Genomic DNA, 108,580 nt, shown 5'->3' on the forward strand with positions numbered 1-108,580 from the left:
GCTGCGCGCAATTCTGAGAGCCCGTGGCCTTCCCGAGAAGAGGTCACGAGGATCTCCGGATGGGCGGCCGGGTGCTTGGCGAGCTCGGCCGAGACCTTCTCGAGCACCTTTTCGAGCTCTTCCGATTTCGGCTTGTCCGCCTTGGTCAGTACCACCTGATAGGAGACCGCCGCCTCATCCATCAGCGCCATGGTGGCCCGGTCCGTCTCCTTCAGCCCGTGGCGGCTGTCGACCAGCAGGAAGAGGCGCCGGAGTTCCTGGCGGCCCTTCAGATAGTCTTCGATTAGCCGGTTCCAGCCCTTCACCTGGCCCTTGGGCGCCTTGGCGTAGCCGTAGCCCGGCATGTCGACGAGATAGAGCGCGCCGTCCTTGCCGAGGGTGAAGAAGTTGAGCTCCCGGGTGCGGCCGGGGGTGATGGAGACCCGGGCCAGCGATTTTCGCCCGGTGAGCGCGTTGATCAGGCTGGATTTGCCAACATTGGAGCGCCCGGCGAAGGCAACCTCGTTCCGCCCGTCCGCGGGCAGCCCGTCCATCTTCACCACGCCTTTGACGAACTCGCACCCTTGCGCGAAGAGCTTGTCGCCCGCAGCTGTGTCGGCTTCGTTTGTGGTCTCAATGCTCATGGCCGCGATCCTAGAGGTCCCGTCATACCGGCGAAAGCCGGTATCCAGCCATGCGCCCCGATTTGGAGTTGAATTCCGGCTTGCGCCGGAATGACCGAGGGGAGGTGGCGCCGGCCTGCACCCTTCGAGACGCGAGCTGCGCTCGCCCTCAGGGTGAGGAGCGAGCTCCCAGGCTCACCGCAGCCTTTCTCCTCATGGTGAGGGCATTTGCGAAGCAAATGCGTCTCGAACCATGAGGCCGAAACGGCCAGCTACCCCTTGCTCTTGCTCTCGGCGCCGTCCTCGTCGTCCTTATCGGAAGCCTTCTTGAGCCCGAGATTTTCCAGCAGCGGAATATCCACGCCCTGGCGGTGCATGATGAACGATTGCTGGACCACGGAGAGGAAGTTGTTCCACGCCCAGTAGATCACCAGACCGGCCGGGAAGCTGGCCAGCAGGTAGGTGAAGAACACGGGCATCCAGGTGAACACCTTCTGCTGCACCGGGTCGGGCGGCGCGGGGTTCAGCTTCATCTGGACGAACATCGTTACGCCCATGATCAGCGGCCAGATGCCGATCATCAGGAAGGCCGGCGGATCCCAAGGGATCAGACCGAACAGGTTGAACACCGTCGTCGGGTCGGGCGCGGAAAGGTCCTGGATCCAGCCGAAGAACGGCGCGTGGCGCATTTCGATGGTGACGAACAGCACCTTGTAGAGCGCGAAGAAGATCGGGATCTGAACCAGGATCGGCAGACAGCCCGCGGCCGGGTTCACCTTCTGCTTCTTGTACAGCTCCATCATCTCTTGCTGCTGCTTCATGCGGTCGTCCGCATAGCGCTCTTTGATCTTCGCCATCTCCGGCTGCAGCTTCTTCATCTTGCTCATGGCCACGTAGGATTTGTTGGCGAGCGGGAAGAGCACGAGCTTGATGCAGAGCGTCACGATCAGGATGGCGACGCCGAAATTGCCGACCAGCTTGTAGAAGAAGTCCAGGGCGAAAAACATCGGCTTGGTCAGGAAGTAGAACCAGCCCCAGTCGATGAGCAGGTCGAACTTCTCAATGCCGAATTCCTCGGAATAAGCGTCGACCACGCCGACTTCCTTGGCGCCGGCGAACACCTCGCCCTGCACCGTCTTCTCCTCGCCCGGGCCGATGGTCAGGCCGGACTGCAGATAGTCCGTCTGGAAGCGGGCGCGGCCGCGATCTTGCGTGCCGGAGAAGCGGGCGGTGAATTCCTTGCCCTGCTCGGGGATGACCGTCGTCGCCCAGTATTTGTCGGTGATGCCGAGCCAGCCGGTCTTCGTCTTGTAGACGACGGGCTTCTCTTCCAGGGCGTCGTCGTAGTCGATTTCCTCCAGCCCCTCGTCGCCCGTGACGCCGATCAGGCCTTCGTGGAGGACATAGTAGCCTTCCGTCTTCGGCATCTCGTGGCGGGAAACGAGGCCGTAGCGGAACAGCGTGACCGGCTCTTCGCCGGAGTTCGCCACCGTCTCCTCGATGGTGAACATGTAATTGTCGTCCACCGAGATGGTGCGGGTGAATTTCAGCCCCTGGCCGTTGTCGTAGGAGAGCACGGCCGGGCTGTCCTGGGTCAGCGGCCCATCGCTCTCTTTCGTCCAGACAGTCTCGGCATCGGGAAGCTTGAGATCCTTGGCGTCCGAACCGCCCACCCAGCCGGATTCGGCGTAATAGGCGTGCGGTGTGCCGGCCGGCGAAAGCAGGATGACGTTCGGGCTGTCGTCCTGAACCGTGACCCGGTAATTCTTCAGGGTCAGATCGTCGAGGCGGGCGCCCTTCAGGGCGATGGAGCCGGAAAGCCGCGGGCTGTCGATCTTGAGCCGCGGGCTGGCAGCAAGCGCGTCCTCGCGGCTGCGCTGGGATTCCGTATTACCCGGGCCGGGAGAGACTTGGCCTTCGATCTCGCCCTCTACGAGGGGAGACTCGCCGGGCTTCTGCGGCCCCGACTGAGCGTCCTGCTGGACCTGTTCCTGCTCGGCCCTCTGCTGCTCCTGCTCCGGCAGGGCAAAGAAGAACTGCCAGGCAAAGAGAACGCCGATCGAGAGAATGATGGCGAGGATGAAATTGCGATTATTCTCGTCCATATCGCCCTTCGCTCTGTCCCTTCCGCGAGTTTGGCGCGCGTCCCGGCAAAAACCGTTCAACCGCCCTCCCACCGGCCGGAAGGGATGGTGGGGGCCTCAAGTGATGCCGTGACCCGTGATTTTGAGCGTTCAGCGCTTCGTATGGCGTGGCCTGTGGACCCTGGCGAGTGCTCGCTCAAGATCGCTGATGAGCTCAGGAAAGGGCCGTTGTAGCGTTCCCTGCCTCGCAATCAAGACATAATCAAAGCCATTTGCCGCATGCTGCGGGCCGTATAGCCGCACCAGCTCTTTCAGCCGGCGGCGCGCCCGATTGCGGTCCACCGCCTTGCCGACCCGCTTGCTGGCCGTGAAGCCGAAACGGGAAGGGGCGGTCGTGTCCGGTTTGGCGCCCTCTATCTCGGCACGCTCTTGAGCCCGCGCCTGCAGCACCAGTCCAGGCGTGACAAAACGAGCGCCGCCCTTGACCCTGAGGTATTGGGGGCGCTTCGTCAGTCGTCCGATCGGTGTCACGTGCGTGGTTCGCCTCGGCGGCTACCGGCTAGGCAGAAAGGCGCTTGCGGCCTTTGGCTCTGCGGCGCGCCAAGATCAGGCGTCCAGCCTTGGTCGCCATGCGCGCGCGAAAGCCGTGGCGCCGCTTACGGACGATCTTGCTTGGCTGAAAAGTGCGCTTCACTTGAGCGGTCTCCAATGAATTCGAGTTTGGCCGCGCTTATAGGAGGGCGCTGCGTCCAAGTCAATCAACCTCATAGAAGTCAACGCAAGTCAGCGGAGCGCTTTCATCCTGCAGGGCCGCTAGGTGTCGGACTGCACCTCAACCATCAGGGCCTTAAGCTGGTCGGTGAGCGACTTGCCCACGAAATCCGCTTCCGAATAGCCTTCGGCTTTCAAAATTTTGCGGATTTCGGCGACCGTTCTGCAATGGCCTGATCTAGCGAGCTCAAAGGCCCGCTCTAGTGATGTGGTGTGCTGGTCCATAAAGCTTTGCATATCACGGTATGGCGGCGCTGCACGGCAAAATTTCAAACTGAGACATTCCCGGCGAAAACCGGCCGGTCCCGTCTAGTCCGCCAAAAAAGCAAGGCCCTCTCCACCGGAAAGGCGAGAGGGCCTGCTTGAAGCTTTGTCGGCTTCAGATCGCTAAAGGGAGAGGCCTACTCGGGCTCTTCCTCTTGCTCGATCATGTCGCCTTGCTCGCCGGTGTTGACGTCGTTCATGGCGGGGTCGCCTTCGCCCTCGCCTTCCATCATCGTGCCGTCGGAATCTTCGGATTCCATCACGGCGTCTTCGTCACCGGCGGTGGAATCGCTCATGGCGCCATCGGCATCTTCCATCATCTCGCCATCGGAATCTTCCGCTTCGCCGACTGTCTCGGCTTCGGCGACAACGATCTTGGCAGCGCTTGCTTCCTTACCGGCCGATGTTCCCATCGGGCAGGCGCTGGCGGGCGCAGCAAAAGCGGTCGCAGCGAAAAGCGCGGCGACGGCGGTGGTAATCAGTCGTCCATCCATTGGAATTCCTCCCTATCTCTGGCCTTCATGTCCCTCGGCGCAGGGCCAACAAGGGAATCTTGCCTGACCCTGGCAACTTTAGGAAGGAGAATATGATCACAATTCAGGGAGAAACCATCGCGGGAAAGCAAATCTTGGTTGTGCAGACGTAAAGCAGCCGCAAACCGCGAAATGCCTTCCCGGGACGGATTCTTCTAGTCCTCCGAAGAGGTTGGCCCTCGAGGCTACATAGCCTCGTCTTCGGACTCCATGGCCTCGTCGCCCATCATGTCATCGCCGGGCTCGTCGTCCATCATTTCGTCTTCCATCATCTCGTCGTTGCCGACGGTGCCGTCATCGCCTTCCATCATCATCTCCTCGTCGTCCATGACGAGAATGATTCGGGCGTTATCGGACTGCTTGAGATGGGTGCCCAGCGGGGCGGCGGAGACGGTGACCGGCGCGGCGAAAGCAACGGCGAAAGCGGCGGCAAGGGTAAAAGCAAAAGTGCGGGAAAGCATAGGAGGATCCTCCCTGATCTAAGTTGAGGTCTTACGGCATCGGCCAATTCCGACGACGGATCGGAATGCTGCCGCAACCACCGTCCCATAGAAAGGGTTTCGCAATCACTTCTGGTGACGCCTCATCACGACCTCGCGATATTCCGTTTCGGTAACCCAAACGGCGCGCCTAACTAGGGTTATGCCCTTGATCTCAGAGCCCACAGACAAGCCGAAAGCCGTGCGCGGCGTTGCCGACCGTAGCCTGGCCGCCCTGCGCCGGTTTTGGCCGCTTGCGGCGCTCGTTGTGGCAGGCGTCGTCGTCTATCTCATGGGCTGGCACCGCTATCTCTCCTTCCGCGAGCTCGCCGAAAGCCGCGACGCGCTCCACGAGATGCTCTCCAGCCACATGGTGCTGACGCTGGCGCTCTATATCGTCATCTATGCCGCCAGCGTGGCGCTGTCCGTCCCTGGCGGCGCGATCCTCACTTTGGCGGGCGGGTTTCTCTTCGGCTGGCTCTGGGGCGGGCTTGCCGCTGTGGTCGCCGCGACCCTCGGCGCCGTGATCGTCTACCTCGCCACCCGTAGCGCCTTCCGCAATTTGCTCCTCGACAAGCTGGAGGACACGCCGCTCGACCGCTTCCGCAAAGGGTTCAGCGAAGACGCCTTCAACTATCTGCTCTTCCTGCGGGTCGTGCCGGTCTTCCCCTTCTGGCTGGTCAATCTCGTACCCGGTCCCTTGGGCGTTTCGTTCCGCACCTACACTCTTGCCACCTTCATCGGCATCATTCCCGGCACCTTCGCTTTCTCCATTGCCGGTGCGGGCCTCGACAGCGTCATCGCCGCCCAGAGCGCCCGCTGCGCGGCGGAAGGGTCCCCGAAAGGCGAGTGCCTGCATTTCGATGCCTCCGCCATCTTCACGCCCGAGCTGATCGCCGGCTTCATCGCGCTTGGCGTCCTGGCCCTGGTGCCCATCGTCGTGAAGCGGTATCGCAAGAAGCCGTATTGAGACGCCTCGTTGAGAGACGGGAGGGAATGCGCGCCGCTATTGATCCGCGGCACGCCTTCGGGCACCACCCAAGACGAGAGCAAAAGTGCGCGGCACGGTCCGCCGGACCACGAGCCTGAGGGATAGAGATCTATGAGCGAGCTGAAATGAGCGAGCTGTTGCGTCCCGATCTTTGCATTATCGGGGGAGGCTCAGCCGGGCTCACCGTGGCCGCCGCGGCCGCTCAGTTCGGTGTGCCGGTGGTGCTGATCGAGCGCGGCCCCATGGGGGGCGACTGCCTCAACTCGGGCTGTGTTCCCTCCAAGTCGCTGCTCGCCGCGGGCAAGCGCGCCCAGGCGATGCGCGATGCGGGCCTCTTCGGCATCGAGCCGGTCGAGCCCAAGATTGACTACGCCGCCCTCCATGACCGCATCCACGGGGTCATCACCGCCATCGCCCCCAACGATTCCGTGGAGCGCTTCACGGCGCTCGGCGTCCGCGTCATCCAGGACGAAGCCCGCTTCATCGACAAGCGCACGGTGCAGGCTGGCGACATCAAGATCAAGGCGCGCCGCTTCATCATCGCCACAGGCTCGTCACCGGCGGTGCCCGATATTCCCGGCCTCTCCACCACGCCCTATCTCACCAATGAGAGCATCTTCGAGCTTACCGAGAAGGTGTCCCATCTGATCGTGCTGGGCGCCGGCCCCGTCGGGCTGGAGCTGGCCCAGGCCTATCGCCGCCTCGGCGCCCACGTCACCGTGCTCGACCGCGCCCGTCCCCTGTCACAGATGGACGAGGAAGCCGCCCGGGTGGTCCAGCGCAGCCTTGAGGACGAGCGCATCGTGATTCATTCAGAAGCCAGCGTGGCAAAGGTGGAGAGCGCCGGAAGCGGCGTTAAGGTCCATTTCGAGAAGGGCGGGGAGGCGATGGACATTGAAGGCAGCCACCTTCTCGTCGCCACCGGCCGCAAGCCCAATATCGAGAGCCTCGACCTGAAGAAGGCGAAGATCCGCACCACCGACCAAGGCATCAAGGTCAACAAGCGCCTGAAGACCCGGAACGGCCGGGTCTACGCCATCGGCGACGTGACCGGCCCGCCCCAGTTCACCCACATGGCGTCCCACCACGCCGAGCTCGTGCTGCGCAATGCGGTGTTCCGGCTGCGGCCCTCTCTCGACCTGACCAAGGTGCCGCGCACCCTCTACACGGACCCGGAAGTGGCCGAGATCGGCCTCACCGAGGAGCAAGCGCGCAAGCATTCCGGCATGCGCATCCTGCGCTGGCCCTATGCCGACAACGACCGGGCGCAAGCCGAAGGCGAGACCGAAGGCTTCATCAAAGTCTTCACCGACCGCAACGGCTACATACTGGGCTGCGTGATCGCCGGCGCCGAGGCGGGCGAGCTGATCGCCTTCTGGGCGCTCGCAATCGCCAGGAACTCCAAAGTCGGCGATGTTGCTGGCCTGATCTTTCCGTACCCGACGCTCTCAGAACTCGCGAAGCGCGCCGCCATCACCTATTATCGGCCCCTGTTGAGAAAACCCTATCTTCAGCGCATCGCAGCCTGGCTCCGCAAGCTGGGCTAGGGCGCCTGAAGGGGCGAGCAACAGCGGGTACGAGAAATTGGACGACAGAACGCCGGCGACGGAGTTGGAACGGGCCAATCTCACCTTTCGAGGGCCTGGCCTGTCCGCCAAGCTCCTTTTCCTCACCATCATCTTCGTTATGCTGGCCGAAGTGCTCGTCTTCGTGCCGTCGGTGTCGAATTTCCGGCTTCAATGGCTGCAGGACCGGCTGACCGCGGCCCAGATCGCAGCGCTTTCCGCGGAGGCCGCGCCCAACGGCAATCTGCCCATGGCCCTGCGCGACGAGCTGCTCATGAAGGCGCGGGTGCTCTCCATCTTCATGCGGCGGACCAACAGCCGGAAGATCATCCTCAACATGGACAAGCCGACGGAGATCGACGCCTTCTTCGATCTCCGCGATCCAAGCTGGCCGGAGCTGATCCGCGACGCCATGCTGGTCTATTTCGCCCCAGACGACCGCGTCATCCGGGTGATCGGCGAGCCGGGGATGGGCGGCGGCGAGATCATGATCGTGGTCATGGAGGAGGGGCCGTTGAAGGCCGCCATGGTCGAATACGGCCTCCACATCCTCGGCCTTTCAATCCTCATCTCCATCTTCACCGGCGCGCTGGTCTATCTGGCCCTCATCGCGCTTCTGGTCCGGCCCATGATGCGACTCACCGGCAATATCGTGCGCTTTCGCGATCAGCCGGAGGATCCGACCCGCATCATCGAGCCCTCCGGCCGCCACGACGAGATCGGTCAAGCCGAGCACGCGCTCTCGGCCATGGAGAATCAGCTCGCCAGCACCCTGAGCCAGAAGCGGCGCCTGGCGGCCTTGGGGCTGGCGGTCAGCAAGGTGAGCCACGATTTGCGCAACATGCTGGGAAGCGTGCAGCTCCTGTCCGACCGCCTCGGCGCGGTGAAGGACCCGACCGTGCAGCGGGTGGTGCCCAAGGTTCTGGCCTCCACCGAGCGCGCCATCCGGCTTTGCGAGAACACCCTCGATTACGGCCATGTGCAGGAAGCCCCGCCCGTGCGGAGCAAATTCCCGCTCGCCCCGCTCGCAGACGAGATCGCCGAGAGCTTGAGCCTGCCGCGGGACGGCATCGACTGGCAGGTCGAGATCGAGAAGGGGCTGAAGGTCGATGCCGATTACGACCAGCTCTTCCGGGTTCTGAACAATCTGGTCAGCAACGCCGTCCAGGCCCTGGAGAATGCCGATCAGGAGACGCGGGAAGTCATCCTGCGGGCCCGGCGGGAGAATGGCGGCACGGTGATCGAGGTCGCCGATAACGGACCCGGCGTGCCGGAGAAGGCCAAGGATCACCTCTTCGAGGCCTTCCAGACCGTCGCCCGCAAGGGCGGCACGGGGCTTGGGCTGGCCATCGCCGCCGAACTGGTCCAGGCCCATGGCGGCGAGCTCGTTCTGGTGGAGACGGAGAAGGGCGCCACCTTCCGGCTCACCATTCCCGATGTGCCAGCCAAACGCGGAACGGCCAAGGGCAACGCTTAAGACTATGCTGGGATCGCTTAGGTTCGGCTGGTCTTCAATGACCTTCATGTTGTTGGGAGCAGTTGCCGTGGCCATGCTCCTTTGGGCTGCCCTCGGCCGTCCGCTTCTGGACCAGGCGCTGTTGGAGCCCTTCGAGGAAAAGGCACTCGAGCGCCTGCAGGGGCCGGGCAGGGCTGCACGTGGTGCTGACGTGGCCGATATCATGTCACGCCAATTGGCAGGACTTGGAGACGAGGAAGTCTACGGATTTCTCGTCTCTCATGGGTATTCGAACGCCGACCGTTGGCCCTCGCTTCCTGTCGGCCAGACCATGCGAACTACGTCCGTGGTCCACGGCTCGATCGTGGGCGACAAGAAGATTCAGATGACCCTTCGCAAGGAAGCCGACGGAGCCTCGGTGGTATCTGCGCGCGTATTCATCATCATGCTTTGAGCGGCGAGCGCCTGAGCGATTTGCCGGCCCCAGACGCAAAAAAGGCGCCCGCCGGTCCGGCAGGGCGCCTTTTTTAAGAGCAGCGCACCCCGCCCCGCCCGAATTACGCCGGGCAAGGCGAGGCACCGCATAAGACCGAACGGATCGTTTACTCGATCTTCTCGACGTCGTCGGTCTTCATCTTGTCCTTGGGCTTTTCTCCCTTCCAGGCGGACTTCACGAACTTCTCGCCCTTCATTTTGATCTTGGTGGTCCAGCCGTCGGCCCAATCGATAACGGCGGCGGACTTCTTCTCTTTCCACTTGCCTGACAGGGCCTCGTCGCCGTGCTCACCCTTGGCGGTGCCGTCTTCCATCAAGGTGATCGTCATCGGCGAGCCGTCATTGCCGACAGTCTTGTACTTGCCGACGAAGTGATGCTCGGCCAGGGCGGCGCCCGTGGTCAGCACAAAAGCAAGCGCGATCGCGCCGAGCGCGGCGGTCGCCTGCTGCACAATTCCGAAATTCCGCATTTGGGGGCTTCTCCCTATCGTCGTTGGTTGCAATATGGGGAAAACAGTCATGTCGGTGGTGAAGTTCCGACGAGTTCCCACGTTTCGCGCGATCCGTGCGGCGGCGCTTGCCATGAGCGATCTTAGGTATTAGGTAGGCGGATCGAAGCGCCCCCGGATGCGTGGCGCTTGCGGTCTTCGCGATTCTGAAGCCAATCGAACGGAATCGCGCTCTCAGCGCCGGTAGCTCAGCTGGATAGAGCACCAGACTACGAATCTGGGGGTCGGGAGTTCGAATCTTCCCCGGCGCGCCAATACTTTCGGCACGGCAGGTTTTATGAACCTGGCCGGAGCCGCAGTAAATTCCCTTTAAAAGCAACAGGATATGCATCGCATGCGGTTCCTTTGCGGCTTTCTCGCCCTTCTCCTGGTCTCCACCGCCGTGCCGTTGAGCGCCGGCCCGGCTTCCGCCCAGTCTCTATTTCCGCCCACGTCGAGCTCGCAGTCGGACAAGGCATCGGAGGAGTCGAAAGACTCTTCAGAGCCCGCGAAGCAGGACGAGGCGGCCAAAGAGGAGACCCAGGACGAGGCTTCCGCGAAGAAGGCCGCCGAGGATGGCCCGGACATCCCGAAGGCGTTGCTGAACCCCTATATCTCGAGCGCCGAGCTCAAGATGCGGCTCACCCCGCTCACCAAGGACGACCTCGCCGCGGTCGCTTCGAAATGGCTCGACCTGGTGAAGGAGCGGACCACCATGGTGATGGATGAGCAGGTGGCGCTGCTCAAGGCCAAGGGCCCGCTGGAAGATGCCAGCCGCAAGGATCTCGTCCGGCTGGTGAAGGAGCGGAACGAGCTGCTCAACAAGCTCAGCCTCATCGTCGACGCCTGGGAGGCGAAGGGCGGCGACGAGGCCAAGATCAAGACATTCCGCAGCTACCGCACGGCCATTCTGTCAGAGGAGGCCCGGTCGAAGGATTTCGAAACCTTCATGGTCCAGCTCGAATCCTGGCTGTACTCGCCCGACGGAGGCATCGAGGCCGGCATCAATATCGGCATCGTCCTCATTGCCATCGTCGTGCTGCTGATCATCGCAGGCGTGCTCCGCGGGCTGACCCGCCGCTGGATCGGCCACGTCAAGCACATGTCGAAGCTGCTCCAGGCCTTCATCGTCACCTTCGTCTACTGGATGATCCTGGCGATTGGTCTGCTCATCGTGATCTCGGCCATCGGCATCGACGTCACGCCGGTCTTCGCCCTGATCGGCGGCGCCTCCTTCATCCTGGCCTTCGCCTTCCAGGATACCTTGGGCAACCTCGCCTCCGGCTTGATGATCATGGTCAACCGGCCCTTCGATGAAGGGGACTATGTCGATGTGGCAGGCGTCGCGGGCACCGTGAAGTCGGTCAGCATCGTCGCCACCAAGGTGCTCACGCCGGACAATCAGATCATCGTCATCCCCAACAAGCAGGTCTGGGGCCAGGTCATTACCAACGTGACGGGCTCCAAGACCCGCCGCGTCGATCTGGTCTTCGGCATCGGCTACGACGACAGCATCGAGACCGCCCAGAAGGTGTTGGAGGAGACGGTTGCCGCGCACCCGATGGTGCTCAAGGATCCGGAGCCGAATATCAGGGTCTCCGAGCTCGCCGACAGCTCCGTCAACTTCATCGTCCGGCCCTGGTCGAAGAGCGAAGACTATTGGACGGTCTATTGGGATCTGACCCGGCAGGTGAAGGAAGCCTTCGACCGCGCGGGCATCTCCATTCCCTTCCCTCAGCGGGATATGCACGTGTACCAGGCCGGATCGGCCGAGGCGGCGACGCCGAAATCGAGCCGCCGCTCGAAGGTCTCCAAACCCACGGAGACCGACAAGCCCGCACGGCAGACCCGCTCCACCCGCGCCAAGGCCCAGGCCGCAGGCGAGGAAGGCTACGAGTCCGACGACACACGGTAGGGGGAGGGACGCGAGGCTTATTGCTCCATGACGCAAGTCACGAAGGTTCCGATGTCCGCCTCCGCCCATCGAGGGCAGTCATCCTAGGAACAACTTTTCAGGGTCGTCAGTAGCAGGATCTGATGAGCACCGCTCGAGACATCTTATAAGACACAGGCGTGAGAGTTGTTCAGCGCGGGCGCGCCAGTCACTCCAGTCACGGGCAATTTCCCGGTTGTTACCGTGAAGAGTTTGGCTGCGTGCTGCAGCGAAAATCTTGCTAATGGCCTCGCTGGCCTTGATTTCATTGCCAAATAGAATCTCGTCGCTTTTTACTCCGAGGCGGGCTCTGACAAGCTCGACTATCCCATTCTCGTTCCTGCCGAGCCCTAAGGCGTCTAGAGATGCCGCGAATTTTGCCGTTGCCAATAACGGGAGTTGTTCTCGGCAGGCCTCGTGGAAAATGAGCAAGGCGTGGAAGAGTCTTCGCATCACCTGCGGTCGGGAGGATGAAGACGGATCGAGATACCAATCCAGGACCGTGCCGATGACTAGCCATTTGTCGTGCCAAGTGCTCGCCATCTCGGCCCATTGGCCAGCGCGAAGCATTGGTCCATAGGGAAGCTCAGACCACGCGCTACCGCTTCCTAGCATCGGTCCAAACTGAACTAGGTAGCGCCTGAGAAAAGGTGTTGAATCGTAGGTAAGGTTCAATCCGCGGAGAACGGTTGCAGGAGTATCCCAGGCGAGAGCCAACGCAACGAGTGCGATCCTCGATGAAATAACTGCGCGGTCGCGGCCCATCCCCGGGGTTAGCCCCTGCACCACCACGCTGCATGCATAGGGAGCCCCGCTGATAGCGTTTATGACACTAGTTTCGGAGCTGCTGTCCTGGCTCGGCTTCCGCTTCTTTAGGCGTTGGCCGCTCCAAGAGCGTTGGATGCGACGTCCAGAGATTGAACTGATGGCCGATTCAGAAATTTTTCTGGTGAGCCATTCAGTCCTCTGCTCGAAAACCACGGGGCCAACAGAAATCTTTGGTAGGTCTACGTTTTCAAAGAGTTTGCAGCCAAACGAATAGTCCTGACCGTGGCGGGCTGGATTCGCAGCTTCTTTGAGTGTCTCGCGTATGTGCTGGCGAATTTCCTCGGGCGACAGAGCTTTTGTCAGCGGACGCCCAAGAGCAGTCCGGATCAGCGTATTAGATTCCTCTATTGTTGCATTATATTTTAGGAGAGAGCAGTTCTCTCGAAGGACGTGGGAAAGATTTTCTATAACGTGAAGGATTTCCTTATTTATAAATATTACGCCCCCGTCTCCAGTTGACAGTATGGGCGGAAAAAGAACTCCGTCCTCTTGTTGCGGTATGCTCCCTTGGCCCGGCAACTGAGAGATTTTGATTGTGATCTCTTCAATTAGAGAAATGATTGTTGCCATTGCTATTTCGCAGTAGAGGCAGATGCAATCTGCTCAGCAATCTAGCATCCGTCACAAGGTTTGCACCTGATCATTCCCCTCAGACCCCGCCTATGCTGAAATCCTTCGCGTAAGCCGAAGGGAGGCCAGCCATGCCGTACTGTCCGAGTTGCCGGGCCTATGTGTCGAGCCGCGACCGGTTCTGCGCGTCCTGCGGCGCGGCCCTGACGGAAGAGGCTGCAGACGAGCAGCCCAGAGGCACCGAAGCCGCCGTGCCGCCCGCAGGCAGCTCCGTTCCGCCGGCCGGTGCGTCCGCTCCTGACGCAAGACCTGCGCAAAGCGATTCCCTGCGCGCCGACATTCCTCAGGTCAGCGCCCCCGGCGGCATGACCTATGCCGGGCTGCTCTCCCGCGGCTTCGCCCAGGTGATCGACATGGTCATCGTGTTCACCCTTTACTGGTTCCTCGGCATCGAGATCGCCGCGCGGGTAGGCGGCCGCACGCCGGGCGGCTTCGAGCTGGAGGGCGGACCGGCGCTCCTGCTCTTCGGTCTATGGATCTTCGGCGCGCTGCTCTACTACGCGATCCTCGAAAGTTCCTGGAAGGGCCAGACCATCGGTAAGATGGTCGCTCGCATCAAGGTTACGAGCGAGACCGGGGCCAGGTGCAGCTTCTACCAGGCGGTGGTCCGCAACCTCGTCCGGCCCATCGACTTCATCTTCTTCTACGGGCTTGGCGTCTTCTTCATCCTGACATCGCCAAGGCAGCAGCGCCTGGGCGACCGGGCCGCGAAGACCATTGTGGTCCACGCCTAGAGCGACGTGGCGATGAACGCGAAGAGGGGGCGAGTACTCCGAAAAGCAAAACGCCGGGCGGTCGGACCGCCCGGCGTCATTTGCGCCTCAACCGTTCTTCCCTCGCGCGCGATCTAGTGCACGTCCTCGTGCTCTAGATCCTCAAATTTATACCGAAACTCCTGCATCCAGATACCGTCTTCTTTCACCGGCACCTTGTGCAGCTTCACGTCGGTGACCTTCAGCTTGCCGCTCGACTCGTCCAGCCAGAAATCCACGTCGTAATAGGCGTCCCGCGAGCCCATCTTGCGAAAGTCGGTGCAGACGAAGAACTCGCCGTCGCCTTTCAGGCGCCGAACCGGCTGATGGATCTCGATGAATTCCAGCGAGATGGACTGGCCAGTTTTCTCGTCCTCGATCACCAGCGCGCCGTCCTTGTCCTTGTTGTCGGCGATGTAGTTGTGGATCGCGCTCATCACGTGCCAGCCGCGGGTCACCTCCGTCTCGCCGGGATGCTCGGAGACCGGCAGCCACCACCAGGCGACCGGCAGCCGGGTCACCATGATCCAGCCGTCGCCTTCCTTCTTCGGCCCCTTCTGAACGCGGATATCCTTGAGGTCGAGCTTGTCGCCATCCTCCCGGTACCAGAAGTCCAGCGCGTACTGCTTCTTCTCGTTCTCCTTGTCATGGAAGATCAGATTGGCGAACCAGCCATAGCCTTCCATGCCGCGCACGATCCGGGTCTTCTCATAGACGAGTTCGAGTTCCTGGTTGGTGCGGGAGTCGTGATACTGGAACGCGCCATCCTTGCTGCGCGCCTCAAGTGTCTTCTCCACCGCCTTGTTCACGTCCTCTTCCGTGAACTCTTTTGCGGTCACCATGGCGGTCTGATGCAGGTTCTGATTCTTCGCCGCCTGCTTCGTCTCGAAATAGGCTGCCGCCTTCGAGATGTTGCCATCCGGGTTCTTCAGGAAGGCCTCTTTGGAATTATTCGTCGAGAAGCAGTAGAGCTTGTTGTCCGGCCCGATCCAGTTGATCGAGCAATCGGTCTTCACCTGCTGCTTCGAGGCAAGGCCCATGGCGCAGTAATCGTCGAACGCGCCGCCCGCGGCCGAAACCGGCGAGCCTGTAGCAAGGCCGAGCGCCAGGGCTGCAGCCGCGACGATAGCCGGGCTGCACACCCGGCCGCTTCTGTAAAATGACATTTGCTTCGCTCCTCCCAGCTCATCTCCGGGTGCCGCGAGCGTTTTCCGCTGCGGCGCCCACCGTTTGTGTCGCCCTTGCAGGCGATCGTACTCTGTCCGCTGACATAAGCAGGCGCCTGACAGAATGTCGCGTCAAGGTTGCGAGCGGCTGAGTAACGCGAAGGTGAAGAAGTTTTACGCAAGCCCTACGAAAATCCCCACGGCGACAGCGCCCGCAGCCATCAGCGCGACGATGATCCAGGGCGGCGCCTTCCAGACCGTGAGCAGCACAAACGCAACCAGAGCAAGCGCGAAGTCGTATGGGCTGAGCACGGCGCTGGTCCATACCGGGCTGTAGAGCGCCGCAGCCAGGATGCCGACCACGGCGGCGTTGGTGCCGGCCATGGCGGCCTGCATCTTCGGCCGGGTCCGAAGCGCATCCCAGAACGGGAGCGTACCCAGCAGCAGCAACATGCCGGGCAGGAAGATCGCGATCAGGCAGAGCGCGGCGCCAGCCACGCCGTTGGGCTCAGGGCTCGCGGCAGCCCCGAGATAAGCTCCGAAGGTGAAGAGCGGGCCCGGAATGGCCTGGGCTGCGCCATAGCCCGCGAGGAAGGAATCTTCGCTGATCCATCCGGGCTGCACGACCGCTTCCTGCAGCAGCGGCAGAACCACATGGCCGCCGCCGAACACCAGCGCCCCGGAGCGATAGAACGCGTCGAAATAGGCGAGGGCTTGATTGTCGACTGCCGCGTTAAGAAGCGGTAGCCCGATCAGCAGCGCAAAGAAAGAGATGAGGCAGACCACGCCGAAGCGCCGCCCGATGGGGAACTGGGTATGCAGCGAGTCCGGCGTGGCGAGATCGCGGCAGAGCCAGAGCCCGATAAGCGCGCCCAGCACGATGGCTGCGATCTGTCCCATGGAGCCGGCGAGGAAAATCGCGATCAGCGCACCCGCCACGGCAATGCCGGCCCGCTGCTTATCGGGGCAGAGCTTCTGGCCCATGCCCCAGACGGCCTGGGCGACGACCGCCACGGCCACGAGCTTCAGACCGTGGATCACGCTCTGGCCGATCGGTCCTTCGAAGAGCGAGGCGCCATAGGCGAACAGCACCAGGAGAATGGCGGAGGGAAGGGTGAAGGCAGTCCAGGCGGCCAGCGCGCCCGGCAGGCCTGCCCGTTTCAGCCCCAGCGCAAAGCCGACCTCGCTACTGGCCGGGCCGGGCAGGAACTGGCACAGCGCCACGAGATCCGCATAGGCCTGATCGTCCAGCCAGCGCCGCCGCGTTACCAGCTCGTCGCGGAAATAGCCGAGATGGGCGATAGGGCCGCCGAAGGAGGTGAGGCCGAGCTTCAGGAACGCACCGAAGACTTCCGCCACGCTTCCTTGCGGTTGGGGAGGCGCAGTCGCGTCCATATCGCCGTCGACATCCGTTTCGCTCATGCCGCAACTATAGAGGCTGCGCGCTCAACCATAAGCGTCGAATAGCGAGCCTATATCGCGCTTCGATGACGGTTGAGGGATGACACGTGCCTATGACACGTCAGGCCGGCCGGGGAGGAGGCCTCAGGCCGCTTCGGCAGCAGCGTGCTCCGGGGAGGAAGACAGCGTGCGCAAATCTGCACGCAACGCATCGGCATCGCCCGGCAACCCCTCTTCGATCTCGCCATGCACCCGCAGCCAGATCGGCACGGCTTGCGCCAGCACGGCGCGGCCCGTCTCAGTCAGCACCAGCCGACGCGAGCGCTTGTCCTTTTCGTCGACCAGCGCCTCCACCCAGCCGCGGCGGGTCAGGGGCTTCAGGTTTGCGGTCAGCGTCGTCCGGTCCATGGCGAGCAGCTCGGCCACCGATCCGATGGTCGGCGGCTCCGGCCGGTTTAGGGACATCATCAGGGAAAACTGTCCGCTGGTGAGATCCAGCCCGCGCAGCTCGTCGTCGAAGATGCGGGCGATCCGCCGGGCCGCGCGCTGCAAATGCAGACAAAGACAGTGATCGCGGACATGCAGCGTTGTCTGAAACGGAATCTCGGTTGACATGCTCCATATTATGTTGATATCAACCTAAACGTCAAGCGGCGATCCTGCCGCCGGTGGAGGGTTCCGATGCAATACGTCGATGGTTTCGTTCTCGCGGTCCCGACCGCCAAGCTCGATGAGTATTTCGCCATGGCGGAGAAGGCCTCCGAGGTCTGGCTCGACCACGGTGCGCTCGAATACAAGGAGGCGGTTGGGGAGGACCTCGAGGTGAAGGGCGACATGCCATTCACGAGCTTCGCCACGATGGCGAATGCCACGCCGGATGAGACCGTCGTCTTCGCCTGGATCGTATACGAGTCCCGCGCCCATAGGGACGAGGTGAACGCCAAGGTGATGGCGGACGAACGCCTCAAGGAGATGTGCGAGTCGGGCGAGATGCCGCTCGACGTCGCGCGCATGGCCTATGGCGGGTTCGAGATAAAGGTCGCCGCTTAAGCGGCCGCCGGCTTGGAGTACGCCATGCACGTCACCCCCTATCTCTTCTTCGACGGCCGTTGCGAGGAGGCGCTTCGGTTCTACGAGGAAACCGTCGGCGCAAAAGTCGACGCTCTGATGCGCTTCAAGGATGCGCCGGACCAGAGCCAGGTCTCCCCGGAGAACAAGGAGAAGGTGATGCACTCCGCCTTCCATGTGGGTGAGACGGAGGTCTTCGCTTCCGACGGGTTCTGCACTGGCCAGAGCGAATTTCGGGGCTTCTCGCTCGCCCTCACCGCGAAAGACGACGAAGAGGCCGAGCGTCTCTTCGCAAATCTTCAGGAGGGCGGCGAGGTACGGGCGCCGATCGCGGAGACCTTCTTCGCCTCACGCTTCGGCATTGTCGCTGACAAGTTCGGCGTCGCCTGGATGGTGCTCACCGAAAGCTAGGCATTCAGATTGGAGGGACTCTCATGCCCGAAATCGCCACCCATAATGACTTCGTGATCTCCCGTGTCTTCGACGTTCCGCGGGATTTGCTTTGGACCTGCTTCACTGACCCGGAGCGCATGCGGCAGTGGTGGGGTCCGAAAGGCTTCAAGGTCCGCATCTCCGACATGGATCTCCGCGAGGGCGGCAGCTACCACTACTGTCTCGAGGCGCCGGATGGTGCGGCCATGTGGGGCCTGTTCCAGTTCCGCCAGATCGTGCCTGGCGAGCGCCTCGTCTTCGTCAGCTCCTTCTCTGATGCCGAGCGTCAGATCACCCGACACCCGCTGCAAGAGGTCTGGCCTCTTACGCTGCTCTCCACGTTCAGCTTTGCCGATGCGCCGGGCGGCAAGTCCGAGTTCACGGTCCGCTGGCGCCCCTGGGATGCGACCGAGGCGGAGCAGAGGGCCTTCAAAGAAAACCACGACAGCATGGTGCAGGGGTGGAGCGGAACGATGGATCAGCTCGCGGCCTATGTCGAAAACACCAGTGATGAGGTCTGATCGATGCAGCTCAAGCACCCCCTGACGCCCTGCCTGTGGTTCGATACCAAGGCCAAGGAGGCAGCGGAGTTCTACTGCTCCGTGTTTCCAAATTCGAAGATCACGCAAGTGACCCATTTCCCGGACGCCGGGCAGGAGATCCACGGTAAGCCCGCCGGCTCCGTTCTTACGGTCTCTTTCGAGCTCGATGGCCAGCACTTCATGACCCTGAACGGTGGCCCCAATTTCAGCTTCGATGAGGCGGTCTCTTTCATGGTCCTGTGCGAGACCCAAGCCGAGATCGATCACTACTGGGACGCGCTCCGCGCCGACGGCGGCGAGGAGGGCCCTTGCGGCTGGTTGAAGGATAAGTTCGGCCTCTCCTGGCAGATCGCTCCGGCCCAGTTCGGCGAAATGCTGAGTACAGAGCCCGGCGCCAGCGCCCGCGTGATGACTGCCATGATGAAGATGAGCAAGATCGACTTGCCCACCCTGCAGAACGCCTACCGGAACGCAGCTTGAAATGGTCTGCGCGAATTCCAAGAAGGGAAGGGGACTCCCATGTTCGTGAAAATTCTAATCGGTGCGCTGATCGTCCTGGCCGTGGGGATCACGGCGGTGCTCGCCTATGCCGCGACCAAACCCGACAGCTTCCGCTATGAGCGTTCGACCGTCATTGCCGCGGAGCCGGAAGCGATCTTCCCCTATCTCAACGACTTCAAGCTGGGGCAGAAATGGTCGCCCTTCGAGGATCTCGACCCGGACATGGAGCGCGACATCAGCGAGCAGACGTCCGGCGAGGGCGCGACATATGTCTGGAACGGCGACAGCAATGTCGGTGAGGGCAAGCTCGCCATCGTCGACTCCGTACCCAATGAGCGGGTGACGCTGGATCTCGACTTCGTCAGGCCCATGGCGGGCCACAGCACGGTGGACTACATCCTTCAGCCCGCCGACGGCGGCACGAAGATGACCTGGGCCATGTACGGACCGCAGCCCTATCTGGCCAAGCTCATGAGCGTCTTCATCGATTGCGAGAAGATGGTCACCGAGAACTTCGAGCAGGGCTTCGTCAATCTGAAGCGCGAAGTCGAAGACAAAGTCTAGTCGGCGCTGTCGGTCTGTGTGGCCTCCTTGCCCAGCGCCTTCCGGGCATCCCGTAGTGCCGTTTTGAGATCCTGCCTGTAGTGCACCGCTGGCGGCGCCAGCTCGTGGCTGTGCAGCAGCTTGCGGATCGGCGATGTCGCGCCGGCGATGAAGATCGGCGCCCCCCGCTGCAATCCCGATTTCAGAAACCCTGCGATGGTCGTGGCGGCCGTCGAATCGAGAAATGGCACGGCCGAGACGTCGATCACATAGGCTTTCGGCTGGGCCGCCACCCGGTCCAGCGCATTGGCTACGCTAGCCGCGGCTCCAAAGAAGAACGCACCGGATATACGGCACACGGCGATCTCCCGCCCGCCGGCTTCCGACGGGTCGTAAACCGTCCGCTCTTCGCCGGGCGCGCTGTCCGCCTGGTCCTCCTCCATCAGACCCGTGCCGGCCTCGACTTCGACCGATTGGGACATGCGGTGCAGGAAGAGCAGGGCGCTGATCGCGAAGCCGACCAGGATGCCCGTTGTAAGATCAACGAAGACCGTCAGCAGGAACGTGGCCAGCAGCACCACAGCATCACCGCGGCTAGCTCTCAGGAGGGTCGCGAAGGCGTGCCGCTCGGCCATGTTCCAGGCGACGGTCGCGAGCACGCCGGCAAGCGCGGCAAGGGGGATGTAGGCGGCGAGCGGCGCGGCCACCAGAAGGAACAGCAGCAGGAAAGCCGAATGCAGCATGCCGGCGATGGGGCCACGCGCGCCGGAGCGGATATTGGTCGCCGTCCGCGCGATGGTGCCGGTGACGCAGAACCCCCCGAAGATGGGCGCTGCGATATTGGCGATGCCTTGGGCCACCAGCTCGCAATTGGAGCGGTGCCGCCGTCCCGTCATGCTGTCGGCCACGACCGCCGAGAGCAGGCTCTCGATGGAGCCCAGCAACGCGAAGGATGCGGCCGCCGGGAGCACGGCGACGAATTTCACCCAGGTGATCTCGGGCAGGGAGGGGCTCGGCAGCGTCGAGGGGATGCCGCCGAACCGCGTGCCGATCGTCTCCACCGGCAGGCCGAGCGCCCAGGCGACAATCGACGCCAGCACCACGGCCATCAGCATGGAGGGCCAGCGCGGCAAGGCGCGTCGCATGACGACGATCACGACGATGCTGCCGAAACCCAGCGCCACCGCGGCAGGCGCGATGCTGGGCAGCGCTTCTGCGAGGGCGACGATTTTCGGCAGGAGCGGGGAGGGCTCCCCGCCGGGCAGGCTCAGGCCCAAGAGATCCTTCACCTGGCTTGCGAAGATGATTAGGGCGATGGCCGCCGTGAAGCCGACCGTCACCGGATAGGGGATGAACTTGATGAAGGTGCCGAGCCGGAAGAGTCCGGCGAACAGCAGAAAGACGCCGGAGATCATGGTCGCCAGCAGCAGCCCTTCGACGCCATGGGTCGCGACGGTGGTCGCCACCACGACGATGAAGGCGCCGGCGGGCCCGCCGATCTGAAACCGGCTGCCGCCGAGCGCCGAGACAAGAAAGCCACCGATGATCGCCGTGTAGAGCCCCCGGTCCGGCGTCACGCCCGATGCGATCGCAATGGCCATGGAAAGGGGCAGCGCGACGATGGCGACCGTCAGCCCGGCCAGAGCGTCGGACCGCAGATCGGCGAGGCCGTAGCCTTCCTTCAGGACGGTTATCAGCTTGGGTGTGAAGAGCGCCGTGAAGCTCGGCCGCTCAGGCATTGCCCCCATAATTCGAAATGGCCTCCGTGGCCTTCGCTAGTCGTCGTTTCGCGACGCCGGGCTCGTCTTGAGACGCACGCCGCGGCCCCCGCCGCTGCTCACCGCATTCTCGGCGATCAGCTCGACACCGGCCCGGTCGAGCGCCTCGACCACCTTGGTCAGGCTGCCCACGACACCGCGCACGGTGCCGTCGCTCGCCTCCATCCGCTGGATGGTCGGCAAAGAGACACCCGCAAGGGCCGCGAGCTCCCGCTGATCCAGTCGGAGTAGGGCGCGGGCGGCACGCATCTGTGCGGCGGTGATCATGCGGGGATGATATCGAATGTCTCTGAGATCAGGAATGCGACATGATGAATGATGTTTTATGCATCAGCTCTTGCCGCTTGGCCGTCAGGCGAATGTGCAGCTGGCGGAGTTCAGATGAATTTGTCAAAATCCGCTCATGGGAGGACTGCGCCATCATAGCCACCGGCTGATCGTCCACGCGATGATCGTGACCCTGGTGTTCTACGCCGTGCTCGTGGCGTGGCAGGTGCCGGCCATGGCGCTGGCCCGGGCGCTCGCGCCTGAGCTGACCGCCCAGACCACGATCCTCTGCACCAGAAACGGCCCGCGCGTCGTCGCCCTCGATGCCGAGGGCAACCCGGTCGAGAATTCTCACATTCCCGATCACGCGAAGGCCTGCCCCATCTGTCAGGGCGTTGCCGGCGCGGTGACGCCCCTGGCGCCCCAGCCGCCCGAAATCGGCATTTCGGCCGTTTGGGCGTCTGTCGAATTTGCGCCCGAGCACGACCGGGGCGAGGGCCGCTCCGTCCTCATCCGGCGCGGCCACGACCCTCCGCTTTCTTCCTAGCCTCACGACAATTGACGGGCCGACCTCGCCTTCGCCGCATCCCGGCGCGGCGCCTGACGGCCTATCCGACACTGTCTGAATAGGATTGGAAGAATGCAGACGAACTATGCCTTGGCGCGCCCGCGCCAAACACTGCTTGCCGTTGCGGCCTTGCTCGCCGGCGCAAGCCTCACCTTCGATAGCGCAAAGGCCCATGACGATGGGCTTCCCGTGACCAGCGGCCTGAGCGTCAGCAGCGATGGGCTGAAACCGCTGCGGGCCGACGGCCATGCTCCTATCGGCGTCATGGGCGATCACATGCACAATGCCGGCGAGTGGATGCTCTCCTATCGCTTCATGAACATGAGCATGGACGGCAACCGCATCGGCGACGATGAGGTCACCCCTCAGGAGATCGCCACCACGGTGCCGAACCGCTTCTTCGGCGCGCCCATGCAACCGCCGACCTTGCGGGTCGTGCCGACCGAGATGGACATGGAAATGCACATGTTCGGCTTCATGTATGCGCCGTCGGACAACCTCACCCTCATGGCCATGGTCAACTATGCCGAGAAGGAGATGTCGAGCATCACCTTCGCCGGCCCCATGGGCACCACCGAGCTCGGCCGGTTCTCCACGCGGAGCGACGGCCTGGCCGACACCAAGCTGAGCGCCCTCTACCGGCTCTACGACGATGAGACCAACCACCTTCATCTCAACCTGGGGATCAGCCTCCCCACGGGCGATATCGACGAGACCGGCCGGGTGCTGACGCCCATGGGCATGCGTCCGGTCCTGCGGCTGCCCTACGCCATGCAGCTCGGCACCGGCACTTACGATCTCCTGCCAGGCCTGACCTATACGGGCCGTTCCGGGGACTTCACCTGGGGCGCCCAGTACCGCGCGGAGATCCGTCTGGAGGACGAGAACGACGAGGGCTACGCCTGGGGCGACCGGCACATGGTGACGGGCTGGGCCGCCTATGAATGGGCGCCCTGGATCAGCACGTCCTTCCGCGCCGAAGCGAGCACCCAAGACGCCATCGATGGCATCGACCCCAACATCATGGCCCCGGTCCAGACTGCCAACCCCGCCTTCTACGGCGGCCAGAAGGTCGACTTGTTCTTAGGGGTCAACACCATCGGCCAGTCCGGGATCTGGCGCGGTCAGCGTCTCGCCTTCGAGTTCGGCGTGCCCGTTTACCAGGATCTCAACGGTCCCCAGATGCAAGAGGACTATCAATTCACTGTCGGTTGGCAGAAGGCATTTTAGGAGAAGATATAATGCGTAGCATTCTGAAAGGCGCGCTGGTCGCGCTCACCCTCGTTGCCGCGTCTGCGGTGGCTCAGGCGCACGACCACAAGGCCGGCGAGATCAAGATCGTGCAGCCCTGGTCCCGTGCGACCCCCGGCGGCGCGGAGGTCGGTGCCGGCTATCTCACCATTGAGAACACCGGCAAGGAGGCCGACCGGCTGACCGGCGGTTCGACCCCCATCGCCGAGATGCTCGAGGTCCATTCCATGACCATGGAAGGCAACATGATGAAGATGCGGAAGCTCGACGGTCTGGATATCCCGGCCGGCGGCTCCGTCGCCCTGAAGCCCGGGGGCAACCACATCATGCTCATGGGGCTTAAGCAGCCCATCGAGGAGGGCAAGCCCTTCACCGCGACCCTGACCTTCGAGAAGGCAGGCGATGTCGAGGTGGAGTTTACGGTGGAGCCCATCGGCGCCAAGGCGCCCTCGTCCGGCCAGGACCATGGCGACCACGGCGAGATGCCCGACGGTCCCATGGAAGATATGGACCCTCACGCTCACCACTAGCTCCTTGCGGTCCTTCTCTTTCGCATCTGGAAGGGGAGGACCGCACGCTCTCGATGGCTTCCGTTATTCGCGATCCGGCGAGCCGAAGCTTTCCGTGTACGGAGTTTTTTTGTCAGGACCATCGTGAGGCCACGATCATTCTCCACGATGGGCTCAGTTGAACAATCGCCCTTCCAAGGAGCCGGACCGACCTAAACGATGCAGCACGCGACACCGTTGATCACGACCATCGCAATCGGGCTGACCCTCGCCCTGGCATTCGGCGTAGTCGCGCATCGCATCAAGCTTTCCCCGCTCGTCGGCTACCTTCTCGCCGGCATCATCATCGGTCCCTTCACCCCCGGTTACGTCGCCGATCAGGACCTCGCCGCTCAGCTTGCCGAGATCGGCGTGGTGCTGCTGATGTTCGGTGTCGGCCTGCACTTTTCGCTGCAGGACCTGCTCTCGGTCCGCAAGATCGCCATCCCCGGCGCCATCGTACAGATCCTCTGTGCCACGCTGCTCGGAATGGCGCTGGCCCATTGGCTCGGATGGTCCGCCGGAGCCGGTCTCGTCTTCGGCCTCGCCCTGTCCGTGGCGAGCACGGTGGTGCTTCTGCGGGCGATGCAGGAGCGCCACCTCATTGAGACAGAGCGCGGCCGGATCGCGGTGGGATGGCTGATCGTCGAGGACATCGCCATGGTCCTCGCTCTGGTTCTTCTTCCTGCCACGGCCGGATTGATGAACGGGTCGGGCTCCGATCCCTATTGGGGAATTCTGGCGGAGAATCTCCTCCTCGCCCTCGGCAAGATCGTCGCCTTCATCGTCACCATGCTCGTGGTGGGCCGGCGGGTCATCCCATGGATGCTCCACTACATGGCCCACACGGGCAGTCGCGAGCTGTTCAGACTCGCGGTTTTGGTCATCGCGCTCGGCACGGCCTTCGGTGCGGCGGAGCTGTTCGATGTCTCCCTAGCCCTGGGCGCCTTCTTCGCTGGCGTCATCCTGAGCGAGTCGACCCTGAGTCAGCATGCCGCGAAGGAAACGCTTCCCCTTCGCGACGCCTTCGCCGTGCTGTTCTTCGTCTCCGCGGGCATGCTGTTCGATCCGTCCATCGTGATGCGCGATCCGATCCCCATCCTCGGGACGCTGTTCATCATCCTGTTCGGCAAATCGATCGCGGCATTCCTCATCGTCCGCATCTTCGGCTACGGCAATGCCACCGCACTGACCGTTGCTGCCTCGCTTGCCCAGATCGGGGAGTTCTCCTTTATCCTGGCTGCGCTCGGCACGGACCTCGAGCTGCTTCCCGTTGAGGGTCGCGATCTCATCATCGCCGGCGCCATTCTTTCGATCCTCTTCAACCCGCTTCTCTTCGCAGTCGTCGACAGGATGCTCCGGTCGGATATTGAGCCGGAGGCGCCCGCCGAGCCGGCGGAAACACCGACCCGGCGCGCTCTGCCGCCCACCGACCTTGAGGATCACATCGTCCTGGTCGGCCACGGCGACTTCGGCCTCGTGCTCCGGAATCTGTTCAGGGAAGAGAACGTGCCGATCCTCGTCATCGACAGCGACGAAGATGCGATCGAGGCGCTGAGAGCTGAGGGGATCGAGGCGATTCCTGGAAACGCTGCCGATCCGGATCTCGTGGCTGCAGCCGGTCTTGAAAGGGCCCGCTGTCTCGTTGTTGCGATCCCGGATGGCTTCGAGGCGGGCCAGGTCGTGGAACAGGGTCGCGCCATGGACGCCGAGCTCCCCATCGTCGCGCGTGCCCGATCGGAAGAGGCTGCGGAGCATTTGGCCGCGCTCGGTGCCGACACGGTGGTGCTCGATCGGGACGAGGTTGCGAGCGCGATCGTCAGCCACGCCCTGAAAAAGACGCGTCCCGCCGCGCCCTCGGCAAAGACAACGAAATCATCTTATGCTTGAGTGGGGATGGAGGAGGAATGAGGGGCGCGGGCTAGCTTCGCGCTCGATGTGAAGCACGTTTGGGAGTTGCGCTTCCCAGCGCGGCCGGGACAGAGACACCTATATGCTCCATGCGACCCCGCTGATCTCCACGATCACCATCGGTCTATTCCTGGCCTTTGCCTTCGGCGTCGCCGCCCAACGGGTTCACCTCTCTCCGCTCATCGGCTATCTGCTCGCCGGCATCGTGATCGGCCCGTTCACCCCCGGCTTCGTCGGCGACCAGAACCTGGCGAGCCAGCTCGCCGAGGTCGGTGTCGTGCTGCTGATGTTCGGCGTGGGGCTCCACTTCTCTCTGGAAGATCTGCTCTCGGTGCGCGCCATCGCAATTCCCGGCGCTCTCGTCCAGATCCTGGTCTCCATACCCCTGGCCATGGCGCTCACCTGGTCCTTGGGGTGGGGCTGGGAAGCGGGCTTCATCTTCGGTCTCTGCCTGTCCGTCGCCTCCACCGTGGTCGTCCTGCGCATCCTGCAGGAGCGAAGGCTGCTCGATACGGAGCGCGGCCGGATCGCCGTTGGCTGGCTGATCGTCCAGGACATCACCATGGTCCTGGTGCTCGTCCTGCTGCCGCCGATCTCGGTCATGCTGAAGGGAAATGTCGAGTCCCTCGATCCCATGAAGATCGGGACCACGGTCGGTCTCACCCTGGCGAAGATAACCGCCTTCACCTTGCTGATGTTCATCGTCGGCAAGAAGGTCGTTCCGGCAACCCTCCACTATGTGGCCCATACGGGCAGCCGCGAGCTGTTCCGTCTCGCCGTCCTCGCCATTGCGCTGGGGGCCGCCTATATCGCCGCAGAGCTGTTCGGCGTCTCTCTCGCGCTGGGCGCCTTCTTCGCAGGCATGCTGCTTTCCGAGTCCCGGCTCAGCCAGCAGGCGGCGCAAGAATCCCTCCCACTGCGCGACGCCTTCGCCGTCCTGTTCTTCGTCTCCGTCGGCATGCTGTTCAATCCCGTGGTCGTGGCGGAGGAGCCCCTCGCCCTGCTCGCCACGGTGCTGATCATCGTCTTCGGCAAATCCATCGCCGCCTACTTCATCGTACGCGCCTTCGGGCATAAATCGGCGACCTCCCTGGTGGTGACCGCCTGCCTGGCGCAGATCGGCGAGTTCTCCTTCATCCTGGCGACCCTGGGCGTGCGCCTCGACATCCTGCCAACCGATGGCCGCGACCTCATCCTGGCGGGCTCCATCATCTCGATCATCCTGAATCCGCTTCTCTTCATGGCCATCGACGAATGGTATTTCCGCCACGAGCGGCCCAAGACCGAGCTTCCCGACGATCAGGAAGAGGAGGAAGTGCTGACCCGCGAGCCCATCGTCCCGACGGAGCTCGAGGGCCATGTGGCTCTGATCGGCCATGGCCGCGTCGGCGCCTTCATCACCAACGCTCTCCCTGGCGAGGGGCTGCCGGTCTACGTGATTGAGGACGACCCGGATGCGGTGGAGGCTTTGCGCGAGCAGGGCATCGAAGCGGTGCAGGGGAATGCCGCCGACCCGGAGGTGATTGCCGGCGCCAGCCTGGACAAGGCCTGCTGCCTGCTTGTGGCGATCCCCGATGCGTTCGAGGGCGGCCAGGTCGTGCAACAGGCGCGCGAGGCCAATCCGGATCTGCTGATCATCGCCCGCGCCCATTCAGAAGCCGAGATCGAGCATCTGATGTCTCATGGCGCCGACCAGGTGGTCATGGGCGAACACGAGATCGCCAAGGCCATGCTCGACCGGGTCACCCAGCTGCCGGGTGCGGGCAAACCGCCCCAAGATGGCGAGACTAGCCCCGAGGCACCGGAAGACGCTGCGGCCGTTCAGCCGAGCTGACATCGGCCAACCGGGAACGGATTGCCCGAGATCCGGGTTGATCGGTGGAGTTTGATTAAACCGCAACCGGATCGGCCGCCAAGGATCGATCCCAGGAATCGATCTAAGGGTCGTTCAATGGCAAGCGATACATTCACCGGCGACAGAGCCGCGACAAACGAGTTCCTGCGGGAGATGACCGCAGGCATGAGCCATCAGGAGCGTCTCGACCAGACCCGCTGGCTGGCGCATATGATGGATGACAAGTTCTCGATTCCGGGCACCAATTTCCGTTTCGGGTGGGACGCGATCATCGGCCTGTTTCCCGGCGTCGGCGATGCGGTGACGAGCGCGATCTCGCTTCTCATCGTGCATCACGCCTATCAGGCCGGTGCTGGACCTCTCACGCTTGCGCGCATGGTCGGCAATGTCGGTGTGGATCTGATCTTCGGCGCGGTGCCCTTGGTGGGCGATGTGTTCGACGCCGCCTGGAAGGGCAACCGCAAGAACATGCGGCTCCTGGAACGCCACCTCGCCAAGCAGGCCGAGAAGCAGCGGCGTTAAAGCGCTTCGCTAGATCGCGCCGGCAGCTTCCAGCTCGTCCGCTTCCTGATCGGAAAACACCCGCCCGCGGGTCAAAAATCGCAAGCCTTCGGGGGCTTCCAGCGAGAAGCCCGAACCGCGGCCCGGCACGACGTCGATGATCAGCTGGGTGTGCTTCCAGTAATTGAACTGATCGCGGTCGATGAAGACCTGCGAGCCGCCGATCTCACCCAGCAGCACATCGTTGCCGCCGGTTTTGAACTCGTCCTTCGGATAGCACATGGGCGCGGAGCCGTCGCAGCACCCGCCGGACTGATGAAACATCAGCGGGCCGTGCTTTTCCTTCAGGCTTTCGATCAGCTCGAGCGCCTTGTCTGTCGCGGTGACTCTGTCGACCATAAACACCTCCTGGGGCGTTGGCGTCATCCTGAGGTGCGCGGGGAAACCCCGCGCCTCGAAGGATGAACGCGGGAAGAAGGGTCCGCCGCCACCCTTCGAGGGCCGCTTAAGAGCGGCCGCCTCAGGGTGACGGCGGACGTTTTCTATCGCCTAGACCGACCGGCCTAGAAGAAGCCCATCGGCTTCGGGCTGTAGCTCATCAGGATATTCTTTGTCTGCTGATAGTGGTCGAGCATCATCTTGTGGTTCTCACGACCGATGCCCGACTTCTTGTAGCCGCCGAACGCCGCGTGCGCCGGATACAGGTGATAGCAGTTCGTCCACACCCGGCCGGCCTGGATGCCGCGGCCCATGCGATACGCCGTGTTGACGTCGCGCGTCCACACGCCGGCGCCGAGGCCGTACAGCGTGTCGTTGGCGATCTCCAGAGCCTCTTCCTCGTCCTCGAAGGTCGTGACCGAAAGGACGGGGCCGAAGATCTCTTCCTGGAAGAGGCGCATCTTGTTGTGGCCGGCAAACACGGTCGGCTTGACGTAGTAGCCTTCCGACAGCTCGCCATCGAGGCTGGCCCGCTCGCCGCCGGTCAGCAGCTCCGCACCTTCCTCCTTGCCGATGTCGATATAGGAGAGGATCTTCTCCAGCTGATCGTTGGAGGCCTGGGCGCCGATCATGGTCTTCGGATCGAGCGGATCGCCCTGGCGGATGCGCTCCACCCGCTTGATCGCATGCTCCATGAAGCGGTCGTAGATCGACTTCTGGACCAGCGCACGGCTGGGGCAGGTGCAAACCTCGCCCTGGTTCAGGGCGAACATGGCGAAGCCTTCCAGGGACTTCTGGAAGAAATCGTCGTCCTTGGCCATCACGTCTTCGAAGAAGATGTTCGGCGACTTGCCGCCCAGCTCCAGAGTGACGGGGATCAGGTTCTCCGTGGCGTACTGCATGATCAGGCGGCCGGTCGTCGTCTCGCCGGTGAAGGCCACCTTGGAGATGCGGCTGCTCTGGGCCAGCGGCTTGCCGGCCTCGACGCCGAAGCCGTTGATGATGTTCAGAACGCCGTCGGGAAGGATGTCACCCACGAGATCCATCAGAACCATGATGGACATCGGGGTCTGCTCGGCTGGCTTCAGCACGATGCAGTTGCCCGCGGCCAGCGCCGGAGCGATCTTCCACGCCGCCATCAGGATCGGGAAGTTCCACGGGATGATCTGACCGACCACGCCCAGGGGCTCGTGATAATGATAGGCCAGCGTGTTCTCGTCGATCTCGCTGATGGAGCCTTCCTGCGCCCGGATGCAGGCTGCGAAATAACGGAAGTGATCGATCGCCAGCGGAATGTCAGCCATCCGCGTCTCGCGGATCGGCTTGCCGTTATCGATGGTCTCGATCTGCGCCAGGATGTCGAGGTTCTCCTGCATCCTGTCGGCGACCTTGTTGAGGATCTCGGCGCGTTGGGCCGGAGCGGTCTTGCCCCAGGAATCCTTTGCCGCATGGGCCGCATCCAGGGCCGTCTCGACATCGGCGGCGGTGGAGCGGGCGATCTGACAGACCGGCTTGCCGGTCAGCGGGCTGATATTGTCGAAATACTGTCCGTCGGCGGGGGCGACCCATTTGCCGCCGATAAAGTTGTCGTAACGGGACCTTATGGCGACCCGCGAATTTAACGTCTCAATCACTTCGTGAAGCATTGGAATGTCCTCCCTTCCACGACCTGTTTTTGTTGCTGCGACTTTACACCCTTCAGCGCGTTTTTGGCACCAATTAGATAGCCAAAGATTAGATAGTCATGGGCTGCCGGAACCTCCAGTCCCTGAGACCGTTAGCCTCGGCGCAAATCGGATAGGAGGGACCAATGGCTGAACGAAACGGTGGCATCAACACGACCCTGGCATTTCTGCTGGGCGCGGCAGTCGTCGCGGTCGGCGTGATCGGCTATCTCTATTACGACCACACCCAGAAGGACGTCGTCGAAATCGACGTGCCGGGCTTCAAGGGCGAGATCGAGAAGGAGTAGTGGCGCATCCCCTACGGGATGAGCACCGCGGCACCTTCCAGCTTGCCCGCCCGCAAGCGCTCCAGGGCGACATTCGCATCCTTAAGCGGCATGGGCTCCAAGCTCGTCTTCACCGGAATGGTGGGGGCGAGCGCCAGGAACTCTTCGGCATCGGCGCGGGTGAGATTGGCTACGGATTTCACCACGCGCTCTTCCCATAAGAGATCGTAGGAGAAGGCCGGGATCTCGCTCATATGGATCCCGCCCGAGACCACCGTGCCGCCTTTGCGCACGGCTTTCAGCGCGGCCGGAATCAAGGCGCCGACGGGCGCGAAGATGAGCGCCGCATCGAGGAGCTCCGGCGGCATCTCGTCGGACCCGCCGGTCCACACGGCGCCGAGCCGCTTGGCAAAGTCTTGCGCGGCCGTATCGCCGGGCCTTGTCAGCGCATAGACCTCCGCGCCCTGACCGATGGCGACTTGGGCGATGATATGGGCCGCTGCCCCAAAACCGTAGATGCCCACCCGCTTCGGAAACGGACCCGCCAGCTTCAGGGTGCGATAGCCGATCAGCCCTGCGCAAAGCAGCGGCGCGGCCTCGGCATCCGAGTACGCGTCTGGCAGATGAAAGGAATATTCGTGATCGGCGACCGTGTATTCCGCATAGCCGCCATTGATGTCGTAGCCCGTGAAGCCCGGATGATCGCAGAGGTTCTCCCGTCCCATAAGGCAGTAGGGGCAGGTGCCATCCGTATGGCCGAGCCACGGCACGCCCACCCGATCGCCCTCCTTGAAGCCCGAGACGCCTTCGCCGATCCCCGCCACGTGGCCCACGATCTCATGGCCCAGCACGAGGGGTAGCTTCGGCTTGGTCAGCTCGCCGTCGATGATGTGGAGATCGGTACGGCACACGCCGCACGCGGCGACCTTGATGAGAAGTTGGCCCGATTTGGGCGACGGCATGGGCAGTTCTTCGAGCCGCAGAGGCTCGTGCGCCGCATGCATCACCATGGCCTTCATCGTATCTGCCATAGCTTATGCTGCCTCCAATGGCTGGCGGAGGCTAGGGGGATGAGACGAAAATCAGCGAGAGCATGATCCCGAAAAGTGGGAACCGGTTTTCGGAAAAGATCATGCTTCAAAGAGAAGCGCGGAAGAGCGATCCACACGGATCGCACCCGGCTTTAATGGCGGAAGAAGGTGAAGTTCGCCAGGGCCGGCTCCATGCGGCCGGGTTCGATGGCTTCTTCGTCCTCCGGCGGAAACGCTTCTGTATCCCGCATCCGGGCGGCTGCCGCCATCAGGCGCCGTTCGGAGACCGGCTCGGCGGCATGCCACAGCGCCGTGAAGCCGAGCTCCGCCAGACGCACCATATCGGGCGCATCGTCGGCGAACATCGAAAGGGAATTGCGCCGGCTAGGGTCGCGCCCCATGGCATCGCCCGACCAGCACTGGGAGGTGCCGAGAATAGCCTGCTCGTGAGCATCGAGGAGCCGGGGATTCTTTGTCCAGCGGATGGCGCCGCTCTTGGACGACCCGCCATAGATTTCGGTCATCAGGACCGCCAGCCGCTCAAGCTCGTCCCGGGGCTCCAGCTTGGCCAGGATGATCTTGGGCATCACACCCGCCTCGCGGATCTCGTCGGCCAGCGTCAGCAGAGCTTTGGCCGGGCCGGAGGCCGCGGAGCGGAGGATCAGCGTGAGGGACCGCTCTCTTGGATCGGTAGCATGTCGCGCCCGCTCCACGAACCGCTTCATCGCATCGATGTGACGGCTGTATTCATTGCGGGTATTCGGCGAAATATCTGAACCGGCCTTGGCGAGCATCTTCCCCCCTCGAAGAATCGTCGGATCTGCGCGAGGTGGCGGAGGCAGCGAGCCTTGGGCCACGCGTCGCGTGCAGGCTCATGATTAGCAGCCAGGGGTTAAAGAAGGTTTGACTCGGTTCCCGTTTCGAAACGAGTAACCACGCACCGCGAAAGCTTACGAGAAAACCTATGCGTCAGGCGGCCGTCGGCCATTGCCGTTCATGGGCCCGGGCAGGGCGCGGAGCGGGGGTTCGTCGTCGTCGTCCCGCTCCTCTTCCGTCTCCTCGGACGCTTCCCGATGGGCATCGTCGGCCGCCTCTTCCAGCCGCTGGGCGAGCGAGCGCCCGTTGCCTGACCGGACATTCTCGTTGGCGGGCGAGGGCGTTTCCGTCTCTTCCCCAGGCGCTTCCGCCTCCGCTTGTGCCGCGTCCTCCCGGCGGATGCCCGCCGTGCCGAGGATCGAATCCAGCACCATCTTTGACCATGCCCCGTCCCGGAACCGGTAGAGCCGGAAGGCCGGCGCCTCGGCGAACTTGCTGCCCTGCTGGCGGAGCTTCCGCCGGATGATCGCCGGCGGCGGCAGCATAGCCCGGTCGATGATGCCTTTGCCCTCAAGCCCCACGAAGAGATTGGTGAGATAGAGCGCTTCCATGCTCTGGGCGTTCAGAGGCACGGCAACGTAGTAATCGCCCATGAAGTCGAACACCGCGTGCTGGAAGACCTCGAACTCCCGGGCCAGCCCTTCACGGTGACTGTCGTGGAAGCGCGCCAGGATCTCGCCCACCGGCCCGTCCCGCGCATCGCGCACCGTGTGCAGCAGCTTCTGGAAGCGGTTGATCGGCCGGTTGATGGAGACCAGCAGCAGGCAGAAATCGACGAAGATGGCGACGAAGAGCGGGATGTAGTCCCGGCTGCCCAGCCCCGCCTGCTCGTTGGCCACAGCCGTCACCTCTTGCGGGTTCTCCGCCCGCTGGATCGCCTGGCGCTGCCGGTCGCGCAGCTCCTCAGGTGAGGGCGGCAGCTCGAAATGCAGCGCGCCGATCATCGTGGTGGTGAGCCGGCGGAACGCCTCGACGACCGCCTCGGAGCCTTCCACAGCGGCGATATCGGTCTTTTCGATCACAGGCAGGCTGTCGATGGCGCGCACCACGCCGTGCAGCGCCGACTGAAGTTGCGGATCGGGGCAGGCGAAGGTGCCGCCGCTTCCCGTATCGAAGGTCGTCTTGTCCGCCCGCTCCGCCAGCATGTCACGCTGCTGGGCGAGCTGCGGATCGGTCCGAAGCGCGTTGAAGCGGGTGATGGTGAGATCGAGCTTCCGGTTCAGCCCCCGCAGAAACTGGTTCCGCGTGCCGGTGTTCGGATCGAAGGTCGAAGGATCGCGGGAGAGCACCTTGGCGAGGTCCGCATTCAGGGCATCCAGATCCGTCTGGATCGAGCCGGAGCGCGACTTGATGAAGTCCGAGGTGAAGGCGAAGCGCTCGGCATCTGCATCGCGCAAGCGCCGCCGCGGCCCGTCGCCCGGCGGCGAGTTGGGGCAGGTGCCGCCTTCCTCGCGTTCGGTCACGGCCTTCTCCGCCGAGATCGTCGTCAGGGAATCGAGGGTCGCGCCGAGCTGGGCGATGCGCGTCTTGCCCTGCTCCAGGGCCTGTTGCACCTGGCCGATAGCCGCTTCCGCCGAGCGCGTCGCTTCGGCGCGGGCCTCCAGCACCTTCCAGAAGAAGCCAAACCCGAACCCGACCGAGATCAGGGTGAGGAAGATATAGCCGGCAATATAGAGAATGCGCAGCCACCAGGAGATGGGCGCGAATAAAGAGTCCAGGATGTACAGGACCATCAGCATCAGGGTCGCCACGGCGAAGCCAATGGCGATCTGCTGCATCACCGGAACCTCGCCCGTATTGGCGGTGATCAGCTCCAGCATGCCGGTATAGGTCGCGTACCAGGAGATCAGCGCCAGGAAGGCCACCAGCACGATCTTCTTGAAGCTCGGGAAGGTCCGCCTGAGCCGGTCGAAGCGATTATTGTGGGATTCGAGCCGGTCCAGCATGCGATCGAGGCGATCGGCAGCGGTGTCCGGCGGGTTTGGGGGCACAGCCATAGACGATCCGAAGTTCCCAACTTTTTGGCCGGATCATCGCCCCCCAGCGACCGGCCAACGGCTCTTTTTTAACGGATGCTGCAGCGCGAAACAAACCTTTAAACGGAGTGTTAACGTTGGCGGTTCGTGTGGGCTGTTCGCGTGCATGCCCCCACGGCGTGGAGGCGAGCGCTACTCCGCGCTGGTCACCTCATCCGGCTCCGGCACGGGCTGCTGCTCCAGATCCTCAAGCAGCACGCGCACGAGCGGTTCGGCGATCTGCCCGGAATAGAGATCCCGCGCCCAGGGCTGCGCCGGCGTGCCCGTGCCGACCACGACCACATAAGAGTAGGCCGCGCCGGTCTCGAACTGGATGCCGCCAGCGACCAAGAGATCCACCGTGTCGTCGGCATTGGGATCGGCGGCGCCCGTCCCCCGCGTGCCCGTCTTGGCGAAATGCAGGCTCACGCCGTCGCGGTTCGCCGCGCACCAGTCGGAGAGCCGCCGCATGGTGCCGTGGCGGTAGCAGACGGGCGCGGTCAGAAAGTCCCGGAGGCCTTCGCGGCCGTCTGCCTTCGCGATGTCATTGGGCACGACCGCGTTGCTCTTGGCCTGAGCCGCATCCTTGCCCACCAGATCGAGGCGGGCATTCAGGCTCGGCATGGCGAGAGGCTCGTCCCCGCGCCCCGTCAGGCTGGCGAGCACCACCCCCGCCATGCGGTGCACCGTGCGCGGGCTTGCCGCCACATGGCCCACGACGATGGACTTGGCGAGATTGGCTGCCGAGGTCACCGGCTCCGTCAGGGTGATGTCGAGGGTCTCCGTCAGCCAGCGCAGGTCGGAAAGCGGCACCTTGGCGGTGCGCCAGAGGAGCGGCGTGTTGAGGGAGCAGGCGAAGGAGACTTCCGCCGTCCGCAAGCGGCGCAAATTCCCCCGGCCGCAAGCCTCCAGCCCCGTCGCCGGCGAATCCGTATCGAGCCAGTTCGTCTCGCCCGTGTCCTCCCCCTGATTGGCGATGGCGATGCCTGCGAGCATCTTGCCCACCGAGGCGATGGCGCGCGCTTCCTTTTGCGCGTCGTAACGACCGGTCGCGCGATCCCGTGCCGAGGACGAGCCGAAATAGGCGGCGTTGAAGTTGGACTCGAAATAGCGGACCAGCCGCCCATCCGCGTCCGCCGCGGCGATGATGATGTCCGGATGGCGTTTCGCGGACTCCAGATCCAGGCTGTAGGCGTCGTTGATGCGCTCGGCGTAGCGCTGATCGAGCTTCGCCAGCACCTCCTTCTCCGCCTCCCGGAAGCGGAAATTCTCCGCCGCGTTCAGGGTCAGATGCACACCGCTCACATCGGCCCGCCAGTCGAAGCCGAACCGCTCCTTCATCTCCTCCCGCGCCCCATATTTCACCGACGGCAGCAGTACATTGCTGCGATAGACCGGGTTGGCGCCGGCCCGGGCCCGCGTATCCGGTGAAAGGCTCGCCAGGATCTCCTCGCTCCAGGGAAGGGGATGAGGATCGGGCGGCCGCTCGCTGAGCTGCGCCAGCTCGTCGAGCGTTTTTTTCCGCTCGGTAGGATTTTCGATCAGCGCGTTGGCGCAGATCTGCGCCCGGCCCTTGGTCAGGCTCTGCCAGTTGGCCAGCCGGATCCGCTCCAACGTTTCGGACCCGCCCAGCAGGATGATCGGCTTGTTCACCGCCGCCGCCAGCACATATTGCTCCGCCTTGGAAAGCTGTGAGGCCGGCTTGCCGAACACGATCAGGCTCGTCTGCTCCACCCCGTAAAGTGCCTGGCCGCCGGTCCGCTGGGCCAGCGGGAAGTGGTTTGCAGCCCAATGCTTCATGCGCGTCGTGTCGCCGGGCTCCACCAGCTGCCACTGGATCACCGGCGCCAGCCACCACTCCTTCAGCTTGCGGGAGATCTTCTCGCCGGCGCTCTCGTTCGGTGAAGGTGGCGTCTTGAAGAAGATGCGCGCGAGCTGCATGGCAAGGGTGGAACCGCCCACACCGAGGCTCACCCCGCCGGTCGAGACCGAGCGGCTGACCGTGGAGTAGGGGATCTTCAGCACGCCGTAGAGATCGATGCCGAACGGGTTGATCAGCCCACCGAGATGCCGGTCCTCGTGATAGGAGAGGCAGCTCCAATAGGCCTCCGGCACCTGGCCCACATGGAGCGATTTATGGTCCGGATAGGCGATGTAATCGGGCAGCGCGATCGTCCGCCCCGTGTAGTTGAAGTCTTCCTGGCTATCGAGGATCGGATCGAAGATGCCGACGAAGTTGTCGTCTCTGTCGTAGATTGCTGTCGCAAGAGAGCGCTCGTCGGCATAGGTGAGCACCTTCGCCATCCAGAGCTGGCCGGCAGCCCCGCGGAGTGGCGCGTAGATATAGGCTAGCGTGAGAGCGAAGAGCACGTAGAGCACGACCGGCCCCACGATGAGCCGCATGCGTCCGAGCTTTGGGTTGAAGGCGAGCGTCGTGAAGACGAAGCGCAGCACCTTCAGCGGGAAAGAGATCAGGAATTCGAAGCCGTGGAGAATCCAGCGGGCGAGCTGCAGCATGAGGCGTCCCTAGAGAATCTTCCGTCCCGTCACTCGCCCCCGACACCCCAAGCAGCCCGAGACTAGCCGAACGCTCATCCCCTGTCGCGCCCCGTCGTCAGCCTCGCTGAAGCAGCGCTTCCGCCGCTTCGCGCTGATCCGGGCGATTGATGTTGAAGAAGGGATCGACAAGCTCGCCGGCGATCTCCGCCGCCGGAAAGAAGCAGATCCCGGCCTCCTGGCGCCCCATCCAGTCATGCAGCTTCCGTCCGCCACGCTCCAGATAATCGGCGAGATCCTGCTCCAGCCCGACCGGCCAGAGCGCGAAGGTGGGATGGGTGTCGCTCTCCGAGGCTGCCATGGTCAGCGACAGGCCGCCGCTTTGGGTCATCAGCGACTCCACCAGATTTTCCGGAAAGAACGGCGTATCGACCGCCGCAGTCACAAGCAGGGGGATTTCCGGCGCGGTCTTGCGCAGCCAGATCATCCCGGCCAGCACGCCCGCAAGCGGCCCCGCATAGTTCGCAATGGGATCGGCGATCACCGGCAAGCCGGTCTCGGCGAACCCGGCCGGGTCGCTATTGGAATTGATCGCCAGCCGCGCCACCTGGGGGCCGAGACGCGCAACCGCGCGGTTGATCAACGGCGTGCCGTTCAGCGTGGCGAAGGCCTTGTCCTCCCCGAACCGGCTGGAGCGGCCCCCGGCGAGGAGCAATCCGGCAACGGGAAAACCTGAGCTCAAAATCGGTATCCTTCGGAAACGGTGCGGTTAGGCGCCCCGGCAGTGCGTAAGTGACGTGCCGGGTGACGTAGCGGCTTTGGCCCACTAGATATACGACCATGAGTGAAGCAGTGACCAAAGAACAAGTGCTTGAGGCGCTTAAGCGAGTCCCCGGACCCGACGGGAAGGGCGATATCGTCGAGCAGGGCCTCCTCTCCGAAATCGTGATCTCCGCAGGGAAGGTCTATTTTTCCATCTCGGTCGATCCCGCCCGCGCCAAGGCGCTGGAAGGCATGCGGGTCGATGCGGAGCACATCGTCAAATCCATGCCCGGCGTGGAGGGAGCAATCGTGACCCTCACCGCCGACCGCGAGCCCGGCAGCCCGCCGCCCCCTAGCCAATCCGGCAACGGGGCAGGCGGCAATGGAGCGGGATCCCAAAGCTCGCCCTTCGACCGCGGCGGTCCCGGCCAGCAGGCCCCGACAGGGCGTCCCGGCAAGGCGCAAGGCTTGGGCACGCCGGGTCAGCAGAACGCCCGGCCGAAAGGCGCCCCGGTCCCGGGTGTGGCCAACATCATCGCCGTCGCCTCGGGCAAGGGCGGTGTCGGCAAATCCACCACCGCCGTCAATCTGGCGCTCGGGCTGAAGGCGCTGGGCAAATCCGTCGGCATTCTCGATGCCGATATCTACGGCCCCTCCATGCCGCGCCTGCTCAATCTGAAGGGCAAGCCCCAGGAGCTCGCCGGCAACAAGCTTCAGCCCATGGAGGCGCTGGGCATGAAGGTCATGTCCATGGGCTTCCTGGTGGATGAGGAGACGCCGATGATCTGGCGCGGCCCCATGGTCATGTCCGCGCTGAGCCAGATGCTGAAGGACGTGGAGTGGGGCGAGCTCGACGTGCTCGTCGTCGACATGCCGCCGGGCACGGGCGATGCCCAGCTCACCATGGCCCAGCAGGTGCCGCTAGCCGGCGCCGTCATCGTCTCGACGCCTCAGGACCTGGCGCTCATCGACGCCCGCAAGGGGCTCAATATGTTCAGGAAGGTGGATGTGCCGGTGCTCGGCATCGTGGAGAACATGAGCACCTTCATCTGCCCCCATTGCGGCGGCCAGTCCGACATCTTCGGCCATGGCGGCGCCCGCCACGAGGCGGAGCGTCTCGGCGTGCCCTTCTTGGGCGAAGTGCCGCTGACAATGGAGGTCCGTGAGACCTCCGACAGCGGCCAGCCTGTCGTGGAGAGCGATCCCGAGTCCGCGCCGGCGAAAGCCTATATGGAGATTTCGCGCAAGGCTCTGGCCGAGCTGGAGCAAGCCAAGGGTGGCGGCCGTGCTGCGCCCAAGATCGTCATGGAGCAGTAGAGACCGCCCCGAAAGGTGTCATCCCGGCGAAAGCCGGGATCCAGCCGCCACGATCCGAGCAAGAAGCTGGATGCCGGTTTGAGCCGGCATGATGGCTACGGAGCGACGTTTCAGTCTCTCTTTATGGTGAGGGCGAAGCTGGCGTCTCGAACATGGGGCCCGGACAGCGTTCCAGGCATCGCAACCGCTTCGGAAAGGCCTGAAGCTAGGCCGCGCTAGGGCGTTTCGACAGAGTGCTGACCTTGGGCTTGGCGTGGCCGGCCTCCGATGCCGGGATCGGCTGGCTATAGAGGAAGCCCTGAACCTTCGGGCAGCCGAACTCTCGCAGCATCCGCGCCTGCTCCACCGTCTCCACCCCCTCCGCGGTGATGGTGATGTCGAGGGACTTGCCGAGCGCGATGATGGTCCGCACGATGGCCTTCACCGCCGGATCCTTGGTCATCATCTGGATGAAGTGGCGGTCGATCTTGATCTTCGAGAAGGGGAAGCGCGCCAGGTAGGACAGGCTCGAAAAGCCCGTCCCGAAATCGTCCATGGCAATGGCGACGCCGAGCTTCCGCAGGGTCTTCAGCTTCTGCAGAACCTCTTCCGTATCGTTGATCAGGAGGTTCTCGGTAATCTCCAGCTCAAGCCGCTCCGGCGGCAGGCCCGTCTCTTTCAGCACGTTCGAGACCATCTCCACGATGTCGCCATCCCGGAACTGGGCCGGCGATAGGTTCACCGCGACCGTAAGCGGATTCTCCCACTTCACAGCGTCTGAGCAGGCCCGGCGCAGCACCCATTCGCCGAGCGGAACGATCAGCCCGGTCTCCTCGGCGACCGAGATGAAGTGCGCCGGCGCGATCTTGCCGTGAACCGGGTGATGCCAGCGGATCAGCGCCTCGGTGCCGCACGCCTCTTCCGTCTCCAGCGAGAATTGCGGCTGATAAAGCAGGTCGAACTCGTCGCGCCCGATGGCGAGCCGCAGCTCGTGCTCCACCATGCGGCGGCGCTGCAGGGCTTTGTCCATGCTGCGCTCGAAGAAGCACATGCGCTGACCGCCATCATACTTGGCCCGGGTCAGGGCGATGGCAGCGTGTTTCAGGACGACATTGGCCGTCTCGCCGTCGCCTGGGGCAAGCGCGATGCCGACGCTCGTGGTGCAGACGATCTCCTTGTCGTCGACCACGAAAGGCTCGCGCATGGCTTCCACCAGGCGATTCATGAAGGCCATGACGTCGGCCAGGTTGGTGATCTCCACCAATGCGACGGCGAACTCGTCGCCGCCGAGCCGACCAAACAAATCCCCTTTGCGGATCGTGGTGCGAATGCGCGTGGCGATCTCCCGCAACACCACGTCGCCGCCCGAGTGATCGAGGGAGTCGTTGATTTCCTTGAACTTGTCGACATCGACGCACAGCACCGCGATATGGGTCCGGTTGCGGTGCATGTGGTTGAGCGCGTCGCTCAGAAGCTTGGTGAAGGCTGCCCGGTTGGGCAGGCCCGTGAGTGCGTCGTGATCCTGCAGGAAGCGGAGCTGCTCCTCAGCCTGGTGCTGCTCCTTGCTGCGGATCCAGGCAAAGGCGACCGGTGCTGCGATGCCTACCGCCAGCAGCAACATTGTCACCACCGCGATCAGGCCGAAATATTCGGCCAGCACCCGCGCCTGCTCGCTCTGATCCAGATAGACTGTGAGCTCGCCCTGAGGCGTGCCGCCCAGGGAGATGGGAATGGAAAGCGCTGCCAGATAGTCCGGTGCCCCTTCGCCCGTGCCCCGATAGAGCTGGACGGTGGAGTCTGCGGACTCCTTGCCGGACGTCTTCTCCGGACCGCTGGGCTCGACCTCCTGGTTCAGGTCCAGACCCGAATTGCCGCTGGTGAAGGCCAGCTTCCCGTTCCTGTCGTAGATTTCGTAGCGGAGGATGCGGTGGCCGTAGCCCATCTGCTCGAGCAGCTCGCCCATGCGTGGGGCCAGCGAGCGCTTCGCCAGGGAATCGAACAGATACCCCGGCTCTTCCTTGATCTGATTTGCAATGCGTTCCGCGGCAGCGTGCGCTTCGCGCTCCAACTGCATGTTGCTGACCCGCGCCGGTGCGAAAAACGCAATCGCGCAGATCAAGAGCGCCAGGAACGCAAACGCGAACCAGTGCCCGTTCTTATTCAGCTTTGCCATCGAAAGCATCGAAATTGGCCGCAATCCCATCCTAGCGATCCGGACGCTAGGACAAGCCGGTTAAGATCAGCGTAATGAGCGTACTTAACAAAACGGTGCTAAAGCGTGGCAACCGACTAACCTGAAAGGGTTTTTTGGAACCCCGAAGGGAAATCCTCAACCCCCGGTTGTCGACATGTATCTCGGAACCGAAGGCCTCTTGTCGCGGCCGATCACAAAGTCATGCCCCTTGGGCTTCCGGGTGATGGCTTCGTCGATCGCTGCGTTCAACCTCTCGTTGCCTTCCGACTCCCTCAAAGGCGCGCGAAGGTCCGCGGAGTCTTCCTGACCGAGGCACAGATACAGACGTCCCGTGCAGGTGATCCGGACGCGATTGCACGATTCGCAGAAATTATGCGTCATCGGCGTGATGAAGCCCAGCCGTCCGCCGGTCTCCGCAATCTCCACATAGCGGGACGGCCCGCCGGTGCGGTAGGGAATGTCGGTGAGGGTCCAGCGCTCTTCGAGGCGCTCACGCACCTTGGAGAGCGGCAGATACTGGTCCGTCCGGTCCCCTTCGATATCGCCCATGGGCATGGTCTCGATGAGCGTCAGGTCGTGGCCGCGCTCATGACACCACTGGATCAGCCGGTCGTACTCGTCCTCGTTGACGCCGGCGAGCGCCACCGCGTTGATCTTGATCTTGATTCCCGCAGCGCTTGCAGCCGCGATGCCTTCCATCACCTTGTCGAAGTCGCCCCAGCGGGTGATCGCCTTGAAGCGGTCTCGGTCCAACGTATCGAGAGAGACGTTGATCCGTTTGATCCCACAGGCGGCGAGATCGTCGGCGAAGCGGGCGAGCTGGCTGCCATTGGTGGTCATGGTCAGCTCTTCCAGCGCGCCGGTCCCAATATGCCGGGATAGGGAGCGCAGCAGCGAGATAATGTTCTTGCGCACCAGCGGCTCGCCGCCGGTCAGCCGCACCTTGCGCACGCCCTTATCGATGAACGCCGTGATGAGCCTGTCGATCTCCTCAAGGCTGAGCAGATCCTTGCGCGGCAGGAACGTCATGTTCTCTGCCATGCAGTACACGCACCGGAAGTCGCACCGATCCGTCACCGAGACGCGCAAATAGGTAATCTGACGGCCGAACGGGTCGACCATCGCCGGTTTCGGTTCCCAAATCGTCACGTTTTACTCATCCTCCGCGGAAGGGGCCTTACCCTTCCGGCTGTATAGTTTTGCGTTTCGTATAACCTGGGGCCGGTAGCGGGGTGTCTTCAAGGCTGCCGCTACCTTGCTCCGGCGCTTGACGGACCGCTTAGGACCTTGGCCACCTGCTATGCGTTTCCTCTTCGCCATCAGGCCGCTATGGGCGCCCAGGGCGGACCGCCGATCTGCGGACTGAAATTTGTATATAGACCGAATGGTACATTTATCATCTTTATCCGGCCAATGAGAAGTTAGGAGGCACACGATGGATGATCAGCCCATGGACGACCAGAAATTCAACATGTCGATGCGCAAGTTCCTCAAGGAGGTCGGTGTCACCTCCCAGCAAGCCATCGAGGAAACTGTGCGGGCAGAGGACCTCGGGGGCAAGGGCAAGCTGAAGGTGAAGGCTGTGCTGACCGCCGAAGGCACCGATCTCAATCACGTGGTGGAAGGCGAGATCGACCTCGGCTGAGGCCGGATCCACGTTCAAGCGGACCTAACCTGCACAATGACAGATCAGACTTCCGAGCCTTGGCCCACCGAGCTTCGGGTGGCGAAGGATCGCCGCAACCTGCTCGTCCTGTTCGACGACGGCAGCAGCTATGACTTCACCGCCGAGCTCCTGCGCGTGCGCAGTCCCAGCGCCGAGGTCCAGGGCCACAGCCCCGACCAGCGCGTCACCGTGCCCGGCAAGAAGAGTGTCGAGATCTCTCGCCTCGAGCCCGTCGGCAACTATGCGGTGCGCATCGTGTTCAGCGACGGCCACAACACGGGCCTGTTCTCCTGGAGCTATCTGAAGGAGCTCGGCGAGCACAAGGACGAGCGCTGGGCCGAATATCTCGACGAGCTTAGTCGTCAGGGACTCAGCCGCTGAACCTCAGGCGTTCTCGAAGAATTCCGGCCCGCGCCCCACGATCTTCGGATCGGGCTTGTCGGCCACCTCGTGGTCCTTGCCGTCGTAGTCGAGCCCGTACAGCACGGCGCGGATCACGTTGAGCCGCGCCCGGCGCTTGTCGTTGGAGCGCACCACGAGCCAGGGCGCGAAGTCGGTATCCGTGCGGGCGAACATCCGATCCCGCGCCGCTGAATAGGCATTGAACAGGCTAAGCCCTCGCACATCGTTGTCCGTGAGCTTCCAGCGCTTCAGGGCATCGTGGCGGCGGGCGTGAAACCGCTTCAATTGCATCTCGCGCCCCACCGAGAGCCAGAGTTTGACGAGGATGATCCCGTCCTGCACCAGCCCCGCCTCGAACTGGGGCACGGCGTCCATGAAGCGGTGATATTGCTCTTCAGTGCAGTAACCCATCACAGGCTCCACGCCGGCCCGATTATACCAGGAGCGATTGAAGAGGATCATGTTGCCGGCGGTGGGCAACTGCGCGACGTAACGCTGGAAATACCATTGGCCAAGCTCGGCGTCCGTAGGCTTCGACAGGGCAACCTGCCAGGCGTGGCGCGGATTGAGATGGGCCAGGAAGCGCTTGATGCAGCCGTCCTTGCCGGCGGCATCCCGCCCCTCGAAGACGACGACCAGCCGTTTTCCGCTCCGCTCTACCCAGCGCAACAGCTTCAACAGCTCGATCTGAAGATCCTCCAGCTCCTTCTCGTAGTGCTTCTTCTTCAGCCGCTTGGAATAGGGATACCCGCCGCTGCGGAAGGCCTTCCGCTCGATATCCTCCGGCAGAACGGGACTATCGATGTCGAACCCCGGCAGCTCCTCGCCTTCGCCGGCATCCTCCAGCAGAAAAGATCCGCGCACACTTCCCTCCCAGGTCTTCAATGGCCATATGTGTTTCAGGTGGGGTGACCATAGCACCGCGATTTGTCGCGAAACCGTGATATTTCACCCGCAACTATCGCCTCGAAATTGAGGCGTTGGCGATTCGCAAGAAGCGTGAATCGTGCTTTGGCGCAGAGCCAAACTCCTATATTCCTTCGCGGCTTGGTTGAGGGTGCTAGGATTGCATCGCATGAACGGCTTTTACGAACTCGGAGCACGGTTGCGCGCAGCCATCTGGCTGACCGTCGCGGTGGCGGCCATTTTGGCCACCCTCGTCGCCGAGACCGAGTTGCCTCTGCTGTATGGTCTCGCTGGCTTCCTGGTCTTTCTCGCCTGCGTGGTCGCCGCGCCCCGCAATCTCTCTCTTGAGATCGAGGAGCGGAGCTCGCCGCGCAAGCGCCAGTCCGACAGGGCCGAGATCTCTCTCGACCTGGTCACCGAAGCCTATCCCGACCCGGCCGTGCTGCTCGATAGCGCCGGCCATGTGCTTTTCTATAACGGTCCCGCCCGGACCACCTTCGCTTCCTTGCGCGAAGGCGGCCACATCTCCAGCGTGATCCGCAATCCCGCCTTCCTCGATGCCTTGAGCGCCGCGCCCGACCGCGACCGGCCCATTACCGTCAGCTATACCGAGCGCGTCCTCCCGGTCGGCCGGCGCATGTCGGTGACCGTCGCGCCCCTGACCCATGCCGGCCAGCGGGCCCGCTACATTCTGGTGCTGCTCCGCGATCTCACCGAGTCGGAGCGGATCAACCAGATGCGGTCCGACTTCGTCGCCAATGCGAGCCACGAGCTGCGCACGCCGCTCGCCTCCCTTCGCGGCTTTATCGAGACCCTGCAGTTCAGCGCCAAGGACGATGCCGGCGCCCGCGAGCGTTTCCTGAAGGTGATGGCCGAGCAGGCCGCCCGCATGACGCGGCTGATCGATCAGCTCCTGTCCCTGAGCCGGGCGGAGATGAATGTCCATGTCGCCCCCAGTAATCTCATCGACCTGAACGACGTTATTGATCACGTCCGCGATGCGACGGAGCCCCTGGCCGAGGAGCACAAAGCGGAGCTGCGCCTGAAGCGATTCGAGTCGCCCGCCCTGGTGCGCGGCGATCATGACGAGCTGGTTCAGGTACTCCAGAACCTCGTGACCAACGCGCTCAAATACGGGGCCGAGAAAGGCGCGGTGCGCATCGAGGGCGCCTACCGGCCGGCCCAAGGTCGAGGCTTCGGCCGCTACGCGATCGCCGTCATCGACGAGGGGAAGGGCATCCCGTCGGATCATCTGCCGCGGCTGACAGAGCGGTTCTACCGCGTCGACGTCGCCTATAGCCGCGAGCGGGGCGGCACGGGGCTTGGCCTCGCCATCGTCAAGCACATCATGAACCGCCATCGCGGCGAGCTCACCATCTCGTCGAAGCCCGACGAAGGCTCCGCCTTCACGGTTATCTTCGAGGCCGTTGAGAAACCGCAAGACAGCGCGGCCCCGTCCCAGGCGGCCGAGTAGGCGATTCCCGCCGGTTTTCCCCGCGATTCACAGGGCGTCATCCTGTCCCGCGGACTGTAATCGAACTGTCACATAACTGACATAGGGCTTCATCCTGGCGCATTGGCGGGCGGCTTGCGCATGCGCGTAAGCCCCTGATGTCCGCGAGGATACACGAGGTCCCCAAGGAGATGCGGCCCGGCAGAAGCCCGAAGAGGGGGTAGCGGCGGCGCTCCGGCGGAAGCCTCTTATTTCCCGCGCTTCTCCACAGGCCTGACCCCCAGCGCCCTTTGAAATTCGGCCGATTAGGGCTGTCATGGAGAGGAAATCGGGCTGTCATAAAAGCATTAACGGTGACGACTAGCGTGCCGGCGAGCTCGCGGCAGTCGCCGCTTTTGGAGGCTCGCATCCACAAACGAAAGCTCGCATCCAACTTAAGGGAGAGCACAGTGAACAGGTTTATCATCATGGCGTCGGCCATTGCCGTCGGCGCTTGCGTCACGGCGGGCCCCGCGTCTGCCCGTGACCAGATCCAGATCGCCGGGTCTTCGACGGTCCTTCCCTACGCCCAGATCGTCGCCGAGGACTTCGGCAAGACCTACGGCAAGTACCCGACTCCGGTCGTCGAGTCCGGTGGCTCTTCCGCTGGCCTGAAGCAGTTCTGCAAGGGCCTGGGTGAGTCCACGATCGACATCGCGAACGCGTCTCGTGCGATCAAGGACAAAGAGATCACGGCCTGCGAGAAGGCCGGCGTGAAGAACATCATGGAAGTCCGCTTCGGCTATGACGGCATCGTCTTCGCCAGCGACGTGGACGGCCCCGACATGGCTCTCGAGCCGAAGGACCTTTACCTGGGTCTCGCCGCCGAAGTTCCGGTCGACGGCAAGATGACCGAGAACCCCTACAAGACCTGGGACGAAGTGAACCCCGATCTGCCGAAGTGGGAGATTGTCGGTTACATCCCTGGCGAGAAGCACGGCACCCGTGAAGTCTTCGAAGAGAAGGTTCTGGCTGTTGGCTGCGAGGCCGCCGGCGCCCCGAAGATCATGGAAGAGGCCGGCATGGACGAAGATGCCGTTGAAGACGGCTGCATCCGTGTCCGCAAGGACGGCAAGGCTGTCGACATCGACGGCGACTACACCGAGACCCTGGCCCGCCTGCAGTCCAATCCGGAAGGCATCGGCGTGTTCGGTCTCTCCTTCTACGAGAACAACACCGACAAGCTGAAGGTCGCCACCATGAGCGGTGTCGAGCCCTCCGTCGATACCATCGCCAGCGGCGAGTATCCGGTGTCCCGTCCGCTGTTCTTCTACGTGAAGAAGGATCACATGGACGTCATTCCCGGTCTGAAGGACTACGTGGCCTACTTCGCGTCCGAGAAGATGATCGGCCCCGACGGCCCGCTCGCCGAGTACGGCCTGGTGCCGCTGCCTGAGGGCGAGTTCGAGGATCTGCAGAAGCAGATCGAGAACGGCACGACCATGGGCATGTAGGCATCGCGCCTATCTGCAGAATACCGAAGGGGCGGGCCGTAAGGTCCACTGGCCACCGGCCCGCCCCCTCATCATCGGGGCAACAGTTACCTAGATTGAGAGTGGGGCGCGCGTGTCCAATCTGACCATCCTTGCCATTCTCGCCGCCGCGGCGGTGCTGGCCTATCTGGTTGGGCGGTATCGCTCCGCCCAGGTCGCCAAGGGCAAAACCACCGGAATTCACTCCCGGCCCTCCTATCACGGCGCCTATCTCGCCATTTGGACCGTCGTTCCTGCGATCCTTCTGCTTGCCGCTTGGACGGCTGCGGATACTCCGATTTTCGAGTATCTCACGGCGAAGCAGCTGCCGGAATCGTATCAGGAGAAATCCGAGGCGCAGCAGTCACTTACTATGAATGTGGTCCAGTCGATCGCCGACGGCCTTCCGCGTCTGACCCCGCGCGAAGATGAGATCCTCCGCAAGGCTCGCTATGGCTTCGTCACCGATGAGACCGCCCGCGACGTGTTGTCGGAGAACGGGGTCATTCTCGGTTCCGCGCCGGATCCCGAAGTGATCCAGGCGGCGGTCTACCTCGCCGATCTGCGGGCCTGGGCACGCATCATCCTGCCGATCGTCTGCTTCGCGCTCGCCGCGGCCTGTTTCGTCTGGGGCTATCGCAACATTTCCCAGACCTTGCGCGCACGCACCTATGTTGAGCGCTTCATCACGGCCTCGCTCTTCGCGGCCTCTAGCGTGGCTGTCCTGACCACCGTCGGCATTGTGTTATCGGTGCTCTTCGAGACCATCCACTTCTTCCAGCTCGTGCCGCCCCAGAACTTCTTCTTCGGCACCGTTTGGGATCCGCGCTTCTCCGCCGCCGGAAGCGGGGGCAGCGAGGGCCAGTTCGGCCTGCTGCCGCTGCTCTGGGGCACCATGTACATTTCGCTGGTTGCGCTTCTCGTCGCGGTCCCGGTCGGGCTTTTCGCTGCCATCTACATGTCGGAATACGCCGGCTCGAAGGTGCGCACGATGGCCAAGCCGCTGTTGGAGATCCTGGCTGGCATTCCGACCATCGTTTACGGCTTCTTCGCCCTTGTCACCTTTGGCCCGTTCTTGCGTGATGCTGGCGCCACAGTCGGCCTCGACATCTCGGCCTCGAGCGTGCTCACCGCCGGCATCGTCATGGGGGTGATGATCATCCCCTTCGTGTCGTCGCTCTCCGACGACATCATCAGTGCCGTGCCCGGCTCTCTGCGTGAAGGGTCCTACGGCCTAGGCGCCACCCAGTCGGAAACCATCAAGCGGGTCATCCTGCCGGCCGCCTTGCCGGGCATCGTGGGCGCCGTGCTGCTCGCGGCATCGCGCGCCATCGGTGAGACCATGATCGTCGTGCTGGCCGCCGGCATCGCCGCGAACCTGACCCTCAACCCATTCGAACAGGTCACCACCATCACGGTGAAGATCGTCAGTCAGCTGACCGGCGATCTGGAGTTCAACAGTCCGCAGACCCTGGTTGCCTTCGCCCTAGGTCTCACGCTGTTCGTCATCACCCTGGGGCTGAATGTCTACGCCCTCTACATCGTTCGCAGATACCGGGAGCAGTACGAATAATGACCGATCAGACCGTAGGTTCAGGCGGCCTCCCCGGCATCAAAAGCGCAGCCGACGAGAGCTCCAAGCGCCTCGCGAAGCGCCATGCCGCCGAACGCCGTTTCCGTTGGTACGGTATCGCCGCTCTGCTGTTCGGCCTCAGCTTCCTGGTGCTCCTCTTCGGGTCGATCATCAGCAAGGGGTGGACGGCTTTCCTGCAGACCTCCGCCCATCTGGAAGTCTATTTCGATCCGGAGGTGGTGAACCCGTCCGGCAACCCCGCCGACCGTGACGAGCTCCTGCGGGCGAACTACGCGAAGCTCGCCGACCAGGCGCTCTATAAGGCGCTTGGCGTCGATGCGGAGAACCGCAAGGAGCGCCGCGCCGCCAACGCGCTGCTGTCGCGCGGCGTCGACACCCAGCTCAAGGACATCGTCCTCGAAGATCCCTCTGTGATCGGACAGAAGCGCGACGTTTGGCTGCTGGCCGCCGACGATGTCGATGCGCTGCTGAAAGGATCGATTAGCCGGGACACCAAGGAGAGCCGACGGCAGCTCGACAATCAGCAGATCGCCTGGATCGACACGCTGGTGGAGAAGGGCCAGTTGGAGAAGCGCTTCAACACCGGGCTCTTCGTCTACGGCGCCTCCAGCTATCCGGAGACCGCGGGCCTCGGCGTGGCGCTGATCGGCTCCCTGTTCATGATGATGGTCGTCATCCTCCTCGCTGTGCCCTTGGCCGTGGCCGCCGCGACCTACTTGGAGGAATTCGCCGCCAAGAACCGAATTTCGGACATGATCGAGGTGAACATCAACAACCTGGCGGCGGTGCCATCCATCGTGTTCGGTCTCCTCGGCCTGGCGGTCTTCATCAACTTCTTGGGGCTGCCACGGTCGGCGCCCATCGTTGGCGGTCTGGTGCTCTCACTCATGACTCTGCCGACCATCATCATCGCGACCCGTGCTGCCCTGAAGGCGGTGCCGCCCTCGATCCGCGAAGGCGCCCTGGGTGTCGGCGCGTCGAAGCATCAGGTGATCATGCACCACGTTCTGCCCCTGGCCTTGCCAGGCATCCTGACGGGCACCATCATCGGTCTTGTGCAGGCGCTTGGCGAAACCGCGCCACTGCTGATGATCGGTATGGTGGCCTTCGTGGCCGATTACCCGTCAACCCCGATGGATCCGGCCACCGCCTTGCCGGTCCAGATCTACATGTGGGCTACGGCAGCCGAGCGCGGCTTCATCGAACGGACGGCCGGCGCGACCATGGTGCTGCTGGCCTTCCTCATCGTGATGAACAGCCTCGCGGTGTATCTGAGACATAAATTCGAGCGGAAGTGGTAGGGCCGCCCTATGGAGGACAATGTGGACGTAGAATCGGCGATGAAACAGCGGGCACCCGCGGTGCCCGAGAAGAATCCAGGCGCGATCTCTACCCAAGAGCACGCGCTCAAGATGAAAACGGAGAGCCTGAACCTCTGGTATGGCCAGAAACAGGCGCTGCACGACGCCTCGTTGGAGATTTATGATGGCTCGGTGACCGCCCTGATCGGTCCGTCCGGCTGCGGCAAGTCGACATTCTTGCGCTGCCTCAACCGCATGAACGACGTCATCGACATCGTGAAGATCAAGGGCGACGTCGAGCTCGACGGTGAGGACATCTACGACCCGGACATCGATCCGGTTCAGCTCCGCGCCCGTGTCGGCATGGTGTTCCAGAAGCCGAACCCCTTCCCGAAATCGATCTTCGAGAACGTCGCGTACGGTCCGAAGATTCACGGCACGGCCACGAACAAGAGCGATCTGGAAGAGATCGTCGTGAATAGCCTGAAGCGGGCCGGCCTCTTCGAAGAGGTCAAGGATCGCCTGGACGAGCCGGGCACCGGTCTTTCGGGTGGTCAGCAGCAGCGGCTTTGCATCGCCCGCGCCATCGCGGTGAACCCCGAGGTGCTGCTGATGGACGAGCCCTGTTCGGCCCTGGACCCGATCGCGACCGCCAAGATCGAAACGCTCATGGACGAGCTGCGCGAAAACCTATGCATCGTGATCGTCACCCACTCCATGCAGCAGGCCGCGCGCGTCTCGCAGCGGACCGCGTTCTTCCATCTGGGCAAGATCATCGAGGTCGACGACACGACCACGATGTTCACCAACCCCACAGACGTGAAGACCCAAGACTACATCATGGGCCGCTTCGGCTAATCGACGCGGATCCTAAAGCCAAAAGGAACGGCCTTATGGAAGATCACGAGCATATCGTCAGCGCCTACGAGGAGGAGCTGTCGTCCCTGAACAACAAGATCGCCCGCATGGGCGGTCTCGCAGAGCAGGTGCTCGGCCAGTCCATCGACGCTCTTCAAGGGCGCGACCCGGAGCTTGCCGGCAACACCATTCAGCAGGATGAAGCCATCGACGCTCTGGAGAAGGAGATCGAGGAGCAGGCGATCACCATGATCGCCCGGCGCCAGCCGCTGGCCTACGACCTCCGTCAGATCATGGCGGCCCTGCGCATCTCCTCCGATCTGGAGCGCATCGGCGATCTGGGCAAGAATATTGCCAAGCGTGCGCTCGCTGTCGTCGAGGAACAGCAGCCCAAGCAGCTCATGTTGGGCCTGCGCCATATGGGCGAACTGGCTCTGGAGCAGCTCAAGGAGGTGCTGGACGCCTTCATCGAGCGTGACGCCGATGCCGCCCTGAAGGTCTGGTACAAGGACGAAGAGATCGACGCCATGTACAACTCGCTGTTCCGCGAGCTGCTGACCTACATGATGGAGGACCCGCGCAATATCGGGCTCTGCACACATCTTTTGTTCGGTGCGAAGAATATCGAGCGCGTCGGCGACCATGCGACCAACATCGCTGAGACGGTGTACTTCCTGGTCCATGGCACGCCGGTCTCAGACGAGCGCCCCAAGGGCGACAACACCAGCACCACCTTGCCGCTACAGAGATCAACTGGCTAACAGGCAGGTCGACCATGACCAACGGAACTGGAGCGAAAGTTTTAATCGTCGAGGATGAGGAGCCGTTGGCGCTCCTCCTCCGCTACAATCTCGAGGCAGCTGGCCACAGCGTCGAAGTCGTCTACCGCGGCGACGAGGTCGAGCTGCAGCTTGCGGAGAACTCCCCGGATCTCATCATCCTGGACTGGATGCTGCCCGGGATCTCCGGTCTCGAGCTCTGCCGGCGCATCCGCACCAACCGGGAATCCAGACACATCCCGATCATCCTGCTCACCGCACGCAGCGAGGAGAACGACCGCATCCGCGGCCTGACCACGGGCGCCGACGATTACGTCGTGAAGCCGTTCTCCGTGCCGGAGCTCATGGCGCGGGTGCAGGCCATCATGCGGCGCACCAACCCGGAGCGCATCGCCTCCGTGCTGAGCGCCGGCGATATCGAGCTGGACCGGGTCTCACACCGGGTGACGCGCAACGGCCGCCCCATCCATCTGGGGCCGACCGAGTTCCGGCTGCTTGAGTTTCTCATGCAGAGCCCGGGCCGGGTGTTCAGCCGCGCTCAGCTTCTGGATGGGGTCTGGGGGCGCAATGTCTATGTCGACGAGCGCACCGTGGATGTCCATATCGGCCGCCTGCGCAAGGCCATGATGAACGATTCCGAGCAGGATCCGGTCCGCACCGTGCGCGGCGCCGGCTATGCCTTCTCCGACGCGCTGGAGACGGCTTCAGCTTAAGGCTGCATCGTGGCCTTGATGGTGAGGTCGCTCGCGTAGGCGAGCGCGTCTCGAACCATGTGACCTCTGCGCACTCCGTGCCGGAGGCTGAGTGCTCCTTCGGTGTCAGGATCAAGCCAAAAAAGAAGGCGCCTCGGATGGAGGCGCCTTCTCACTTCCCCGCTTTTTGTGACCGGGCCCGCTGCAGACGGCCCCGGCCGTCCCTCTAACCGGTCGCGGACCGCTTATCGCGCCGCCGCTGCACGGGCTGATAGGCCATGCGCGAATGGTGCTCGCAATAGGGCACGCCGGTGTCGCTCCTGCGTCCGCAAAAATGGAAATCGTCCTCGCCGGGGTCGCCGATGGGCCACCGGCACATATGCTCCTTGAGGCTGAGGATGGTCGCCCGCTCATGCAGCGGGATCACCAGCTCCTCCACCGGCTGCGGCGCGGCCACCGTCTCCGGCTCTTCCTCGAATTCCGGCTTCAATGCCGTCGCGCCCCGCGTGGCGTAGACGACAGTGTTCTGCTTTGGCTGCTGTCGCCGCACCGGCGCTCGCCGAATGCGCGGTGAGCTTGAGCGGGTGGTGGTGGCCCGCGCCGACAGACCCAGCCGGTGCACCTTGCCGATCACCGCGTTGCGGGTCACACCCCCTAAACGCGCGGCAATCTGACTGGCGCTCAGCCCATCGGCCCAGAGCTTCTTGAGAAGCTCCACCCTTTCATCATTCCATGCCATTGATTGTGCCTCCTCGATTTTTTTCGGACTCAGAGTCCGCCCGCAGCCGCGAAAACGGCTGAGGCCATACTCTGATGTACATTTGAGATGGACCGCTCAGATATCGCGAAGGACGCCGCAACATCTTGTGGCCGAGCGGTTTCAACCCTACTAATTCCGGGGTTCGCCAGCAACCGTCCGCCACGGATGAGAGCCGATTTTTCCACCGGAATAGCCAGATTCTGCCATCGCTCGCGGCAGAACTCAATCGATCGTTAACCTCCTGTTAAGAAAGTTTCGTGGGTAACCCGTTGAAGTGTTGGGAAAGCCTGTGCACGAGCGGGGCGCAAATGGGCCCGGAGCCCAGATTGACAGCCAGCGCGGGCAGACCTAAAGCTCTTCTATTCAAAGCCGCCGCCGGGTTCGGCGGCGCTTTTGTTTTGGGCTTTTGCCACCAACGGTTTGCCAGCGAGGGAAAGCCGATGTCGGCCCTCTTTCCGACCTACGCGCGCTCCGAGCTTTCGTTCGAGCGCGGTGAAGGGGCCTGGCTCTTCACGGAGAAAGGCGAACGCTACCTCGATTTCGGTTCGGGCGTGGCGGTGACGGCGCTCGGCCACAGCCATCCCCATCTCGTTGAGGCGCTGAAAGCCCAGGCCGAGAAGGTCTGGCACGTCTCCAACCTGCATCAGATCCCGGACCAGGAACGCCTCGCCGAACGGCTCTGCAAGGCGAGCTTCGCCGACCGCGTGTTCTTCGCCAATTCTGGCGCCGAGGCCAATGAGGCCGCCATCAAGCTGGCGCGGCGCTACCACTACGCCAAGGGCCATCCGGAGCGCACCCGGCTGATCGCCTTCGAAGGCGCTTTCCACGGCCGGACGCTCGCGACGATCGCCGCGGGCGGCCAGGAAAAGCATCTCCAGGGCTTCGGCGAGCCCATGCCCGGCTTCGACCGTCTGCCCGCGGGCGACATCGAAGCGGTGAAGGCCGCCGTCACCGACGAGACCGCTGGCATCCTCATCGAGCCCGTGATGGGCGAGGGCGGCGTGCGCCTGATCGACCCCGGCTTCCTGCGGGATCTTCGCACCCTTTGCGACGAGAAGGGCATCCTTCTGGTGTTCGACGAGGTGCAGACCGGGATGGGCCGCACGGGCCGGCTCTTCGCTCATGAATGGGCGGGCGTGGAGCCCGACATCATGTCCCTCGCAAAGGGGCTGGGCGGCGGCTTTCCGCTGGGCGCTTGTCTGGCGACCGAAGAGGTCGGCAGCACCATGACCCCGGGCACCCATGGCTCGACCTTCGGCGGCAATCCGCTCGCCATGGCCGTCGGCAATGCCGTGCTCGACGTGCTGCTGGAAGACGGCTTCATGGAGCGCGTCTCGGAGACCGCCCTGCGGTTCCAGCAGCGCCTCGCCGCCATCAAGGATGAGCACAGCGATATTTTCGAAGAGGTGCGGGGCCAGGGCTTCCTGCTCGGCCTGAAATGCACGTCATCCGTCCCCAATGGCGATCTGGTAAAGGCGCTTGCCGCGCAGCATCTTCTCACCGTCCAGGCCGGCGACAATGTCGTGCGGCTCCTGCCGCCCCTGATCATCGGCGACGCCGAGATCGATGCGGCCTGCGAGAAGATCGAAGCCGCCTGCAAGACCGTCGCGCCCGCCACCGCGGCGACGGCCTAGCGGCAGCCAGAGAGCAAGAGACCTTAGGCCGAAAGATGCAAAAAGCGACCAGCCAAGCCAGCCATTCGAGTCCGCAGCCAGGGCAGATGAGCGCCGTACGTCACTTCCTGGATATCGACGACTTCGATACCGTGACTTTGAAGGGCATCATCGCCCACGCCCACGAGATGAAGGCGGAGCGCAAAAGCGATCTTGCCCCGCTTCTGCCGGGCGCCGTGCTGGCCATGATCTTCGAGAAGCCCTCCACCCGGACCCGCGTTTCCTTTGAGGTCGCGATCCACGAGCTGGGCGGCAAGGCCGTCGTGCTCAATCCGAACGAGATGCAGCTCGGCCGCGGCGAGACCATCGCCGACACGGCCAAGGTGCTCTCCCGCTACGTCGATGCCATCATGCTCCGCACCGGTCCTCATGAGACGCTGCTGGAGCTGGCCGAGAATGCCGACGTGCCGGTCATCAATGGGCTCACCGGCCGTACCCACCCGTGCCAGATCATGGCGGACATCATGACTTACGAGGAGCAGAAGGGCTCCATCGAAGGCGCCACCATCGCCTGGGTGGGCGATGCCAACAACGTGGCCGCCTCCTGGATCCACGCCGCGGCCCGCTTCGGCTTTACCCTGAAGATCGCAGCGCCCAAGGAATATCCGCCGGCCGATGAGTTCGTCGCCTTCGCCAAGTCAGAGAACGCCGATGTCATCGTCACCGAGGACCCGGAAGAGGCGGCCAAAGACGCCGATTGCATCGTCACCGATGTCTGGGTTTCCATGGGCGATGCGGACGCCGATCAGCGCAAAAAACTGCTTCGCCCCTATCAGGTGAACGCCGCCCTGATGGAAAAAGCGAAATCAGACGCCATATTCATGCATTGCCTGCCCGCCCATCGCGACGACGAGGTGACCGCAGAGGTCATCGACGGTCCGCGATCCGTGGTCTGGGACGAGGCGGAAAACCGGCTCCATGCGCAAAAGGCGATCCTCGCCTGGTGCCTGGAGTCCAAGTCGAAACAACTAGGAGACTGACGATGGCTGGGCCATCTCAGGAGATGGCCGAGCTGGTCATCCCCAAAGACGATCTCGCGCTCCCCTTTCAGGCGGAGCTGTCCCATGTGACCGGTCGGCTGGTGAAGCTCGGCCCCACAGTGGACGACATCCTCTCGCGCCACGACTATCCCGAGCCCGTCTCGGAGCTGCTGGGCGAGGCGGTGGCGCTTGCTGCGCTTCTGGGCGCTGCGCTGAAATTCGAAGGCAAGTTCATCCTCCAGGCCTCGACCGACGGGCCCGTGGATCTGCTGGTGGCGGATTACCAGACGCCGGGCCAGCTGCGCGCCTATGCCCGCTTCGACAAGGAGCAGGTCGACGCGCTCGGCACCGACGGCGTTGATTCCGCGACCCTTCTCGGCAATGGCCACTTCGCCATGACCATCGATCGCGGCCCCGACATGGAGCGCTATCAGGGCATCGTGCCGCTGGAGGGCGAGACCTTAAGTGAGGCGGCGGATATCTATTTCCGCCAGTCCGAGCAGCTTCCGACCTTCCTGAAGCTCGTCACGGCCAAGCATTACCAGGGCGAGGACAAGAGCTGGAGCTGGCGCGCCGGCGGCCTTCTTGTCCAGAAGCTGACCACCGAGGGTGGCCTGGCGTCGGAGGCCGATGAGGCGGCGGAAGACGAAGACTGGAACCGAGCGAGGCTGCTGGCCGAGACGGTGGAGGACCACGAGCTCCTCGATCCCACGCTCGCGGCCGAGCGTCTGCTCTACCGGCTCTTCCACGAGGAACGCGTGCGGGCGTATTCGCCCCTGCCGCTCGACCCCTATTGCAGCTGCTCCCGCGACCGCATCGAGAACATCCTCACGAACTTCACCGACGAGGAGGTCGAGGATATGACGGTCGACAACGAGATCGAGGTCACCTGCGAGTTCTGCAACAAGCAGTACAGCTTCGATCCGGCGGAGATAAACGCCAAGCGCAAGCCGAACTAGGCTGAAAGCCTATCTTTCAGCTTGCCGAGAAACGTCATGCAGGCGTCGAGCTGATCGACGCTGACGAACTCGTCCGGCGCGTGGGCCTGGGAGATGCTCCCGGGCCCGCACACCACCGACGCGCAGCCGGTCTGCTCGAACAGCCCTGCCTCCGTGCTGAAGGAGACAGCGTGAGGCGCATTGAGCCCCGTGAGGCTGAGGGCCAGCGCCACCGCCTCGGAGTTCGCCGCCGCCTGCAGACCGGGTACATGCACCTGGCGCGCCGTCTCGATCCCGGTTTCTTCTGAGACAGCGTGCATCTTCGGCAGCAGCGTCTTCTCGGCATAAGCCTGAAGCTTCCCCGGAATGGCGTCGGCGCCGTCTTCCGGCAGGCTCCGCATCAGCCATTGGAATTGGCAGCTCGCAGGCACGATGTTGCTGGCCGTGCCGCCTTCGATCGTGCCGACCTCCGCCGTGGTGCGCGGCGGATCGAACCGATCGTCCCGGTGCTCCTTGGCGATCTCCTCCACCAGCCGTTCGATCTCCATGATCAGCGCGGCGGCGTAGCGGATGGCGTTCAAGCCCTTGTCCGGCTCGCTGGAATGGACCGAGAGCCCGGTCACCGTGGTGGTGAGCACATCGATCTGCTTGTGGGCGTCGACGACTTCCATCGTTGTCGGCTCCCCGACGATGGCGATGCGCGGCATAGGCAGGTTCTTCCCCAACCGCTCGATCATCGGCCGCACGCCGACACAGCCGATCTCCTCGTCGTAGGACAGAACGATATGGATCGGTTCTTTGAGGTCGGCGGCGACGAAGCTGGGCACGCTTGCCAGAACGCAAGCCACGAACCCCTTCATGTCGCAGGTCCCGCGGCCATAGAGCCTGCCGTCCCGCGCGGTGAGGGTGAACGGGTCTGAGCTCCAGCTCTGGCCCGTCACCGGCACGCAATCCGTATGGGCTGAGAGCGCAATCCCGCTCTTATTGACTGGACCGATGGTAGCGACGAGCCCGGCCTTCTTGCCGTCCTCCGTCGGCACGCGCGTCGAGGCAACCCCGTGCTGGCCGAGGTAGTCCTCCACGAAACCGATCAGCGGCAGATTCGACTTCGCGCTCGTCGTGTCGAAGGCGACGAGCTTTCCCAGCAGCGCTTTATGATCGGGGGCGTCGGACAAGAGGGAGCCTCGGCTATCGTGATAGATCGCCGGCACGATAGCCCGGTTTCGGTGAAATTACCGTTGGTCTTTCGGGGTATTCCGCGCCTAAACCGCGGCGATTCCCTTCTTCAGATCGCCGATCAGATCGCCCGCATCTTCCAGCCCGATGGAAAGCCGAACCGTGCGGTCGAAGATGCCCGCTTCGGCGCGTGCCTCCGGCGTCAGCCGCTGATGGGTGGTCGTCGCCGGATGGGTGATCAGGCTCTTCGCATCGCCGAGATTGTTCGAGATCTTGAAGATCGATAGGGCGTTGATGAAGCGGAAGGCCTCGTCCTTGCCGCCCATGACCTCCAGCGCCACCATGGGCCCGCCAGACGCCATCTGCTTCTTGGCGAGGTCGTGTTGCGGATGATCCGTCCGCCCCGGATAGAACACGCGGCTGATCTTCTCCTCGCCGGCCAGGAAGTCGGCGATCTTGCCGGCCGTTTCCACTTGGCGCTCAACGCGGAGCGGCATGGTCTCCAACCCTTTGAGCAGCACCCAGGCATTGAACGGGCTCAAGGACGGCCCCGTATGCTTCAGGAAGGTGTGCAGCGTGTCGTCGATGTAATCCTTCCGGCCCAGCACGACGCCGCCGAGGCAGCGCCCCTGACCGTCGATATGCTTGGTCGCCGAATAGACGACGATGTCGGCGCCGAGCTCTAGGGGCCGCTGCAGCATGGGCGTGGCGAATACATTGTCGACCACCACCTGCGCGCCGACCTTGTGGGCGATCTTGCAGACCGCCTCGATATCGACGAGGTCGAGCACCGGATTGGTCGGCGTTTCGAAGAACAACGCCTTGGTCTCGGGCCGCATGGCTTTCTCCCACTGGTCGAGGTCCGCGCCGTCAACCAGCGTGCACTCCACGCCGTAGCGCGGCAGAAGGTCCGAGACGATGTAGAGACAGCTGCCGAACAGCGCCTTCGCCGCCACGATATGGTCGCCAGCCTTCAGGAAGGAGAGCAGGGAGGAGGAGACCGCCGCCATGCCGCTCGCCATGCCGTGGGCCGCCTCGGCGCCCTCGAGCGCCGCGATCCGGTCTTCGAACATGGAGACAGTCGGGTTGGCGTAGCGGCTATAGACATAGCCGTCATCCTCGCCCTTGAAACGGGCCTCGGCGACTTCCGCGCTGTCGTACACATAGCCGGAATTGAGGAAGATCGCTTCCGACGTCTCGCCGAATTGGCTTCGCCGCGTGCCCTCATGCACCAGGGTGGTCGCCATCTTCCAGTCTTTGGTCTCTTCCGCCGCCATGGCGACACCTCCATCTCGCGCGCCCGAAAATCGGACACAAAAAAACCCGGGCTCAGGCTGGCCGCCAAAGAACCGGGTGAACGGCGGGGGCTTCCCGCCACGGCCCTTTTAGCGACTTGTTTTACGTGGCTGCAAGCCGGCCGGCCAAATCACCACGAAGGCTGCGATTTAAAGCGCGCGGAATGCGGGGCGTCAAGTAGGCGCTTATACCCGCGGCAGCACGGGCTTGCGGTAATAGACCACCCGCTCCGTCTCCTGAAATCCGAGCGCCTGGTGCATGCCTTGCGAGGTCGTGTTGCCCAAGAGCACGTCCGAGGCGAGCTCCGTGACGCCCTTCAGCCCGGCCCAGCTCTCCACCGCCTGGACGAGTTCGCGCGCCACGCCCTTGCCGCGCCAGTCCGGCGCCACATAGATCCCTTCCAGGAAGGCAATCGGAGGCTGCCCGCACCCATTCACGTGGTCGTAGCGGAGCGCCACCTCGGCAAACCCCACCGCCTCGCCCTCACGCGTCTTGGCGATGAAGGCGGCGGAATCCTCGCTCTCCATCACGGAGAAGGCCTGGGCGCGGTTCTCCTCATCCGTATGGTCGGGCCAAAGCTGAAGCCGCAAGGGGAGCCAGGCCCCGAAATCTTCCGGGCTGCATCTGTCGATCTGCATGTTGGACTTATACGCTATTGTGAATCCGGGGGAGAAGCTGGGTGAGCACGTGACTCTGCCATAAAGCGGTGTCACGAAGCTTGCCAGAACCGATAAACTGCCTTTGGACACCCTATTCTGACCCATGCAGGCCGCCGACACCATATCGCCAAAGCCCGCCGACGACGGCAAGACTGCCCTGTCGCGCGCCGGTGTGCTCCCGGCCCAGGCCCTGCGGGCCTTGATCAAGCAGGGCGAGATCGCCTCCGACGTCGAAGACATCACTGAAGCCCAGATCCAGCCGGCGAGCCTCGATCTCCGCCTTGGCAAGACCGCCTATCGCATCCGCGCCAGCTTCCTGCCCGGCGGCAAGTCGACCGTGCGGGAAAAGCTCGACAAGTTCGCCTTCCACGAAATCGACCTCACCCAGGGCGCGGTGCTGGAGACGGGTTGCGTCTATCTCGTGCCCCTCCAGGAGAAGCTGGACCTCCGGGCGACCATCGCCGCCTTCGCCAATCCGAAAAGCTCCACCGGCCGGCTCGACGTGTTCACTCGCTTAATCGGCGACCGCCAGGTTAGCTTCGATGCGCTTGAGGAAGGCTATTCCGGGCCGCTCTATGCGGAGATCTGCCCGCGCAGCTTCTCCATCAAGGTGCGCACCGGCTCGCGCCTGAACCAGATCCGCTTCCGCCGCCGCGGCAGCCAGCCGTCTCAGGCCGACGAACGCCCGGGCCGGGTCGGCGACCGTGCGCTCAAAGAGCTGCACACGGATCTCGGTCTGGTGGAGGGCGAAGCCGCCATCCGCGAAGGGCTGAACCTCTCCATCAATCTCGCCCCGGCCTCCGGCGCGAAGCTGATCGGCTATCGCGCCCGCCGCTATGCCGGCGTGGTCGATATGGATCGCATCGGCGAATACGAGGTCGGCCAATTCTGGGAGGCTGTCGAGCCCGACGCTGACCGTCGCCTCGTCCTCGATCCTCACGAGTTTTACATCCTGGCCTCGAAAGAGAGCGTCGCCGTGCCGCCCGGCTATGTGGCGGAGATGGCGCCCTTCGATCCGCTGATTGGCGAATACCGCGTCCACTACGCCGGCTTCTTCGACCCCGGGTTCGGCTACTCCGAAGGCGGCAGCCCCGGCGCCAAGGCCGTGCTCGAGGTCCGCAGCCTCGACATCCCCTTCATTCTGGATGACGGCCAGATCGTCGGCCGCCTGGTCTACGACCGGCTCACAGAGCAGCCCGACACCCTCTACGGCCAGGGCATCGGCTCCAACTACCAGGGCCAGGGCCTGAAGCTCTCGAAGCATTTCAAGTAGGGCAGACGCCGAAGGAGCTATGTTCCACCTCCCGCCGTTCTCTGCCATAACCGTTGGCGGGGCATAAAAACGGGCAGGGGGAGCCGCATGCAATCCATCACTTCCGCGCTGGAGTGGATCCAGGGCATCGTCTGGGGCGTGCCCATGCTGGTGCTGCTCCTCGGTGTCGGCCTCTACCTCACAGTTGGCCTGCGCTTCCGCACCATCACCAACATTCCCGGCGCGTTCGCCATGCTCTGGAAAGGGCGGCACCGCGAAGGCGATGGCGAGATCACGCCGTTCAACGCGCTGATGACGTCGCTCGCCGCCACCATCGGCACGGGCAATATTGCGGGCGTCGCAACGGCCATCTTCCTGGGCGGGCCCGGCGCTGTCTTCTGGATGTGGATGACCGCCCTGGTCGGCATGGCCACCAAATATTCCGAAGCCGTCCTCGCCGTGCGCTACCGGGAGAGAGACGAGCGCGGCCAGTATGTCGGCGGTCCGATGTACTACATCCGCAACGGACTCGGCGCCCGCTGGGGCTGGCTCGCCTTCCTGTTTGCGCTCTTCGCCAGCGTGGCCGGCTTCGGCATCGGCAACACGGTCCAGGCCAACTCCGTCGCCGACGCGCTGGAAGCCTCCTTCGGCGTTCCCCATTGGCTGACCGGTCTGGTGCTCGTTGCACTGGTCGGCGCAGTGCTCATCGGCGGCATCCAGCGCATCGCTAATGTGGCCGGCGCGCTCGTCCCGATCATGGCCATCTCCTACATCGCCGCAGGCATTCTCGTTCTCATCGTGAATGTCGACGCGATCCCCGACGCCTTCATCATGATCTTCGGCGATGCCTTCTCGGCGACAGCCGCGACCGGCGGCTTCGCCGGCGCCACAGTCTGGGCCGCTATCCAGTTCGGCGTGGCCCGGGGCGTCTTCTCAAACGAGGCCGGCCTCGGCTCCGCGCCAATCGCCCATGCTGCGGCCGAATGCAAAGGTCCGGTGAGCCAGGGTGTGGTCGCCATGCTCGGCACATTCATCGACACGATCCTGGTCTGCAGTTTCACCGCCTTGGTGATCCTCACCTCCGGCGCATGGGACAGCGGCGAGACCGGCGCGGAGCTGACCGGCCGCGCCTTCGAGTTGGCCCTGCCGGGCTTCGGCAACACCATCACGGCGATCGCGCTCGCCGTCTTCGCCTTCACCACCATGCTGGGCTGGAGCTATTACTGTGAGCGCTCCCTGCAATATCTCTTCGGGGTGCGCGCGATCCTGCCCTTCCGCATCGTCTGGTGCGCCGCCCCGCTGGTTGGCGCCACCGTCAATCTCGGCATCGTTTGGCTTCTGGCCGACGTGCTGAACGCGATGATGGCGATCCCGAACCTGATCGCGCTGGCGCTCCTGAGTCCGGTCGTCTTCAAGCTCAGCCGGGAGTTCTTCCGGACGCGCGGAGAGTCAGAGAACAATCCGTTTTGAGGGTGGAATGAGCCGGCACCGAGCTTCCTTCGAGGCTCGGTCGTCATCCTGAGGTGCCCGCGAAGCGGGCCTCGAAGGACGACCGAGCACCTCAGGATGACGCAGTCCGAGGCAGATAATCAGCTACAGCTCGCTCCACCCAGCACGCAGAACTTCGAACAATGGGGATGGCAGAGCTTCACAGCACCATCGTCGAACATCCCACTATCCGCGGCCGCTGCCTCGCTGAGCGTCGCGCCCATCTCAAAAGCGCGGTCGTAGGGAAGCAGCGTGCAAGGCAGCACGGTGGGCCGATCGGCGCCCTTGCGCTTCACCACCATTCGGCTCGAGGCGCACATCACCTCGCCAGGGTCTTTGCCCAGAATGCTCCAGCACGCGGTGGTGATCTCCGGCACTTCCGCCGTCTCGTCCATCTCCGGAAAGATGACGAGCTGCGCCGGATCTTCCGCGTCCACCGGCCAGCCGCGCGACGCGATCAGCTCGGCGAACCCGGCGCGGGCCTGGTCTTCCGTCTCGTCCCAGCAGCTCCGCGCTGCGATGGTGAGGGTGAAGCCTTCGCTCGCGAGCCAGTCCATGCCCTCAAGCGCCTTATCGAAGCTGCCAGGCCCTCGCTCCAGATCGTGCAAACCATCCGTGAAATGATCCAGGCTGACCCGCAAGGTGAGCGCCGCGCCGTAGCGCTTGTGCAGCCGAACGAGACCCTCGCGAATCTGCGGCCGCATCATCGGCTGCATGGCGTTGGTGAGGACCAGCACTGAGAAGCCGCGTGACAGCGCATCCTCCAGCATGGGGAGAATGTCCGGGTTCATGAAGGGCTCGCCGCCTGTGAAGCCGATCTCCGCGGTGGGAAACGAGAGCATCGCGATCTCGTCGAGATAGGCCGCCACTTCCGCGGCGGTCATGTAGACCAGCCGATCGTTCTTCGGGCTCGATTCGATGTAGCAGTTGCGGCACTCGATATTGCAGAGGCTGCCCGTATTGATCCAAAGCGTATGAAGCGCCCGCAGCGCCACGCGCGCCCGCATCGACCCGTCGGCCGTGCGGTCGGGATCGGAAAATTTCTCGGAGGTCCGGGAGTCCGTCAGAACGCTCATGCAACGAAACTAGCGGCGCCGATCCAGCGCGCCTAGGCACAGCAAATCACTTCCCGGTGATTTCGCGCCATGCTACGAACCGTAACAGCGCGGGTGTAGCTCAGTGGTAGAGCAGTAGCTTCCCAAGCTACGTGTCGTGGGTTCGATTCCCATCACCCGCTCCAGCGAATTCTACGTCGACGCTTAGATGCTTAGCGGAATACCTCCGCCATCCGCAGCAGCATCGCGATGGCCGTTTGGCTCTCGAGCGGTGCCGCCGCTCGCTGCAAGCGCGCTTCCGCTTCGGCTACGATCCCGGTGGCAGCTTCCAAGGCGTCATGACCCGACGCCGTCAGCTCAGTCTTCATGACCCGCCCGTGTTGGGGATGCGGTGTCCGCAGGATCAGGCCCGAGCGTTCGAGCGTGACCAGGATTGCCTGCATCGTTTGTGGGGTAACGAAGGCACGTCGCGCGAGCGCAGCATTCGATGCGCCCGGCTCGACCTGCAGGGAAGCGAGCACCGCGTACTGGGGCGTCGTCAGCCCGATCTCGCGCAGTCCGGTGTCCATATGAGCGCGAAGCGCTTGCTGAGCCTGCTTCAGCGCAAACCCAATCGTCGCATAGGGATCGTTCAATCGTTCGGCGTGTTGACCTGACATATTAGGGCCCTTATACAATATCAGCGTCCTTATAATAGATGGTGTTTCAGCTAAGGAAACCAGAGTAATGCCCCACCTGATCGGCCCAGACTTTATTGCCATCCAGACCAAGGAGCTCGATGCGGCGCGCAGCTTCTATACGAAGGTCGTCGGCCTGAAAGTTGCGCCCCAGAGCCCGCCGGGCGCCGTCGTATTCGATACCGCGCCTATTCCGTTTGCCGTCCGCGAGCCCATGGTAAACGTAGAAAAAGCTGAGGAGCTGGGGGTGGGCCTTGCCATCTGGTTCGGCTGCGACGATGCCGATGCCCTGCATGACAAACTTGTGGAGCATGGCACGCCAATCGTCCTAGCGCCTAAGGACGGACCTTTCGGCCGTTATTTCTCCTTTCGAGATCCGTTCGGATACACCATCACGGCCCATACGGTAGGAGCGCCCTAAGGGGGGATGCTCGCCTGCGACCGCCACCCGTGGTTGAACTCCGGGCGGTCGCTTCGCGTTGTTTCCTGTTAAAGGGAAGGAGACAACCGATGGAATTTCTGAATGATACCGCTGGTTGGTTATGGGTAATCGGCGGCATTGGCGTCGTCTGTTTGGGCGGAGCTCTCGTCTACGGCATCACCATGGACCGCAAGCGCGAGACCAGTGTTGAGGTTGAACGCGCGCGAGAACAAGCAACGGCCAAGCACTACAAGGAGCCTGAGGGCCAGAAGCCTTAACCTGCGCCGTTCTGCGTTGAATGAGGCGCCACTCCCCGCGCCAGACCGTGGGGCGTTTTTTCCCAGGCAAAGCGCTTGGTGATGAAATGCCAGAGCCCGCGATAGGTCCCCACCGAAACAAGAAGCCAATAGACCGGCATCAGTGCGATCTGGGGCAGCAGCCAGCGATGACGCCGCCGCCAGGCGGTGAAGGCTGCCAGCCCCAGCGCGCCGCCATACCCCCCGAGAAGAACGAACAGCGCCAGCCCCCAAACGGGCCAGCCGAGCAGGCCGGCGGGCACGTCGAACAGCATGCCGCGCATCAGGTCATAGCCGGCGAGCGCGTAAAACCACGGATGCACCAGAGCCGAGAGCACCGTGCCGCCGACGGTCAGCTGGAAACCGAAGAAGCCGCGCCAGCCCAGCTCGCGAAGCATCTGCCGCGGATGGCGCATATGCACCAGATAGGTCTGGATATATCCCTTCATCCAGCGCGTCCGCTGGGCGATCCAAAGGCCTAAGCGCGGCGGCGCTTCCTCATGGGTGGTGGAATCGATCACACCGCAGCAATAGCCGGCCCGCGCCAGGCGGATGCCGAGATCGGCGTCTTCCGTGACATTGTAGGCATCCCACCCCGATAGCCATTTCAGCGCCGAGATGCGGAAATGGTTCGAGGTGCCACCGAGCGGGATTGGCAGGCGAAAGCGAGCGAGCGCCGGCAACAGCCCATCGAAGAGCGCGGTGTATTCCAGGGTGAACTGCTTGGTCAGCCAGCATTGGCCGGCATTGTAAAGGTTCAGCTTGGCCTGCACGCAGGCGAGGTTCGGCGGTCCCACCCGGAAGGCATGGAGCGCCGTCCGCAACTGATCCGGCTCGGGCAGGTCTTCCGCATCGTAGATCACCACATAGTCGCCCCGGGCGAGCGGCATGGCGAAGTTCAGCGCCTTCGGCTTCGTGCGCGGGGCGAAATCCGGTGCCACCACGATCTCGAAATTGCCGGGCAGCCTCAGCGCGCGGACGGCGGCGATCGTCTCGTGATCCGTCTCTTCCAGGATCAGCTTGATGTCGAGTTTGGCCGGAGGGTAGTCGCGGCCTTAGGTAGCAAACGCACCAAATAAAGGGGGCCGTGCCGACAACCGCCACTTCCCCTTTATCGCGATGCTGCTTAGGGCCTCGATAGTCGAGGCTAAAATGAGTGACAAAAATGGAGCGGCTTCATACTCTCAACTTATGGGGGAAGAGCCTGCTCACATAACGCTAAAGCTTTGCACGAGCGAGCCAATAGAGGTCGGCGACTTTGTTGCCGCGTTTGCCTCGCTTTCAAGCCAGTACGACCGCTTCATCCGGGCAAGCTATCCAGATCTCGCTCCGGAAGCCGAGATGTTCGTGAGTGAAGTCAGAAAGGGATCGGTGATCGCCGAACTAATTCCGTTCTGGCCATCGCTTATAGCGACCATGGACCAAGCCCTAATTCTAGAGCACTTCATCCGGCTCTATGGCTCGCGGCTAACCACCTATTTGCACGGCAAGACCGAGGCCGATATTTCGAAATCGGAGCTAAAGGATTTCATGGGCGAGGTCTCTGCGATTGCTAGGGACCCTGACGCGTCTGCCGAGCTTGAGGCCGTCCAGTATGAGGACGGGAAAAAGCAGATCACGGCATCCATCAAATTCCGCACTCCGGAAGCCAAACTGGCGCTCAAAACCATAGAGGCTCAGAAACGCGAAATCGAAAAAAGCACCCACGCCGACCACTCCAAAGTCCTAATGGTCTTTGAGCAGTCAAATGTGAAAGACACGGCTATCGGCAAAAGGACCGGAGAATGGGTGAAAATCGAGGACGTTCTGGACCGGCCCCTACCGCTGATCTACGTCTCAGAAATGGCCGAGGAACGCATCAAGCATGAAATTCGTGAGGCCGACGATAACGTCTACAAGAAGGGATTCGTTGTAGACGTTAACTTGGAAACCAAGGGCGGAAAGCCGGTCGCCTATCGGGTCACCGACATACACCAAGTAATCGATCTGCCAGACGACTAGAGCCTAATATCGTTCGCTCCAATTGCCTCTAAGCACTGGAGCATGAAGGCGGCCGTGAAACCTCCCCGGCTGATCTTGTTGTTCAGGTTCCGCTCGTTCTCTTGAATCCCTAGATCGGCAAGCTTCTCTGCGAGCTGCCGATAGGTAATCCCCTTCCGCTTTAGCTCTGCCTTGAGAAGGTTCTTAGCCCGCGTCTCGTATTCGACGTTGACCGGGTTTGCCTTGCGCTCTGCCATAGGGCCTCACAAAAATCATCGCATCCGATGATATATACCCTTGACATTGGTTATGTCTACAGCCATATATGATGCATAACATCATCGAATATGGTTATATCCAATGTCTCAGCACTTCCTCCTTTCCTCCAAAGCCCGCACCCTCTCCCTGAAGGCGATCTATCAAGGCGGCGAGGACAAGGCTTACGAGATCTTTTGCAAGCTGCGTTGGGCTGAGACGGATGGCGAGGCGGTTTGCCCGCGTTGCGGCTCTTGCGAGACCTACAGCATCACGACGCGCCGCAAGTTCAAGTGCGCAGGCTGCTATCACCAGTTCAGCGTCACGAGCGGGACCATCTTTGCCTCGCGGAAGATGAGCTTTACCGACCTCCTGGCCGCGATCTGCATTTTCACGAATGCGGTTAAGGGTATCTCCGCGCTCCAGCTGTCCCGCGATCTGGACTGCCAGCACAAGACGGCTTTCGTGCTCTCGCACAAGATCAGGGAAGCCATGGCGGCCGAGACGGAAGGCATGAAGCTGACCGGCGAATGCGAAATCGACGGCGCATATTTTGGCGGCTCAATCCGGCCGGCAAACCGTGCCGAGGATCGGATTGACCGTCGCCTTGGCAAGCATCAGACCGGCAAGCGCCGTGTCGTGATTGCTCTTCGCCAGCGCAAGGGCCGGACGCTGACTTTCGTGGTCCGTAACGAGGCCGATGGCGTGTTTTACGCCAACCAGTTCGCTGACATGAACGCCCGCATCCATGCCGACGAGGCACCCCATTGGGACGTGCTGCACGAGCGTTTCGAGACGCTGCGCATCAACCACTCGGAAGCCTACAGCATGGACGGTTGCTGCACGAACCAAGCCGAAAGCCTCTTTTCTCGGCTCCGCCGCATGGTCGATGGCCAGCACCATCAGGTGAGCCCGCAGTACCTCCACCAGTACGCCTGCGAAGCGGCTTGGAAGGAAGATCACCGGCGCTTGGACAATGGCGCTCTAGCGCGCCGCGTGATTGGCCTCGCAATGGCTCACGAGCCTAGCGCGGCATGGAAGGGCTATTGGCAGCGGAGCAAATAATGGCAAGCGATCCGAACATCGTCCGCACGCTTGAGCGGAAGCGACATCAAATCGAACAGACGATTGCGATGTACGAAAAGAAGATCCAAACGGCGAGAATCGATCTGGCGCACGTCAACGCCACCCTGCGCATGTTCGAGGCACCAGACGGGCGGACGGAGTTCCCCGTCTACATGGACACCCTGAGGCTGTTTAAGCGGGGTGAGATCGTGCGGATATGCAAAGCAGCCCTTGCTGATGAAGGGCCGCTAGATACACGCGAATTGGCTCTGAGAGTCATGCGGACGAAAGGACTGGACCAAGGCGACACCGTGCTGCGCACGTCGCTCACCTATCGCATCGTTCAGGCGATGCGGCTGCAATGGAAGCGCGGGAAGGTCGAGAGTCCTGAGAAGCGAGGCGGGGTCCGAATTTGGAGTACTCCGCAAGATTCTTCTCATTAGGCGTTAACGCACGCAAAAAATGCATTGCGAACGGCGTTCGCCCTAGACTCGTATGCTTAACGAGGGGTAAAAGAAGAACGCCGAGGTGTTGGCGCACCTCGGCGTTCGCTGAAACTAGTCGGACGTCCTAGAGTGTGGTGTTGTCCCCACGGGGAAGTTTATGAGCGCTATTGCCGCTCCTGTCAACGCCCCGCCCTAGGCTCCGGCATTCAAAAGGAGCCTATACATGGCTAATTGGGAAATCGCTTTCGTCAGAGAGCAAGGCGTTAACTTCGCGGTCGCTGCCGTGAAAGATCATGTCATCGACAACCGGCATGAGGCAGACGATCTGGTGTCAGCGCTTAGCTGCCACTTCAATCAGCCTGTCGTCCTCTTAGGGGCACGACGACACCGTCTTTATGGTCGACAGGATTTGGTTCGCTTCCTGAGCAATGTTCATCCGTCGCGTCTTCCGTGGCGTCGCGTGAACATCGCGGCGTAACGCCCGACAAGATGGCGAGCGCGTTCGTTAGTGCATAGAAGGCATTGGCGCGCTCGCCGTCATCGTAGGGCACCAGGACGTTCTCTTCGTTCGAATCCTCGAAGAGAATTTGGCCGTTGAAAGTTACCTGCAATGTCATGGCATTCACCTACCTATGCCGCGAAGCTCTGACAAGCGGCAAACCGCCTCGTCTAGTTACAGCCAAACTGGTTGCACGTGTAGTTGAAGCTATTTCCTTGGCTATCGGTTCCGGAAAGAGACCGGGTGCCGCCGAAGTTCTGGTCGGTCATGTTCCAGGAATTGCCGTTAGCCGCACGCCCATTATGGTAGGTCGTGTTGCCGAACGTGTTCGAGTTCTGTGACCACGAACTGCCGGTACGGGAATTATGCCCGTTGACGTAGGTCGAGTTACCAAACCGCTGGACTGTATAGCTATTGCCGTTGCTGTCCGAGCACGTAGAGAAGGCATCCGAGCCGAAACACGCGGCCTCAGACGCCAGAGTGGTGGCCAGTAGCATGGCCGTTGCTAGGATTATCGTGCGCATGAGCCCCTCCCATCGCTGACCGGGAAAGGTTACCACGCGTCTACCTATGGTGGTAGACTCTAAATAGCCTTGGTGCGTTTGCTACCTAAGGCCGGGTAGTCGAGCCGCTTCAGCGCCTCGGTCAGGCGGCGCACCACAGCCGCCTCCCGCAAGAGCGGCACCAGCAGCGTATAGACCGGCAGCGCCGTATCGGGGACGCGCGGGATGGGCTCTGGAGGCCTCTCTCGACGGAATGCGAAATACCAAAGCGCCGCCACCCGTAAGCCGGCGATGGGCAGGAAGACCGCGGCCATCAAAAGGCTCAACGCCCGGACCGTATCGGTGAATGAGAGCGCCAGGCCTGTGGCCGCCGCGACTGCGATGAGGGCGATCGCGCCGAGCATCCAGCGGGGTAGGGGCGTCTTGGCGCTTCGTTCGGGGTCGCGCCTGTGCAGCCCTTCCGAGGCATGAGCCTTGAAGGCGTGCTCGAAGTGACGGCAGATCGCCGACCGCACGGCGGGCTGTGGCGCGAAGGCGAGCGTGCGAGCGTCGAACCCCGAGAGCGCGAATTTCAACGTTGTGGGATTCCGATTGTCCACGGCGAGTACGGCCCGGGAGCGGAGACCCCCCAGCTTCAGCACGCCGGTCCTCAGACAGTCCCGTGGGCGCAAGGCACGCGAGGGCGGGACCAGGCGATGACGCTGTTCGGGCGAAACGAACCCGACCCCGCAATATTCCGCCAGAGCGCGGGCGTAGTTCTCCGCGCTGAGCCAGCCGGTCGCGATGAGGGCTTCGTGAGGGCTCACGCCCCAACGGGCGCCGAGCGCAACGCCTCGGGCAAGAGTGGCTCGGTCGATGGTGCCGTTGAGAAGGAAGGCGTAATCTGCGAATGGATCGGTCTGCGCGGCCGGCATCGACCACGCAGGCATGGTCTGTACTTGCTTGCCCCCGAACACCGGCCCAACCCCATACGCTGTACGCAACGCCCGCATCAGTATTCCCGGATGCCGGGCGGGCCGCAACGGCAAACACGCAAAAAGGGAAGCCAAATCAGCACGTTAAAGATGTATATCAAATTTAATACAACTTAAAAGGGTGCAATCTTCCGGTTGGCCCGGCCAATCTTCCTGCTGACAGAGCGAAGTGGCCCAAGTAGAACCGGAAACATGGAGGCGAGGCGGGAAATCGGCGTGAACGATCGTGAAACGAGGGGCTGGCGCAGACGCTTGCGTGCCGGCGCAACGGTCCTCGGCCTGCTCGCTTTAACGGCCGGCTTTGCCCTCGGTCTGGCTCCAGGGCTGACCGTCCCCGCCGCAGCGCAAACCCAGCTCGTGCCCGATGTCTGGCAGGGCGATGTGGTGCCCCAGGAGCCGAAGCTTGGCGACCGGGAAAAGCTCCGCTTCCTGACCGACAGCGACTACCCGCCATTTCACTATTTCGACGAAGAGGGTGTCCTCACCGGCTTCAATGTCGATCTGGCCCGCGCCATCTGCGAGGTGCTCGAGGTGGAATGCGAGATAGAGGAGGTCGACTGGGACGACCTCTTCGCCCAGCTTGAATCGGGCGAGGCCGACGCTGCCATCGCCTCCATCCGGATCGACAGTGAAAACCGGCGCAAGGCCGATTTCACCCAGCGCTACTATGCGACGCCCGCCCGCTTCATCGCCGCCAAGGATAGCGAAATCACCGATCCGCGGCCTGAGACCCTGAAAGGGGTCAAAGTCGCGGTGATGGAAGGCACCGGCCACGCGGCTTACCTCAAGGCCTATTTCCCCGATGCCGAGGTCATCACCTTCAGCTCGGCGGAAGCGGCCAACGGCGCGGTTAAGGATGGCACCGCCGAGCTCGCCTTTGGCGACGGCATTGGCCTCACCTTCTGGCTCAACGGCGTCACCAGCGACGGCTGCTGCGAGTTCCGCGGCGGGCCGTATATGGATGCCACCTTCTTCGGCGAGGGCGTGGGGATCGCCGTGCCCAAGGGCGACCGCAAGATGCTGGAAATCCTCAACTATGCCCTCTACCGGGTCCATGCCGATGGGCGCTACGAGGAGTTGCTGCTCCGCTATTTCCCCATGAGTTTCTTTTAGCCTGGCGCTCACCTCATCCCTGGCCCTGGGCTTCGGCCGGAGACCAGGCGAGCTCGTAGGTCCGAAAGGTCTGGCACCATTCCACGTCGAACTGGTCTAGCGCCTCGGTGAGCGCCCGGTCGGTGTCGTCGGCCTCCACCGCGATAACGTCCCGACCGAGCGCTCGCGCCCTCGCGGCCGCAGCGGCCACCAGACAGGCGGTCTCCTGAGACGCGATGCGTCCGGGCAAGCCGGTCCACCCCAGCTCCAGCCTCTCGTCGGACCCCGATCTGAGACTTGAGACGCCCGCCATTTCCTGATCGTCGAAACCGGCCAAAATCGCCTCCGGATGAAGATCCTTGCCGGCGAAAAGCTTTCGGGCGTCGTCGTCGGAGAGCGGCGCTACGGGATTGTCTTGATGGGTCTCGGCGTAGAGCTGTCTGTGCAGATCGATCCAGCGCGCGAGCTCATCGCTGTTTCTTTGGAGTTGGCAGATCGTCAGCCCGCACGAAAATTCTTCGATCGGTGTCGTCAGGCGCATCTGCCCAAGGCGGGTCGTCTTGCACAACGACCACAAGCTGGGCGGCTGGATGCCATCGGGAAGACAGACGCGAAGCCGTTCGATGCCTCGACAATCCGCCCCATCCGGAACCGGAGCGGTTTTCACGCGGCCGCGGTTGTCCGCCCACCACGCGTCCGACAGGTAAAGCGTCGTCGGGTGCAGAGGATTGCGGCAGTAAATGTGAGGATGCGCGGTCATTTCCGGTGAAGCGTTGTGTGGTTCCCGACTTGGCCGGCCGGGCGAGCGGCATCCAATATCAAAAAAAGAACGCGCCGCGGAAGCGACGCGTTCTGACCGTCTGATGGAGACCCTGGGCGAAAGCCCATGGATCTCCGTTTCGCAGGCGGCAGTGCCTAGCTCTTCTTTGCCGTCCGGCTTGTCGAGCTGCGCCGCGCCGGTGTGCTGCGCTTCGGCGCCGCCGGCTTGGCTTCAGCTGCGCCTGTGCCGCGGACGACCTCGTCCCGCCGGCTGTGAAGCTGGAAGGCCAGCACCAAGAGCAGGATACCGAACACGATGGCATAGGCGCCCAGCCACCAGGTCAGCACCACCGCACCGATCAGCGGCACGACCATCAGCGCGATGCCGAAGATCACCGAGGCGATGCCGCCCAGCGCCAGCCACCAGCGCCCATGCTCCAGGTTCAGGCTGAAGGCGGCGGAAAGCATCAGGAAGCCGCTCAAGACCGCCCAGAAGGCGATTAGATACATGAAGACCAGCAGGGTGATGTCGGGCCACAGAAAGGCGATCACGCCCGCCGCGATGCTCACCACGCCTTCCAGGATCAAAAGCCCCCAGCGTTCGCCGTGGCTCGCCTGGCGCACGCCGGCGATGATGGCGAACACGCCATCGACCAGCATGTAGGCGGAAAACAGCAGCACCAGGGTCAGCAGGGCCGCGCCCGGCACGGCAAGGCAGATGATGCCGAAGGCGATGCCGAACACGCCGCGCAGACCCACCGCCCACCAGCTGGCCGCCAAGGCCTCACTCAGCGCGTCATAGCGCTCCGTCGTCGAAGTCATGAAATCCTCCTCCCAATGAAGTCGGGCCTGCGCCGCTTCGCGCCCCGTTTTTTCGGAGCCGGCGGAGGCCGCAAAAAATCTCGCTGCACGCAGATAATCGCTGCGAATCACGCCGCAGACTTTTGAAACGCGAGTCTACTTCACCGACTGCAAGAATCGTTGTCCGTCAACGTGAAGTCTCGCAAAAAAGCCACGAAGTTGTTGCAACTCGACAACGATCCGGCGAGCAACCGGATAGCAGAGTGGTTGTATAGGTCGCATCACGCTGGGGCCGGGGGGCAGAAGGCGAAAGACCGATGCGCGCTGTTGCGTTTGTTCTCACTGTTCTGGCGCTCTGCGCCTACACGTTTCTTCTGACGGGGCCGGCGAAAGCCGCCCCTTCAGGGACCTTCTCCAGCCCCGAGCAGCTCATCCAGTGGGCCTCCGATTATCGGACCCACCCTTCTCCTCATCGTCTGCCCGCCGCCGTTCACGCCATGCGCGAGCTCGGCCTGTTCGGCGATGAGGAGAAGGGTGGCTTCTGCATCGGCTTCATCGCCGGCGTGCTTGGCGCCAACAAGAATGATGCGCCGAAGCTGATCGCCGGGATGTTCCCCATGCCGCCCAAGGAGCAGGCCGTCATCATCAAGGCCATCGCCTATTCCGGCCGGCCCGACTGGCAGGATCTGCTCATTCAGTTTCAGGACAAGATGCCCCTGCGGAAGCCCCTGATCGACGCCTATGTCGACGGCAAGGAGCCGGGGCTCATGGAGCTTCCCCTCGAGGACGGCTCCCCGGTCATCTACACGCTTTGGGGCTATTACAGCGCCACCGGCCAGTATCAGCCGGTCATGCGCATTATGGAGGCGCTGCGCTGGTCGAAGAGCGACGAGGAGGCGGGGTTCTCCTGGAGCAGCCTCTGGAGCGGCTGGAAGAACGATCCGAAGCTGGTGGAGAAGGTCACCACCGGCGGCACCGCGAAATGGACGCTTGCATCCTACGCGGAGCGCGACCGCCAGCTCATCAGCCTCTACCGGGCGGAATATCCCCGACAGCCTGAGGAGATCGCGGGTCCCTTGCGGGAGGTGATCGCCGCCGCCGAAGCATTTGAAGCGGAAGAGGTGAGGAAAGATCAGCTCACGGCCATCGAAGAGGCCCAACGCGAGCATGCCATGAACGAGGCGGGCGGCTCCAAGCTCGCCAAGGTCGGCTCTATCGGCATTGCGACAGGCTGCGTCGCGGCAAGCGCCTTAGGTCAGGCGCAGATTGCCGTGCCGTGCGTGGTCGGCGGCGCGCTTTATAGCGGCGCCGTTCAGTTGATGCAGTAAGCGCAGTCGTGAGGTGAGCCGGGCGCCGGCTTAGTCTTCGCCGCCGCGGCCGAGGAAATAGCCGACCACGACACCGACACCCACAGCCAGCAGCATAGAGGCGGCGAGATTGTCCCTCATCAACTCCTCGGCGTCGTCCGCCGTATGGCTGACATAGGACTTGGCCGAGCTCGCTCCGCTCTTGGTGTTCTTCGATACCGTGCGGGTGAGGTCGCCCAGATAGCTGCGCATGGAATCGAGCTGATCGTATAGGTCCTCGGGATCGAGATAACGGCTCGATTTTCTGTCATTCCAGCCCAGCATAGTGTCCTCCGACGGTAAAATGGATCAACGGAATGACTGTCTAACGGTTGACGGCCTGCTCCGTTCCCCAACTGATAGCTGGAGAAACGCGAAAAATCGCCGCCTTGGCAGCGATCGTTCAAAATATGGTGTGCGGGAGCCTAAAGGACCGTGTTGCGCGCCCGGATGCCCCGCTCGATGGCGACCGTGGTCAGCTTGTCGAGGGAGAGCCCGGTGGCGATGATCTCCAGCAGCCGCGTCTCTGTGTCCGGGACGTCGAGATCCGCCGCAGCCACCTCCAGCGCAACCGCATAGGCCGTTTCCCGCAGGCGATGATCCAGCGCCTCGCGCACCAGGCCGATCACCTGCTGCAGCCCATCCGGCTGGCCGAGCAGCTCGCCGCAGGCCGAGGTGGTGGGCACCAGCTGCTCGTCGTCGAAATCGTCGAAGATGGGCAAGGTCGAGACGATCTCGCCGATCCGCGCATATTCAAGGTCGGAGATCGCCCGGTCGACCGCGGCGACGGTCACCATCACGTAGATCAGCGCTTCATGATGGGTCAGCGAAGTCGGCATGGGGTGCTCCAGATCCGAATGGCTTGAGATGGATGATCGAAGACGTCGCGGGAAGCTAGGCAATTCGGAAGGGTCCGGCAAGCACCCCGATTGACGGTTCCGCGCGCGGGACCTAGTTTCGCGCCGAACCGCCGGGCGTACCGTCCGGCGACATGCATCATTGCCGGTTCTCATCCATGACTGACACTTCTTCCGCGTCGCCCGCGTCGAAGGCGGCACCGCTCGATCCAGAGCTGCTCGAAGCCGCCAAGGACAGCAAGGCCTGGCCCTTCGAGGAGGCCCGCAAGCTCATTGCGCGACTGGAGCAGACGCCCGCCCAATCCCCGGTGATCTTCGAGACGGGCTATGGGCCCTCGGGGCTGCCACATATCGGCACCTTCGGCGAGGTCGCCCGCACCACCATGGTACGCCACGCCTTTCGCGTGCTCACCGAGGACAAGGTGCCGACCCGGCTGATCTGCTTCTCCGACGACATGGATGGGCTTCGGAAGGTGCCGGACAACATCCCCAACAAGGAGATGGTGGCGGAGCATCTCGGCAAGCCGCTGACCCAGATCCCCGATCCGTTCGGCGAGCATCCGAGCTTCGGCCAGCACAACAATGCGCGGCTCCGCGCCTTCCTCGATGCGTTCGGCTTCGAGTACGAATTCTTCTCCGCCACCGATTGCTACCGGTCCGGCCGCTTCGACCAGACGCTGCTGAAAGTCTTGGAACACTACGAAGCCGTGCGCGACGTCATCCTGCCGACGCTGGGCCCGGAGCGCCGCGCCACCTACAGCCCCTTCCTGCCGATCTCGCCGGAGACCGGCGAGGTGCTCCAGGTGCCGATCATCGATGTGGACACAGATGCCGGCGCCGTCCGGTTCAAGGATCCGGCCACCGACAAGCTCACCCAGCTCCCGGTCACCGGCGGCCATTGCAAGCTGCAATGGAAGGCCGACTGGGCCATGCGCTGGGTGGCGCTCGGCGTCGATTACGAGATGGCCGGCAAGGATCTGATCGATTCCGTGAAGCTCTCCAGCCGAATTGCCAAGATCCTCGGCGCCAACCCGCCGGAAGGCTTCAACTACGAGCTCTTCCTGGATGAGAACGGCGAGAAGATCTCCAAGTCCCGCGGCAACGGCCTCACCATCGACGAGTGGCTGAGCTACGCCGCGCCGGAGTCTCTGGCGCTCTACATGTTCCAGAGCCCGCGGAAGGCGAAGCGGCTCTATTTCGACGTGATCCCCAAGGCGGTGGATGAGTATGTCGGCCACCTGGCGGCGTACCCGAAGGAAGAGCCCGACGCCAAGCTGCGCAATCCCGTCTGGCACATCCATAGCGGTGAGCCGCCGGAAGCGGAGCTGCCGATCTCGTTCGCGCTGCTCCTGAACCTCGCCTCGGCATCGAACTCAGAAGATTCAGATGTGCTCTGGGGCTTCATCAAGCGCTACTGCCCGGGCGCCACGCCCGAGGAGCATCCGCTGCTCGACCAGATGGTCGGCTTCGCCGTGCGCTATTTCCACGACTTCGTGAAGCCCGCGAAGAAGTATCGCGACGCGACGCCGGAAGAGGCCGCCGCCATGCGGGAGCTGTCGGAGAAGCTGGGTGCGCTGGACGCGAGCGCCGATTCGACCGAGATCCAGAACCTCGTCTACGAGGTCGGCAAGACCCACGAATTCGAGCCGCTGCGGACCTGGTTCGGCGCCCTTTACGAGGTGCTCCTCGGCCAGACCCAAGGTCCGCGCTTCGGCTCCTTCATCGAGCTCTACGGCATCGACGAGACCCGCAAGCTGATCGAGGATTCCCTCAACCGCTAGCGGGCTGAGACGAGCCCTAAAGGTTCGCCTCTTTCCAGATCTCGTGCATCTCCAGCGCCCGGCGACCCGTCTCCTGCTGGATGCAGTCGGCGCCGATCACATTGCTGTAGGTGCCCGACGAGTAGCGCGTCATCCAGAACCCGCACTTCTCGTCCCGGAAGGTGATCCAGGCCACTTGCGCGTGGCGCAGCGCATCCGACGAGGCCGGGTCAAGCTTCGCGCGGGCTTCCGAGTACCAGTCGTTCAACAGACGGTCCCAGATCGCCGTATGCCGCTGGTAGCAGGAGAGCGCCGCCGCCGTCGTCTCCTGGTCCTTGCAGAGCGCGTTGATCTGGCCCACGCAATCGGCCGCCTGGACGATTGCATCCGCATCCCCGTGCCGGTTCAAACAATCGCGCACCCGCTCCCGGTCCTCACGGGTCGGTGTGGCGTCCTGGGCCTGTGCGGTGGCGAGCCCCGTGCTCAAGGCGATGATGGCTATCAAACCGGCAATTAGCGTCCTGGTCATCTCGTATCCTCCCCCATTCATTGATCATAGATCGGCTCCGAGCCCGGATAGAGCGGGTCGTCGTCGTCATAGATTGGCTCCTGCTCGAAGATTGGAACCGGCTCATTGTACACCGGCTCTGACCGGAACTGGCCCGGACCGCCCCAAAGCCCGACCTGGGCCTGCTTGGCCTTGTCGCGGGCCTTCGCCAGCGTGTCGTCGTTCTCCGTATCCGGCTTCGCCCAGCCCCGCTCGACCATCCAGAGCGAAAGATCCGTCTCGCCGATCCGGCAGCGTGCGGCGAATTCCGGCCGGTCGCCCCGGGGCGGCAGATCGCAGACCACGGCGCGCCCGCGGATCAGCCGGGTCAACGCCGCACGCGCCCGTGTCCCGCAGGGCCATTCCTTGCCGCTCTCGTCCTTGCAGGTCTCATCCTCGTCCCGCACCGAGATGCCTTTGAGATGGATGATGTGATTGCCCGTCTTCAGGGTGCCGGCATCCTGCACGATGACCCGGTAGAACCGCTTCCGCCCCGCTGGCTTGATGGTGATGGCGTGGCCTTTCTCGATAGCGGCGAAGCGCTTCACCTCCTCCGACGCATCGGCCAGACGCGAGGCGCCCGCCCCAGCAGGCGGCGCCGGCATGCGCCAATCCGCGCGGGAGAGTTCCGATTGGGGCGTGGGTGCACGCTCGCCCCAGGAGGATGTCGTATTCTGAGAGCCCGCCTCGCCGGAGGCCGTCGCACGCCCGTCCGATGCGTTCCCGTCCCAGGTCGTGTTCCTGGCGATCTTCACATCCGACCGCCCGCTGCCGTCGTCCGTCTCCGGGGCGCTCACAAGGGCCGGCAGCACGAACAGCACCAGCACGGCGATGCCGATCGACAAAGCGGCGAGGCGTGCCAAGAGAAGCATGAAAGGCCTCGTTCCCTCACTGGCTGACCCAAAGGATCCGGTGCATCCATTCTATCCGCTTCAGCGGAAACACGAGATCGGAATGCTCCGGATTGAGCGACGCAAGCTCGATCGCTTTCTGGCCGCGCTTGACCAGGATCTTCGCCATAACCTCCCCATCAGTCGTTTTTGCGACCAGCCGGTCGCCTTTTCGGATGGAGGCGGCGGGCGAGACGATTAGCACGTCGCCCGGACGATAGAGCGGCGCCATGCTGTCGCCTGCGACTTCAAGGGCATAGGCGTTCTCGTCGGCGAGGCCGGGCGGCGTCACCGCGTCCCATCCGGAGCCTGCCGGAAAACCGCCATCGTCGAAGAACCCGCCCGCTCCCGCTTGCGTCAGTCCGATGAGAGGCACGGGCCGGGCCGCGGGATCATCGTCGCAAAGGAGCTGTACGAACTCGTCAAGACCGGCGCCCGTCGCCTGGAGGACTTTGGAGATGCTCTCCGTGGTCGGCCACCGGGGCCGGCCCTCGGCGGTCGTCCGCTTGGACCGGTTGAAGGAGGTCGCATCGAGCCCGGCGCTTTTGGCAAGCGCCGAGGTGGAGAGATTGTAGCGCTGGGCCAGCGCGTCGATGGCGGACCAGACATTGGCGTGGGTCAGCCGGTCGTGGAGCGCGCCCCGTGAGATCTGCGTCTTGGTCTGGTCGAGCTTCGACATATAGGAATTATTCCCCATTCTCCGACAGGGGCAACCGATTTCCGGCAACAGATTTCGGGCGCTTGCCCGGACCGGACCATCGCCGCTAGACTCATGCTATTGGATGCCCTCGAGGCAAGATGAGCGATACCCTCTACAAGATCACCGATGTGGGCGCCCTCGCGAAAGCGGAGGAAAGCGGGCTGCTGGAAGGCTCCGCCGACGATCTGCGCGACGGCTACATCCATCTTTCCACCCGGACCCAGGTCGCCGGCACCTTGGACAAGCATTTCGTAGGCGAGGACAATCTGATGCTGCTTGCCTTCGACGCCGACAGTATCGCCGGCGATCTTCGCTGGGAGGCATCCCGTGGTGGCGAGGATTTTCCCCATCTCTACGGGACGCTGCCCTTGTCGGCTTTGAAATGGTCCGAGCCGCTGCCCATCCGCGCCGATGGCAAGCACATCCTGCCCGCCGCCGTCCTCACCAAAATGGGCGTTGGCCAGTGAGCGGCTCGCGTTCTTCCGGCATGTCCTGGCTCACCCCCTCGCTTTACGGGCTGGGCCAGCACGCCCTGCGCCGCCTCGATCCCGAGATGGCCCACGGCCTCACTATCCGCGCGCTCCAGATGGGCCTGTTTCCCCGCGCGACCGAGCCCGACGACCCGCGCCTGTCCCAGGAGCTGTGGGGTCTGACCTTCAAGAACCCCATCGGCATGGCGGCCGGCTTCGACAAGAACGCCGAAGTCGCCCCCCAGCTTATCGAGATGGGCTTCGGCTTCGCAGAGGTCGGCACGGTGACGCCGCGCCCGCAACCCGGCAACGATCAGCCCCGTCTCTTCCGGTCGGAAGAGGAGCGCGCCGTGATCAATCGCATGGGCTTCAACAATGAGGGCCATCTGGCGGCGCTGGAAAGACTTCGCGGACGCTGCCCAGGCGTGGTCGGCGTCAATATCGGCGCCAACAAGGACAGCACCGACCGCATCGCCGACTATGTGAAAGGGATCGAGCGGCTCACCGAGGTCGCCGGCTACTTCACCGTCAACATCTCGTCCCCCAACACACCGGGCCTGCGCGATCTGCAATCGCCCGAGGCGCTGTGTGAGCTCTTGGGCGCGCTGAGCGCCGCGCGACAGCCCAGCGAGACCACGGGCCGCGTCCCGCCCCTCCTCATCAAGCTCGCCCCCGATATCGATCATGAGGCGCTGCCCGAGATCATTTCCGTGGCGCGCCGCGGCGGCATCGACGGCATCGTGGTCACCAATACGACCCTGTCCCGCGAGGGGCTGCACGACCAAGAGTTCGCGGCGCAAGCTGGCGGGCTTTCCGGCCGCCCGCTCTTCGCCCGCTCCACCAAGTTTCTGGCCGAGCTCTATCTGCTCACCGACGGCAAGCTGCCGCTGATCGGGGTGGGGGGTATCGATTCCGGTGAAAAGGCGGTGGAGAAGATCGAGGCCGGCGCCTCGCTGATACAGCTCTATACGGGGATGGTGTTCGAAGGGCCGGGACTGCTCACCGACATCAAGCGCGCGATCTTGAAGCGCCTCGACGAAGGCCCGCAATCGAGCCTGAAGGAGCTGGTCGGCGTCAGCGCCACCGAATGGGCCGACCGCCTGCCGCTTTAAGCGCTTATGACTAGTGCCGCGGCGGGGGCGGGAGATCCGCTTCCGCGCTGCGGCGGCTCGAGCCGCTACCCGTCATCAGCTTCAGCACCCGCGCGATCAGCCAGATCGGGAAGACCAGCACGGCGCCCAGCAGGAAGTAGCGGCCGAACTCTTCGATGGCCCGGAAGCCCATATTGTAGATGTAGTTGGCGAGCCGCTGGATGCTCTCCACGATCTCGAACGGGCTGAACCCGAAGGCTGCGAGCAGCATGCCGACGATGAGCGAGATGATAGCCAGGCGAAGCAGTACGAGCGCCGGATTGCCGCCGAAAAACCGTTCCATCGCCTGATATCCTCTCAATCGTTCGAGCTGCGCCTTGTCATCGCAAGGTTGCAAGCCAAAGTTGGGTAGGCGGGCGCGCAAGGTCAAGCGTTACCGTGTGAACCGTGGAGTGTTGTCCCCCGATGAAGGCTGCGAGTATCCGCCCGGCAGAAAGCGCATCCCGCGCGTTGCCGGAGCCATTCGCCGGCTGGTTCGAATCCCGCGGCTGGCAGCCTCATGCCCATCAGCTGGCATTGCTGGCGGCGGCCCAAGCCGGCAAGGACACGCTTCTGATCGCGCCGACCGGCGGCGGCAAGACTCTTGCCGGCTTCCTGCCGAGCCTCGTTGAGCTTGCCGAGCGGAACGCGGACCGGAAAGAGGGGGCGCCCTCCCAGGGCATCCACACCCTCTATGTCTCGCCCCTGAAGGCGCTCGCCGTCGACATCGCCCGCAACCTCGCTGCACCTGTCGAGGAGATGGGCCTTCCCATTACGCTGGAGACCCGCACCGGCGACACGCCCGCCTCCAGGCGGCAACGTCAGCGCCTGAAGCCGCCCGATATCCTGCTCACCACGCCGGAGCAGATTGCGCTGATGCTGTCCCACAAGGACAGCGCGGAGATGTTCGCCAATCTGCGCATGGTGATCTTCGACGAGCTGCACGCCTTCGCCTCCACCAAGCGCGGCGATCTTCTGGCGCTGGGCCTTGCCCGCCTCAGAAGCTTCGCGCCCGATCTTCGCGCTGTCGGCTTGTCGGCCACCGTGGCGCGACCGACCGAGCTCGCCGCTTTCCTGGTGCCGAACGCGCAGGCCAAGAGCTCCAGGCTTGCCGAGATCGTCACCGCCCCGGCAGGCGTCGGCGCTGATATCTCCATCCTGCCATCGGAGGCCGATCTTCCCTGGGCGGGCCATTCGGCGCGCTATGCGCTGCCGGAGATCTACGAAGCCATCAAGGCTCACAAGATGAGCCTGATGTTCGTGAACACCCGCTCCCAGGCGGAGATGCTGTTCCATCTCCTGTGGGACTGGAACGAGGACAATCTCCCCATCGCCCTCCATCACGGCTCCCTCGATGTCGGTCAGCGCCGCAAGGTCGAGGCCGCCATGGTGGCCGGCAAGCTGCGCGCCGTGGTCTGCACCTCGACCCTGGATCTCGGCATCGACTGGGGCGACGTGGATCTCGTCATCAATGTCGGCGCCCCGAAGGGGGCGAGCCGTCTCGCCCAGCGCATCGGCCGTGCCAATCACCGGCTCGACGAGCCGAGCAAGGCGCTGCTCGTCCCCGCCAACCGCTTCGAGGTCGTCGAATGCCGCGCGGCCTTGGAGGCCGCAGCCGAAGGGGCGCAGGACACGCCGCCCTTCCGCCCCGGAGCGCTGGACGTGCTCGCCCAGCACGTGCTCTGCGTCGCCTGCTCAGGCCCCTTCGATGCCGATGCGCTCTATGAAGAAGTGGCAAGTGCTTCGCCCTATCACGGCATTTCCCGGAAAGACTTCGACCGCATCGTCCATTTCGTGGCGACGGGCGGCTATGCGCTCTCTCACTACGACCGCTACGCCAAGATGCGGAAGACGCCGGAAGGCCTCTGGCGCATCGCCCATCCCCGCGTCGCCCAGCAATACCGTCTGAACGCCGGCACCATCGTCGAGGCACCCATGCTTCGGGTGCGGCTGGCGCGGGGAAAGGGCGGCGCGCTGAAGCCGAAATCCGTGCTGGCCGCGGGAAAGGTCTTGGGCGAGGTCGAGGAGTGGTTCATCGAGCAGCTCGCGCCTGGCGATACGTTTCTGTTCGCCGGTCAGGTGCTCCGCTTCGAAGGCATCCGCGAGAACGACGCCATCGTCACCCGGACCACCAAGAACGAGCCGAAGATCCCATCCTATGATGGCGGCAAGTTTCCGCTCTCTACCTATCTGGCCGATCGAGTCCGTCGCATCTTCGCAGACCAGGGCCAGTGGGCCGGACTGCCGGAGCAGGTCTCCGACTGGCTGCGCCTCCAGGCGGAGGTCTCCGCCGTACCGAGCCCCGATGAGATCCTGGTGGAGACCTTCCCCCGCAGCCGCAAATTCTATTTCGTCTGCTATCCCTTCGAAGGCCGCCTTGCCCATCAGAGCCTGGGTATGCTGCTCACCCGCCGCCTGGAGCGGGCCGGCGCTCGTCCCCTCGGCTTCGTCGCCAACGAATACGCGCTCGCCATCTGGGGCCTGAGCGATATGGGCGCCATGATCCGCTCCGGCCGCCTCGATCTGGAAGCCCTGTTCGACGAGGACATGCTGGGCGACGATCTCGACGCGTGGCTCGCCGAATCCAACCTGATGAAGCGGTCCTTCCGCACCTGCGCCATCATCTCCGGCCTTATCGAACGCCGCCATCCGGGCCAGGAGAAGACCGGCCGCCAGATGACCGTCTCCTCCGATCTCGTCTACGATGTGCTCCGCGCCCATGAGCCCGATCACATTCTCCTCCAGGCCGCCTGGGCGGATGCGGCGACAGGACTTGTCGACATCGCCAGATTGGGGCAATTTCTCAAGCGTGTACGGGGGCGAATCACCCACCATGCATTGAGTCGAGTCTCACCCCTCTCAGTTCCTGTCATGCTCGAGATCGGGCGCGAAACGGTGCCCGGCGACGCCAAGGAGACTCTGCTCCGTGAAACCGTCGATGAACTTATCGCTGAAGCCGCGGCTGGTCGCGGTGAGCCCTGATACGGCCATGCCCCGCGGCGAACGCGACGACCCCAGCCTCAAGCTGTGCGGTCAGGACTTCATTCCCCATTCCGAAGGCGCGCTCTACTGGGAAGCCCAGCGCACCCTGCTGGTCGCCGATCTCCATCTGGAGAAGGGCGCGGCCTTCGCCCGGCGCGGCAGCATGCTGCCGCCCTACGATACCCGGATGACCCTGTGGCGCCTGTGCAAGGTGGTCGATTATTTCGATCCCGCTCGCATCGTGGCCCTGGGGGATAGCTTCCATACGTCCGAGGTTGCGGCCTTCTTGCCGGAGGAAGAGCGCGAGACCATCGCCGAGTTGCAGGAAGGCCGGGAGTGGTACTGGGTGACCGGCAACCACGATCCGGAGATCCCGTCCGCGCTGGGCGGGACGGTCTGCGAGTCCCTGGCCATCGGTGGCATCACCTGCCGCCACGAGCCCACCCGGGCCGGTCAGGAGATCGCCGGCCATCTGCATCCGGTGGCGCGCATCACCGCCCGGGGCGAGGCTATCCGGCGGAAATGCTTCGCCACCGACGGCGACAAGATGGTGATGCCGGCATTTGGCTCGTATGCCGGGGGCTTGAGCATCTTCTCCGACGCCTTTGCCGGACTGCTGTCCCGCGAGCGTCTCGCGGCCTGGCTGTTGGGCCGCGATGCAGTCTATCCGATTTTCGGAGCCGCGCTGTTTCGCGAGTAGGTCCTTATGGTTCGAGACGCGAGCTGCGCTCGCCCTCACCAAGAGGAGGAAGGCTGTCCCTCCTCGGCCTAAAGCCGCCAGGCACGCCCTCTCGCCTCACCCTGAGGGGGCCGCAGGCCCGTCTCGAAGGGTGCAGGCCCTAAGCTCACCTCCGGTGTCATTGCCCGGCTTGACCGGGCAATCCAGTAACCACCGATGTTCTTTGTTCGCGAAGACAGGGGGTACTGGATCCCTGCTTTCGCAGGGATGACGCCCGAATGTCTCCCCGCCTAATCCCGGCGGAATAGGCCCCAGGCGCCGAGCCCCATGAGCAGCGCGATGGCCACTGCCAGGAGGCCGTAGAGGATCGGGTGCTGGAAGGCGAGGATGTAGACTCCGCGTTCGAACCCGACCTTCTGGACGTTGAGCATGCTCTCGTCCTTGCTCAACAACTTGCCGTCCTGGAACAGCAGCACCTCCGCGGTATAGGCGCCGATGGGCACGTTGACGGGCATGTCCACCGTGCCACGGAACAGGCTGCGCCCGATGAAGGTGACGGCGTTGTCCAGATACTGGAAGAGCAGGTTCTCCTCCTTGTTGCGGATCACCGCCTGGCGGAACAGGTCGTCGCTCACCGAGGAATTGTCGTCCGGGCCGAGATCGAGGGCGGTGAAGCCGACCTTCAGCTCCTTCAGCGTCTCCTCCGACGCAATGGCCCGCAAGGGACGCGAAGAGAGCACGGCATAGAAGCCCGGGATGTCGTGAAACACCTTCGAGCTGCCATTGAGCCAGATACCGGCCATCCGTTCTTTCCGCCGGGCAACGATGTTCTGGTTCGGCCCGCGGATCACCATGATCACGTCGTAGGGCGGGGCGTTCGGGTCCGGCGGTGCATAGTCCACCGCGCCGAAGATCACGATCTCGATACCCGTGAAGTTCGACTGGATGGCGATCTCCCGGGTCGAGATGTCGGTATGCACCCGTTCCGTGGGAATGTCCTCCGGGCCGCTCGGCGGCTGGGCCGAAGCAGCCGTGGCGAGCACAGCAGCCCCGAGCCCGAGAGCAAGAGCCAGGCTGAACTGCCGGATATGGTGCGCGAGCCTTACCACCGCGGCGTCTCCACCGGGGCGATGGTGTAGAGGTCGTCGGGCGTGATCACCAGCCCGAGCAGCAGCCGGATCGCGACCGCCAGCACCATGATCGCCAGCAGCGCACGAAGCTGCTCGCCCTTGAGGTTCTGGCCCGCGCGCGCGCCGTACTGCCCGCCCAGCACCCCGCCGATGATCAAGAGAAACGCCAGCAGGATATCGATGGTCTGGTTGAACACCGCATGCAGCATGGTCACCGCCGCGGTGACGAAGATGATCTGGAACAGCGAGGTCCCGATGACCACCGAGGTCGGCATGCGCAGGATGTAGATCATCGCCGGCACCATGAGGAAGCCGCCGCCCACGCCCAGCACCGAGACCAGAATGCCGACGATGGAGCCGATCATGAGCACCGGGATCGCACTGATATAGAGCTTGGAGCGGTGAAACCGCATCTTGAAGGGCAGGCCGTGGACCCAGCTATGCTCGCCCGGCCGCCTTCCCTTCACCGGCTTGCCGGCCCGCTCTCGCCGGAGCGCGCGCACGCTTTCCGCCAGCATCAGCGTGCCGATGGTGCCGAGGAAGGTCACGTAACCCAGCGCGATGGTGAGATCCGCCTGGCCGTAGGACTTCAAGAGGTTGACCAGCAACACGCCGACGAACGAGCCGAACAGGCCGCCTACGATCAGCACCCCGCCCATGGTCGTATCGACATTGCCGCGCCGCCATTGCACCAGCGCGCCGGAGACCGACGAGGCGACGATCTGGTTGGCGCCCGTGGCAACCGCGATGGCCGGCGGGATGCCGAGGAACATCAGGAAGGGGGTGAGGAGGAAGCCGCCTCCGACCCCGAACATGCCGGAGAGAAAGCCGACGGCCCCGCCGAGCATCAGGATCACCAGAAGGTTCACTGATATCTCGGCAATGGGGAGATAAACCTGGAGCATCGAGCGTCGGCTTTGACTTCTTATTCGTGACGCAAGCGTGTTCGCCGCGGACCCCCCTGTCAATGGAGGGTAGCCGAGGCGGGGACCGCTGGGACAATAAAAAACGCCTCCGGCCGAATTTGGACCGGAGGCGCTTTAAATTCCGTTGCTTTGAGCGCGGGGTTTATCCGGCGAGCTTCTCCAGCCGGGAGACCAGCGGAATGCTGACCTCGCCGGTCTCCGGCAGGCCGTTGCGGCGCTCGAAATCCAGGATGGCGCTGCGGGTCATCTCGCCAAGCGCCCCATCCACCGGGCCGGCATCGTAGCCGAGGGAGTTGAGCAGCGACTGGGCCTTGCTGACCAGAGCGGGGCTGGGCTCCTTGGCATCGGCCATCCAGGAGGCCTTGCCTTTCACCTCGTTGGCTTCCTCGTCGGTCTCCTTTGCCTTCCAGCCTCCGGCGGCCGCTTCGGCTTTGGCGAGCTGATCGCCCGTCAGCTTGTCCCGCAGGGCATCGCGGCGCTTTGCGGCTTCCGTATCGCCGCTCGCCGCGGCCAAGGAGAACCACTTATAGGCTTCGACGAGATCCAGCGAGGTGCCGAGGCCGTGCTCCTTCAGCACGCCGAGATTGAACTGGCTGTCCGACAGGCCGTGGGCAGCGGCTTTCGTGTACCACTTCGCGGCGTCCGTATAGTCGCCCTTGCCTTCCTTGCCGCCTTCGATGACCGCCAGGTTGTGCATCGCCTTCAGGTTGCCCTTGCTGGCAGCGCGGCCGTACCAGGCGCGGGCCTGGTTCAGGTCGAACTCGACCCCTTCGCCGCGCTCATAGAGAACGCCGAGACGATACTGGGCGGGCGCGAGACCCGCCGTAGCCGCCAGGCGGAGCCAGCGCAGCGACTTCTCCATGTCGCGCATCCCGGCATCGCCTTCCGCATAGCGCAGGCCGACCAGATACTGCGCCCGGGCGTCTCCTTGCGCGGCGGCGCGGCGAAGCGCGTAGGTGCCGGCGGATTCGTCGGGCATGGCATATTTGAGCTTCACCTCGTGGTTGGCGGCGGAGGAGGAGGGATCCGGCACCACCGTCAGGCTCACGCCCGGCGGCAGCTCAGGGCCGCTGTCGCGTCTCACAGAGGCCGGGGTGGGCGGCAGGGTCGGCAGCTTGAAGCCCGGCAGATCCGGCTCCGGCACCGCCTCGCGGCCCACATCGATATCCTCCTGCTGGCGCGGGATCATGGTCTCGATCGGCTTGTCGAGCTGGCCCGACTTCTCAGGCTTGTCGGCATCCTTAGGCGCAGCACCCGGCGTTCCTTCGCCGCTGGAGCCTTCCGCAGGGGCCCGCTCTTCCGACGCAGGCGCCACAGCTTCACCGTTCTCCGGCTTGGAGCCGAGGCGGCTATAGAGCAGGGCGGCGCTGACGATCAGCAGGATCACCGCGAAGATCATCAGATAAGAGCGCTTCTTCTTCTTCGGCTGCCCATCCGCGTCCACGGCGCTGCCGGGAAGCGTCTTGTCGCGCTTCTTCTTGTCGCCCCAGCTGCTCGATTGCTCGGCCTGGGCGGCCGCAGCCTGAGCAGCACGGCGGGCGGCGGCCACGAAGCTGTCGGAGCTCTCGGAATCGTCGTCCTCGTCGCGATAGGCCATGGGCCGGCGAGGCTCATCCTCTTCGGACTTCGTGCCCTTGCGGCCGAACGGACCGGCGGGCTCGTCGTCCTCGTCTTCCGGCATCACCTGGGAGAGCTGGCTGCGCAGGCTGCGATCCGGCCCGGCTTCCTTGTCGCCCGCAGACCCGGCAGTGGGCGCGCCCTCCATGGGGTCGGGCTCCTTGTGGCCGGTGAGGGCGGGCGGCTCGTCGTATGAGGCCTCGTCCTCGTCCGCATAGGCATCGGCGAAGGGCGCGCGACGGATCGGCGCTGACGGCGAAGGCTTCTCCGCCTGCTCAACCAGCTTCTTCAGAGATTCGTGCACGGCGCCCAGCGTGTCGGCGAGCCGGTCGTCGGTGGTCGTGCTGCGCTCGTTCATGGCGGTGAGATCCTTGTGGATCGCCTCCAGACGCTCCGCGGCGCTGGATTTCACGTCGCTCGCCACCTTCTGGGCCGCGGAATCCGCCGCGCGTTCGGCGACATCCTCCATGCTCGGCTGGGTGTCGATATGCTCCATCAGCTGGGTGAGCTGAGCCTCGATGGTGCCGATCTTGGAGACTTCCGTCTCCGTGCGGCCGAGCTGCTGGCCGAGATCGGCAAGCTGCTGCTCGATATTCTGCAGGGCGTCCGGCTGCGGGGCCTCGCCCTCGCTGCGCTGAAGCGCGCGGTCGAGCTGATTGGCGATCTCGTCCATCTTCGCATTGAGGGACTCGATCTGGTCGTTCGGCACGATGGAGCCGAGTGAGCCTTCCAGCCGCTGCGCCGCATCATAAAGCCGGCGGGCATAATCGGTGTCGTCGTCGGAAGAGGGCGCGCTGTAGGGCGCCGGCGCCTGAAGCGAGGCGGCCGAATCGTCGCCCATGGCGGCCTTGAACGCCGCCTCGTCGTCTCCACCGCCGAAGCGGCCCGAGTAATCGAAATCGTGAGCGGGCGGGGTGGACTCTTTCGGCGCGGGCGCCTCTTCGTCGGCAACCAGCGGCGGAAGATCCAATTCCGGCGTGTCGCGGTCCGAATCGTCCTCCACACCGAAGAAGGAAGGCAAATATGCGCTCCTGTAGTCGTCCCCCAGCGCCTCGCTCGGCGTCTCGGGCTCCGACGGCTCCATGCTAGAGTCTTCCGGCGTCATGAACGTGTCGGTGGGCGGCAGATCCCCATAAGGCTCGCTGCCCTTGGCGAGCTTGGAAAGCGCATCGCCCTCCGCCGCTGCTTCAGCCGTCTCGCCGGTTTCCGTCTCCGAAAGCCGCTTGGCGAGGCTGCTCACCTGCTCATGCAGCCGGTCGAGCGTGTCGCTGTCGTCAGCGCCGCTGGCCGATCTGGCCTCGCGGGTCGCCTGGGAAAGCTGATCGAGCCGAGAGTGCAGATCCTCGAGCGCATCGCTGTAGCGGCGCTCGCTTTCTTCCACACGGTTGATGAGGTGCTTGACCAGAGACTCCACCGAGTCCTCGCCGCCCTGAGCTGTGTCCGTCTTGAAGTTGGGATCCGAAGCCATGCCGCCCGTCCGATATTGAGATGATCACCGGGACGCCCCACTGCGCCGCCGCAAAGTCGGATTTGAACCTGCGCCGTTAGGGTAAATTTCGGGTTAAACATCGCTCCGCGTTGAGACATTCGGTTTCACGAGCCCTGGCGGGCCAACGATTCGGCCTGATAGGTTAGGCGCGCAATCGAGTTCGGGAGCGAGAGAATGTCGGGTGTTACCCAGGCCGATCACCAGATCGAGATCGAAACCTCAGGCAAGGGATTCGTGGAGATCACCCACCTGCTGAAGCGCTGGCTCGGCGAGATCGGGGCCGAGGCGGGGCTGCTCACCGCCTTCATCCGTCATACGTCGGCCTCCCTGATCATCCAGGAAAACGCCGATCCCAATGTCAGGGTGGATCTGCTCGATGCGCTGGAGATCTTCGCGCCGGAGGATCGGCCTTACGCCCACTCAGAAGAAGGACCGGACGACATGCCGAGCCATATCAAGTCGATGATCAACGCGGTGAGCCTCAATATCCCCGTCACAGGCGGGGCCATGACGCTGGGCACCTGGCAAGGCGTCTATGTGCTGGAGCACCGGGCGCGGCCACACCGGCGGAAGATCGCGCTCTCCTTTATAGGCCGCGTCGCAGGGGCGTGATTACCGTTCAGTGGGCGGCTGCCGCAGCGGCCGCGGCTGCACGATGGCGTGCCGCGTCGTAGAGCGCTTCGCCTTCCGGATCCCGCAGCCCGTCGAAATAGGCGGTGGTGGCGGGTGATGGCTCGCGGTCCCAGAGGCTGACGCCGACACCCGCTCCGATGGCCAGCAGCGTGGCAAGAACGCTGATGGCCATGGTGCCCGTGCTGAGATCGATGGAAGAGAAGAAGCCGCGCACCAAAAGCTCCACCAGCATTATGATGCCGCCGACGCTCAAGCTGGCGAGCGCGCCGAGTTCCGTGTAGCGCCGCCACCAGATCGAAAGCAGCAGCACAGGGAAGAAGGTGGCCGCAAGCAGGGCGAACGCGCTCAAGGCCGCGCGCATCAGATCGATATCGCCGATGGCGAGATAGATGGCCGTACCGAGCGCGAAGATGCCGCTCACAGCCCAGACCGCCGTATGGCGCGGCAGACGCGGTACATCCAGATCGAAGAGTGCCGCGGCCTCCCTGTCGAACAGCCGGTAGATGTCCTCCGACACGCTGGCACCGAGCGAATAGAGATGTGAGCCGGCCGCGGCGAAGGCCATGGCGATGCCGCCGGCTGCCACGATCACCGTGCACACGATTGGAAGCTTCGCCGCGATGGGAAAGGCGAGCAGAATGCCGTCTCGCGACAGCAGAACCTCGTTCGCCTGAAGCCCGCCGCTGGCGTTCATGTCGCGGGCGAACATCAGCTGCTTGTCGATCAGCGCCGTCATCCACTCCGGCAGCAGGTCGGGGCGGAGCTGGGCCAGATCCTGGAACATCAGCGCCTTTGCAAACACCGCCAAGGGCGGCACGCTGATCGCGAACACCGCGACGAACAGCACCGCCCAGGCCCCGGCCCAGCGTTGGCCCGAGACGGTCAGGGACGAGCCCGTGCGCATCAAGAGGCTCGGCAGGCAAGCCGCTCCCATGGCCACGCATAGAAAGAGCATCACGAAGGCGGGTGGCGAAAGCGCCCCGAACGCCTCCAGGAAGGGTTTCGGCACGGCCTCCGCCGTGTTGCCCGGCAAGGCCTCGGCGAGCCCCTCGGCGGGACCCGGCTTGAAGCCCGCATTGATCTCCGACGTCTCCAGCGCGTTCAGGGTCGAGCCATAGGTGAGCTGCGGGGCCGGCAGCACCGTCACCAGCACCGAGACGATGACGAGAGGAACGGCGAAGGCGATTGCGCCCACGATGAACTGGGCGCCGCCCGTCCAGGTGAGCGCCCGCATGCCGCCCAGGATCACCACGCCGCAGACGATGGCCGCCACGAACAGCACCGCGATGGAATAGGGGATGGGCACGAACATCGACGCCACGAGGCCCGCGATCTTGATCTCCGCGGCGAGCAGGAAAACCACCGGAATGATCAGGGCGGCGGCGCTCGCCACCCGCAAGATCTTCGACCCGAAGCGGAAGCCTAGGAAGCTCGGAACCGTGAAGGCGCCGGCCTTGCGCAGATAAGGCGAGAACAGCACCGTGAAGAGCAGCATGCCGAAGGTCAGGCCGATGCCGATGGCAAACGCATCGACGCCGAGAAAGAACGCCGTGCCCGTATAGGCGAAGTAGCCGATCCCGCCGATCGTCGTGGCTGCCAGCATGAAGCCGTTATAGACGCTGGGGACCCGCCGGCCGCTGGCGAAATAATCCTCCGTCTCCATGGTCCGGGTGCGGGCCGCGACGGCGAGATAGAAGATCACCGGCAGCACGATCAGCGCCGGCCCGAGAGTAGCTTCCCGCCAGCCGACCTGCTCGAGAAGCGCAAGCAGGATGGATAGCGAGATGAACGCGCTCGCCGTGATCCCGAAATAGGCGCCGAGATGCGGGTTGGGTGTGCGCAAGCGCAAGGCGGGACGCATCGGCCTTAGAACTCCTCGCTTTCGCCGAGCTCCTCGTCGAGCCGGTCCTGAACCCGCGCATACCAGAAGGCGCCGCCTGCGATCAGGAGGACCAGCCCCTGGGCCAGCGCATAGAAGCCGAGCGGGAAGCCGAAGAATCCGTAAGCGTTGAACTCGGTCTCACCGAAAGTGAGGATGATGGCCGTCACGGCCAGCGCGCCGAGCAGCCCGGCCGCCAGAATGAGGCTGTGCCGCCAATGGAGCGCGCGTGCGCTTAGAGCACCCTGCGACATGGTTCGCGCATCCCTCCCAAACGTCGAATCGAATTTCGAAATCGCGCTTCGAAATACGAAGCTTTGCTGCCCGGTCCCCTCAGGCATGGCTTCAATAATGGGCCGCACCATGGCACAGATAAGAAGGGCGGTGGCAAGCCTTTCCCGAAAAGCCTCTGCAATGCCGCCCCTGACGCTTGGGAGAAATCTGAGGGGGACAAGCCAGTGGCGATCGTCAAGGAGTTCAAGGAATTTGCCCTGCGCGGCAATGTGGTGGACATGGCCGTCGGTATCATCATCGGCGCGGCATTTTCGACCATTGTGCAGTCGCTGGTGAACGATGTCGTCATGCCGCCTCTGGGCGTCGTCACGGGGGGCGTCGATTTCAGCGATTTCTTCATCGCGCTGGACGGCAACACCTATGAGAGCGTCGCCGCCGCGGAAAAAGCGGGTGCCCCCACCATCAACTATGGTCTCTTCATCAACAACTGCATCAGCTTCATCATCGTCGCCTGGGTGCTGTTCTGGCTGGTGAAGGCCATGAACCACCTGCGCCGCAAGCAGGAGGACGAAAGCAACGAATCCGTGCCGCCGCCCAAGGACATCCAGCTCCTGGAGGAGATCCGGGATGCCCTGGTGGAGGGAAATCAGCGCAAATAGCGCCTAAAAGGCCGATCGGCCCTAGCAAGGGGAAGGATTTTGCGTCGCGTCCGCCCCGCGAGCGCTTCTCATTGCGTCTAACGCCCTCAAAAGAAAATAATTCCACTTTTTTGCGCTGGCAGGAACGTCTTTGCTGCTTTTTGCGTCCATCCTGCTTACATGCGGAATGATTTTTTACTAGTGTGCGCGACGAAAACGGGGCGCGGGCGCTTTTCAAAGGCGTCGCCGCGCCCCTGACGATTTCGATCTCGCACACCACGGTTTTTGGCAGGATTTTCAAGGTCGGCCCGAATGCATATCACGGTCCATCTGCCCGACGGCACCACCCATCGTCTCGAAGCCCTCGAGGGCTGGCGAGTCATGGAAGTGATCCGAGACTGGGGACTCCCCATCAAGGGCGAGTGCGGCGGCGCTTGCGCCTGCGCGACCTGCCATGTGCGCGTCAAGGAGGAGTGGCTCGACAAGCTCTTCCCCCAGAGCGACGAGGAGCTCGAGATGCTCGACGGCGCCTTCAATGTCGAGGATCACTCTCGTCTGTCTTGCCAGATCATCATGACGCCCGAGCTGGACGGGCTTGAGGTGGAGCTCGCCGAGGATAGTCTCGCCGATCTGCCGCCCGAACGTCTCGTGGTGGGAGGCTAGCTATGCGGACCTTTCCCATCTTCGTAAGGGTCGACGGCAAGCCGCCGCTGGTGGTTGGTGGCGGTGAGCTCGCCGGCATCAAGACACGTCTGCTGCTGAAGCGCGCAGCCCTGGTCGAGGTCGCGGCCGATGCGCTCGATGACGAGCTGTCCCGGCTGGAAGCCGACGGCAAGGTCGTCAAGATCGAGCCGGCACCCGGCATCGACCAGATTCGCAGCCGTCCGCTCGTCGTCTCGGCCACCGAGGACGATCAGGAGGATGCGCGGGTCTCCGCCATCGCACGGGCGCTTGGCGTGCCGGTCAACGTGCCGGATCGTCCTGAGCTTTGCACCTTTGCGCTTGCCGCCATCGTCGATCGCGACGAGGTGACCGTCGCCATCGGCACCGAAGGTCTGGCGCCCGTGCTGGCCCAGCGTCTGCGCGCCACGTTCGAACGCGAGCTTCATCCGCGTCTCGGCAGCCTGGCCCGTCTCGCCGGCACGTTCCGAGACCGCGTCGCGGCCCAGCTTCCCGAAGGCGCCGCACGGCGTCAGCTTTGGGACCGTATCTTCGGCGGGCCTGCAGGCGAGGCCGCCCTCGACGGCGACGAAACGGAAGCCGGGCGTCTGTTCGGCGAAGAGATCGACGCCGCAGTTGCGGGCGAGCACGACTCGAAAGGCCTCGGCCGTGTGCTGATGGTCGGCGCAGGCCCGGGCGATCCGGACCTGCTGACCCTGAAGGCCGTGCGTGCGCTGAAATCCGCCGACGTCATTCTCTATGACGGGCTGGTGGGCGAGGGCGTGCTGGAGCATGCCCGCCGCGAAGCTTTGATGCTGCCGGTTGCCAAGTCCAAGGGCGCCCACTCGGTGGCTCAGAATGACATCAACCGGCTGATGGTCGAGCATGCCCGCCAGGGCCATACGGTGGTCCGCCTCAAGGGCGGCGACCCGTTCGTTTTCGGCCGGGGCGGCGAGGAGCTGCAGGCTCTGCGTGAGGCCGGCATTTCCGTCGAGGTCCTGCCGGGCATCACCGCTGCCGTGGCGGCCGCTGCGAGCGTCCAGATCCCGCTCACCCATCGGGACCATTCCCACAGCGTGACCTTCCTCTCCGGTCATGCGGCGAAGGGGGCGGCTCCCGATTTCACCGGGCTCGGTCTGACGGCGCTGGCCGGCGGCGAAAACACGCTGGTTCTCTACATGGGCGTCTCCGTTTGCAGCGAGGTGGCCGACGAGCTTCTGCGCGCGGGCTGGTCGCCCGACACGCCGGTTCTGGCGGTGGAGAATGCCAGCCGCCCCAATGAACGCCGGGTCGCAGCGACGCTCCGCCTCGTTGCCGAGGACCCGGAGCGGCTCCAGTTGAAGAGCCCCGCCGTGCTGTTCTTCGGCGAGGTCGCAGGGCTGGAAGCCGAAGGTCTGGTGGACCGGGTGCTCGATGCCCCGGCGCTGCAGGGGACATTCGACGAGATCATGCCGCGGAGGGTCGCCAATGGCTGAGCCCCGGTCGGCAAAATCCGGCACCATCCGGGCCATGACCGCGAACCGTCTGGAGGACGGCATCGTGGTCTATCTGGCGCCCGACGGAAGCTGGACGGAAGAGCTGGAGAAAGCGCGCATCGCCGAGACCGACGAGGAGGTGGAAGCGCTGGAGGAGCAGACCCAGAAGGCCGTCGAAGCACGCGAAGTGGTCGGCGCCTACACGATTGCTGTTGAGGTTGAGGATGGAGTGCCGACGGCCACCTCGGTGCGCGAACGCATCAGGGCCGCACACCGCACGACACTGACGAAGGATTGGTACGATGTACCGCTATGACGAATTCGATTACGGCTTCGTCCGCGAGCGGGTAGCTGAGTTCCGCGATCAGGTGGAACGCCGCCTCGAAGGCGAGCTGAACGAGGACGAGTTCAAGCCCTTGCGCCTGCGCAACGGGCTCTACCTGCAGCTGCACGCCTATATGCTCAGGATTGCCGTGCCTTACGGCGTCCTGTCGCCGCGCCAGCTGCGTCAGCTCGCCTATATCGGCCGCAAATACGACCGCAACTACGGCCATTTCACCACCCGCCAGAATCTCCAGTTCAACTGGATCAAGCTGGTGGACGTGCCGGATATTCTGAGCGATCTGGCCGATGTCGAGATGCACTGCATCCAGACCTCGGGCAACTGCATCCGCAATACGACGGCGGACCCTTACGCCGGCGCCGCCCATGACGAGCTGGAGGACCCGCGCGTCTGGTGCGAGATCATCCGCCAGTGGTCGACGCTCCATCCAGAGTTCAGCTGGCTGCCGCGCAAGTTCAAGATCGCGATTTCCGGCGCCGCCGAGGATCGCGCCGCCACGGCCTTCCACGACATCGGCCTGCGCCTGGTGAAGGGCAAGAACGGCGAAGTCGGCTTCAAGGTGCTGGTCGGCGGCGGCATGGGCCGCACGCCTTATGTCGGACAGGAGATTCGCCCCTTCCTGGAGAAGCAGCATTTGCTGTCTTATCTGGATTCGATTCTGCGGATCTATAATCGCTACGGCCGCCGCGACAACATCTTCAAGGCGCGGATCAAGATCCTTGTGAACCATCTCGGCATCGACAAATTCCGCGAGGAGGTCGAGGCCGATTGGGAGAAGACCCGCAAGGATCTCGTCGACCTCCCGCAGGAGGAATACGAGCGCATCGACGCCTATTTCCAGCCGCCTGAGCTGACGCCCGGGCCGGTGACCGATGAGGCTGTCGAGCAGCGCCGCGAGACCGATCCGGTCTTCGCCCAGTGGATGCGCCACAACGTGAAGCCCCACAAGGTGCCGGGCCACGGGATCGTGGTCGTCTCCCTGAAGGAGCCTGGCCGCACCCCGGGCGATGCGAGCTCGGAAGGCATGGAGCTGGTTGCCGATCTGGCGGAGCAGTACAGCCACAGCGAGATCCGGGTGAACTACACCCAGAACCTCATTCTGCCGCACGTGGCGCTGGGCGATATCCCGGCGCTCTACGACGCGCTGGCCGAGGCGGGGCTCGCCACCGGCAACAACGACCTGCTGGGCGACATGATCTGCTGCCCCGGCCTGGATTACTGCAACCTGGCGAATGCCCGTTCGATCCCGATCGCCAAGGAAATTGCCAAGCGGTTCGAGGATCCGACGCGTCAGGAGGAGATCGGCGATATCCGGGTGAACATGTCCGGCTGCATCAATGCCTGCGGTCATCACCACTCGGGCAATATCGGCATCCTCGGCGTCGATAAGAAAGGCACCGAGCTCTACCAGATCACGCTCGGCGGCAACCCGAAGGACGATGCCGCTATCGGCACGATCATCGGCCCCGGCTTCCGCGCCGAGGCGGTGCCCGATGCCATCGACACTATCGTCTCGACCTATATCGAGAAACGCGATGAAGGCGAGACTTTCCTGGAGACCTGGCGGCGTGTTGGCGCCGATCCGTTCAAGGAGGCGCTCTATGGCGCTGGTTGATCTTTCAAATGGGGCGTTGCTCAACCGGAACGACGCCCCCGATGTGACCTTGGCGACCGATGCCGACGATGAGGCCCTGGAGGCCGCGGCAAAGGCGTCTGTCGTCGCTGTTGAGTTTGCGACCTTCAATGACGGAAGGGGGATGACCCTTGCGCGTTTGCTGCGCGACCGTCTGGGGTTCGTTGGCGAGCTGCGGGCCGTCGGCTACGTTCTGCCCGACCAGGCGGTGTTTCTCTATCGCTGCGGTTTCGATACGGTCGAGATCGAACCCAAGGACGGTCTCGAGACTTGGCGCGCATCGATCGACCGCTATCATCACAACTACCAGGGCTCGAGCCGCAATCCGGTCCATCTGCGCCACGGCGCTGCCAAAGGTGGAAATAGCAAGGGCGGAAACGGGAAAGCGGATTCCGAGCCCTCCGGCAATGCTGCGTCCGGTGTTGAAGCGGCTGAAGCCCTGGATGCCAAGCTCGCCGCAGCGGGAAGCCTGGCTGCGCGCATGGCGATCATCGCCGGCGCCGTGGATGGCCGGATTGCATTCTCCTCCAGCCTCGGCATCGAGGATCAGGCCATTCTCGACGCCATCGCCGGCACCGATCGTTCGAATGCCGAATTCGATGTCTTCACCCTGCAGACCGGACGTCTGTTCCCGGAGACGGAAGAGACCCTGGCCCGGTCCGAAGAGCGCTATGGGCTGCCCATCCGCGCCGTGAAGCCCGATGCGAAGGAGGTGCTGGAGCTCCTCTCCCAGGACGGCATCTTCGGCTTCCGCCATTCCCTGGAGAACCGCAAGCGCTGCTGCGAGATCCGCAAGGTACACCCGCTGAACAAGTCGCTCGCAGGCGCCGCCGCCTGGATCACGGGCATCCGCCGCGAGCAGTCGGGAAACCGTTCCAACATGCCCTTCGCCGAATGGGACGAGGGCCATGAGCTGATCAAGATCAACCCGCTGGCCGATTGGAGCGCCGACGAGCTCGACGCCTACATCGCCGACCACGACGTGCCGGTGAATCCGCTGCATGACCAGGGCTTTCCGTCCATCGGCTGCCAGCCCTGCACCCGCGCCGTGCAGCCGGGCGAGGATCCGCGCGCCGGCCGCTGGTGGTGGGAGAACGAAGACAAGAAGGAATGCGGGCTGCATGTGAGCTCCATCACGCAGACCCAGCCGCAAGACCAGAAGGAGCCGCAGCCGGCATGACCGTACTCACGTCGCATCTGAAGCTGCTGGAAGCGGAAAGCATTCATATCTTCCGCGAGGCGGCGGCTCAGTTCCGCACGCCTGTGCTGCTCTATTCGATCGGCAAGGACTCCACCGTGCTGCTGCATCTGGCGCGCAAGGCCTTCTGGCCGGCCAAGCTGCCGTTCCCGGTGCTGCATATCGACACCAAGTGGAAGTTCCGCGAGATGATCGAATTCCGCGACCGCACGGCCAAGGAATTCGATCTCGATCTCGTGGTGCACACCAATGAAGACGGCCGTCAGCGGAACATCAATCCGTTCGACCATCCGCCTTCCGTCTACACCGACGTGATGAAGACCCAGGCGCTTCGTCAGGCGCTCGACGCCGGCGGCTACGATGCCGCGTTCGGCGGCGCCCGCCGCGACGAGGAGGCGAGCCGCGCCAAGGAGCGCGTCTTCTCCTTCCGCGCCCCCGGCCACCGCTGGGAGCCGCGCCTGCAGCGCCCGGAGATGTGGAACATCCTCAACGGCCGCCTGGGCAAGGGCGAGACGGTTCGCGTCTTCCCGCTCTCCAACTGGACGGAAGCCGACGTCTGGCGCTATATCGCGCTCGAAAACCTGGATGTCGTGCCGCTCTATTTCGCCAAGGAACGTCCTGTGGTGGAGCGGAACGGCCAGTTCATCATGGCCGACGACGACCGACTTCAGCTCGAGCCCGGGGAGACCCTCCAGCAGCGCAAGGTGCGCTTCCGGACCTTGGGCTGCTATCCGCTGACCGCGGCCATCGAGTCCGAGGCGGACGATCTGGAATCCGTCATCGACGAGACGCTGAGTGCCAAGTTCTCCGAGCGCGCCGGCCGCCTTATCGATCACGACACGGCGGGCGCCATGGAGAAGAAGAAGCGCGAGGGATATTTCTAATGAACTTGGCTGCGCTTGTAGATCAGGATGTCGCGGCGGCAGCGCCGGCGGAGAACGCCGGCAGCATGCTGCGACTGCTTACCTGCGGCTCCGTGGACGACGGCAAGTCGACGCTGATCGGCCGGCTGCTCTGGGAATCCGGCGCGGTCCCTGACGACCAGCGCGCTGCCGTGCTGGCCGCCTCCAAGGGGCGGAGCAACTTGAACGGCGAGGAGATCGACTTCTCCCTGCTGCTCGACGGGCTTCAGGCCGAGCGCGAGCAGGGCATCACCATCGACATCGCCTGGCGCTTCTTCGAAAGCCAAAGCCGCCGTTATGTCATCATCGATGCGCCTGGCCACGAGCAATACACCCGCAACATGGCGACCGGCGCATCCCATGCCGATGTCGCTATTCTGCTGATCGACGCCCGCCACGGTGCCAAGCGCCAGACCCGCCGCCATGCCGCCATCTGCGATCTGGTCGGCATCCGCAAGGTGGTGCTGGCGGTCAACAAGATGGATTTGATCGATTACGACGAGGCGACCTTCCGCCGGATCGAATCCGAGTTCCACGAGATGGTGAAAAGCTTTGGCTTCGAAGAGGTCCAGGCCATTCCCGTGGCGGCGCTCACCGGCGACAACGTCTCCGGCCAGTCCGCCCGCATGCCCTGGTATGACGGCCCGAGCCTGCTGGACTATCTGGAAGGGGTCGAGCCCGCCATGGAAGCGGTCGATGCGCCCTTCCGCTTTCCCGTTCAGACCGTGCTGCGCCATGGCGATTTCCGAGGCTATGCTGGCACCGTCGCCTCCGGCGTGATCCGCCCCGGCGACCGGATACTCGATGCCCGCAGCGGCCTTGCGGCCCATGTGAAGCGCATCGCCACCATGGATGGCGACCGCGACGAGGCGGCCAAGGGCGATGCCGTGGCCATCGAGCTCGACGCGGAGCTCGATATTTCCCGCGGCGCCGTGCTGTCGGAAGCCGACGACGCGCCGGTCAACGGCGATGTTGTCGAAGCCCGGATCGTGTGGGTCTCGGAAGCCCCGTTTGACCCGGAAGCCGGCTATCTGTTGCTCACCAACACCGATCAGGTCCCCGTCAGCAGCATCAGCATCTCCGCGCTGATCGATTTCGAGACCCTGCGATCGGCGCCGGCCCATGCCTGCACTGTCAACGACATTGCGGATTGCCGTATTCTGCTGGGGCGCCCGGCGGCGTTCGACCTGTTTAAGGATCTGCCCGCCACCGGCAATTTCGTGCTGGTGAGCGCCATCGACGGCGCCACTGTGGCCGGCGGTGTCATCACCTTCGCCCAATCCGGCGCTGCCACGCCTGAGAATACCTTCGTTCTCAGCCGCGACCTCCTGGCCCGCGGGCTGTGCTCCGATCTCGGCGATTCACCATCGGATCGCGCAGAGTTCGAGAGGCGTGCGCAAGAGGCGGCAAACCTGTTACGTTCCGTCGGCGTACCGGTCATCATCGAAATTTAGTAGACTCGGGGGCGTGAGGTAGCCGGGTTCAGATGCGGCCCGCTTCCAAGGGGAACTCGTTGCGCGAATGTCGGATATGAGCTGGGTGGTGGATTTCCTGCCGCTCGTAGGAGCGGGCTGTGTCGTTGGTTTTCTGATCGGCCTGACAGGTGTCGGCGGCGGTGCGCTGATGACACCGCTGCTGATCTCCACCTTCGGTGTGAGCCCGCAGATCGCCGTGGGCACGGATCTGCTCTACGCGGCGATCACCAAGAGTACGGCCGGCTGGCGCCACCACATCCTCGGCCACGTGGACTGGCCAATCGTCTTGCGCCTCGCCGCCGGTAGCGTCCCCGCGTCTCTGCTGATCCTTGCGTTGATGGCATTCACGCCGTTCAACACCGAGGCCCTGGCGGAATCTATTCGCGGTGCCCTCGTCTTCGTCTTGCCGGCCAGCGCCCTGGCCATCCTCGTCTATCCGCGCTTCATCAAGGGGCCGCTTTCCGGCGAGGATTTTGATGTCCCCGTGCGGACCGTGCCCACGGTCATTTTCGGTGTGATTCTGGGCGCCCTGGTCACCCTCACCTCCGTGGGCGCCGGCGCCATCGGCGTGGCCGTGCTGTCGACACTCTATCCGCTGCTGCGCGCCCGCCGCGTCGTGGGCACCGATATCGCCCATGCCGTCCCGCTCACGCTCGTGGGCGGGCTCGGCCATATGGGCCTCGGCCATGTGGATCTGGTCCTTATGGTGGCACTGCTGGTCGGGTCTATCCCCGGCATGCTGCTGGGCACACGCCTCGTCGGCCTCGCCCCGGAATGGCTGCTCCGGCCGGTGCTCGCCATCGCGCTCTGCTACGCCGCCTACAGCCTCTTCACGCACGCGCACTAGACAAGAAGTCGGCGACCCAAAGATCCTTCCGCCTAGCAGAAGGCCTGCAGACCCGTGATCGCCCGGCCGAGGATCAGCGCATGGATGTCGCTGGTACCCTCATAGGTGTTCACCGTTTCCAGATTGGCCGCATGGCGCATCACGTGGAATTCCGCCGAGATGCCGTTGCCGCCATGCATGTCTCGGGCGGCGCGCGCGATCTCCAGAGCCTTGGCGCAATTGTTGCGCTTGATCATCGAGATCGTCTCCGGCGCGAGCTGGCCGAGATCGAACAGCCGCCCGGCCTGCAGGCAGCCCTGGAGGCCGAAGGCGATCTCCGTCGTCATGTCGGCAAGCTTCTTCTGGATGAGCTGGGTGGCGGCGAGCGGCCGGCCGAACTGCCTCCGGTCCAGGGTGTACTGGCGGGCCGCCGCAAGGCAGGCTTCCGCCGCGCCCAGCGTCCCCCAGCCGATGCCGTAGCGCGCCCGGTTCAGGCAGCCGAACGGGCCGCTGAGCCCGCTGGCCCCCTCAAGAAGGTTTTCGTCGGGCACCTCGACACCATCGAGCACGATCTCGCCCGTGATGGAGGCGCGCAAGGAGAGCTTCTCGCCGATCTTGGGGGTCGAGAAGCCTTTGGCCCCGCGCTCCACGATGAAGCCTTTGATGGCATCGTCATGGGCGGCCGATTTCGCCCAGACGATCGCGATATCGGCGATGGGCGAGTTGGTGATCCAGATCTTGTTGCCCGTCAGCCGGTAGCCGCCGTCGGTCTTCTCGGCGCGGGTCCGCATGCCGCCCGGGTCCGAGCCCGCATCGGGCTCCGTCAGGCCGAAGCAGCCGATCAACTCGCCTGTGGCAAGCTTCGGCAGATATTTCTGCCGCTGGGCCTCGTCGCCATAGGCGTAGATGGGATGCATCACCAGCGACGACTGCACGCTCATGGCGGAGCGGTAGCCGGAATCCACCCGCTCCACTTCCCGCGCCGCAAGCCCGTAGGCCACATAGCCGAAGCCCGCGCCGCCATAGGCTTCCGGAATGGTGCAGCCCAGGAGCCCGAGCTCGCCCATCTCGCTCATGATCTCCCGGTCGAAGCGCTCTTCCAGATAGGCCGAGGTGACCCGGGGCAGGAGCTTGGCTTGCGCGTAGCGATGGGCGGTATCGCGCACCAGCCGCTCGTCCTCCGTCAGCTGGCTCTCCAGGTCGAACGGATCTTCCCAGTCGAAACGCGTCTTCATGGTCTCGACCCCAGCGCTGCCGCTGTTGGACGAAGGGTGCGGGGAAGTGGACATGTCGGCTCCATGGCATCGGATTTCGGGTGGCAGCGCCGGCTCGCATGAGAAGTCTCCGCGGCGACGCGCCTTCCCATAAGGATATAGAACAGGGCCGTCTTGCGCGGAAGGCCGAACTGTGGAAGCGCTAGCCCCCGTTCGATCGAAAGAGAAACTGCGAGGAATATCATGCGCCCCCTTGAAGGAGTGAAAGTGTTGGAGCTGGCGCGGATCCTTGCCGGTCCCTGGATGGGCCAGCTCCTCGCCGATCTCGGTGCCGACGTGGTGAAGGTCGAGAGCCCGGCAGGCGACGATACCCGCGGCTGGGGGCCGCCCTTCGTGCCGGCGGAAGACGGTGGCGATCTCTCCGCCGCTTACTTCCATGCCGCCAATCGCGGCAAGCGCTCCATCACCGTGGATTTCCGTGAAGAGGAAGGCCAGGCCGAGATCCGCCGTCTCGCCGCGAAGGCCGACATCCTCATCGAGAACTTCAAGGTCGGCGGACTTGCGAAATACGGTCTCGATGCGGAGAGCCTGCGCGCCCTCAATCCGAAGCTGATCTATTGTTCCGTCACGGGCTTCGGCCAGACCGGACCGGATGCAGCCCGCGGCGGCTACGACTTTCTCATCCAGGGCATGGGCGGGATCATGAGCCTGACTGGCGAGCCGGAGGGCGAGCCCATGAAGTCGGGTGTCGCCTTCGCCGATATCTTCACTGGACTTTACGCGTCGACCGCGGCTCTTGCCGCGCTCCGGCGGCGCGACGAGACGGGGGAGGGCGCCACCATCGACATGTCGCTCCTCGATTGCCAGGTGGCGGTGCTGGCCAACCAGGCCATGAACTATTTCATCGACGGCGCTCCGCCGGCCCGCCTCGGCAACGCCCATCCCAACATCGTGCCCTACCAGGCCTTCGCCGTCTCAGACGGTCACGTGATCGTGGCGGTCGGCAATGACGGCCAGTTCAAGCGGTTCTGCGCGGTGATCGGCGCGCCGGAGCTCGCCGACGATCCAGACTTCGCCACCAATCGCGCCCGGGTCGACAATCGCGAAACCCTCGTGCCGCGGCTCGCCGCGCTCCTGCGCGGGTTCTCAAAGCAGGACCTGCTCGACAAGCTTCAGGCCGAAGGCGTGCCCGCCGGCCCCATCAACGATCTGGAAGAGGTGTTTGCCGAGCCCCAGGTCGCCCACCGCAAGCTTCGGATCGATCTGGCGGACGAGACGGCAAAAGGCGGGACGATCCCGGGCTTGCGCTCCCCGATCCTGATCGACGGCGAGCCCATGGCGGCCGACCGCCCATCGCCGAAGCTCGGGGCCGACGACGACACGTTCCGGAACGGCAAGCTATGGGAGTAGCCGCGCGCGAAAATTGATCGGAAGATTTTTAGGAAAGCCTGGTGCCGCCGGAGTGGATTGAACACTCGACCTCGTCATTACCAATGACGCGCTCTACCACTGAGCTACGGCGGCGATTAGGCTAGGACGTTTCGCGCGGGCTGCTGTCTGGAGTGTCAGCAAGTGGCGAAAGCGGCGCGAAACTGCCATAGGGAGCGGACGCACGCAAGCGCGGGCTCGCAGCATTTCCGGGATTGAGAGGCGAAAGAGCAAATGTCCGGGGCAGAAGGCTCAAAGCCAGGCAAATCGGGGGCGAAAAAGACGGACGACCGGGCGGAGCGTCTGGCTGCCGAGCTGCGCGCCAATCTGGCCCGGCGCAAGGCCCAGAAGAAGGCTCAGGAAAAGGCCCGCCAGGAGCCCGATTCGCCGGAAAACGGCCAACAATCCGATCGATAATCCGGCTCAACTCCGTCCATGCTGCGCCTTTTTGCGATAGCGGCTAAGCTTGCAGGCGCATGCACGGAGGGATAAACGGGACAATTGACTTGGAACGCCGGTCGAGGCGGGCGCGCTTGAGCCGCCACCTCTCGATTGGGCGTTGAGGGACACGAATGGACCGCATCCGAATCGTTGGGGGCAATCCTCTCATCGGCAGCATTCCGATCTCGGGCGCCAAGAACGCGGCGCTTCCGCTGATGATCGCGAGCCTGCTGACGTCTGAAACGCTTACCCTGAAGAACGTGCCGCATCTGGCCGACGTGGCCCAGCTCGCCCGTATCCTCGGCAATCACGGCGTCGACCTCACGGTGGTCGGCAAGCGCCTCGGCGACAATGGCGATCACGGCCAGACCTATCGTCTGCGGGCGGCCGAGATCGTCGACACCACGGCGCCTTACGAGCTGGTCTCGCGCATGCGGGCGAGCTTCTGGGTGCTGGGGCCGCTGATCGCTCGGATGCACAAGGCCAAGGTCTCGCTGCCCGGCGGCTGCGCCATCGGCACGCGTCCCGTGGATCTCCATCTCCAGGCGCTTGAGGCGCTGGGCGCCGAGATCGAGCTGGACGGTGGCTATGTGCTGGCAAGCGCCCCCGGCGGCCTGAAAGGCGCTCATATCGCCTTCCCGAAGGTCTCCGTCGGCGCCACCCACAACACTTTGATGGCCGCGACCCTGGCCAAGGGTGAGACCCTGATCGAGAACGCCGCCCGGGAACCGGAGATCGGCGATCTCGCCGACTGCCTCAACAAGATGGGCGCCAAGATCGAAGGCATCGGCTCTTCCACGCTCCACATCCAGGGCGTCGACGAGCTGCATGGCGCCGAGCACGCCGTGCTGCCCGACCGTATCGAGACTGGCACCTACGCCATGGCCGTGGCGGCCACCGGCGGCGATGTGGTGCTGGAAGGCGCGCGGCCCGAGCTGTGGCAGAGCGCCCTGGAGCTGCTGCGCAACAGCGGCGTCGAGATCGAGGAGCGCGAGAACGCCATCCGCGTCGCCCGCAACGGCAGCGGCGTTGGCCCATCCTCCGTAGAGACCGAGCCCTTCCCAGGCTTCCCGACCGATCTCCAGGCCCAGCTTCTCGCTCTGATGTCCCTCGCGGACGGCACGTCCACCGTGCGGGAGACCATTTTCGAGAACCGCTTCATGCATGTGCAGGAACTGGCCCGCCTCGGCGCCCATATCGATCTAAAAGGCGATACGGCCGTGGTGACCGGCGTGAAGTCCCTACGCGGCGCCCAGGTCATGGCCACCGACCTCAGGGCGTCTGTGTCCCTGGTGATCGCGGGGCTCGCCGCCGAAGGGGAGACCGTGATCAACCGGGTCTATCACCTGGACCGCGGTTTCGAGCGCATCGAAGAGAAGCTCGGCCAATGCGGCGCGGAGATCGAGCGGCTCAGCAGCTGATCCGGCGTGGCTAAGCGGCACGCTTTCATTCTCCCGCAGCTTTGCTAGAACGGCACGCGGTAAAAAGGCGACCGACACAAAGGCGACCAGAAGAGAATTTCGCGCCAATGACCCCATTGAAGCTGCTCGCCCTCGACGATGACGATCTGGAAGTCATCTCCCTGCATCTGCAGGACGCCGTGATGCGCGTCGGCGATCTGGCCTATCTGCCGTCCCAGAACCGCTTTGCCGCCGTGCTGAACCGGTTCGACTGGGTGGCTGCGGTGCAGAGCAGGGCCAAGACCCGGCGCCGGCGACGCGCCGCCCTTCGTTTCGACCGGGTGTTCAACGCCAAGCTGAAGGGCTTCCGGCCCGATCAGCCCGACGAGGTGCTCTCGCTCTTGGCGATACAGTTCACGCCCGAGGACGGGCCGAGCGGCACCATCGATCTCACCTTTTCGGGCAACAAATCCATCCGGCTCGAGGCGGAATGCATCGAAGCGGAGCTGAGGGACCTGGGCCCCGTCTGGCAGACCAAGAGCCAGCCACGCCACCCGGATTCCGAGCCTGAGGCGGAGATGTAGCCATGGCCGTCTGGCTCTCCACCGCGGCGGCGGATTTCGATGCCCGCTTCAAGGATCTGCTCGCCACAAAACGCGAATCCTCTGCTGACGTGAACGACGCGGTCGCCAAGATCATCGCTCAGGTGCGCGAGGAAGGTGACGCGGCCCTGATCGCGCTCTCCAAGCGTTTCGACCGGGTCGATCTCGGCGAGAAGGGCCTGCGGGTCACCGAGGACGAGATCGCCGCGGCGCGGAAAGAATGCGATCCGGCGACCCTGGACGCTCTCAAGCTCGCCCATGACCGCATCGCCTCCCATCACGCGCGCCAGCGCCCCCAGGACGACAGCTACACCGACGATCTCGGCGTCGAGCTCGGCAGCCGCTGGACGGCCGTCGAATCCGCCGGTCTCTACGTGCCGGGCGGCACGGCGAGCTATCCGAGCTCGGTTCTGATGAACGCTGTCCCGGCTAAGGTCGCCGGCGTTGAGCGCATCGTCATGGTGGTGCCCACCCCTGACGGCGCCCTGAACCCGCTGGTGCTGGCCGCGGCCGAGCTTGCCGGCGTCTCGGAGATCTATCGCATCGGTGGGGCCCATGCGGTCGCAGCCCTCGCCTATGGCACGGAGACGATCGCGCCGGTGGTGAAGATCGTCGGCCCCGGCAACGCTTATGTCGCCGCCGCCAAGCGTCAGGTCTTCGGTACCGTCGGCATCGATATGGTGGCCGGACCGTCGGAAATCGTGGTGATCGCCGATGGCGAGAACGATCCCGCTTGGGTGGCGGCCGATCTTCTAGCCCAGGCCGAGCACGATACGGCGGCCCAATCCATTCTGATCACCGACGACGAAGCCTTCGCCAAGGACGTGAGCGATGCGGTGGAGCATCAGCTGAACGACCTGCCGCGCAAGGACACGGCGGAAGCGAGCTGGAAGGATTTCGGCGCCATCATTCTGGTGGACGATCTGGCCGAAGCGCCTGCCCTGGTAGACCGTCTGGCGCCGGAGCATCTGGAGATCGCGACCTCCGACCCGGAAGAGCTTTCAGCCAAGATCCGCAATGCCGGCGCCATCTTCCTCGGCCGCTACACGCCTGAGGTGATCGGCGATTATGTCGGCGGCTCCAACCACGTGCTGCCGACGGCGCGCAGTGCGCGCTTCGCATCGGGCCTTGGCGTGCTCGACTTCATGAAGCGCACCTCGCTCCTGAAGATGAATTCGGATTCGCTCGCCAAGCTCGGCCCCGCCGCCGTGACGCTCGCCCAGGCTGAAGGCCTGGACGCCCACGGCTATTCGGTCTCCATCCGCGGCAATGCCGGAGGCGGACGATGAGCGAGTCTCAGACCCAGAGCCAGTCGCGCCTGGTCGAGGTCACCCTCGATCAGGCCTCCATCGGCCACAACAACACCGACGTCGCCCATGAGCGCGAGGTGGCGATCTTCGATCTTCTGGAAGACAACAGCTTCGTTCTGGAAGGCCATACCGGCGGACCGTATACGCTCCACCTGTCCCTCGCCGAGAACCGGCTCCTGTTCCATATCGGCGACAAGAATCACAAGCCGGTCGAGGAGGTCAGCCTCTCCTTGGCCCCGTTCCGCAAGCTGGTGAAGGACTATTTCCTGGTCTGCGAGAGCTATTTCGAGGCCATCA

General features: G+C 63.7%; 109 protein-coding genes, 3 tRNA genes, 2 pseudogenes and 1 riboswitch (1 of these 115 running past the window's edge). Of the genes and pseudogenes, 64 read left to right on the plus strand and 50 right to left on the minus strand.

Annotated elements, in window-relative coordinates; translation table 11 throughout:
* The 7 genes from yihA to ACFQ2F_RS13720 form a co-directional block, all read right to left on the minus strand.
* Positions 1-623, minus strand: a 623-nt coding sequence (gene yihA / locus ACFQ2F_RS13690; protein WP_379091003.1) for a ribosome biogenesis GTP-binding protein YihA/YsxC, incomplete at its 3' end; no start/stop codon positions are given.
* A gap of 251 nt (positions 624-874) precedes the next feature.
* A complete protein-coding gene (yidC, locus tag ACFQ2F_RS13695) occupies positions 875-2,707 on the minus strand; it encodes a membrane protein insertase YidC (RefSeq protein WP_379091005.1) in 1,833 nt (610 codons plus the stop codon).
* Between the two features lie 129 nt (positions 2,708-2,836).
* A complete protein-coding gene (gene rnpA / locus ACFQ2F_RS13700) occupies positions 2,837-3,217 on the minus strand; it encodes a ribonuclease P protein component (RefSeq protein WP_379091007.1) in 381 nt (126 codons plus the stop codon).
* A gap of 28 nt (positions 3,218-3,245) precedes the next feature.
* Positions 3,246-3,380 (minus strand): 50S ribosomal protein L34, encoded by a 135-nt coding sequence (rpmH, locus tag ACFQ2F_RS13705; protein ID WP_379091009.1) that lies wholly within the window; start codon positions 3,378-3,380, stop codon positions 3,246-3,248.
* A gap of 119 nt (positions 3,381-3,499) precedes the next feature.
* The gene (locus tag ACFQ2F_RS13710) at positions 3,500-3,682 is read right to left on the minus strand and encodes a hypothetical protein (protein ID WP_379091010.1); all 183 of its coding nucleotides are present in this window, start codon (positions 3,680-3,682) and stop codon (positions 3,500-3,502) included.
* A 176-nt stretch (positions 3,683-3,858) separates the two neighbouring features.
* On the minus strand, positions 3,859-4,215 hold the full coding sequence (locus ACFQ2F_RS13715; protein ID WP_379091011.1) for a hypothetical protein: 357 nt from the start codon (positions 4,213-4,215) through the stop codon (positions 3,859-3,861).
* A 224-nt stretch (positions 4,216-4,439) separates the two neighbouring features.
* The gene (locus tag ACFQ2F_RS13720) at positions 4,440-4,715 is read right to left on the minus strand and encodes a hypothetical protein (protein WP_379091013.1); all 276 of its coding nucleotides are present in this window, start codon (positions 4,713-4,715) and stop codon (positions 4,440-4,442) included.
* A 187-nt stretch (positions 4,716-4,902) separates the two neighbouring features.
* Here ACFQ2F_RS13720 and ACFQ2F_RS13725 point away from each other — a divergent pair, with 187 nt between their 5' ends.
* From ACFQ2F_RS13725 to ACFQ2F_RS13740, 4 genes are all read left to right on the plus strand, one after another.
* Complete coding sequence (locus tag ACFQ2F_RS13725; protein ID WP_379091015.1) at positions 4,903-5,703, plus strand: TVP38/TMEM64 family protein; 801 nt, start codon at positions 4,903-4,905, stop codon at positions 5,701-5,703.
* A 146-nt stretch (positions 5,704-5,849) separates the two neighbouring features.
* Positions 5,850-7,271 (plus strand): dihydrolipoyl dehydrogenase family protein, encoded by a 1,422-nt coding sequence (locus ACFQ2F_RS13730; RefSeq protein WP_379091016.1) that lies wholly within the window; start codon positions 5,850-5,852, stop codon positions 7,269-7,271.
* Positions 7,272-7,308: 37 nt separating this feature from the next.
* Positions 7,309-8,766, plus strand: coding sequence for a sensor histidine kinase (locus ACFQ2F_RS13735; RefSeq protein WP_379091018.1), 1,458 nt, complete (start codon positions 7,309-7,311; stop codon positions 8,764-8,766).
* Between the two features lie 37 nt (positions 8,767-8,803).
* A complete protein-coding gene (locus tag ACFQ2F_RS13740; RefSeq protein ID WP_379091020.1) occupies positions 8,804-9,199 on the plus strand; it encodes a hypothetical protein in 396 nt (131 codons plus the stop codon).
* Positions 9,200-9,347: 148 nt separating this feature from the next.
* Here ACFQ2F_RS13740 and ACFQ2F_RS13745 read toward each other — a convergent pair whose 3' ends face one another.
* Positions 9,348-9,710 (minus strand): hypothetical protein, encoded by a 363-nt coding sequence (locus ACFQ2F_RS13745; protein WP_379091022.1) that lies wholly within the window; start codon positions 9,708-9,710, stop codon positions 9,348-9,350.
* Between the two features lie 216 nt (positions 9,711-9,926).
* On the opposite strand from ACFQ2F_RS13745, the gene ACFQ2F_RS13750 reads away from it, so the two are divergent.
* A tRNA-Arg gene (locus tag ACFQ2F_RS13750) sits at positions 9,927-10,003 on the plus strand.
* Positions 10,004-10,083: 80 nt separating this feature from the next.
* Complete coding sequence (locus ACFQ2F_RS13755) at positions 10,084-11,643, plus strand: mechanosensitive ion channel family protein (RefSeq protein WP_379091024.1); 1,560 nt, start codon at positions 10,084-10,086, stop codon at positions 11,641-11,643.
* A gap of 78 nt (positions 11,644-11,721) precedes the next feature.
* Here ACFQ2F_RS13755 and ACFQ2F_RS13760 read toward each other — a convergent pair whose 3' ends face one another.
* The gene (locus tag ACFQ2F_RS13760) at positions 11,722-13,059 is read right to left on the minus strand and encodes a hypothetical protein (protein ID WP_379091026.1); all 1,338 of its coding nucleotides are present in this window, start codon (positions 13,057-13,059) and stop codon (positions 11,722-11,724) included.
* A gap of 131 nt (positions 13,060-13,190) precedes the next feature.
* On the opposite strand from ACFQ2F_RS13760, the gene ACFQ2F_RS13765 reads away from it, so the two are divergent.
* Positions 13,191-13,853 carry an RDD family protein gene (locus ACFQ2F_RS13765; RefSeq protein WP_379091028.1) on the plus strand — a complete coding sequence of 221 codons (663 nt, stop codon included), beginning with the start codon at positions 13,191-13,193 and terminating at the stop codon, positions 13,851-13,853.
* 113 nt (positions 13,854-13,966) lie between these two features.
* Here ACFQ2F_RS13765 and ACFQ2F_RS13770 read toward each other — a convergent pair whose 3' ends face one another.
* The 3 genes from ACFQ2F_RS13770 to ACFQ2F_RS13780 form a co-directional block, all read right to left on the minus strand.
* Entirely contained in the window at positions 13,967-15,037 is a 1,071-nt protein-coding gene (locus ACFQ2F_RS13770; protein WP_379091030.1) for a hypothetical protein, read from the minus strand.
* Positions 15,038-15,211: 174 nt separating this feature from the next.
* Positions 15,212-16,459: a chromate efflux transporter gene (gene chrA / locus ACFQ2F_RS13775; RefSeq protein WP_379091032.1), complete on the minus strand. Its 1,248-nt coding sequence runs from the start codon at positions 16,457-16,459 to the stop codon at positions 15,212-15,214.
* 123 nt (positions 16,460-16,582) lie between these two features.
* Positions 16,583-17,053 (minus strand): MarR family winged helix-turn-helix transcriptional regulator, encoded by a 471-nt coding sequence (locus ACFQ2F_RS13780; RefSeq protein WP_379091033.1) that lies wholly within the window; start codon positions 17,051-17,053, stop codon positions 16,583-16,585.
* 66 nt (positions 17,054-17,119) lie between these two features.
* Here ACFQ2F_RS13780 and ACFQ2F_RS13785 point away from each other — a divergent pair, with 66 nt between their 5' ends.
* From ACFQ2F_RS13785 to ACFQ2F_RS13805, 5 genes are read left to right on the plus strand one after another with little or no spacing between them, the layout of a single operon-like run.
* Positions 17,120-17,488 carry a DUF1428 domain-containing protein gene (locus ACFQ2F_RS13785; RefSeq protein WP_379091035.1) on the plus strand — a complete coding sequence of 123 codons (369 nt, stop codon included), beginning with the start codon at positions 17,120-17,122 and terminating at the stop codon, positions 17,486-17,488.
* Between the two features lie 24 nt (positions 17,489-17,512).
* Positions 17,513-17,917, plus strand: coding sequence for a VOC family protein (locus ACFQ2F_RS13790; protein WP_379091037.1), 405 nt, complete (start codon positions 17,513-17,515; stop codon positions 17,915-17,917).
* Between the two features lie 23 nt (positions 17,918-17,940).
* A complete protein-coding gene (locus ACFQ2F_RS13795; protein WP_379091038.1) occupies positions 17,941-18,459 on the plus strand; it encodes an SRPBCC family protein in 519 nt (172 codons plus the stop codon).
* 3 nt (positions 18,460-18,462) lie between these two features.
* On the plus strand, positions 18,463-18,960 hold the full coding sequence (locus ACFQ2F_RS13800) for a VOC family protein (RefSeq protein ID WP_379091039.1): 498 nt from the start codon (positions 18,463-18,465) through the stop codon (positions 18,958-18,960).
* Between the two features lie 39 nt (positions 18,961-18,999).
* Positions 19,000-19,545 carry an SRPBCC family protein gene (locus ACFQ2F_RS13805; RefSeq protein WP_379091041.1) on the plus strand — a complete coding sequence of 182 codons (546 nt, stop codon included), beginning with the start codon at positions 19,000-19,002 and terminating at the stop codon, positions 19,543-19,545.
* Here the strand turns inward: ACFQ2F_RS13805 and ACFQ2F_RS13810 are convergent.
* Both ACFQ2F_RS13810 and ACFQ2F_RS13815 read right to left on the minus strand, forming a co-directional pair.
* Positions 19,542-21,272: a SulP family inorganic anion transporter gene (locus ACFQ2F_RS13810; protein WP_379091042.1), complete on the minus strand. Its 1,731-nt coding sequence runs from the start codon at positions 21,270-21,272 to the stop codon at positions 19,542-19,544. The two genes, ACFQ2F_RS13805 and ACFQ2F_RS13810, sit on opposite strands and share 4 nt — an antisense overlap.
* A 27-nt stretch (positions 21,273-21,299) precedes the next feature.
* Entirely contained in the window at positions 21,300-21,569 is a 270-nt protein-coding gene (locus ACFQ2F_RS13815; protein ID WP_379091044.1) for a helix-turn-helix domain-containing protein, read from the minus strand.
* Positions 21,570-21,705: 136 nt separating this feature from the next.
* Here ACFQ2F_RS13815 and ACFQ2F_RS13820 point away from each other — a divergent pair, with 136 nt between their 5' ends.
* The 6 genes from ACFQ2F_RS13820 to ACFQ2F_RS13845 all read left to right on the plus strand — a co-directional run bounded on the left by ACFQ2F_RS13820 (position 21,706) and on the right by ACFQ2F_RS13845 (position 28,224).
* Positions 21,706-22,116 carry a DUF2946 family protein gene (locus ACFQ2F_RS13820; RefSeq protein WP_379091046.1) on the plus strand — a complete coding sequence of 137 codons (411 nt, stop codon included), beginning with the start codon at positions 21,706-21,708 and terminating at the stop codon, positions 22,114-22,116.
* Positions 22,117-22,209: 93 nt separating this feature from the next.
* Entirely contained in the window at positions 22,210-23,367 is a 1,158-nt protein-coding gene (locus tag ACFQ2F_RS13825; RefSeq protein ID WP_379091048.1) for a hypothetical protein, read from the plus strand.
* Positions 23,368-23,378: 11 nt separating this feature from the next.
* A complete protein-coding gene (locus tag ACFQ2F_RS13830) occupies positions 23,379-23,918 on the plus strand; it encodes a copper chaperone PCu(A)C (protein WP_379091050.1) in 540 nt (179 codons plus the stop codon).
* Positions 23,919-24,116: 198 nt separating this feature from the next.
* Complete coding sequence (ybaL, locus tag ACFQ2F_RS13835) at positions 24,117-25,826, plus strand: YbaL family putative K(+) efflux transporter (protein ID WP_379091051.1); 1,710 nt, start codon at positions 24,117-24,119, stop codon at positions 25,824-25,826.
* 103 nt (positions 25,827-25,929) lie between these two features.
* Positions 25,930-27,681 (plus strand): YbaL family putative K(+) efflux transporter, encoded by a 1,752-nt coding sequence (gene ybaL / locus ACFQ2F_RS13840; protein WP_379091052.1) that lies wholly within the window; start codon positions 25,930-25,932, stop codon positions 27,679-27,681.
* Positions 27,682-27,798: 117 nt separating this feature from the next.
* On the plus strand, positions 27,799-28,224 hold the full coding sequence (locus tag ACFQ2F_RS13845; protein WP_379091054.1) for a DUF4112 domain-containing protein: 426 nt from the start codon (positions 27,799-27,801) through the stop codon (positions 28,222-28,224).
* A gap of 9 nt (positions 28,225-28,233) precedes the next feature.
* Here the strand turns inward: ACFQ2F_RS13845 and ACFQ2F_RS13850 are convergent, their stop codons facing one another.
* Positions 28,234-28,602: a DUF779 domain-containing protein gene (locus tag ACFQ2F_RS13850; protein ID WP_379091056.1), complete on the minus strand. Its 369-nt coding sequence runs from the start codon at positions 28,600-28,602 to the stop codon at positions 28,234-28,236.
* Between the two features lie 164 nt (positions 28,603-28,766).
* Complete coding sequence (gene adh, locus ACFQ2F_RS13855) at positions 28,767-30,287, minus strand: aldehyde dehydrogenase (RefSeq protein WP_379091058.1); 1,521 nt, start codon at positions 30,285-30,287, stop codon at positions 28,767-28,769.
* 164 nt (positions 30,288-30,451) lie between these two features.
* Between adh and ACFQ2F_RS13860 the strand changes: the two genes are divergently transcribed.
* Positions 30,452-30,613 carry a hypothetical protein gene (locus ACFQ2F_RS13860; RefSeq protein WP_379091060.1) on the plus strand — a complete coding sequence of 54 codons (162 nt, stop codon included), beginning with the start codon at positions 30,452-30,454 and terminating at the stop codon, positions 30,611-30,613.
* Between the two features lie 11 nt (positions 30,614-30,624).
* Here ACFQ2F_RS13860 and ACFQ2F_RS13865 read toward each other — a convergent pair whose 3' ends face one another.
* The 5 genes from ACFQ2F_RS13865 to mobA all read right to left on the minus strand — a co-directional run bounded on the left by ACFQ2F_RS13865 (position 30,625) and on the right by mobA (position 37,752).
* A complete protein-coding gene (locus ACFQ2F_RS13865) occupies positions 30,625-31,611 on the minus strand; it encodes a zinc-dependent alcohol dehydrogenase family protein (RefSeq protein WP_379091565.1) in 987 nt (328 codons plus the stop codon).
* Positions 31,612-31,775: 164 nt separating this feature from the next.
* Positions 31,776-32,417 (minus strand): hypothetical protein, encoded by a 642-nt coding sequence (locus tag ACFQ2F_RS13870; protein WP_379091061.1) that lies wholly within the window; start codon positions 32,415-32,417, stop codon positions 31,776-31,778.
* 168 nt (positions 32,418-32,585) lie between these two features.
* Entirely contained in the window at positions 32,586-34,496 is a 1,911-nt protein-coding gene (locus ACFQ2F_RS13875; RefSeq protein WP_379091063.1) for a hypothetical protein, read from the minus strand.
* Between the two features lie 171 nt (positions 34,497-34,667).
* Complete coding sequence (locus tag ACFQ2F_RS13880) at positions 34,668-37,031, minus strand: transglycosylase domain-containing protein (RefSeq protein WP_379091065.1); 2,364 nt, start codon at positions 37,029-37,031, stop codon at positions 34,668-34,670.
* 97 nt (positions 37,032-37,128) lie between these two features.
* Positions 37,129-37,752: a molybdenum cofactor guanylyltransferase MobA gene (mobA, locus tag ACFQ2F_RS13885; protein ID WP_379091067.1), complete on the minus strand. Its 624-nt coding sequence runs from the start codon at positions 37,750-37,752 to the stop codon at positions 37,129-37,131.
* A gap of 98 nt (positions 37,753-37,850) precedes the next feature.
* Between mobA and ACFQ2F_RS13890 the strand changes: the two genes are divergently transcribed.
* Complete coding sequence (locus ACFQ2F_RS13890; RefSeq protein WP_379091069.1) at positions 37,851-39,089, plus strand: Mrp/NBP35 family ATP-binding protein; 1,239 nt, start codon at positions 37,851-37,853, stop codon at positions 39,087-39,089.
* Positions 39,090-39,294: 205 nt separating this feature from the next.
* Here ACFQ2F_RS13890 and ACFQ2F_RS13895 read toward each other — a convergent pair whose 3' ends face one another.
* Positions 39,295-41,241, minus strand: a complete 1,947-nt coding sequence (locus ACFQ2F_RS13895) for a putative bifunctional diguanylate cyclase/phosphodiesterase (RefSeq protein ID WP_379091070.1) — start codon at positions 41,239-41,241, stop codon at positions 39,295-39,297.
* Positions 41,242-41,397: 156 nt separating this feature from the next.
* Entirely contained in the window at positions 41,398-42,384 is a 987-nt protein-coding gene (gene moaA, locus ACFQ2F_RS13900) for a GTP 3',8-cyclase MoaA (RefSeq protein WP_379091567.1), read from the minus strand.
* 328 nt (positions 42,385-42,712) lie between these two features.
* Here moaA and ACFQ2F_RS13905 point away from each other — a divergent pair, with 328 nt between their 5' ends.
* Entirely contained in the window at positions 42,713-42,907 is a 195-nt protein-coding gene (locus tag ACFQ2F_RS13905) for a DUF6494 family protein (protein ID WP_379091569.1), read from the plus strand.
* Positions 42,908-42,943: 36 nt separating this feature from the next.
* Positions 42,944-43,309, plus strand: a complete 366-nt coding sequence (locus ACFQ2F_RS13910) for a gamma-butyrobetaine hydroxylase-like domain-containing protein (RefSeq protein WP_379091072.1) — start codon at positions 42,944-42,946, stop codon at positions 43,307-43,309.
* Between the two features lie 3 nt (positions 43,310-43,312).
* On the opposite strand, the gene ppk2 is transcribed toward ACFQ2F_RS13910, so the two are convergent.
* The gene (gene ppk2, locus ACFQ2F_RS13915) at positions 43,313-44,194 is read right to left on the minus strand and encodes a polyphosphate kinase 2 (protein ID WP_379091073.1); all 882 of its coding nucleotides are present in this window, start codon (positions 44,192-44,194) and stop codon (positions 43,313-43,315) included.
* A 211-nt stretch (positions 44,195-44,405) separates the two neighbouring features.
* Between ppk2 and ACFQ2F_RS13920 the strand changes: the two genes are divergently transcribed.
* From ACFQ2F_RS13920 to phoB, 7 genes are all read left to right on the plus strand, one after another.
* Complete coding sequence (locus ACFQ2F_RS13920; RefSeq protein ID WP_379091075.1) at positions 44,406-45,710, plus strand: ATP-binding protein; 1,305 nt, start codon at positions 44,406-44,408, stop codon at positions 45,708-45,710.
* A 428-nt stretch (positions 45,711-46,138) separates the two neighbouring features.
* The gene (locus ACFQ2F_RS13925) at positions 46,139-47,182 is read left to right on the plus strand and encodes a PstS family phosphate ABC transporter substrate-binding protein (protein ID WP_379091077.1); all 1,044 of its coding nucleotides are present in this window, start codon (positions 46,139-46,141) and stop codon (positions 47,180-47,182) included.
* Positions 47,183-47,294: 112 nt separating this feature from the next.
* On the plus strand, positions 47,295-48,773 hold the full coding sequence (gene pstC, locus ACFQ2F_RS13930; RefSeq protein ID WP_379091079.1) for a phosphate ABC transporter permease subunit PstC: 1,479 nt from the start codon (positions 47,295-47,297) through the stop codon (positions 48,771-48,773).
* The gene (gene pstA, locus ACFQ2F_RS13935; RefSeq protein ID WP_379091080.1) at positions 48,773-50,095 is read left to right on the plus strand and encodes a phosphate ABC transporter permease PstA; all 1,323 of its coding nucleotides are present in this window, start codon (positions 48,773-48,775) and stop codon (positions 50,093-50,095) included. Before pstC ends, pstA begins: the two co-directional genes overlap by 1 nt.
* A gap of 39 nt (positions 50,096-50,134) precedes the next feature.
* The gene (gene pstB / locus ACFQ2F_RS13940) at positions 50,135-50,953 is read left to right on the plus strand and encodes a phosphate ABC transporter ATP-binding protein PstB (RefSeq protein WP_379091081.1); all 819 of its coding nucleotides are present in this window, start codon (positions 50,135-50,137) and stop codon (positions 50,951-50,953) included.
* 35 nt (positions 50,954-50,988) lie between these two features.
* Positions 50,989-51,714: a phosphate signaling complex protein PhoU gene (phoU, locus tag ACFQ2F_RS13945; RefSeq protein ID WP_379091083.1), complete on the plus strand. Its 726-nt coding sequence runs from the start codon at positions 50,989-50,991 to the stop codon at positions 51,712-51,714.
* A 14-nt stretch (positions 51,715-51,728) separates the two neighbouring features.
* Positions 51,729-52,445, plus strand: a complete 717-nt coding sequence (gene phoB, locus ACFQ2F_RS13950; protein ID WP_379091085.1) for a phosphate regulon transcriptional regulator PhoB — start codon at positions 51,729-51,731, stop codon at positions 52,443-52,445.
* 205 nt (positions 52,446-52,650) lie between these two features.
* Here the strand turns inward: phoB and ACFQ2F_RS13955 are convergent, their stop codons facing one another.
* The gene (locus ACFQ2F_RS13955) at positions 52,651-53,163 is read right to left on the minus strand and encodes a GcrA family cell cycle regulator (protein WP_379091086.1); all 513 of its coding nucleotides are present in this window, start codon (positions 53,161-53,163) and stop codon (positions 52,651-52,653) included.
* 461 nt (positions 53,164-53,624) lie between these two features.
* Here ACFQ2F_RS13955 and ACFQ2F_RS13960 point away from each other — a divergent pair, with 461 nt between their 5' ends.
* The 3 genes from ACFQ2F_RS13960 to ACFQ2F_RS13970 all read left to right on the plus strand — a co-directional run bounded on the left by ACFQ2F_RS13960 (position 53,625) and on the right by ACFQ2F_RS13970 (position 56,796).
* Positions 53,625-54,818, plus strand: a complete 1,194-nt coding sequence (locus tag ACFQ2F_RS13960; protein ID WP_379091087.1) for an aspartate aminotransferase family protein — start codon at positions 53,625-53,627, stop codon at positions 54,816-54,818.
* A gap of 86 nt (positions 54,819-54,904) precedes the next feature.
* Entirely contained in the window at positions 54,905-55,837 is a 933-nt protein-coding gene (gene argF / locus ACFQ2F_RS13965) for an ornithine carbamoyltransferase (RefSeq protein ID WP_379091089.1), read from the plus strand.
* A 2-nt stretch (positions 55,838-55,839) separates the two neighbouring features.
* Positions 55,840-56,796, plus strand: coding sequence for an Hsp33 family molecular chaperone (locus ACFQ2F_RS13970; RefSeq protein WP_379091090.1), 957 nt, complete (start codon positions 55,840-55,842; stop codon positions 56,794-56,796).
* Here the strand turns inward: ACFQ2F_RS13970 and argE are convergent.
* From argE to aac(6'), 3 genes are all read right to left on the minus strand, one after another.
* On the minus strand, positions 56,793-57,950 hold the full coding sequence (gene argE / locus ACFQ2F_RS13975; protein ID WP_379091092.1) for an acetylornithine deacetylase: 1,158 nt from the start codon (positions 57,948-57,950) through the stop codon (positions 56,793-56,795). The genes ACFQ2F_RS13970 and argE overlap by 4 nt on opposite strands.
* An 87-nt stretch (positions 57,951-58,037) precedes the next feature.
* Positions 58,038-59,228, minus strand: a complete 1,191-nt coding sequence (locus tag ACFQ2F_RS13980) for an O-succinylhomoserine sulfhydrylase (RefSeq protein ID WP_379091093.1) — start codon at positions 59,226-59,228, stop codon at positions 58,038-58,040.
* 87 nt (positions 59,229-59,315) lie between these two features.
* A riboswitch (SAM riboswitch) is annotated at positions 59,316-59,394 on the minus strand.
* Between the two features lie 38 nt (positions 59,395-59,432).
* Positions 59,433-59,885 carry an aminoglycoside 6'-N-acetyltransferase gene (gene aac(6'), locus ACFQ2F_RS13985; RefSeq protein WP_379091095.1) on the minus strand — a complete coding sequence of 151 codons (453 nt, stop codon included), beginning with the start codon at positions 59,883-59,885 and terminating at the stop codon, positions 59,433-59,435.
* Positions 59,886-60,009: 124 nt separating this feature from the next.
* Between aac(6') and ACFQ2F_RS13990 the strand changes: the two genes are divergently transcribed.
* Together ACFQ2F_RS13990 and ACFQ2F_RS13995 are read left to right on the plus strand one after the other, a co-directional pair.
* Positions 60,010-61,179, plus strand: coding sequence for a 2'-deoxycytidine 5'-triphosphate deaminase (locus ACFQ2F_RS13990; protein WP_379091096.1), 1,170 nt, complete (start codon positions 60,010-60,012; stop codon positions 61,177-61,179).
* A gap of 87 nt (positions 61,180-61,266) precedes the next feature.
* On the plus strand, positions 61,267-62,628 hold the full coding sequence (locus tag ACFQ2F_RS13995; protein WP_379091098.1) for an alanine/glycine:cation symporter family protein: 1,362 nt from the start codon (positions 61,267-61,269) through the stop codon (positions 62,626-62,628).
* A 119-nt stretch (positions 62,629-62,747) separates the two neighbouring features.
* On the opposite strand, the gene ACFQ2F_RS14000 is transcribed toward ACFQ2F_RS13995, so the two are convergent.
* Positions 62,748-63,722, minus strand: coding sequence for a radical SAM protein (locus tag ACFQ2F_RS14000; protein WP_379091100.1), 975 nt, complete (start codon positions 63,720-63,722; stop codon positions 62,748-62,750).
* 89 nt (positions 63,723-63,811) lie between these two features.
* Between ACFQ2F_RS14000 and ACFQ2F_RS14005 the strand changes: the two genes are divergently transcribed.
* Positions 63,812-63,886 (plus strand) — tRNA-Gly (locus ACFQ2F_RS14005).
* Positions 63,887-63,913: 27 nt separating this feature from the next.
* Here the strand turns inward: ACFQ2F_RS14005 and ACFQ2F_RS14010 are convergent.
* Positions 63,914-64,360 carry a MarR family winged helix-turn-helix transcriptional regulator gene (locus tag ACFQ2F_RS14010; protein WP_379091101.1) on the minus strand — a complete coding sequence of 149 codons (447 nt, stop codon included), beginning with the start codon at positions 64,358-64,360 and terminating at the stop codon, positions 63,914-63,916.
* Positions 64,361-64,427: 67 nt separating this feature from the next.
* Here ACFQ2F_RS14010 and ACFQ2F_RS14015 point away from each other — a divergent pair, with 67 nt between their 5' ends.
* Positions 64,428-64,799 carry a VOC family protein gene (locus tag ACFQ2F_RS14015; RefSeq protein WP_379091103.1) on the plus strand — a complete coding sequence of 124 codons (372 nt, stop codon included), beginning with the start codon at positions 64,428-64,430 and terminating at the stop codon, positions 64,797-64,799.
* A gap of 89 nt (positions 64,800-64,888) precedes the next feature.
* Positions 64,889-65,077 (plus strand): hypothetical protein, encoded by a 189-nt coding sequence (locus tag ACFQ2F_RS14020; protein ID WP_379091105.1) that lies wholly within the window; start codon positions 64,889-64,891, stop codon positions 65,075-65,077.
* Here the strand turns inward: ACFQ2F_RS14020 and ACFQ2F_RS14025 are convergent.
* Positions 65,074-66,129: pseudogene (locus tag ACFQ2F_RS14025) on the minus strand (glycosyltransferase family 2 protein); the annotation flags it as partial. The gene ACFQ2F_RS14020 and the pseudogene ACFQ2F_RS14025 sit on opposite strands and share 4 nt — an antisense overlap.
* A gap of 118 nt (positions 66,130-66,247) precedes the next feature.
* Here ACFQ2F_RS14025 and ACFQ2F_RS14030 point away from each other — a divergent pair.
* Positions 66,248-67,096: a hypothetical protein gene (locus tag ACFQ2F_RS14030; protein ID WP_379091107.1), complete on the plus strand. Its 849-nt coding sequence runs from the start codon at positions 66,248-66,250 to the stop codon at positions 67,094-67,096.
* Here ACFQ2F_RS14030 and ACFQ2F_RS14035 read toward each other — a convergent pair.
* Positions 67,093-67,332, minus strand: a complete 240-nt coding sequence (locus ACFQ2F_RS14035) for a DUF6471 domain-containing protein (RefSeq protein ID WP_379091108.1) — start codon at positions 67,330-67,332, stop codon at positions 67,093-67,095. The two genes, ACFQ2F_RS14030 and ACFQ2F_RS14035, sit on opposite strands and share 4 nt — an antisense overlap.
* A 103-nt stretch (positions 67,333-67,435) precedes the next feature.
* Between ACFQ2F_RS14035 and ACFQ2F_RS14040 the strand changes: the two genes are divergently transcribed.
* Positions 67,436-68,395 carry an IS1595 family transposase gene (locus ACFQ2F_RS14040; RefSeq protein ID WP_379091110.1) on the plus strand — a complete coding sequence of 320 codons (960 nt, stop codon included), beginning with the start codon at positions 67,436-67,438 and terminating at the stop codon, positions 68,393-68,395.
* Entirely contained in the window at positions 68,395-68,838 is a 444-nt protein-coding gene (locus ACFQ2F_RS14045; RefSeq protein WP_379091112.1) for a hypothetical protein, read from the plus strand. Before ACFQ2F_RS14040 ends, ACFQ2F_RS14045 begins: the two co-directional genes overlap by 1 nt.
* Positions 68,839-69,191: 353 nt before the next feature.
* Here the strand turns inward: ACFQ2F_RS14045 and ACFQ2F_RS14050 are convergent, their stop codons facing one another.
* The 3 genes from ACFQ2F_RS14050 to ACFQ2F_RS14060 are packed head-to-tail and all read right to left on the minus strand — an operon-like array spanning position 69,192 to position 70,772.
* Complete coding sequence (locus ACFQ2F_RS14050) at positions 69,192-69,458, minus strand: hypothetical protein (protein ID WP_379091114.1); 267 nt, start codon at positions 69,456-69,458, stop codon at positions 69,192-69,194.
* Between the two features lie 52 nt (positions 69,459-69,510).
* Complete coding sequence (locus ACFQ2F_RS14055) at positions 69,511-69,864, minus strand: hypothetical protein (RefSeq protein ID WP_379091116.1); 354 nt, start codon at positions 69,862-69,864, stop codon at positions 69,511-69,513.
* Positions 69,865-69,923: 59 nt separating this feature from the next.
* A complete protein-coding gene (locus ACFQ2F_RS14060) occupies positions 69,924-70,772 on the minus strand; it encodes a hypothetical protein (protein WP_379091118.1) in 849 nt (282 codons plus the stop codon).
* 261 nt (positions 70,773-71,033) lie between these two features.
* On the opposite strand from ACFQ2F_RS14060, the gene ACFQ2F_RS14065 reads away from it, so the two are divergent.
* A complete protein-coding gene (locus tag ACFQ2F_RS14065) occupies positions 71,034-71,930 on the plus strand; it encodes a transporter substrate-binding domain-containing protein (protein WP_379091119.1) in 897 nt (298 codons plus the stop codon).
* Between the two features lie 13 nt (positions 71,931-71,943).
* Here the strand turns inward: ACFQ2F_RS14065 and ACFQ2F_RS14070 are convergent, their stop codons facing one another.
* Together ACFQ2F_RS14070 and ACFQ2F_RS14075 are read right to left on the minus strand one after the other, a co-directional pair.
* Positions 71,944-72,450 (minus strand): hypothetical protein, encoded by a 507-nt coding sequence (locus tag ACFQ2F_RS14070; protein ID WP_379091120.1) that lies wholly within the window; start codon positions 72,448-72,450, stop codon positions 71,944-71,946.
* A gap of 374 nt (positions 72,451-72,824) precedes the next feature.
* Positions 72,825-73,490 (minus strand): HdeD family acid-resistance protein, encoded by a 666-nt coding sequence (locus ACFQ2F_RS14075; protein ID WP_379091122.1) that lies wholly within the window; start codon positions 73,488-73,490, stop codon positions 72,825-72,827.
* A gap of 296 nt (positions 73,491-73,786) precedes the next feature.
* Here ACFQ2F_RS14075 and ACFQ2F_RS14080 point away from each other — a divergent pair, with 296 nt between their 5' ends.
* The gene (locus tag ACFQ2F_RS14080) at positions 73,787-74,797 is read left to right on the plus strand and encodes a hypothetical protein (RefSeq protein ID WP_379091124.1); all 1,011 of its coding nucleotides are present in this window, start codon (positions 73,787-73,789) and stop codon (positions 74,795-74,797) included.
* Positions 74,798-74,827: 30 nt separating this feature from the next.
* Here ACFQ2F_RS14080 and ACFQ2F_RS14085 read toward each other — a convergent pair whose 3' ends face one another.
* Both ACFQ2F_RS14085 and ACFQ2F_RS14090 read right to left on the minus strand, forming a co-directional pair.
* Positions 74,828-75,100, minus strand: coding sequence for a hypothetical protein (locus tag ACFQ2F_RS14085; RefSeq protein ID WP_379091125.1), 273 nt, complete (start codon positions 75,098-75,100; stop codon positions 74,828-74,830).
* 140 nt (positions 75,101-75,240) lie between these two features.
* Complete coding sequence (locus ACFQ2F_RS14090; protein WP_379091127.1) at positions 75,241-75,654, minus strand: tellurite resistance TerB family protein; 414 nt, start codon at positions 75,652-75,654, stop codon at positions 75,241-75,243.
* A gap of 176 nt (positions 75,655-75,830) precedes the next feature.
* Between ACFQ2F_RS14090 and ACFQ2F_RS14095 the strand changes: the two genes are divergently transcribed.
* Positions 75,831-77,453, plus strand: a complete 1,623-nt coding sequence (locus ACFQ2F_RS14095) for a lysine--tRNA ligase (RefSeq protein ID WP_379091129.1) — start codon at positions 75,831-75,833, stop codon at positions 77,451-77,453.
* A gap of 16 nt (positions 77,454-77,469) precedes the next feature.
* On the opposite strand, the gene ACFQ2F_RS14100 is transcribed toward ACFQ2F_RS14095, so the two are convergent.
* From ACFQ2F_RS14100 to ACFQ2F_RS14110, 3 genes are read right to left on the minus strand one after another with little or no spacing between them, the layout of a single operon-like run.
* The gene (locus ACFQ2F_RS14100) at positions 77,470-77,961 is read right to left on the minus strand and encodes a lysozyme inhibitor LprI family protein (protein ID WP_379091130.1); all 492 of its coding nucleotides are present in this window, start codon (positions 77,959-77,961) and stop codon (positions 77,470-77,472) included.
* A gap of 17 nt (positions 77,962-77,978) precedes the next feature.
* A complete protein-coding gene (locus ACFQ2F_RS14105; RefSeq protein ID WP_379091132.1) occupies positions 77,979-78,851 on the minus strand; it encodes a thermonuclease family protein in 873 nt (290 codons plus the stop codon).
* 16 nt (positions 78,852-78,867) lie between these two features.
* Positions 78,868-79,548 carry a S24 family peptidase gene (locus tag ACFQ2F_RS14110; protein WP_379091134.1) on the minus strand — a complete coding sequence of 227 codons (681 nt, stop codon included), beginning with the start codon at positions 79,546-79,548 and terminating at the stop codon, positions 78,868-78,870.
* A gap of 119 nt (positions 79,549-79,667) precedes the next feature.
* Here ACFQ2F_RS14110 and ACFQ2F_RS14115 point away from each other — a divergent pair, with 119 nt between their 5' ends.
* Both ACFQ2F_RS14115 and ACFQ2F_RS14120 read left to right on the plus strand, forming a co-directional pair.
* Positions 79,668-80,036 carry a DUF952 domain-containing protein gene (locus ACFQ2F_RS14115; protein WP_379091136.1) on the plus strand — a complete coding sequence of 123 codons (369 nt, stop codon included), beginning with the start codon at positions 79,668-79,670 and terminating at the stop codon, positions 80,034-80,036.
* A gap of 20 nt (positions 80,037-80,056) precedes the next feature.
* A complete protein-coding gene (locus tag ACFQ2F_RS14120; protein WP_379091571.1) occupies positions 80,057-81,151 on the plus strand; it encodes a quinone-dependent dihydroorotate dehydrogenase in 1,095 nt (364 codons plus the stop codon).
* Between the two features lie 10 nt (positions 81,152-81,161).
* Here the strand turns inward: ACFQ2F_RS14120 and ACFQ2F_RS14125 are convergent, their stop codons facing one another.
* Positions 81,162-81,473 (minus strand): DUF6460 domain-containing protein, encoded by a 312-nt coding sequence (locus tag ACFQ2F_RS14125; RefSeq protein WP_379091138.1) that lies wholly within the window; start codon positions 81,471-81,473, stop codon positions 81,162-81,164.
* Positions 81,474-81,610: 137 nt separating this feature from the next.
* Here ACFQ2F_RS14125 and ACFQ2F_RS14130 point away from each other — a divergent pair, with 137 nt between their 5' ends.
* Positions 81,611-84,151 carry a ligase-associated DNA damage response DEXH box helicase gene (locus ACFQ2F_RS14130; RefSeq protein WP_379091573.1) on the plus strand — a complete coding sequence of 847 codons (2,541 nt, stop codon included), beginning with the start codon at positions 81,611-81,613 and terminating at the stop codon, positions 84,149-84,151.
* Complete coding sequence (gene pdeM, locus ACFQ2F_RS14135; protein WP_379091140.1) at positions 84,108-84,851, plus strand: ligase-associated DNA damage response endonuclease PdeM; 744 nt, start codon at positions 84,108-84,110, stop codon at positions 84,849-84,851. The genes ACFQ2F_RS14130 and pdeM overlap by 44 nt, the downstream gene beginning before the upstream one ends.
* Positions 84,852-85,120: 269 nt before the next feature.
* Here pdeM and ACFQ2F_RS14140 read toward each other — a convergent pair whose 3' ends face one another.
* The 3 genes from ACFQ2F_RS14140 to ACFQ2F_RS14150 all read right to left on the minus strand — a co-directional run bounded on the left by ACFQ2F_RS14140 (position 85,121) and on the right by ACFQ2F_RS14150 (position 89,971).
* The gene (locus ACFQ2F_RS14140) at positions 85,121-85,939 is read right to left on the minus strand and encodes a TIGR02186 family protein (protein WP_379091142.1); all 819 of its coding nucleotides are present in this window, start codon (positions 85,937-85,939) and stop codon (positions 85,121-85,123) included.
* Positions 85,933-86,865: a sulfite exporter TauE/SafE family protein gene (locus tag ACFQ2F_RS14145; RefSeq protein ID WP_379091144.1), complete on the minus strand. Its 933-nt coding sequence runs from the start codon at positions 86,863-86,865 to the stop codon at positions 85,933-85,935. The genes ACFQ2F_RS14140 and ACFQ2F_RS14145 overlap by 7 nt, the downstream gene beginning before the upstream one ends.
* Before the next feature lie 163 nt (positions 86,866-87,028).
* The gene (locus ACFQ2F_RS14150; RefSeq protein WP_379091146.1) at positions 87,029-89,971 is read right to left on the minus strand and encodes a peptidoglycan-binding protein; all 2,943 of its coding nucleotides are present in this window, start codon (positions 89,969-89,971) and stop codon (positions 87,029-87,031) included.
* Positions 89,972-90,166: 195 nt separating this feature from the next.
* Here ACFQ2F_RS14150 and ACFQ2F_RS14155 point away from each other — a divergent pair, with 195 nt between their 5' ends.
* Positions 90,167-90,604, plus strand: coding sequence for a secondary thiamine-phosphate synthase enzyme YjbQ (locus tag ACFQ2F_RS14155; RefSeq protein ID WP_379091148.1), 438 nt, complete (start codon positions 90,167-90,169; stop codon positions 90,602-90,604).
* Between the two features lie 7 nt (positions 90,605-90,611).
* Here ACFQ2F_RS14155 and ACFQ2F_RS14160 read toward each other — a convergent pair whose 3' ends face one another.
* Positions 90,612-92,486: a sodium:solute symporter family transporter gene (locus tag ACFQ2F_RS14160; protein WP_379091150.1), complete on the minus strand. Its 1,875-nt coding sequence runs from the start codon at positions 92,484-92,486 to the stop codon at positions 90,612-90,614.
* A 5-nt stretch (positions 92,487-92,491) separates the two neighbouring features.
* On the minus strand, positions 92,492-92,758 hold the full coding sequence (locus ACFQ2F_RS14165) for a DUF4212 domain-containing protein (RefSeq protein ID WP_379091152.1): 267 nt from the start codon (positions 92,756-92,758) through the stop codon (positions 92,492-92,494).
* A gap of 210 nt (positions 92,759-92,968) precedes the next feature.
* Here ACFQ2F_RS14165 and mscL point away from each other — a divergent pair, with 210 nt between their 5' ends.
* From mscL to ACFQ2F_RS14215, 10 genes and pseudogenes are all read left to right on the plus strand, one after another.
* On the plus strand, positions 92,969-93,397 hold the full coding sequence (gene mscL, locus ACFQ2F_RS14170) for a large conductance mechanosensitive channel protein MscL (protein ID WP_379091575.1): 429 nt from the start codon (positions 92,969-92,971) through the stop codon (positions 93,395-93,397).
* Between the two features lie 291 nt (positions 93,398-93,688).
* The gene (locus tag ACFQ2F_RS14175) at positions 93,689-94,039 is read left to right on the plus strand and encodes a 2Fe-2S iron-sulfur cluster-binding protein (protein ID WP_379091154.1); all 351 of its coding nucleotides are present in this window, start codon (positions 93,689-93,691) and stop codon (positions 94,037-94,039) included.
* A 2-nt stretch (positions 94,040-94,041) separates the two neighbouring features.
* Entirely contained in the window at positions 94,042-95,511 is a 1,470-nt protein-coding gene (gene cysG / locus ACFQ2F_RS14180; protein WP_379091156.1) for a siroheme synthase CysG, read from the plus strand.
* A complete protein-coding gene (locus ACFQ2F_RS14185) occupies positions 95,504-95,827 on the plus strand; it encodes a DUF2849 domain-containing protein (RefSeq protein WP_379091158.1) in 324 nt (107 codons plus the stop codon). Before cysG ends, ACFQ2F_RS14185 begins: the two co-directional genes overlap by 8 nt.
* Positions 95,814-97,469, plus strand: a complete 1,656-nt coding sequence (locus ACFQ2F_RS14190) for a nitrite/sulfite reductase (protein WP_379091160.1) — start codon at positions 95,814-95,816, stop codon at positions 97,467-97,469. The genes ACFQ2F_RS14185 and ACFQ2F_RS14190 overlap by 14 nt, the downstream gene beginning before the upstream one ends.
* A pseudogene (locus tag ACFQ2F_RS14195) lies at positions 97,456-97,803 on the plus strand (DUF934 domain-containing protein); the annotation flags it as partial. The gene ACFQ2F_RS14190 and the pseudogene ACFQ2F_RS14195, both read left to right, overlap by 14 nt.
* A gap of 123 nt (positions 97,804-97,926) precedes the next feature.
* A complete protein-coding gene (locus ACFQ2F_RS14200; protein WP_379091577.1) occupies positions 97,927-98,667 on the plus strand; it encodes a phosphoadenylyl-sulfate reductase in 741 nt (246 codons plus the stop codon).
* Positions 98,664-99,569, plus strand: coding sequence for a sulfate adenylyltransferase subunit CysD (gene cysD, locus ACFQ2F_RS14205; RefSeq protein WP_379091162.1), 906 nt, complete (start codon positions 98,664-98,666; stop codon positions 99,567-99,569). Before ACFQ2F_RS14200 ends, cysD begins: the two co-directional genes overlap by 4 nt.
* Positions 99,569-101,041, plus strand: coding sequence for a GTP-binding protein (locus ACFQ2F_RS14210; protein ID WP_379091164.1), 1,473 nt, complete (start codon positions 99,569-99,571; stop codon positions 101,039-101,041). Before cysD ends, ACFQ2F_RS14210 begins: the two co-directional genes overlap by 1 nt.
* A gap of 67 nt (positions 101,042-101,108) precedes the next feature.
* On the plus strand, positions 101,109-101,909 hold the full coding sequence (locus ACFQ2F_RS14215) for a sulfite exporter TauE/SafE family protein (RefSeq protein ID WP_379091166.1): 801 nt from the start codon (positions 101,109-101,111) through the stop codon (positions 101,907-101,909).
* A 32-nt stretch (positions 101,910-101,941) separates the two neighbouring features.
* On the opposite strand, the gene ACFQ2F_RS14220 is transcribed toward ACFQ2F_RS14215, so the two are convergent.
* Positions 101,942-103,123 (minus strand): acyl-CoA dehydrogenase, encoded by a 1,182-nt coding sequence (locus tag ACFQ2F_RS14220; protein ID WP_379091579.1) that lies wholly within the window; start codon positions 103,121-103,123, stop codon positions 101,942-101,944.
* Between the two features lie 219 nt (positions 103,124-103,342).
* Here ACFQ2F_RS14220 and ACFQ2F_RS14225 point away from each other — a divergent pair, with 219 nt between their 5' ends.
* The gene (locus tag ACFQ2F_RS14225) at positions 103,343-104,512 is read left to right on the plus strand and encodes a CaiB/BaiF CoA transferase family protein (RefSeq protein WP_379091581.1); all 1,170 of its coding nucleotides are present in this window, start codon (positions 103,343-103,345) and stop codon (positions 104,510-104,512) included.
* Positions 104,513-104,551: 39 nt separating this feature from the next.
* On the opposite strand, the gene ACFQ2F_RS14230 is transcribed toward ACFQ2F_RS14225, so the two are convergent.
* A tRNA-Thr gene (locus ACFQ2F_RS14230) sits at positions 104,552-104,626 on the minus strand.
* Positions 104,627-104,764: 138 nt separating this feature from the next.
* Here ACFQ2F_RS14230 and ACFQ2F_RS14235 point away from each other — a divergent pair.
* The 5 genes from ACFQ2F_RS14235 to ACFQ2F_RS14255 all read left to right on the plus strand — a co-directional run.
* Positions 104,765-104,947 carry a hypothetical protein gene (locus tag ACFQ2F_RS14235; RefSeq protein WP_379091168.1) on the plus strand — a complete coding sequence of 61 codons (183 nt, stop codon included), beginning with the start codon at positions 104,765-104,767 and terminating at the stop codon, positions 104,945-104,947.
* Positions 104,948-105,102: 155 nt separating this feature from the next.
* The gene (gene murA / locus ACFQ2F_RS14240) at positions 105,103-106,392 is read left to right on the plus strand and encodes a UDP-N-acetylglucosamine 1-carboxyvinyltransferase (protein WP_379091170.1); all 1,290 of its coding nucleotides are present in this window, start codon (positions 105,103-105,105) and stop codon (positions 106,390-106,392) included.
* Positions 106,393-106,499: 107 nt separating this feature from the next.
* A complete protein-coding gene (locus ACFQ2F_RS14245; protein ID WP_379091172.1) occupies positions 106,500-106,955 on the plus strand; it encodes a DUF2948 family protein in 456 nt (151 codons plus the stop codon).
* Between the two features lie 2 nt (positions 106,956-106,957).
* Positions 106,958-108,262 carry a histidinol dehydrogenase gene (gene hisD, locus ACFQ2F_RS14250; protein WP_379091174.1) on the plus strand — a complete coding sequence of 435 codons (1,305 nt, stop codon included), beginning with the start codon at positions 106,958-106,960 and terminating at the stop codon, positions 108,260-108,262.
* Positions 108,259-108,580 carry the 5' portion of a UPF0262 family protein gene (locus ACFQ2F_RS14255; RefSeq protein WP_379091176.1) on the plus strand. Its footprint extends 167 nt past the window's final position, so 322 of the gene's 489 nt are visible here — the first part of the coding sequence; its start codon is at positions 108,259-108,261; its stop codon lies beyond the right edge, outside the window. Before hisD ends, ACFQ2F_RS14255 begins: the two co-directional genes overlap by 4 nt.

Origin of the sequence: Methyloligella solikamskensis, assembly GCF_042676065.1 — a bacterium.
Taxonomy (GTDB): Bacteria; Pseudomonadota; Alphaproteobacteria; order Rhizobiales; family Methyloligellaceae; genus Methyloligella; species Methyloligella solikamskensis.

What these genes read in the sequence shown, in the direction of transcription:
- ACFQ2F_RS13790 (WP_379091037.1), top strand. Translation starts at nt 17,513, where the DNA reads ATGCACGTCACCCCCTATCTCTTCTTCGACGGCCGTTGCGAGGAGGCG.
- chrA (WP_379091032.1), bottom strand. Translation starts at nt 16,459, where the DNA reads ATGAGCGAAACGGATGTCGACGGCGATATGGACGCGACTGCGCCTCCC.
- cysG (WP_379091156.1), top strand. Translation starts at nt 94,042, where the DNA reads ATGCGGACCTTTCCCATCTTCGTAAGGGTCGACGGCAAGCCGCCGCTG.
- ybaL (WP_379091052.1), top strand. Translation starts at nt 25,930, where the DNA reads ATGCTCCATGCGACCCCGCTGATCTCCACGATCACCATCGGTCTATTC.
- ACFQ2F_RS14040 (WP_379091110.1), top strand. Translation starts at nt 67,436, where the DNA reads ATGTCTCAGCACTTCCTCCTTTCCTCCAAAGCCCGCACCCTCTCCCTG.
- ACFQ2F_RS13825 (WP_379091048.1), top strand. Translation starts at nt 22,210, where the DNA reads ATGCAGACGAACTATGCCTTGGCGCGCCCGCGCCAAACACTGCTTGCC.
- ACFQ2F_RS14035 (WP_379091108.1), bottom strand. Translation starts at nt 67,332, where the DNA reads ATGGCAGAGCGCAAGGCAAACCCGGTCAACGTCGAATACGAGACGCGG.
- ACFQ2F_RS13870 (WP_379091061.1), bottom strand. Translation starts at nt 32,417, where the DNA reads ATGCTCGCCAAGGCCGGTTCAGATATTTCGCCGAATACCCGCAATGAA.
- ACFQ2F_RS14115 (WP_379091136.1), top strand. Translation starts at nt 79,668, where the DNA reads ATGAGCGATACCCTCTACAAGATCACCGATGTGGGCGCCCTCGCGAAA.
- ACFQ2F_RS14215 (WP_379091166.1), top strand. Translation starts at nt 101,109, where the DNA reads ATGTCGGATATGAGCTGGGTGGTGGATTTCCTGCCGCTCGTAGGAGCG.
- ACFQ2F_RS14060 (WP_379091118.1), bottom strand. Translation starts at nt 70,772, where the DNA reads ATGCCTGCGTGGTCGATGCCGGCCGCGCAGACCGATCCATTCGCAGAT.
- argF (WP_379091089.1), top strand. Translation starts at nt 54,905, where the DNA reads ATGAGCGCCGTACGTCACTTCCTGGATATCGACGACTTCGATACCGTG.
- ACFQ2F_RS13760 (WP_379091026.1), bottom strand. Translation starts at nt 13,059, where the DNA reads ATGGCAACAATCATTTCTCTAATTGAAGAGATCACAATCAAAATCTCT.
- ybaL (WP_379091051.1), top strand. Translation starts at nt 24,117, where the DNA reads ATGCAGCACGCGACACCGTTGATCACGACCATCGCAATCGGGCTGACC.
- ACFQ2F_RS13800 (WP_379091039.1), top strand. Translation starts at nt 18,463, where the DNA reads ATGCAGCTCAAGCACCCCCTGACGCCCTGCCTGTGGTTCGATACCAAG.
- ACFQ2F_RS13715 (WP_379091011.1), bottom strand. Translation starts at nt 4,215, where the DNA reads ATGGATGGACGACTGATTACCACCGCCGTCGCCGCGCTTTTCGCTGCG.
- ACFQ2F_RS13860 (WP_379091060.1), top strand. Translation starts at nt 30,452, where the DNA reads ATGGCTGAACGAAACGGTGGCATCAACACGACCCTGGCATTTCTGCTG.
- ACFQ2F_RS13880 (WP_379091065.1), bottom strand. Translation starts at nt 37,031, where the DNA reads ATGCTGCAGCTCGCCCGCTGGATTCTCCACGGCTTCGAATTCCTGATC.
- cysD (WP_379091162.1), top strand. Translation starts at nt 98,664, where the DNA reads ATGACCGTACTCACGTCGCATCTGAAGCTGCTGGAAGCGGAAAGCATT.
- ACFQ2F_RS13820 (WP_379091046.1), top strand. Translation starts at nt 21,706, where the DNA reads ATGGGAGGACTGCGCCATCATAGCCACCGGCTGATCGTCCACGCGATG.
- ACFQ2F_RS14210 (WP_379091164.1), top strand. Translation starts at nt 99,569, where the DNA reads ATGAACTTGGCTGCGCTTGTAGATCAGGATGTCGCGGCGGCAGCGCCG.
- ACFQ2F_RS13990 (WP_379091096.1), top strand. Translation starts at nt 60,010, where the DNA reads ATGCAGGCCGCCGACACCATATCGCCAAAGCCCGCCGACGACGGCAAG.
- yidC (WP_379091005.1), bottom strand. Translation starts at nt 2,707, where the DNA reads ATGGACGAGAATAATCGCAATTTCATCCTCGCCATCATTCTCTCGATC.
- ACFQ2F_RS13755 (WP_379091024.1), top strand. Translation starts at nt 10,084, where the DNA reads ATGCGGTTCCTTTGCGGCTTTCTCGCCCTTCTCCTGGTCTCCACCGCC.
- ACFQ2F_RS14050 (WP_379091114.1), bottom strand. Translation starts at nt 69,458, where the DNA reads ATGACATTGCAGGTAACTTTCAACGGCCAAATTCTCTTCGAGGATTCG.
- ACFQ2F_RS14165 (WP_379091152.1), bottom strand. Translation starts at nt 92,758, where the DNA reads ATGTCGCAGGGTGCTCTAAGCGCACGCGCGCTCCATTGGCGGCACAGC.
- ACFQ2F_RS14095 (WP_379091129.1), top strand. Translation starts at nt 75,831, where the DNA reads ATGACTGACACTTCTTCCGCGTCGCCCGCGTCGAAGGCGGCACCGCTC.
- ACFQ2F_RS13895 (WP_379091070.1), bottom strand. Translation starts at nt 41,241, where the DNA reads ATGGCAAAGCTGAATAAGAACGGGCACTGGTTCGCGTTTGCGTTCCTG.
- ACFQ2F_RS13770 (WP_379091030.1), bottom strand. Translation starts at nt 15,037, where the DNA reads ATGTCATTTTACAGAAGCGGCCGGGTGTGCAGCCCGGCTATCGTCGCG.
- ACFQ2F_RS13815 (WP_379091044.1), bottom strand. Translation starts at nt 21,569, where the DNA reads ATGATCACCGCCGCACAGATGCGTGCCGCCCGCGCCCTACTCCGACTG.
- ACFQ2F_RS13910 (WP_379091072.1), top strand. Translation starts at nt 42,944, where the DNA reads ATGACAGATCAGACTTCCGAGCCTTGGCCCACCGAGCTTCGGGTGGCG.
- ACFQ2F_RS14080 (WP_379091124.1), top strand. Translation starts at nt 73,787, where the DNA reads ATGCGCGCTGTTGCGTTTGTTCTCACTGTTCTGGCGCTCTGCGCCTAC.
- ACFQ2F_RS13905 (WP_379091569.1), top strand. Translation starts at nt 42,713, where the DNA reads ATGGACGACCAGAAATTCAACATGTCGATGCGCAAGTTCCTCAAGGAG.
- ACFQ2F_RS13805 (WP_379091041.1), top strand. Translation starts at nt 19,000, where the DNA reads ATGTTCGTGAAAATTCTAATCGGTGCGCTGATCGTCCTGGCCGTGGGG.
- ACFQ2F_RS13745 (WP_379091022.1), bottom strand. Translation starts at nt 9,710, where the DNA reads ATGCGGAATTTCGGAATTGTGCAGCAGGCGACCGCCGCGCTCGGCGCG.
- ACFQ2F_RS14075 (WP_379091122.1), bottom strand. Translation starts at nt 73,490, where the DNA reads ATGACTTCGACGACGGAGCGCTATGACGCGCTGAGTGAGGCCTTGGCG.
- ACFQ2F_RS13830 (WP_379091050.1), top strand. Translation starts at nt 23,379, where the DNA reads ATGCGTAGCATTCTGAAAGGCGCGCTGGTCGCGCTCACCCTCGTTGCC.
- ACFQ2F_RS14090 (WP_379091127.1), bottom strand. Translation starts at nt 75,654, where the DNA reads ATGCCGACTTCGCTGACCCATCATGAAGCGCTGATCTACGTGATGGTG.
- hisD (WP_379091174.1), top strand. Translation starts at nt 106,958, where the DNA reads ATGGCCGTCTGGCTCTCCACCGCGGCGGCGGATTTCGATGCCCGCTTC.
- ACFQ2F_RS13970 (WP_379091090.1), top strand. Translation starts at nt 55,840, where the DNA reads ATGGCTGGGCCATCTCAGGAGATGGCCGAGCTGGTCATCCCCAAAGAC.
- ACFQ2F_RS14150 (WP_379091146.1), bottom strand. Translation starts at nt 89,971, where the DNA reads ATGGCTTCGGATCCCAACTTCAAGACGGACACAGCTCAGGGCGGCGAG.
- ACFQ2F_RS14030 (WP_379091107.1), top strand. Translation starts at nt 66,248, where the DNA reads ATGAGTGACAAAAATGGAGCGGCTTCATACTCTCAACTTATGGGGGAA.
- ACFQ2F_RS13710 (WP_379091010.1), bottom strand. Translation starts at nt 3,682, where the DNA reads ATGGACCAGCACACCACATCACTAGAGCGGGCCTTTGAGCTCGCTAGA.
- ACFQ2F_RS13865 (WP_379091565.1), bottom strand. Translation starts at nt 31,611, where the DNA reads ATGAAGGCCATGGTGATGCATGCGGCGCACGAGCCTCTGCGGCTCGAA.
- ACFQ2F_RS13720 (WP_379091013.1), bottom strand. Translation starts at nt 4,715, where the DNA reads ATGCTTTCCCGCACTTTTGCTTTTACCCTTGCCGCCGCTTTCGCCGTT.
- ACFQ2F_RS14235 (WP_379091168.1), top strand. Translation starts at nt 104,765, where the DNA reads ATGTCCGGGGCAGAAGGCTCAAAGCCAGGCAAATCGGGGGCGAAAAAG.
- ACFQ2F_RS14105 (WP_379091132.1), bottom strand. Translation starts at nt 78,851, where the DNA reads ATGCTTCTCTTGGCACGCCTCGCCGCTTTGTCGATCGGCATCGCCGTG.
- ACFQ2F_RS14120 (WP_379091571.1), top strand. Translation starts at nt 80,057, where the DNA reads ATGTCCTGGCTCACCCCCTCGCTTTACGGGCTGGGCCAGCACGCCCTG.
- ACFQ2F_RS14070 (WP_379091120.1), bottom strand. Translation starts at nt 72,450, where the DNA reads ATGCGCCTGACGACACCGATCGAAGAATTTTCGTGCGGGCTGACGATC.
- ACFQ2F_RS13995 (WP_379091098.1), top strand. Translation starts at nt 61,267, where the DNA reads ATGCAATCCATCACTTCCGCGCTGGAGTGGATCCAGGGCATCGTCTGG.
- ACFQ2F_RS13850 (WP_379091056.1), bottom strand. Translation starts at nt 28,602, where the DNA reads ATGGTCGACAGAGTCACCGCGACAGACAAGGCGCTCGAGCTGATCGAA.
- ACFQ2F_RS13920 (WP_379091075.1), top strand. Translation starts at nt 44,406, where the DNA reads ATGAACGGCTTTTACGAACTCGGAGCACGGTTGCGCGCAGCCATCTGG.
- ACFQ2F_RS14020 (WP_379091105.1), top strand. Translation starts at nt 64,889, where the DNA reads ATGGAATTTCTGAATGATACCGCTGGTTGGTTATGGGTAATCGGCGGC.
- phoB (WP_379091085.1), top strand. Translation starts at nt 51,729, where the DNA reads ATGACCAACGGAACTGGAGCGAAAGTTTTAATCGTCGAGGATGAGGAG.
- ACFQ2F_RS13890 (WP_379091069.1), top strand. Translation starts at nt 37,851, where the DNA reads ATGAGTGAAGCAGTGACCAAAGAACAAGTGCTTGAGGCGCTTAAGCGA.
- pstB (WP_379091081.1), top strand. Translation starts at nt 50,135, where the DNA reads ATGAAACAGCGGGCACCCGCGGTGCCCGAGAAGAATCCAGGCGCGATC.
- ACFQ2F_RS14155 (WP_379091148.1), top strand. Translation starts at nt 90,167, where the DNA reads ATGTCGGGTGTTACCCAGGCCGATCACCAGATCGAGATCGAAACCTCA.
- phoU (WP_379091083.1), top strand. Translation starts at nt 50,989, where the DNA reads ATGGAAGATCACGAGCATATCGTCAGCGCCTACGAGGAGGAGCTGTCG.
- ACFQ2F_RS13795 (WP_379091038.1), top strand. Translation starts at nt 17,941, where the DNA reads ATGCCCGAAATCGCCACCCATAATGACTTCGTGATCTCCCGTGTCTTC.
- ACFQ2F_RS14190 (WP_379091160.1), top strand. Translation starts at nt 95,814, where the DNA reads ATGTACCGCTATGACGAATTCGATTACGGCTTCGTCCGCGAGCGGGTA.
- ACFQ2F_RS13810 (WP_379091042.1), bottom strand. Translation starts at nt 21,272, where the DNA reads ATGGGGGCAATGCCTGAGCGGCCGAGCTTCACGGCGCTCTTCACACCC.
- ACFQ2F_RS14000 (WP_379091100.1), bottom strand. Translation starts at nt 63,722, where the DNA reads ATGAGCGTTCTGACGGACTCCCGGACCTCCGAGAAATTTTCCGATCCC.
- moaA (WP_379091567.1), bottom strand. Translation starts at nt 42,384, where the DNA reads ATGGTCGACCCGTTCGGCCGTCAGATTACCTATTTGCGCGTCTCGGTG.
- ACFQ2F_RS14245 (WP_379091172.1), top strand. Translation starts at nt 106,500, where the DNA reads ATGACCCCATTGAAGCTGCTCGCCCTCGACGATGACGATCTGGAAGTC.
- ACFQ2F_RS14185 (WP_379091158.1), top strand. Translation starts at nt 95,504, where the DNA reads ATGGCTGAGCCCCGGTCGGCAAAATCCGGCACCATCCGGGCCATGACC.
- ACFQ2F_RS13785 (WP_379091035.1), top strand. Translation starts at nt 17,120, where the DNA reads ATGCAATACGTCGATGGTTTCGTTCTCGCGGTCCCGACCGCCAAGCTC.
- ACFQ2F_RS14015 (WP_379091103.1), top strand. Translation starts at nt 64,428, where the DNA reads ATGCCCCACCTGATCGGCCCAGACTTTATTGCCATCCAGACCAAGGAG.
- ACFQ2F_RS13980 (WP_379091093.1), bottom strand. Translation starts at nt 59,228, where the DNA reads ATGGCGGCGGAAGAGACCAAAGACTGGAAGATGGCGACCACCCTGGTG.
- ACFQ2F_RS14085 (WP_379091125.1), bottom strand. Translation starts at nt 75,100, where the DNA reads ATGCTGGGCTGGAATGACAGAAAATCGAGCCGTTATCTCGATCCCGAG.
- ACFQ2F_RS14110 (WP_379091134.1), bottom strand. Translation starts at nt 79,548, where the DNA reads ATGTCGAAGCTCGACCAGACCAAGACGCAGATCTCACGGGGCGCGCTC.
- ACFQ2F_RS14045 (WP_379091112.1), top strand. Translation starts at nt 68,395, where the DNA reads ATGGCAAGCGATCCGAACATCGTCCGCACGCTTGAGCGGAAGCGACAT.
- ACFQ2F_RS13845 (WP_379091054.1), top strand. Translation starts at nt 27,799, where the DNA reads ATGGCAAGCGATACATTCACCGGCGACAGAGCCGCGACAAACGAGTTC.
- murA (WP_379091170.1), top strand. Translation starts at nt 105,103, where the DNA reads ATGGACCGCATCCGAATCGTTGGGGGCAATCCTCTCATCGGCAGCATT.
- ACFQ2F_RS13780 (WP_379091033.1), bottom strand. Translation starts at nt 17,053, where the DNA reads ATGTCAACCGAGATTCCGTTTCAGACAACGCTGCATGTCCGCGATCAC.
- ACFQ2F_RS14125 (WP_379091138.1), bottom strand. Translation starts at nt 81,473, where the DNA reads ATGGAACGGTTTTTCGGCGGCAATCCGGCGCTCGTACTGCTTCGCCTG.
- ACFQ2F_RS14055 (WP_379091116.1), bottom strand. Translation starts at nt 69,864, where the DNA reads ATGCGCACGATAATCCTAGCAACGGCCATGCTACTGGCCACCACTCTG.
- ACFQ2F_RS14175 (WP_379091154.1), top strand. Translation starts at nt 93,689, where the DNA reads ATGCATATCACGGTCCATCTGCCCGACGGCACCACCCATCGTCTCGAA.
- ACFQ2F_RS13765 (WP_379091028.1), top strand. Translation starts at nt 13,191, where the DNA reads ATGCCGTACTGTCCGAGTTGCCGGGCCTATGTGTCGAGCCGCGACCGG.
- ACFQ2F_RS13730 (WP_379091016.1), top strand. Translation starts at nt 5,850, where the DNA reads ATGAGCGAGCTGTTGCGTCCCGATCTTTGCATTATCGGGGGAGGCTCA.
- ACFQ2F_RS14100 (WP_379091130.1), bottom strand. Translation starts at nt 77,961, where the DNA reads ATGACCAGGACGCTAATTGCCGGTTTGATAGCCATCATCGCCTTGAGC.
- ACFQ2F_RS13875 (WP_379091063.1), bottom strand. Translation starts at nt 34,496, where the DNA reads ATGGCTGTGCCCCCAAACCCGCCGGACACCGCTGCCGATCGCCTCGAT.
- ACFQ2F_RS14160 (WP_379091150.1), bottom strand. Translation starts at nt 92,486, where the DNA reads ATGCGTCCCGCCTTGCGCTTGCGCACACCCAACCCGCATCTCGGCGCC.
- ACFQ2F_RS14145 (WP_379091144.1), bottom strand. Translation starts at nt 86,865, where the DNA reads ATGCTCCAGGTTTATCTCCCCATTGCCGAGATATCAGTGAACCTTCTG.
- ACFQ2F_RS14220 (WP_379091579.1), bottom strand. Translation starts at nt 103,123, where the DNA reads ATGAAGACGCGTTTCGACTGGGAAGATCCGTTCGACCTGGAGAGCCAG.
- pdeM (WP_379091140.1), top strand. Translation starts at nt 84,108, where the DNA reads ATGAACTTATCGCTGAAGCCGCGGCTGGTCGCGGTGAGCCCTGATACG.
- pstA (WP_379091080.1), top strand. Translation starts at nt 48,773, where the DNA reads ATGACCGATCAGACCGTAGGTTCAGGCGGCCTCCCCGGCATCAAAAGC.
- ACFQ2F_RS13960 (WP_379091087.1), top strand. Translation starts at nt 53,625, where the DNA reads ATGTCGGCCCTCTTTCCGACCTACGCGCGCTCCGAGCTTTCGTTCGAG.
- ACFQ2F_RS14010 (WP_379091101.1), bottom strand. Translation starts at nt 64,360, where the DNA reads ATGTCAGGTCAACACGCCGAACGATTGAACGATCCCTATGCGACGATT.
- adh (WP_379091058.1), bottom strand. Translation starts at nt 30,287, where the DNA reads ATGCTTCACGAAGTGATTGAGACGTTAAATTCGCGGGTCGCCATAAGG.
- ACFQ2F_RS13955 (WP_379091086.1), bottom strand. Translation starts at nt 53,163, where the DNA reads ATGGCATGGAATGATGAAAGGGTGGAGCTTCTCAAGAAGCTCTGGGCC.
- ACFQ2F_RS13740 (WP_379091020.1), top strand. Translation starts at nt 8,804, where the DNA reads ATGACCTTCATGTTGTTGGGAGCAGTTGCCGTGGCCATGCTCCTTTGG.